At 67.6% G+C, this 109,132-nt stretch carries 120 protein-coding genes, 1 tRNA gene and 1 other RNA gene (2 of these 122 only partly in view); 55 read left to right on the forward strand and 67 right to left on the reverse strand.

Annotation, left to right across the window (positions count from 1 at the left end):
- The 3 genes in view from ABS767_RS04015 to ABS767_RS04025 are tightly spaced (at most 57 nt apart) and all read right to left on the reverse strand, a layout consistent with a single transcriptional unit that may run on beyond the window.
- Positions 1-978 carry the 5' portion of a M28 family metallopeptidase gene (locus ABS767_RS04015; protein ID WP_408077070.1) on the reverse strand. 417 nt of this gene lie to the left of the window's left edge, so only the first 978 of its 1,395 coding nucleotides appear in the window; the start codon lies at positions 976-978; its stop codon lies beyond the left edge, outside the window.
- Between the two features lie 57 nt (positions 979-1,035).
- Positions 1,036-1,389: a YbaN family protein gene (locus ABS767_RS04020; protein ID WP_408077071.1), complete on the reverse strand. Its 354-nt coding sequence runs from the start codon at positions 1,387-1,389 to the stop codon at positions 1,036-1,038.
- Between the two features lies 1 nt (position 1,390).
- Complete coding sequence (locus tag ABS767_RS04025) at positions 1,391-2,059, reverse strand: ArsR/SmtB family transcription factor (protein WP_408077072.1); 669 nt, start codon at positions 2,057-2,059, stop codon at positions 1,391-1,393.
- 64 nt (positions 2,060-2,123) lie between these two features.
- On the opposite strand from ABS767_RS04025, the gene ABS767_RS04030 reads away from it, so the two are divergent.
- Together ABS767_RS04030 and ABS767_RS04035 are read left to right on the forward strand one after the other, a co-directional pair.
- Positions 2,124-2,429 (forward strand): NIPSNAP family protein, encoded by a 306-nt coding sequence (locus ABS767_RS04030; protein ID WP_408077073.1) that lies wholly within the window; start codon positions 2,124-2,126, stop codon positions 2,427-2,429.
- The gene (locus ABS767_RS04035) at positions 2,426-2,779 is read left to right on the forward strand and encodes an antibiotic biosynthesis monooxygenase family protein (RefSeq protein WP_408077074.1); all 354 of its coding nucleotides are present in this window, start codon (positions 2,426-2,428) and stop codon (positions 2,777-2,779) included. Before ABS767_RS04030 ends, ABS767_RS04035 begins: the two co-directional genes overlap by 4 nt.
- On the opposite strand, the gene ABS767_RS04040 is transcribed toward ABS767_RS04035, so the two are convergent.
- The 8 genes from ABS767_RS04040 to ABS767_RS04075 all read right to left on the reverse strand — a co-directional run bounded on the left by ABS767_RS04040 (position 2,776) and on the right by ABS767_RS04075 (position 8,989).
- On the reverse strand, positions 2,776-3,516 hold the full coding sequence (locus tag ABS767_RS04040) for a sigma-70 family RNA polymerase sigma factor (protein WP_408077075.1): 741 nt from the start codon (positions 3,514-3,516) through the stop codon (positions 2,776-2,778). The genes ABS767_RS04035 and ABS767_RS04040 overlap by 4 nt on opposite strands.
- On the reverse strand, positions 3,513-5,603 hold the full coding sequence (gene flhA / locus ABS767_RS04045) for a flagellar biosynthesis protein FlhA (RefSeq protein ID WP_408077076.1): 2,091 nt from the start codon (positions 5,601-5,603) through the stop codon (positions 3,513-3,515). The genes ABS767_RS04040 and flhA overlap by 4 nt, the downstream gene beginning before the upstream one ends.
- A 6-nt stretch (positions 5,604-5,609) precedes the next feature.
- A complete protein-coding gene (locus tag ABS767_RS04050; protein ID WP_408077077.1) occupies positions 5,610-6,485 on the reverse strand; it encodes a lytic transglycosylase domain-containing protein in 876 nt (291 codons plus the stop codon).
- A 100-nt stretch (positions 6,486-6,585) separates the two neighbouring features.
- The gene (locus ABS767_RS04055) at positions 6,586-6,909 is read right to left on the reverse strand and encodes a flagellar protein FlgN (RefSeq protein WP_408077078.1); all 324 of its coding nucleotides are present in this window, start codon (positions 6,907-6,909) and stop codon (positions 6,586-6,588) included.
- The gene (gene flgM / locus ABS767_RS04060) at positions 6,896-7,180 is read right to left on the reverse strand and encodes a flagellar biosynthesis anti-sigma factor FlgM (protein WP_408077079.1); all 285 of its coding nucleotides are present in this window, start codon (positions 7,178-7,180) and stop codon (positions 6,896-6,898) included. The genes ABS767_RS04055 and flgM overlap by 14 nt, the downstream gene beginning before the upstream one ends.
- 68 nt (positions 7,181-7,248) lie before the next feature.
- Complete coding sequence (locus ABS767_RS04065) at positions 7,249-7,767, reverse strand: flagella basal body P-ring formation protein FlgA (protein WP_408077080.1); 519 nt, start codon at positions 7,765-7,767, stop codon at positions 7,249-7,251.
- Positions 7,764-8,306 carry a flagellar motor protein MotB gene (locus ABS767_RS04070; RefSeq protein ID WP_408077081.1) on the reverse strand — a complete coding sequence of 181 codons (543 nt, stop codon included), beginning with the start codon at positions 8,304-8,306 and terminating at the stop codon, positions 7,764-7,766. Before ABS767_RS04070 ends, ABS767_RS04065 begins: the two co-directional genes overlap by 4 nt.
- Positions 8,303-8,989: a motility protein A gene (locus tag ABS767_RS04075; RefSeq protein WP_408077082.1), complete on the reverse strand. Its 687-nt coding sequence runs from the start codon at positions 8,987-8,989 to the stop codon at positions 8,303-8,305. Before ABS767_RS04075 ends, ABS767_RS04070 begins: the two co-directional genes overlap by 4 nt.
- 223 nt (positions 8,990-9,212) lie before the next feature.
- On the opposite strand from ABS767_RS04075, the gene ABS767_RS04080 reads away from it, so the two are divergent.
- The 13 genes from ABS767_RS04080 to ABS767_RS04140 all read left to right on the forward strand — a co-directional run bounded on the left by ABS767_RS04080 (position 9,213) and on the right by ABS767_RS04140 (position 20,060).
- Positions 9,213-9,566, forward strand: a complete 354-nt coding sequence (locus tag ABS767_RS04080) for a flagellar basal body rod protein FlgB (RefSeq protein ID WP_408078646.1) — start codon at positions 9,213-9,215, stop codon at positions 9,564-9,566.
- A 3-nt stretch (positions 9,567-9,569) separates the two neighbouring features.
- Positions 9,570-9,983 carry a flagellar basal body rod protein FlgC gene (gene flgC, locus ABS767_RS04085; protein WP_408077083.1) on the forward strand — a complete coding sequence of 138 codons (414 nt, stop codon included), beginning with the start codon at positions 9,570-9,572 and terminating at the stop codon, positions 9,981-9,983.
- Entirely contained in the window at positions 9,983-10,666 is a 684-nt protein-coding gene (locus ABS767_RS04090) for a flagellar hook assembly protein FlgD (protein ID WP_408077084.1), read from the forward strand. Before flgC ends, ABS767_RS04090 begins: the two co-directional genes overlap by 1 nt.
- 20 nt (positions 10,667-10,686) lie before the next feature.
- A complete protein-coding gene (locus ABS767_RS04095; RefSeq protein WP_408077085.1) occupies positions 10,687-11,976 on the forward strand; it encodes a flagellar hook protein FlgE in 1,290 nt (429 codons plus the stop codon).
- Between the two features lie 56 nt (positions 11,977-12,032).
- Positions 12,033-12,776 (forward strand): flagellar basal-body rod protein FlgF, encoded by a 744-nt coding sequence (gene flgF, locus ABS767_RS04100; RefSeq protein WP_408077086.1) that lies wholly within the window; start codon positions 12,033-12,035, stop codon positions 12,774-12,776.
- 24 nt (positions 12,777-12,800) lie between these two features.
- A complete protein-coding gene (gene flgG / locus ABS767_RS04105) occupies positions 12,801-13,589 on the forward strand; it encodes a flagellar basal-body rod protein FlgG (RefSeq protein ID WP_408077087.1) in 789 nt (262 codons plus the stop codon).
- Positions 13,582-14,277, forward strand: a complete 696-nt coding sequence (locus tag ABS767_RS04110) for a flagellar basal body L-ring protein FlgH (RefSeq protein ID WP_408077088.1) — start codon at positions 13,582-13,584, stop codon at positions 14,275-14,277. The genes flgG and ABS767_RS04110 overlap by 8 nt, the downstream gene beginning before the upstream one ends.
- A gap of 11 nt (positions 14,278-14,288) precedes the next feature.
- Positions 14,289-15,383: a flagellar basal body P-ring protein FlgI gene (locus tag ABS767_RS04115; protein ID WP_408077089.1), complete on the forward strand. Its 1,095-nt coding sequence runs from the start codon at positions 14,289-14,291 to the stop codon at positions 15,381-15,383.
- Between the two features lie 134 nt (positions 15,384-15,517).
- Entirely contained in the window at positions 15,518-15,841 is a 324-nt protein-coding gene (locus tag ABS767_RS04120) for a rod-binding protein (RefSeq protein ID WP_408077090.1), read from the forward strand.
- Positions 15,838-17,169: a flagellar hook-associated protein FlgK gene (gene flgK, locus ABS767_RS04125; protein ID WP_408077091.1), complete on the forward strand. Its 1,332-nt coding sequence runs from the start codon at positions 15,838-15,840 to the stop codon at positions 17,167-17,169. Before ABS767_RS04120 ends, flgK begins: the two co-directional genes overlap by 4 nt.
- Positions 17,170-17,174: 5 nt before the next feature.
- Positions 17,175-18,083 carry a flagellar hook-associated protein FlgL gene (gene flgL, locus ABS767_RS04130; protein ID WP_408078647.1) on the forward strand — a complete coding sequence of 303 codons (909 nt, stop codon included), beginning with the start codon at positions 17,175-17,177 and terminating at the stop codon, positions 18,081-18,083.
- An 87-nt stretch (positions 18,084-18,170) separates the two neighbouring features.
- On the forward strand, positions 18,171-19,034 hold the full coding sequence (motA, locus tag ABS767_RS04135) for a flagellar motor stator protein MotA (protein WP_408077092.1): 864 nt from the start codon (positions 18,171-18,173) through the stop codon (positions 19,032-19,034).
- Between the two features lie 123 nt (positions 19,035-19,157).
- Entirely contained in the window at positions 19,158-20,060 is a 903-nt protein-coding gene (locus tag ABS767_RS04140) for a flagellar motor protein MotB (protein ID WP_408077093.1), read from the forward strand.
- A 30-nt stretch (positions 20,061-20,090) separates the two neighbouring features.
- On the opposite strand, the gene ABS767_RS04145 is transcribed toward ABS767_RS04140, so the two are convergent.
- From ABS767_RS04145 to ABS767_RS04155, 3 genes are all read right to left on the reverse strand, one after another.
- Entirely contained in the window at positions 20,091-22,499 is a 2,409-nt protein-coding gene (locus ABS767_RS04145) for a TonB-dependent receptor (RefSeq protein ID WP_408077094.1), read from the reverse strand.
- Between the two features lie 133 nt (positions 22,500-22,632).
- Positions 22,633-23,748, reverse strand: coding sequence for a glycoside hydrolase family 130 protein (locus ABS767_RS04150; protein WP_408077095.1), 1,116 nt, complete (start codon positions 23,746-23,748; stop codon positions 22,633-22,635).
- 43 nt (positions 23,749-23,791) lie between these two features.
- Positions 23,792-24,085: a chorismate mutase gene (locus ABS767_RS04155; protein ID WP_408077096.1), complete on the reverse strand. Its 294-nt coding sequence runs from the start codon at positions 24,083-24,085 to the stop codon at positions 23,792-23,794.
- Between the two features lie 115 nt (positions 24,086-24,200).
- On the opposite strand from ABS767_RS04155, the gene ABS767_RS04160 reads away from it, so the two are divergent.
- Positions 24,201-25,226, forward strand: coding sequence for a polyprenyl synthetase family protein (locus tag ABS767_RS04160; RefSeq protein ID WP_408077097.1), 1,026 nt, complete (start codon positions 24,201-24,203; stop codon positions 25,224-25,226).
- 15 nt (positions 25,227-25,241) lie between these two features.
- On the opposite strand, the gene ABS767_RS04165 is transcribed toward ABS767_RS04160, so the two are convergent.
- Positions 25,242-25,454: a hypothetical protein gene (locus tag ABS767_RS04165; protein WP_408077098.1), complete on the reverse strand. Its 213-nt coding sequence runs from the start codon at positions 25,452-25,454 to the stop codon at positions 25,242-25,244.
- Positions 25,455-25,548: 94 nt separating this feature from the next.
- On the opposite strand from ABS767_RS04165, the gene hrpB reads away from it, so the two are divergent.
- Both hrpB and ABS767_RS04175 read left to right on the forward strand, forming a co-directional pair.
- Positions 25,549-28,005 carry an ATP-dependent helicase HrpB gene (gene hrpB, locus ABS767_RS04170; RefSeq protein ID WP_408077099.1) on the forward strand — a complete coding sequence of 819 codons (2,457 nt, stop codon included), beginning with the start codon at positions 25,549-25,551 and terminating at the stop codon, positions 28,003-28,005.
- Between the two features lie 10 nt (positions 28,006-28,015).
- On the forward strand, positions 28,016-28,297 hold the full coding sequence (locus ABS767_RS04175; RefSeq protein ID WP_408077100.1) for an ETC complex I subunit: 282 nt from the start codon (positions 28,016-28,018) through the stop codon (positions 28,295-28,297).
- Positions 28,298-28,300: 3 nt separating this feature from the next.
- Here the strand turns inward: ABS767_RS04175 and ABS767_RS04180 are convergent, their stop codons facing one another.
- From ABS767_RS04180 to ABS767_RS04200, 5 genes are read right to left on the reverse strand one after another with little or no spacing between them, the layout of a single operon-like run.
- Positions 28,301-28,834 (reverse strand): NUDIX hydrolase, encoded by a 534-nt coding sequence (locus tag ABS767_RS04180; RefSeq protein WP_408077101.1) that lies wholly within the window; start codon positions 28,832-28,834, stop codon positions 28,301-28,303.
- Entirely contained in the window at positions 28,831-29,505 is a 675-nt protein-coding gene (locus tag ABS767_RS04185; RefSeq protein WP_408077102.1) for a TPM domain-containing protein, read from the reverse strand. The genes ABS767_RS04180 and ABS767_RS04185 overlap by 4 nt, the downstream gene beginning before the upstream one ends.
- Complete coding sequence (locus ABS767_RS04190; protein ID WP_408077103.1) at positions 29,505-30,323, reverse strand: TPM domain-containing protein; 819 nt, start codon at positions 30,321-30,323, stop codon at positions 29,505-29,507. Before ABS767_RS04190 ends, ABS767_RS04185 begins: the two co-directional genes overlap by 1 nt.
- Positions 30,320-30,847: a TPM domain-containing protein gene (locus ABS767_RS04195; protein ID WP_408077104.1), complete on the reverse strand. Its 528-nt coding sequence runs from the start codon at positions 30,845-30,847 to the stop codon at positions 30,320-30,322. The genes ABS767_RS04190 and ABS767_RS04195 overlap by 4 nt, the downstream gene beginning before the upstream one ends.
- A 22-nt stretch (positions 30,848-30,869) precedes the next feature.
- Positions 30,870-31,454 carry a LemA family protein gene (locus tag ABS767_RS04200; RefSeq protein ID WP_408077105.1) on the reverse strand — a complete coding sequence of 195 codons (585 nt, stop codon included), beginning with the start codon at positions 31,452-31,454 and terminating at the stop codon, positions 30,870-30,872.
- A 143-nt stretch (positions 31,455-31,597) separates the two neighbouring features.
- On the opposite strand from ABS767_RS04200, the gene mscL reads away from it, so the two are divergent.
- A complete protein-coding gene (gene mscL / locus ABS767_RS04205; protein ID WP_408077106.1) occupies positions 31,598-32,056 on the forward strand; it encodes a large conductance mechanosensitive channel protein MscL in 459 nt (152 codons plus the stop codon).
- Positions 32,057-32,085: 29 nt separating this feature from the next.
- On the opposite strand, the gene ABS767_RS04210 is transcribed toward mscL, so the two are convergent.
- Positions 32,086-32,517, reverse strand: a complete 432-nt coding sequence (locus ABS767_RS04210; protein ID WP_408077107.1) for an RrF2 family transcriptional regulator — start codon at positions 32,515-32,517, stop codon at positions 32,086-32,088.
- A gap of 47 nt (positions 32,518-32,564) precedes the next feature.
- Between ABS767_RS04210 and ssrA the strand changes: the two genes are divergently transcribed.
- Positions 32,565-32,911: a transfer-messenger RNA gene (ssrA, locus tag ABS767_RS04215) on the forward strand.
- An 81-nt stretch (positions 32,912-32,992) separates the two neighbouring features.
- Here the strand turns inward: ssrA and ABS767_RS04220 are convergent.
- The 3 genes from ABS767_RS04220 to ABS767_RS04230 form a co-directional block, all read right to left on the reverse strand.
- Positions 32,993-34,141, reverse strand: coding sequence for a serine hydrolase domain-containing protein (locus ABS767_RS04220; RefSeq protein ID WP_408077108.1), 1,149 nt, complete (start codon positions 34,139-34,141; stop codon positions 32,993-32,995).
- Positions 34,141-35,967 (reverse strand): DUF885 domain-containing protein, encoded by a 1,827-nt coding sequence (locus ABS767_RS04225; RefSeq protein ID WP_408077109.1) that lies wholly within the window; start codon positions 35,965-35,967, stop codon positions 34,141-34,143. The genes ABS767_RS04220 and ABS767_RS04225 overlap by 1 nt, the downstream gene beginning before the upstream one ends.
- A gap of 89 nt (positions 35,968-36,056) precedes the next feature.
- Positions 36,057-37,961: a potassium transporter Kup gene (locus tag ABS767_RS04230; protein ID WP_408077110.1), complete on the reverse strand. Its 1,905-nt coding sequence runs from the start codon at positions 37,959-37,961 to the stop codon at positions 36,057-36,059.
- A 125-nt stretch (positions 37,962-38,086) separates the two neighbouring features.
- Between ABS767_RS04230 and ABS767_RS04235 the strand changes: the two genes are divergently transcribed.
- Positions 38,087-39,418 (forward strand): DUF4118 domain-containing protein, encoded by a 1,332-nt coding sequence (locus ABS767_RS04235; RefSeq protein ID WP_408077111.1) that lies wholly within the window; start codon positions 38,087-38,089, stop codon positions 39,416-39,418.
- A 64-nt stretch (positions 39,419-39,482) separates the two neighbouring features.
- On the opposite strand, the gene pnp is transcribed toward ABS767_RS04235, so the two are convergent.
- The 5 genes from pnp to ABS767_RS04260 form a co-directional block, all read right to left on the reverse strand.
- Entirely contained in the window at positions 39,483-41,807 is a 2,325-nt protein-coding gene (pnp, locus tag ABS767_RS04240; protein WP_408077112.1) for a polyribonucleotide nucleotidyltransferase, read from the reverse strand.
- A gap of 177 nt (positions 41,808-41,984) precedes the next feature.
- A complete protein-coding gene (rpsO, locus tag ABS767_RS04245; RefSeq protein ID WP_408077113.1) occupies positions 41,985-42,254 on the reverse strand; it encodes a 30S ribosomal protein S15 in 270 nt (89 codons plus the stop codon).
- Between the two features lie 21 nt (positions 42,255-42,275).
- A complete protein-coding gene (truB, locus tag ABS767_RS04250) occupies positions 42,276-43,172 on the reverse strand; it encodes a tRNA pseudouridine(55) synthase TruB (protein ID WP_408077114.1) in 897 nt (298 codons plus the stop codon).
- Positions 43,172-43,864 carry a site-2 protease family protein gene (locus ABS767_RS04255; RefSeq protein ID WP_408077115.1) on the reverse strand — a complete coding sequence of 231 codons (693 nt, stop codon included), beginning with the start codon at positions 43,862-43,864 and terminating at the stop codon, positions 43,172-43,174. Before ABS767_RS04255 ends, truB begins: the two co-directional genes overlap by 1 nt.
- 58 nt (positions 43,865-43,922) lie before the next feature.
- The gene (locus tag ABS767_RS04260) at positions 43,923-44,507 is read right to left on the reverse strand and encodes a thymidine kinase (RefSeq protein ID WP_408077116.1); all 585 of its coding nucleotides are present in this window, start codon (positions 44,505-44,507) and stop codon (positions 43,923-43,925) included.
- An 87-nt stretch (positions 44,508-44,594) separates the two neighbouring features.
- Between ABS767_RS04260 and ABS767_RS04265 the strand changes: the two genes are divergently transcribed.
- Positions 44,595-45,164, forward strand: a complete 570-nt coding sequence (locus ABS767_RS04265) for a YceI family protein (protein WP_408077117.1) — start codon at positions 44,595-44,597, stop codon at positions 45,162-45,164.
- A gap of 6 nt (positions 45,165-45,170) precedes the next feature.
- On the opposite strand, the gene rbfA is transcribed toward ABS767_RS04265, so the two are convergent.
- The 5 genes from rbfA to rimP form a co-directional block, all read right to left on the reverse strand.
- Complete coding sequence (gene rbfA / locus ABS767_RS04270; protein ID WP_408077118.1) at positions 45,171-45,572, reverse strand: 30S ribosome-binding factor RbfA; 402 nt, start codon at positions 45,570-45,572, stop codon at positions 45,171-45,173.
- A gap of 125 nt (positions 45,573-45,697) precedes the next feature.
- Complete coding sequence (gene infB / locus ABS767_RS04275; protein ID WP_408077119.1) at positions 45,698-48,349, reverse strand: translation initiation factor IF-2; 2,652 nt, start codon at positions 48,347-48,349, stop codon at positions 45,698-45,700.
- A 76-nt stretch (positions 48,350-48,425) separates the two neighbouring features.
- Positions 48,426-49,061: a DUF448 domain-containing protein gene (locus ABS767_RS04280; RefSeq protein ID WP_408078648.1), complete on the reverse strand. Its 636-nt coding sequence runs from the start codon at positions 49,059-49,061 to the stop codon at positions 48,426-48,428.
- 13 nt (positions 49,062-49,074) lie between these two features.
- Positions 49,075-50,718, reverse strand: coding sequence for a transcription termination factor NusA (gene nusA / locus ABS767_RS04285; protein ID WP_408077120.1), 1,644 nt, complete (start codon positions 50,716-50,718; stop codon positions 49,075-49,077).
- Positions 50,718-51,263 carry a ribosome maturation protein RimP gene (gene rimP / locus ABS767_RS04290; protein WP_408077121.1) on the reverse strand — a complete coding sequence of 182 codons (546 nt, stop codon included), beginning with the start codon at positions 51,261-51,263 and terminating at the stop codon, positions 50,718-50,720. Before rimP ends, nusA begins: the two co-directional genes overlap by 1 nt.
- Positions 51,264-51,478: 215 nt before the next feature.
- On the opposite strand from rimP, the gene ABS767_RS04295 reads away from it, so the two are divergent.
- Positions 51,479-52,612, forward strand: coding sequence for a PQQ-dependent sugar dehydrogenase (locus ABS767_RS04295; protein WP_408077122.1), 1,134 nt, complete (start codon positions 51,479-51,481; stop codon positions 52,610-52,612).
- Between the two features lie 29 nt (positions 52,613-52,641).
- Here the strand turns inward: ABS767_RS04295 and ABS767_RS04300 are convergent, their stop codons facing one another.
- On the reverse strand, positions 52,642-53,028 hold the full coding sequence (locus ABS767_RS04300; protein WP_408077123.1) for a PaaI family thioesterase: 387 nt from the start codon (positions 53,026-53,028) through the stop codon (positions 52,642-52,644).
- Complete coding sequence (locus ABS767_RS04305; RefSeq protein WP_408077124.1) at positions 53,025-53,462, reverse strand: PaaI family thioesterase; 438 nt, start codon at positions 53,460-53,462, stop codon at positions 53,025-53,027. The genes ABS767_RS04300 and ABS767_RS04305 overlap by 4 nt, the downstream gene beginning before the upstream one ends.
- 126 nt (positions 53,463-53,588) lie before the next feature.
- Here ABS767_RS04305 and ABS767_RS04310 point away from each other — a divergent pair, with 126 nt between their 5' ends.
- The 12 genes from ABS767_RS04310 to ABS767_RS04365 all read left to right on the forward strand — a co-directional run bounded on the left by ABS767_RS04310 (position 53,589) and on the right by ABS767_RS04365 (position 63,784).
- On the forward strand, positions 53,589-53,732 hold the full coding sequence (locus ABS767_RS04310) for a hypothetical protein (RefSeq protein WP_408077125.1): 144 nt from the start codon (positions 53,589-53,591) through the stop codon (positions 53,730-53,732).
- Positions 53,729-54,676 carry a hypothetical protein gene (locus ABS767_RS04315; protein WP_408077126.1) on the forward strand — a complete coding sequence of 316 codons (948 nt, stop codon included), beginning with the start codon at positions 53,729-53,731 and terminating at the stop codon, positions 54,674-54,676. The genes ABS767_RS04310 and ABS767_RS04315 overlap by 4 nt, the downstream gene beginning before the upstream one ends.
- A complete protein-coding gene (locus ABS767_RS04320; RefSeq protein WP_408077127.1) occupies positions 54,664-55,593 on the forward strand; it encodes a transposase in 930 nt (309 codons plus the stop codon). The genes ABS767_RS04315 and ABS767_RS04320 overlap by 13 nt, the downstream gene beginning before the upstream one ends.
- The gene (locus ABS767_RS04325) at positions 55,559-56,149 is read left to right on the forward strand and encodes a winged helix-turn-helix domain-containing protein (RefSeq protein WP_408077128.1); all 591 of its coding nucleotides are present in this window, start codon (positions 55,559-55,561) and stop codon (positions 56,147-56,149) included. Before ABS767_RS04320 ends, ABS767_RS04325 begins: the two co-directional genes overlap by 35 nt.
- Positions 56,150-56,178: 29 nt before the next feature.
- Positions 56,179-56,964 carry a crotonase/enoyl-CoA hydratase family protein gene (locus ABS767_RS04330; protein ID WP_408077129.1) on the forward strand — a complete coding sequence of 262 codons (786 nt, stop codon included), beginning with the start codon at positions 56,179-56,181 and terminating at the stop codon, positions 56,962-56,964.
- Between the two features lie 67 nt (positions 56,965-57,031).
- A complete protein-coding gene (locus ABS767_RS04335; RefSeq protein WP_408077130.1) occupies positions 57,032-58,228 on the forward strand; it encodes an acetyl-CoA C-acyltransferase in 1,197 nt (398 codons plus the stop codon).
- 127 nt (positions 58,229-58,355) lie between these two features.
- Positions 58,356-59,267 (forward strand): hydroxymethylbilane synthase, encoded by a 912-nt coding sequence (gene hemC / locus ABS767_RS04340; RefSeq protein ID WP_408077131.1) that lies wholly within the window; start codon positions 58,356-58,358, stop codon positions 59,265-59,267.
- Entirely contained in the window at positions 59,264-59,938 is a 675-nt protein-coding gene (locus ABS767_RS04345) for a uroporphyrinogen-III synthase (protein WP_408077132.1), read from the forward strand. Before hemC ends, ABS767_RS04345 begins: the two co-directional genes overlap by 4 nt.
- Positions 59,939-59,962: 24 nt before the next feature.
- Positions 59,963-60,814, forward strand: a complete 852-nt coding sequence (locus ABS767_RS04350; RefSeq protein WP_408077133.1) for a hypothetical protein — start codon at positions 59,963-59,965, stop codon at positions 60,812-60,814.
- Between the two features lie 21 nt (positions 60,815-60,835).
- A complete protein-coding gene (locus ABS767_RS04355) occupies positions 60,836-62,020 on the forward strand; it encodes an acyl-CoA dehydrogenase (protein ID WP_408077134.1) in 1,185 nt (394 codons plus the stop codon).
- A 133-nt stretch (positions 62,021-62,153) separates the two neighbouring features.
- A complete protein-coding gene (locus ABS767_RS04360; protein WP_408077135.1) occupies positions 62,154-62,672 on the forward strand; it encodes a GNAT family N-acetyltransferase in 519 nt (172 codons plus the stop codon).
- Positions 62,669-63,784 carry a CaiB/BaiF CoA transferase family protein gene (locus ABS767_RS04365; protein WP_408077136.1) on the forward strand — a complete coding sequence of 372 codons (1,116 nt, stop codon included), beginning with the start codon at positions 62,669-62,671 and terminating at the stop codon, positions 63,782-63,784. The genes ABS767_RS04360 and ABS767_RS04365 overlap by 4 nt, the downstream gene beginning before the upstream one ends.
- Here the strand turns inward: ABS767_RS04365 and ABS767_RS04370 are convergent.
- The 5 genes from ABS767_RS04370 to ABS767_RS04390 form a co-directional block, all read right to left on the reverse strand.
- Positions 63,781-64,386: a methyl-accepting chemotaxis protein gene (locus ABS767_RS04370; protein WP_408077137.1), complete on the reverse strand. Its 606-nt coding sequence runs from the start codon at positions 64,384-64,386 to the stop codon at positions 63,781-63,783. The two genes, ABS767_RS04365 and ABS767_RS04370, sit on opposite strands and share 4 nt — an antisense overlap.
- Positions 64,387-64,454: 68 nt before the next feature.
- Positions 64,455-65,579, reverse strand: a complete 1,125-nt coding sequence (locus ABS767_RS04375) for an acyltransferase family protein (RefSeq protein ID WP_408077138.1) — start codon at positions 65,577-65,579, stop codon at positions 64,455-64,457.
- 2 nt (positions 65,580-65,581) lie between these two features.
- Positions 65,582-66,394 (reverse strand): DUF72 domain-containing protein, encoded by an 813-nt coding sequence (locus ABS767_RS04380; protein WP_408077139.1) that lies wholly within the window; start codon positions 66,392-66,394, stop codon positions 65,582-65,584.
- 35 nt (positions 66,395-66,429) lie between these two features.
- On the reverse strand, positions 66,430-66,888 hold the full coding sequence (locus tag ABS767_RS04385) for a DUF2147 domain-containing protein (protein ID WP_408077140.1): 459 nt from the start codon (positions 66,886-66,888) through the stop codon (positions 66,430-66,432).
- Positions 66,889-67,130: 242 nt separating this feature from the next.
- Positions 67,131-67,205: transfer RNA gene (locus ABS767_RS04390), tRNA-Gly, on the reverse strand.
- 190 nt (positions 67,206-67,395) lie between these two features.
- On the opposite strand from ABS767_RS04390, the gene ABS767_RS04395 reads away from it, so the two are divergent.
- Both ABS767_RS04395 and ABS767_RS04400 read left to right on the forward strand, forming a co-directional pair.
- A complete protein-coding gene (locus ABS767_RS04395; protein WP_408077141.1) occupies positions 67,396-68,307 on the forward strand; it encodes a tetratricopeptide repeat protein in 912 nt (303 codons plus the stop codon).
- Positions 68,304-68,912, forward strand: coding sequence for an LON peptidase substrate-binding domain-containing protein (locus ABS767_RS04400; RefSeq protein ID WP_408077142.1), 609 nt, complete (start codon positions 68,304-68,306; stop codon positions 68,910-68,912). The genes ABS767_RS04395 and ABS767_RS04400 overlap by 4 nt, the downstream gene beginning before the upstream one ends.
- Positions 68,913-69,049: 137 nt before the next feature.
- On the opposite strand, the gene ABS767_RS04405 is transcribed toward ABS767_RS04400, so the two are convergent.
- Positions 69,050-70,267 (reverse strand): FAD-dependent monooxygenase, encoded by a 1,218-nt coding sequence (locus tag ABS767_RS04405; protein WP_408077143.1) that lies wholly within the window; start codon positions 70,265-70,267, stop codon positions 69,050-69,052.
- Between the two features lie 87 nt (positions 70,268-70,354).
- On the opposite strand from ABS767_RS04405, the gene ABS767_RS04410 reads away from it, so the two are divergent.
- The gene (locus ABS767_RS04410) at positions 70,355-72,664 is read left to right on the forward strand and encodes an FtsK/SpoIIIE family DNA translocase (protein ID WP_408078649.1); all 2,310 of its coding nucleotides are present in this window, start codon (positions 70,355-70,357) and stop codon (positions 72,662-72,664) included.
- A gap of 47 nt (positions 72,665-72,711) precedes the next feature.
- Here the strand turns inward: ABS767_RS04410 and ABS767_RS04415 are convergent, their stop codons facing one another.
- On the reverse strand, positions 72,712-73,602 hold the full coding sequence (locus ABS767_RS04415) for a LysR substrate-binding domain-containing protein (RefSeq protein WP_408077144.1): 891 nt from the start codon (positions 73,600-73,602) through the stop codon (positions 72,712-72,714).
- Between the two features lie 324 nt (positions 73,603-73,926).
- Between ABS767_RS04415 and ABS767_RS04420 the strand changes: the two genes are divergently transcribed.
- The gene (locus ABS767_RS04420; protein WP_408077145.1) at positions 73,927-76,224 is read left to right on the forward strand and encodes a CDC48 family AAA ATPase; all 2,298 of its coding nucleotides are present in this window, start codon (positions 73,927-73,929) and stop codon (positions 76,222-76,224) included.
- Here ABS767_RS04420 and ABS767_RS04425 read toward each other — a convergent pair.
- Together ABS767_RS04425 and ABS767_RS04430 are read right to left on the reverse strand one after the other, a co-directional pair.
- The gene (locus ABS767_RS04425; RefSeq protein ID WP_408078650.1) at positions 76,175-77,443 is read right to left on the reverse strand and encodes an MFS transporter; all 1,269 of its coding nucleotides are present in this window, start codon (positions 77,441-77,443) and stop codon (positions 76,175-76,177) included. The two genes, ABS767_RS04420 and ABS767_RS04425, sit on opposite strands and share 50 nt — an antisense overlap.
- Before the next feature lie 44 nt (positions 77,444-77,487).
- Positions 77,488-77,808 carry an antibiotic biosynthesis monooxygenase gene (locus ABS767_RS04430; RefSeq protein ID WP_408077146.1) on the reverse strand — a complete coding sequence of 107 codons (321 nt, stop codon included), beginning with the start codon at positions 77,806-77,808 and terminating at the stop codon, positions 77,488-77,490.
- A gap of 132 nt (positions 77,809-77,940) precedes the next feature.
- Between ABS767_RS04430 and ABS767_RS04435 the strand changes: the two genes are divergently transcribed.
- The 3 genes from ABS767_RS04435 to ABS767_RS04445 all read left to right on the forward strand — a co-directional run bounded on the left by ABS767_RS04435 (position 77,941) and on the right by ABS767_RS04445 (position 81,232).
- Positions 77,941-78,564 carry a class I SAM-dependent methyltransferase gene (locus ABS767_RS04435; protein WP_408077147.1) on the forward strand — a complete coding sequence of 208 codons (624 nt, stop codon included), beginning with the start codon at positions 77,941-77,943 and terminating at the stop codon, positions 78,562-78,564.
- A gap of 32 nt (positions 78,565-78,596) precedes the next feature.
- Positions 78,597-79,007, forward strand: coding sequence for a peptide-methionine (R)-S-oxide reductase MsrB (msrB, locus tag ABS767_RS04440; RefSeq protein ID WP_408077148.1), 411 nt, complete (start codon positions 78,597-78,599; stop codon positions 79,005-79,007).
- Between the two features lie 62 nt (positions 79,008-79,069).
- Positions 79,070-81,232 carry a transglycosylase domain-containing protein gene (locus ABS767_RS04445; RefSeq protein ID WP_408077149.1) on the forward strand — a complete coding sequence of 721 codons (2,163 nt, stop codon included), beginning with the start codon at positions 79,070-79,072 and terminating at the stop codon, positions 81,230-81,232.
- Here the strand turns inward: ABS767_RS04445 and ABS767_RS04450 are convergent.
- The 3 genes from ABS767_RS04450 to ABS767_RS04460 are packed head-to-tail and all read right to left on the reverse strand — an operon-like array spanning position 81,208 to position 82,897.
- A complete protein-coding gene (locus tag ABS767_RS04450; RefSeq protein WP_408077150.1) occupies positions 81,208-81,882 on the reverse strand; it encodes a M48 family metallopeptidase in 675 nt (224 codons plus the stop codon). The two genes, ABS767_RS04445 and ABS767_RS04450, sit on opposite strands and share 25 nt — an antisense overlap.
- The gene (locus ABS767_RS04455) at positions 81,879-82,307 is read right to left on the reverse strand and encodes a YcgN family cysteine cluster protein (protein ID WP_408077151.1); all 429 of its coding nucleotides are present in this window, start codon (positions 82,305-82,307) and stop codon (positions 81,879-81,881) included. The genes ABS767_RS04450 and ABS767_RS04455 overlap by 4 nt, the downstream gene beginning before the upstream one ends.
- Positions 82,304-82,897, reverse strand: a complete 594-nt coding sequence (locus tag ABS767_RS04460; protein ID WP_408077152.1) for an SCO family protein — start codon at positions 82,895-82,897, stop codon at positions 82,304-82,306. Before ABS767_RS04460 ends, ABS767_RS04455 begins: the two co-directional genes overlap by 4 nt.
- Before the next feature lie 71 nt (positions 82,898-82,968).
- Between ABS767_RS04460 and ABS767_RS04465 the strand changes: the two genes are divergently transcribed.
- A complete protein-coding gene (locus ABS767_RS04465; RefSeq protein WP_408077153.1) occupies positions 82,969-83,568 on the forward strand; it encodes an ankyrin repeat domain-containing protein in 600 nt (199 codons plus the stop codon).
- Positions 83,569-83,571: 3 nt separating this feature from the next.
- Here ABS767_RS04465 and ABS767_RS04470 read toward each other — a convergent pair whose 3' ends face one another.
- The 11 genes from ABS767_RS04470 to ABS767_RS04520 all read right to left on the reverse strand — a co-directional run bounded on the left by ABS767_RS04470 (position 83,572) and on the right by ABS767_RS04520 (position 90,380).
- Positions 83,572-84,087: an MmcB family DNA repair protein gene (locus tag ABS767_RS04470; RefSeq protein ID WP_408077154.1), complete on the reverse strand. Its 516-nt coding sequence runs from the start codon at positions 84,085-84,087 to the stop codon at positions 83,572-83,574.
- 51 nt (positions 84,088-84,138) lie between these two features.
- Positions 84,139-84,780 (reverse strand): cell wall hydrolase, encoded by a 642-nt coding sequence (locus tag ABS767_RS04475; protein ID WP_408077155.1) that lies wholly within the window; start codon positions 84,778-84,780, stop codon positions 84,139-84,141.
- A 161-nt stretch (positions 84,781-84,941) separates the two neighbouring features.
- Positions 84,942-85,283 (reverse strand): DUF1491 family protein, encoded by a 342-nt coding sequence (locus tag ABS767_RS04480; RefSeq protein ID WP_408077156.1) that lies wholly within the window; start codon positions 85,281-85,283, stop codon positions 84,942-84,944.
- Positions 85,280-85,765 carry a PaaI family thioesterase gene (locus tag ABS767_RS04485; protein ID WP_408077157.1) on the reverse strand — a complete coding sequence of 162 codons (486 nt, stop codon included), beginning with the start codon at positions 85,763-85,765 and terminating at the stop codon, positions 85,280-85,282. Before ABS767_RS04485 ends, ABS767_RS04480 begins: the two co-directional genes overlap by 4 nt.
- Complete coding sequence (locus ABS767_RS04490; protein ID WP_408077158.1) at positions 85,749-86,219, reverse strand: PTS sugar transporter subunit IIA; 471 nt, start codon at positions 86,217-86,219, stop codon at positions 85,749-85,751. Before ABS767_RS04490 ends, ABS767_RS04485 begins: the two co-directional genes overlap by 17 nt.
- A gap of 9 nt (positions 86,220-86,228) precedes the next feature.
- On the reverse strand, positions 86,229-86,807 hold the full coding sequence (gene hpf, locus ABS767_RS04495; RefSeq protein ID WP_408077159.1) for a ribosome hibernation-promoting factor, HPF/YfiA family: 579 nt from the start codon (positions 86,805-86,807) through the stop codon (positions 86,229-86,231).
- Between the two features lie 48 nt (positions 86,808-86,855).
- A complete protein-coding gene (dnaQ, locus tag ABS767_RS04500) occupies positions 86,856-87,548 on the reverse strand; it encodes a DNA polymerase III subunit epsilon (RefSeq protein ID WP_408077160.1) in 693 nt (230 codons plus the stop codon).
- 6 nt (positions 87,549-87,554) lie between these two features.
- Positions 87,555-88,151, reverse strand: coding sequence for a dephospho-CoA kinase (gene coaE, locus ABS767_RS04505; RefSeq protein WP_408077161.1), 597 nt, complete (start codon positions 88,149-88,151; stop codon positions 87,555-87,557).
- The gene (locus tag ABS767_RS04510) at positions 88,148-88,978 is read right to left on the reverse strand and encodes a shikimate dehydrogenase family protein (protein ID WP_408077162.1); all 831 of its coding nucleotides are present in this window, start codon (positions 88,976-88,978) and stop codon (positions 88,148-88,150) included. The genes coaE and ABS767_RS04510 overlap by 4 nt, the downstream gene beginning before the upstream one ends.
- Positions 88,975-89,562, reverse strand: coding sequence for a Maf family protein (locus ABS767_RS04515; RefSeq protein ID WP_408077163.1), 588 nt, complete (start codon positions 89,560-89,562; stop codon positions 88,975-88,977). Before ABS767_RS04515 ends, ABS767_RS04510 begins: the two co-directional genes overlap by 4 nt.
- Positions 89,559-90,380: a pyruvate, water dikinase regulatory protein gene (locus tag ABS767_RS04520; RefSeq protein ID WP_408077164.1), complete on the reverse strand. Its 822-nt coding sequence runs from the start codon at positions 90,378-90,380 to the stop codon at positions 89,559-89,561. The genes ABS767_RS04515 and ABS767_RS04520 overlap by 4 nt, the downstream gene beginning before the upstream one ends.
- A gap of 545 nt (positions 90,381-90,925) precedes the next feature.
- Here ABS767_RS04520 and hemE point away from each other — a divergent pair.
- From hemE to ABS767_RS04540, 4 genes are all read left to right on the forward strand, one after another.
- Complete coding sequence (gene hemE / locus ABS767_RS04525) at positions 90,926-91,957, forward strand: uroporphyrinogen decarboxylase (RefSeq protein WP_408077165.1); 1,032 nt, start codon at positions 90,926-90,928, stop codon at positions 91,955-91,957.
- A complete protein-coding gene (locus ABS767_RS04530) occupies positions 91,954-92,409 on the forward strand; it encodes a CopD family protein (protein WP_408077166.1) in 456 nt (151 codons plus the stop codon). Before hemE ends, ABS767_RS04530 begins: the two co-directional genes overlap by 4 nt.
- Positions 92,410-92,883: 474 nt before the next feature.
- The gene (gene rho / locus ABS767_RS04535) at positions 92,884-94,140 is read left to right on the forward strand and encodes a transcription termination factor Rho (protein ID WP_408077167.1); all 1,257 of its coding nucleotides are present in this window, start codon (positions 92,884-92,886) and stop codon (positions 94,138-94,140) included.
- Positions 94,141-94,164: 24 nt separating this feature from the next.
- Positions 94,165-94,842 carry a YjbE family putative metal transport protein gene (locus ABS767_RS04540; protein ID WP_408077168.1) on the forward strand — a complete coding sequence of 226 codons (678 nt, stop codon included), beginning with the start codon at positions 94,165-94,167 and terminating at the stop codon, positions 94,840-94,842.
- A 54-nt stretch (positions 94,843-94,896) separates the two neighbouring features.
- Here ABS767_RS04540 and ABS767_RS04545 read toward each other — a convergent pair whose 3' ends face one another.
- Together ABS767_RS04545 and ABS767_RS04550 are read right to left on the reverse strand one after the other, a co-directional pair.
- Positions 94,897-95,589: a dienelactone hydrolase family protein gene (locus ABS767_RS04545; RefSeq protein WP_408077169.1), complete on the reverse strand. Its 693-nt coding sequence runs from the start codon at positions 95,587-95,589 to the stop codon at positions 94,897-94,899.
- 14 nt (positions 95,590-95,603) lie between these two features.
- The gene (locus ABS767_RS04550; RefSeq protein ID WP_408077170.1) at positions 95,604-96,068 is read right to left on the reverse strand and encodes a methylated-DNA--[protein]-cysteine S-methyltransferase; all 465 of its coding nucleotides are present in this window, start codon (positions 96,066-96,068) and stop codon (positions 95,604-95,606) included.
- A gap of 49 nt (positions 96,069-96,117) precedes the next feature.
- Here ABS767_RS04550 and ABS767_RS04555 point away from each other — a divergent pair, with 49 nt between their 5' ends.
- The 6 genes from ABS767_RS04555 to ABS767_RS04580 are packed head-to-tail and all read left to right on the forward strand — an operon-like array spanning position 96,118 to position 101,834.
- The gene (locus ABS767_RS04555; RefSeq protein ID WP_408077171.1) at positions 96,118-96,363 is read left to right on the forward strand and encodes a DUF6489 family protein; all 246 of its coding nucleotides are present in this window, start codon (positions 96,118-96,120) and stop codon (positions 96,361-96,363) included.
- A complete protein-coding gene (mnmE, locus tag ABS767_RS04560; RefSeq protein ID WP_408077172.1) occupies positions 96,360-97,640 on the forward strand; it encodes a tRNA uridine-5-carboxymethylaminomethyl(34) synthesis GTPase MnmE in 1,281 nt (426 codons plus the stop codon). The genes ABS767_RS04555 and mnmE overlap by 4 nt, the downstream gene beginning before the upstream one ends.
- Before the next feature lie 54 nt (positions 97,641-97,694).
- Positions 97,695-99,530: a tRNA uridine-5-carboxymethylaminomethyl(34) synthesis enzyme MnmG gene (gene mnmG / locus ABS767_RS04565; protein ID WP_408077173.1), complete on the forward strand. Its 1,836-nt coding sequence runs from the start codon at positions 97,695-97,697 to the stop codon at positions 99,528-99,530.
- Positions 99,527-100,138 carry a 16S rRNA (guanine(527)-N(7))-methyltransferase RsmG gene (gene rsmG, locus ABS767_RS04570; protein ID WP_408077174.1) on the forward strand — a complete coding sequence of 204 codons (612 nt, stop codon included), beginning with the start codon at positions 99,527-99,529 and terminating at the stop codon, positions 100,136-100,138. The genes mnmG and rsmG overlap by 4 nt, the downstream gene beginning before the upstream one ends.
- Positions 100,135-100,914, forward strand: a complete 780-nt coding sequence (locus ABS767_RS04575) for a ParA family protein (protein WP_408077175.1) — start codon at positions 100,135-100,137, stop codon at positions 100,912-100,914. The genes rsmG and ABS767_RS04575 overlap by 4 nt, the downstream gene beginning before the upstream one ends.
- The gene (locus tag ABS767_RS04580; RefSeq protein ID WP_408077176.1) at positions 100,911-101,834 is read left to right on the forward strand and encodes a ParB/RepB/Spo0J family partition protein; all 924 of its coding nucleotides are present in this window, start codon (positions 100,911-100,913) and stop codon (positions 101,832-101,834) included. Before ABS767_RS04575 ends, ABS767_RS04580 begins: the two co-directional genes overlap by 4 nt.
- A 338-nt stretch (positions 101,835-102,172) precedes the next feature.
- On the opposite strand, the gene ABS767_RS04585 is transcribed toward ABS767_RS04580, so the two are convergent.
- From ABS767_RS04585 to ABS767_RS04605, 5 genes are all read right to left on the reverse strand, one after another.
- A complete protein-coding gene (locus ABS767_RS04585; protein ID WP_408077177.1) occupies positions 102,173-102,487 on the reverse strand; it encodes a hypothetical protein in 315 nt (104 codons plus the stop codon).
- A 62-nt stretch (positions 102,488-102,549) separates the two neighbouring features.
- Positions 102,550-103,569, reverse strand: coding sequence for a DNA polymerase III subunit delta (holA, locus tag ABS767_RS04590; RefSeq protein ID WP_408077178.1), 1,020 nt, complete (start codon positions 103,567-103,569; stop codon positions 102,550-102,552).
- Complete coding sequence (lptE, locus tag ABS767_RS04595; RefSeq protein ID WP_408077179.1) at positions 103,566-104,072, reverse strand: LPS assembly lipoprotein LptE; 507 nt, start codon at positions 104,070-104,072, stop codon at positions 103,566-103,568. The genes holA and lptE overlap by 4 nt, the downstream gene beginning before the upstream one ends.
- Complete coding sequence (gene leuS / locus ABS767_RS04600) at positions 104,069-106,573, reverse strand: leucine--tRNA ligase (protein WP_408077180.1); 2,505 nt, start codon at positions 106,571-106,573, stop codon at positions 104,069-104,071. The genes lptE and leuS overlap by 4 nt, the downstream gene beginning before the upstream one ends.
- Before the next feature lie 48 nt (positions 106,574-106,621).
- Positions 106,622-107,059, reverse strand: coding sequence for a DUF3576 domain-containing protein (locus tag ABS767_RS04605; RefSeq protein WP_408077181.1), 438 nt, complete (start codon positions 107,057-107,059; stop codon positions 106,622-106,624).
- A gap of 184 nt (positions 107,060-107,243) precedes the next feature.
- On the opposite strand from ABS767_RS04605, the gene ABS767_RS04610 reads away from it, so the two are divergent.
- Positions 107,244-107,966 carry a hypothetical protein gene (locus ABS767_RS04610; protein ID WP_408077182.1) on the forward strand — a complete coding sequence of 241 codons (723 nt, stop codon included), beginning with the start codon at positions 107,244-107,246 and terminating at the stop codon, positions 107,964-107,966.
- Here ABS767_RS04610 and ABS767_RS04615 read toward each other — a convergent pair.
- Positions 107,939-108,445 carry a thiamine phosphate synthase gene (locus ABS767_RS04615; RefSeq protein WP_408078651.1) on the reverse strand — a complete coding sequence of 169 codons (507 nt, stop codon included), beginning with the start codon at positions 108,443-108,445 and terminating at the stop codon, positions 107,939-107,941. The two genes, ABS767_RS04610 and ABS767_RS04615, sit on opposite strands and share 28 nt — an antisense overlap.
- A 70-nt stretch (positions 108,446-108,515) precedes the next feature.
- Here ABS767_RS04615 and ABS767_RS04620 point away from each other — a divergent pair, with 70 nt between their 5' ends.
- Positions 108,516-109,132: the 5' portion of a YggS family pyridoxal phosphate-dependent enzyme gene (locus ABS767_RS04620; RefSeq protein WP_408077183.1), read on the forward strand. Its footprint extends 52 nt past the window's final position; only the first 617 of its 669 coding nucleotides appear in the window; it begins with the start codon at positions 108,516-108,518; its stop codon lies beyond the right edge, outside the window.

Genomic DNA, 109,132 nt, shown 5'->3' on the forward strand with positions numbered 1-109,132 from the left:
GGCGCGCGATCCGAAGCCGCCCATCTCCTCCGCCCCGAACGCCGCGAACAGGATGCCGCGCCGGTGCCGCTTGCCCGACGACAGCGCATGGGCGAGCTCGAGCACCGCCGCGGTACCCGACGCGTTGTCGTTGGCGCCGTGCATTACCGTCCCGTCGGGCTGAACCCCAAGATGATCGAGATGCGCGGCGAGCAGGATCACCCCCGCCTTGGGATCGGTGCCGGGGAGATAGCCGATCGCATTGGTCGTCTCGACCGCTTCGCGCACCAGTCCGGGCAGGGTCATCGTGACCGGCTTGCCTGCCGACTTGGCCGCGCGATCGAACGCGGCGGCGGGGAGAACGACCACGGAAACGCCTTCCTCTGGCGCCTGGCTCGCAAGATAGGCGTCCAGCCGCGGGCGTTCGCCAAGCCGGCTCCACAGCTTTTGCGTCTCTTCGCTTTCGCGCAGCACCAGCAGCTTCGTCTTCCGGCCGCGGGTGGCGCGCAGCGCCGCCATCGCCGACAGCTTCGGGCCACCGGCAAGGATGACGTCCCCCGCCGGCAGCGCCGCGCCATCGTCCCCCATATACAGCGTCGCAACGCCCTCGACGCGCTCCGCGCCGCCGAACAGCAGTGTGGCTCCATTGGTTGGCTTGCCGCCCACGACCAGCTTCGGCCCGCCGTCGAGCCGCGGGCGGATCACCTTCACCTTTTGCAGATAGCCGTCCGCACCCGGCGCCGGCTGCAGCCCATAGCCTTGGAAGCGTGCAGCGACATAGGCTGCCGCAATCGCCTCGTCGCGGGTCATGCTGCCGCGCCCCTGCAATTCGGGTCCGGCGAGGAAGCGGACATGCGCCGAGATCCATTCGGGCTTCACCGTCCAGTCCTCCGCCGGGGCGGCGGTCGCGATCGGCGCGGGTTCGGGCGGGCGCGACTGAGCCAGCGCCGGAACGGCAGTGGCGATGGTCAGCAGGGCGATGGCAAGCGAACGCTTCATGATATTCCCTCGGTTGGACCGCGCGACCCTACCGCGCACCGCGACAGGGGCAAGCCGTCAATCCTCGGGCCGGCTCCACAGCCAGCCGCCGATGATCACCGCCGCGCCGATCGTGACGAGCGGCCAGGGCATGGCGACCAATGCAAGCGTGAGCGCGATGCTGATCGCGAACGCGATCGTCGCGGCGACTTTCCCCACCCGGCTCACCGCCCCGCGCTCGCGCCAGCGCACGATGTGCGGCCCGAAGCGCGGGTGATTGAGCAACCGCGCCTCCAGTCGCGGCGAACTGCGCGCGAAGCAATAGGCAGCCATTATGACGAACACCGTCGTCGGCATCACCGGCAACAGCGCGCCGATCACCGCGAGCCCGAGGCAGAGGAACCCGGCGATCAGGAAAAGATGGCGGCGCATGCTAGAGGCCGAACGCGGCATCGAAGGCGCGCGCACCCGCAGGGGAAAACGCGATCGTCCGCCCCGGCCCGCGTCGCGCCCAGCGCCGGTCCAGAACGTGCAACAGGATTGCTGCGCCAAGTGCCCCGGCGAGATGATTTTTCCGCTCGCTCCAGTCGAGGCAGATGCGGCACGCAGGGCGACGCCCGCCGGTCGGAAGCGCAATGCCGACGCTCTCGAGCAGGGCCCGACCGTCCTGCGTGATCCCCGGCACAGCCTCGCGCGTGATTAGGCCGTCGGCAGCGAAGCGCTCGGCAAGGCGCACTGCGCGTTCTCCGGCAAGATGATCGTAGCACACCCGCGCCGCGCGCATCGCCGCGTCGCGAGGTCCCGGGCGCACGGGCTTTGCGCCGGTCCGTTCGGCGATTCCCATCAGCAGTTCGATCGCCGTCGCAACGTCGCCGTCGTCGAGCCGGAAATACCGGTGGCGGCCCTGCCGCGCGGTGGCGACGAGCCCTGCTTCGCTCAGGCGGGTCAGATGGCCCGAGGCGGTGGGCAGCGCGACCCCTGCGCAGTGGGCGAGTTCGCTGACCGTCAGCGCGCGCCCGTCCATCAACGCGACCAGCATGTTGGCGCGGGCCGGATCACCGATCAGCGCGGCGACACGCGAAATGGAAGGGCCGTCCTGCACAGTTCGGTCGTAACCGAAGCATTAGCGCGCGGCAATCGACTATCTGGACGGCGAGGAGGACATCATGATCACTTGCTTCATTCGATACGAGATCGATCCGACGCGCGCGGAAGCGTTCGAACACTATGCCCGCGGCTGGAACGAGGCGATCCCGCGCTGCGGCGCCGGCCTGATCGGCTATTTCGCGCCGCATGAAGGGTCCGCCACGACCGCTTATGGCGTGTACGAGATCGAGAGCCTCGCCGCCTACGAGGCCTATCGCGCGCGGTTGCGGGACGACCCCGTCGGCCGCGCCAACTTCGCCTTTGCCCAGCGCGAGCGCCTCATCCAGCGCGAGGACCGGATCTTTCTGCGGAAGATCAACGGATGATCGCGATTCTCTTCGAAGTCTGGCCGGCCGACGGCGCCGGTGACCGCTATCTCGACATCGCAGCCGGCCTGCGTTCCGAGCTCGAGACGATCGACGGCTTCATCGCGGTCGAGCGCTTTGCGAGCCTGTCCGAGCCCGGCAAGCTGTTGTCGCTCTCATTCTTCCGGGACGAGGCGGCGGTGGCGGCCTGGCGCAGTCGACCCAGCCATCGCGCCGCGCAGGCAGCAGGTCGCGCTGGCATCTTCCGCGACTATCGGCTCCGGATCGCGACGGTCGTGCGGGACTATGGTCTGGCCGATCGCGACCAGGCTCCTGCCGACAGTCGCGCCGCACATGCGTCCGGACCCTAGCCCAGTCGTCGCATCAGCCCCTTTTTCAGCCGGTCATGCGCGCTCTTCTTGATCTGGCAGATGCGCGCGGCGCCCACGCCGATGACCTGACCGATCTCCTCGAGGTTCAATTCCTCGACATAATAGAGCTGGATCACCAGCTGCTCCTTTTCGGGCAGTTCGGCGATCGCGGCGATCAGCGCCTCGCGCTGGTCGGCGTCGGCGAGCTGGTCGAACGCGCTGGGTTCGTCGGACATGAACCAAGGTCCTTCGTCCGAATAGACCTCGTCGATCGAATCGAACCGCACCGCCTCGGCGCTGGCATAGTCGCTCCGCAGCTTGTCGATGCTGACGCCCAGTCGCTCCGCCACCGCCGCCTCGTCGGGGCGGGCGCCGTCCGCGCTCAGCGCCGCCACTGTCTCCTGATAGACGCGACGACGCTTCATCGCACCGCGCGTGATCGTCGCCTGTCGCCGCAATTCGTCGATCATCGCACCGCGCACACGCGTGTGGAGATACTGGTCGAAGGTGACAAGGCCACGATCCTCGAAGCTCGCCGACGCCTCGACCAGCGCGACGAGGCCGATCTGGACCAGATCCTCGACATCGATCAGCGCGCTCATCGATCCATGGACATGCCAGGCGAGGCGCCGCACCAGCGGCATGTGCTTGCGCACCAGCGCATCCATGTCGCGCTTGGTTTCACCGCTGCGCGCATAGGTCAGCGCGAATTCGTTTGGGGCTGGCTGATAGGTCATGCGGCCAGCGCCTCGGGTGCGCCGATCACGGCGACGACTTCGACCGACTTGTCTTCGGGAACCTCGAAAAAGCTCATCACGGGGGTATCCGGCAACACGGTACGGACCAGCTTGCGGATCGCGATGCGGATCGAGGGCTGGACGACCAGGGCAAAGGGCTTGGCTTCGGACACGAGCGGCTGTGCGGCGCGCTGGAGCGCGTCGACGATCCGGCGGCCGAGATCGGGTTCGATGGTGTGGCGCTTGGCGGGATCCGAGCGGACCGCCTGGCCGAGCAGCGCCTCGAGCTGCCCCTCCAGCGTCATCACGCGCAGCGGTTCGCGCACGCTGCACAGCCGCTGGATGATCAGCGGGCCGAGTTCGGGGCGGATCAGCTCGATGATCTCGTCGGCATCCGCGCTCTTCTGCGCGGCGAGCGCGATCGCGGCGGCGATACGGCGGAATTCCTTGAGCGGGATATTCTCCGCGAGCAGCCCGCGCAGCACCTGCGTCAGGGTCGTGATCGGCAGCGGGTTGGGCGAGAGCGACGCGACCAGCTGGGCCGCGCGCTCGCGCAGTCCGTCGAGCAGCGCCTGAACCTCGTCCGGGCCCAGCAGGTCGGCGGCGTTCTGGATCAGCGCCTGGTTGAGGTGCGTCGCCATCACCGTGCCGGGGTCGACCACCAGCCAGCCCTGCCCGGTCGCAGCATCGGCATCGGCCGCCGCGATCCACATGGCGTCGAGGCCAAAGGTCGGGTCCTTGACCTTCTTGCCCGGAAGGCTGCCGACCGCCTGGCCGGTGTCGAGCGCCAGCATCTCGTCGGGCGAGACGCTGTCCTCGCCGATCACCACGCCGCCGACGACGATGCGATAGGCATAGGGCTGCATGTTGATGTCGTCGCGCACGCGCACCTGCGGCACGACGAAGCCGAGTTCCTTCGACAGCTGGCGTCGCACACCGGTGATCCGGCCCATCAGCGCGCCGCCGCGGCGCTCGTCGACCAGCGGCACCAGCCCATAGCCGATGTCGATCATCACCTGCATATTGTCGGTCACCTCGTCCCAGCCGATGCGCGAGGGATCGGTCGGCTCGGCCGCCTCGACGATCGCGGGCGGGGGCGGCAGCTTGCTCGCCTTCCACATCTTCCACGCCATGAAGGCCGAACCGGCGGCGGCGGGCAGGATGATGAGCGCGGGCATGCCGGGCAGCAGCCCGAGCAGGCCGGTGATCACCGCGACCGGGGTCCAGGTGCGGTGGCTTCCGAACTGGGTGCCGATCTGGCCGGTGAGGTCGAGGTCCTTGGTCGAGGCGACGCGCGTGACGATCGCGGCGGCGGCGATCGACAGCAATAGCGCCGGAATCTGCGCAACCAGCGCGTCGCCGATCGCGAGCAGCACATAGGTCTGCGCCGCTTCGCCCAGCGACAGTCCGTGGCTGACCGGGCCCAGGATCAGGCCGCCGATCACGTTGATGAACAGGATCAGCAGGCCGGCGATCGCATCGCCCTTCACGAACTTCGACGAACCGTCCATCGCGCCGTAGAAATCGGCCTCGGTCGACACCTCGACGCGGCGCGCCTTGGCCTCGTCCGGCGTGATCAGCCCGGCGTTGAGATCGGCGTCGATCGCCATCTGCTTGCCCGGCAACGCGTCGAGGGTGAAGCGCGCCGACACTTCGGACACGCGGCCCGCACCCTTGGTCACCACGATCATGTTGATGATGATCAGGATCGCGAACACGAACAGCCCGACGACATAGTCGCCGCCGATCATGAACGTCCCGAACGCCTCGATCACATGGCCCGCCGCCGCCTCGCCCTCATGGCCATGGCCGAGCACGACGCGGGTCGAGGCGACGTTGAGGCCGAGCCGGAACAGCGTCGCGAACAGCAGCACCGTAGGAAAGGCCGAGAAGTCGAGCGGCTTCTGCGCGTTCAATGCGACCATCAGCACGGCAAGGCTGATGATGATGTTCATGATGAAGAAGGCGTCGAGCAGGAAGGTCGGCACCGGCACGACCATCATCGCGACGAGCACGAGGATGGCGACGGGCAACGCGAAACCCCGGATCGCGGGGACGAGATTCTTCTGGAAGGTCAGTGCGGTCATTGCGGATCAGGCTCCCAGCCGCGCGAGCATCAGATAGGCGAGCTTGGCGGTCTCTGGCGTCGGGCGCAGCGGATTGACCGCCGGCATCGCCGAAGCCTTCAGTCGCCCGGCGCTTTCCAGCCGGTCGAGCGTCGTCAGCCAGCCGCGATCCTGCGCGACCGCCTGGTTACCCAGCACCACCTCGACATCCTCGCCCAGCGACTGGACGAGCTGTTCGAACTTCGCATCGAGCGTTCCCGAGGCGAGGCCGGTGGCGCCGACCGCCGCCGCGCCTTTGTCGAGCTTGCCCGCGAACTTCTCGTAGATCTGGCCAAGCGAGCGCTGCGACCCGTCGGGGGCGTAGAAGATATTGCGATTGGCGCGTGCCGCAGCCGGAAACAGGCGCGCGGCGCCCGCATCGGGATTGGCGTCCATCGCGCGCAGGAACTTGCGCGCACCGCCCAGGCCCAGAAAATGCGCCATATAGAGATCGGTGCCGGTGGCGTCGCGACCCAGTGAGGCTTCCAGCGACTCCTTGTTGTCGTTGGCATGTTCGGCCGCCATCAACGAGGCGGCCTGCGGATCGCTGCGCAGCTGCAGGATCGCCTGGCGGGTTGCCGCGTCCGACACGACGAACCGCCCGGACGACGTGCGCCGGATGCTGTCCGCGGCCCAGCCCATGCCGTGCTTGTCGCCATGTTCCTTGACGACGCCGAGCCAGCTCTGTTCGATGAACTGATAGAGGCCGGTCGCGCTCGACGTGCGCGCGCGCGCATCGACGCGCATGCCGCTCTCGACCTGGGCCTGACCCAACAGATAGTTGAAATCGATGCCGGTCTTCTGACTCGCCGTGGCGATCGCCGTCGTGACGTTCGTCCTGGCTCCGATCGAAGGTACGCTCATCAGCCCTGCTTCTCATTCCCCTGGGTAGAGGACGATCAGCAAGAGACGTGCCAGTTTTGTGAGAAAGCGTAGGGATGCCGCATGGCGGCTGAGAGATGGCTTATCCGGCGTATGCCGCGGCAACGCCCGGCCGGTAGGACGGCAAATCATTGCCGGTCAGCGCGTGCAGTCGCCGCCGCACATTCGCCGCCATCAGGTTCACATAGATGCGGCAGCTTTCGTTGAGCCGATGCGCCTCTTCCGCCAGCACCCGCAACTCCCCCGCCAGTGCCGGATCGTCGTCATTGGCGGCCCCCACCGCCTCGATCCCCGCCAGCTTTTCGCGCGTCGCATGCTCGAGCGCAGCCATGTCGTTGGACTTCAGCGCGTCGATCTCGGCGTGCAGCGCGTCGATCACGCGGACCAGGGCGTCACGCCGGCTCATTGGGATTCCACTGCAGCTTGAGCGCGAGCAGCCGGTCCGCGACGGTCGATGGGACCAGCGGGAACTTGCCGTCCGCGATCGCCTTCTTGATCCGCGCGACGCGCTCGGCGTCGACCGGGGCGCTTGCCGCAGCGCTCTGGGTGAGCGACGCGGCGGTGCTGGTCTGCGCGGCCTGTGTCGCGCCCTCTGCCGCCCGCACGGGTGCGGCCGGCGCCACCGGCGTCAGCCGGGGGGCGTTCGATACAGGCTTGAAGCCAACTGGATCCACCATGTCTGCAACCCTTTCGTTCTGCTGACATACGCCTGAACGACCGCCTTGCGGGAGACTTTAGAAAAAAATCAGTCCCCGAAACCGGGAAGACGCGCGCGACCGGGCTCGATCGCGATCGCCGCGACCGGAGGACGCTTGTCGTCGGTCTTGACCAGCACGCGCGCGCCCGCGGCCGCATCGGCCATGGCCACACCCTCGCGCGTGATCGAGAAGCCCGCGGCCCCCGCTTCCAGCATCACCGGATCGCCGCGCTTGATGACGGCCTCCGCCTTGACCGGCACGACGGCGCTCGCGGGGGCGACTGCCGCGGCGGGGCGCGGCAGCGCGTTGATCGCAACGAAAACGCGCCATTGCTGCGGCCCCTGACAGCGGATCACCACCGCATCCTCCGCAGCCGAACGCCAGCTGAGTTCGGGCGTGGAGCACGGCGTGAGCTTGAGCCGCTTGTCGACTGCGGCGCGCGCGCCACCCTCGGCACCGATCGGTGCGCCGGCAAAGCGCTCGACCAGCTGGTCGAGCGCCTCGGTCGACTGGAATTCGCCAGGGCCGGCTGCGGCCGCAGCGAGCAGAATCGAAAGCGCGATCATGGAGTGTCTCCTGACTGGATTTGAGACTCGCCGGCAAAGCCGACCGAAAGCGTCACCGCGCGGCGCGAGCCGGGGGCGACTTCAAGGGTGAGCCGATCGGGCGACACCGCGCCGTCGGCGACCAGCGCCACAGCCACGAAACGGGCGCGGTCGGCGGCGAGGATTGCGGCGCTGCCGGTTTCGGCATCGACGTCGCCATGCGGGTCGGTCGATCCGCTGACGGTGATGCGGATGCGCGGATCGCGGGCGACACCGCGCGCCCAGTCGATCGCCGCGCGCATGTCGGCACGGGTGCTGCCGGGCGCAAATCCGTCGATCCTTGCGCGGCCGACCGCCATCGGATCGGGGATGGCGGGCGCTTCGATCCCGAAGCCGGCGCGCATGCCCTCGAGCAACGTCGCGCGATCGATCGCGCGATTGGCCTGAAGCAGGGCGAAGAAGCCGATCAGCAGCAACGCCAGATCGGCAAGCGTGATCAGCCACACGGTCCGCGCGGGCGCAATCTCATCCCAGCCGTCGGGGGTAAGCGCGGGAATCATGCCGCGACATCCCGCTTGCGCGCGCGTTCGAGTGTGGCGAGCGCGGCGAGCGGGGCGGCAAGGCGCATGCGCTCGGCCGCCTCGACCCGTGCCAGCCGCTTGAGGCGGGCGGCAACCGGCATCGCGACGAGATTAGCGATCAGCGCCCCGTAAAGCGTCGCCAGCAACGCCACCGCCATCGCGGCACCGATCGTGTCCGGGTCCTCCATCGCCGCGAACATCCGCACCAGGCCGAAGATCGTACCGATCAGCCCCATGGCAGGTGCCGCCTCGGCGACCCCGCTCCACAATTCGATCACCGCGCGATGCCGCTCGGCACGCGCTGCCACGCGTTCGGCGATCACGGTCTCGACGCGCCGGGGATCGGCGCCATCGACCGCCTCGGCGACCGCGGCGGCCATGTCGGGATCGTCGATCACCGAGCGGTCGAGCGCGATCAGCCCGTGACGGCGCGCGATGCGGTCGAGCGCCGCGGCCTGCGCCAGAAGCGGCTGCACATCGAACGGTCGCCGCGCGAGCGTCGCCAGTGCGGCGAGGCCCCGCCCGACATCGGCGATCCGGTTGCGCAGCAGCACGCTGAGCACGGTCCCGCCGAGCACGATGGCGAGCGCCAGCGGGTCGAGCAGCACGCCGAGTTCGGGGATCGCCCAGGCGGCGGGGTCGGATGGTGCGGGAAGAGTCATGCGCGAGCCCGTGCAAGCGCCGGGCCAACTTCCGCCTCGGTCGCTGTCGCGATCGACGGGGGCGGCAAAGCGGCAAAACCGGCAATGCGCTTGCCGTTCGCCCGGCAACGTCTTGCCGCTCTCACCGTCGCGACCGGCAATCGCAGCGATTTGGGAAGCCCCCGGCGAAACTGGCACGCCCATTGCTAGGGATGGCCCGAACGATTGCATGAGGACCGTCGATATGGGCAGCAACAGTCTCTTCGGGGTGCACGGCGCCGCGCTCGAGGTGCGTTCGCAGCGCATGGGGCTGCTCGCCTCGAACATCGCGAACGCATCGACCCCGGGGTACAAGGCGAAGGACATCGACTTCCGCGCCGCGCTCGATGCGATCGAAACGCCGGGCATGGCGGGCGCGGACCCGATCGGCGGCGCCACCAAATACCGCGTGCCGCTACAGCCCAGCCTCGACGGCAACACCGTCGAGCTGGCCACCGAACAGACCGCCTTTGCCGAGAATGCCGTCGCCTATCAGACGACGCTCGCATTCCTCAACGGGCGCATCGACACGCTCAAGCGCGCGCTGAAGGGAGAATAAGTCATGGCCGACCAGCCGCTTTCCATCTTCCAGGTCGCGGGCCGCGCCATGTCGGCGCAGCTCGTGCGGATGAACACCACCGCCTCCAACCTCGCCAATGTCGGCCAGGTCGCGTCCAATCCGGGCGAAGCCTATCGCACGATGAAGCCGGTGTTCCGCACCCATTTCGATGCGGCGAGCGGCATGTCCACGGTCGACGTCGAACGCGTCGTCGCGGCGGGCGAGGCGCCGACCAAGCGCTACGACCCGGGCAATCCGATGGCCGATGCGGATGGCAATATCTGGGAGAGCGCGGTCGACGAGACGCGCGAGCTGGTCGACATGATGGAGACCGCCCGCACCTATCAGAACAATGTCGAGGTGATGCAGACGGCGAAGACGCTGATCACCCAGACGCTCAACCTGGGACGCAGCTGATGAGCTTCGACACGACCCTCGCCGATCTGGGCATCGGGCGCACCGGCGCGGCCAGCCAGAATGCGAACAACAATCTCGGCTCGCCCACGATGGACCAGTCCGACTTCCTGACGCTGATGACGGCGCAGATGAAGAACCAGGATCCGTTCGAGCCGGTCGACAACACCCAGATGGTCGCCCAGATGGCGCAATTCTCGTCGCTGGCCGGAATCAGCGAGATGAATACGACGCTGCAGGCGATCGCCGCCAAGCTCGGCGCGACCAGCACCACCGATCTCGTATCCTGGGTCGGCCGCACCGTGCTGACCGAAGGCGCGGTGGCCTATCCGCGCACCGATGGTTCGGTCGGCGGCGTGATCGAGCTCGGCGCGGAAGCGGCCGAGGTCAATGTCGTGATCGAAGGGCCGAACGGCGAAATCCTGAAGAGCGTCTCGCTGGGCGCCGCGCCGGAAGGCCAGACCGAATTCGAATGGGACGGAACCACCGATACCGGCGAGCCGGCGGGCGACGGTCCCTTCACGATCCGCGTCGCCGCACGCAACGCCAATGGCGAATCCGTCGCCGCCCGATCGCTGGTCTGGGCGCCCGTGACGTCGGTCGCGATGGGCCGCGACGGCAATCCCGTTCTTACCCTGCCTGGCATCGGCCAGGTCTCCACCACCGCGATCCGCAAGGTCGCCTGAGTTCACACAGGAGCAATTCGATGTCCTTCTACACCTCGCTCTCCGGTCTTCAGGCGGCACAGACCGACATGTCGACCATCTCGCACAACCTGTCGAACGTCTCGACCAACGGCTTCAAGAAGAGCCGCACCGAATTCGCCGACGTCATCGCGTCGAGCGTATCGCTCAACCCGAACCAGATGATCGGCTCGGGCACCGTGGTGAAGGCGATCCGCCAGCAGTTCGGACAGGGCGGCATGCAGCAGTCGACGTCGAGCCTCGACATCGCGATCGCGGGCGACGGCTTCTTCGCGGTCAAGCCGAGCCTCGAATCCGCCGGGGTCAACTTCACCCGCAACGGCAGCTTTCTGGTCGACAGCGATCGCTACGTGACCGACTCGCAGGGCGGCTATCTTCAGGTCTATCCGGTCGACGGATCGGGCGCGGTCGTCGCGACCGGGCTTGGCTCGACCCAGAATCTGCGCCTGCCGCAGACCAGCGGCGTGCCCGAAGCGACCGAGAATGTGAACCTCTCGCTCAACCTCTCGGCCTATTCGTCGGTCCCGTCGGAGGCATCGCGCTTCACCCCCGAAACGCCCTACGCCTTCGACCGTTTCGATCCGGGCACGTACAACAATTCGACCCAGACCACGATCTACGACGCCAGCGGCAATCCGCTGACCATGACCAGCTATTTCGTGCGCGAGACGACCGAAGCGCCGGCAACCTGGTCGGTCTACACCTTCGTCGGCGACAAGCAGCTCGGCACCGACGCCGCGAACCCGCAGCCGGTGACGCTCACGTTCGACGCCAACGGCGCGCTGACCGACCCGACCGAGGCGACGCAGTTCGCGCCCTTCACCGTCGGCAGCAGCACCAGCGAGCAGAGCATCACGCTCGATTTCGGCCGTGCGACGACGCAGCTCGGCGCGCCGTTCAGCGTCAACGGCCGCAGCCAGGACGGCAAGGCGGTGGGCCAGCTCGACGGCGTGACGGTGGGCGAGGACGGCATCGTCCGCGCCAGCTTCTCGAACGGCGACAGCCTCGCGCTGGGCAAGGTGGCGCTTGCCAACTTCTCCAACCCGTCGGGCCTGCGCCAGCTGGGCAACTCGACCTGGGCGGCCACCGGCCTGTCGGGCGAGCCGCGCCTGGGCGAGCCCGGCGTCAACGGCTTTGGCGGGCTGATGTCGGGCGCGATCGAGCGGTCGAACGTCGACATTACCGAGGAACTGGTCGGCCTGATCGCGGCGCAGCGCAATTTCCAGGCGAACGCCAAGGCGCTCGATACCGCAAGCCAGATCTCGCAGACCATCTTCAACATCCGCAGCTGACGCAGCGGCGGCTTCAACATCCGCAGCGGATTTCAATAGGTTAGGAGGAACTAGCGATGGACAGACTCGTCTATACCGCACTGTCGGGCCTGAAAGGCCAGATGGACGCGCAGGCGACGATCGCCAACAATATCGCGAACGCCTCCACGATCGGCTTTCGCGCCGACCGCGTCAATTTCGAACGCCTGATGGTCAAGGGCGACGGCCACGACAGCCGCCAGCCCAACGTCGAGACGGTGGTCGACATGGACCGGCGCGCAGGTGCCATCACCCAGACCGGCCGCGGGCTCGACGTCGCCATCACCGGCGACAACTGGCTTGCGGTCCAGGCTGCCGACGGCAGCGAAGCCTATACCCGGCGCGGTGACCTGCGCATCGCACCGAGTGGCGTCTTGGAAACCGGCGACGGTTTCCCGGTGATGGGGTCGGGGGGCCCCATCACCGTGCCGCCCCACGACAAGATCATGATCGCCGAGGACGGCACGCTCTCGATCGTCCCGCCCGGCGCCGATCCCAGCCAGCCGCCCCAGGCGATCGACCAGATCAAGCTGGTCAGCGACCAGGGCAGCACGACGGTGAAAGGACTGGACAATCTGCTCCATGTCCGCGGCGGCGGCGCGCTGCCGACCGATATGGAGGCGCGGGTCCAGACCGGCGCGCTCGAACAGTCGAACGTCAATCTCACCCAGGCGCTGGTCGACATGATCGAGAACCAGCGCAGCTACGAGGTGCAGGCCAACCTGCTCCGCGAAGCCAAGTCGATGGACGAGAGCTCCGCCTCGCTCATGCGCCTCAGCTAAGAATACGAAGGAAGGAACAGACCAATGGGTTCCGCAGCAATGCACATCGCGCGCACCGGGCTTGATGCCCAGGACATGCGCATGCGGGTGATTTCGAACAACCTCGCCAACGTCAACACCACGGGGTTCAAGCGCGATCGCGCCAGCTTCGAGGCGCTGGCCTATCAAGTCGTGACCGCGCCGGGATCGGCCAGCACGGCCGAGACCAAATATGCCACCGGGCTCAACCTCGGCACCGGCGTGCGCGTTCAGGGCACCGCGCGGATCGACACCCAGGGGGCGATGCAGACCACCGGCAACGCGCTCGACATGGCGCTCGACGGCAATGGCTATTTCCAGGTGCAGATGCCCGGCGGCCAGCTCGGCTATACCCGCGCCGGCAATTTCTCGCGCTCGCCCGAGGGACAGCTGGTGACCAGCGAGGGCTATCAGGTGATGCCCGGCATCACCATTCCCGAGGGCGCGACCTCGATCACCGTCGGCAGCGACGGCACGGTCAGCGCGACCATCCCCGGCCAGACCGAGGCGAGCCAGATCGGCCAGATCCAGATCGCGGCCTTCCCCAATTCGGCGGGGCTGCAGGCGGTGGGCGACAATTATCTGGTCGAAACCGCCGCCAGCGGCGCGGTCAATCTCGGCACCGCCGGGCTCGATGGCCGCGGCAACATCCGCCAGGGCATGCTCGAGGGATCGAACGTCAATGTCGTCGAGGAGCTGGTCGACATGATCGAGACCCAGCGCGCCTATGAGGTGAATTCCAAGATGATCTCGGCGACGGACGAGATGCTCCAATATGTGAACCAGAATGTCTGAGGGTCGCACGATGCGCTTCGTCACCGGCCTCGCCTTCGGCACCGCCCTCGTCGCCATCGTCGCGATCGCGGCCCCCGCGCACGCGGGCAAGAAGCGGCCGAAGGAAGACTTCACCGCCACTTTGCCGGTGCCGGTCGCCGTACCGCCGCCCGCCAACGGGTCGATCTTCCAGGCGAGCGAAGGCTATGCCGCGCTCTACGAAGGCACGCGCGCGCGCCGCGTCGGCGATCCGGTGACGATCGTACTCGTCGAACGCACCAGCGCGTCGAAGTCGGCGGGCACCAATCTCGACAGCGGCGGCGGCTTTTCGATTACCCCGCCGACCACCGGCGCGCTCAATCTGTTCAACCAGAGCGACGCCAGCATCAGCGGCAAGCGCGGGTTCAAGGGCACCGGCGCCGCCGATCAGTCGAACGCATTGTCCGGCGAAGTCAGCGTGACCGTGGCGGCGGTGCTGCCCAACGGGACGATGCTGGTTCAGGGACAGAAGCGCGTGACGCTCAATCGCGGTGACGAGTTCATCCAGATCAAGGGGCTGATCCGCCCGACCGATATCGACGCGAACAACCGCATCGCCTCCACCCGCGTGGCCGATGCGCAGATCGCCTATACCGGCAAGGGCGACGTCGCCCGCGCCGCCCGGCAGGGGTGGCTCAGCCGCTTCTTCCAAGTCATCAGCCCGTTCTGAGGATGAAAGACATGCTGCGCTTTCTGCTCGCTCTGCTCGCAACGCTCCTTCTCGCCCAGCCCGTCGCGGCCGAGCGGATCAAGGATCTCGGCAATTTCCAGGGCATCCGTACCAACCAGCTGACCGGCTATGGCATCGTCGTCGGTCTGCCGGGCACAGGCGACGACAATCTCGAATATACCGTCCAATCGATGAAGGGAGTCACCGCCCGCTTCGGCCTGGCGCTGCCGCCCGGGGTCAATCCCGCGCTCAAGAACGCCGCCGTCGTGCTGGTGACCGCCGAGCTGCCCGCCTTCGCCAAGCCGGGGCAAAAGCTCGACATCACCGTCTCGTCGATGGGCAAGGCCAAGTCGCTGCGCGGCGGCACGCTGGTGCTCACCCCGCTTCAGGGCGCGGACGGCCAGATCTATGCGATGGCGCAGGGCAACCTCGCCGTCGGCGGACTGGGCGCCGAAGGTGCCGACGGGTCGAAGATCGTCGTCAACATCCCCTCGTCCGGCCGCATTCCCGAGGGTGCGACGGTCGAGCGCGCGGTCGAGACCGGCTTCGCCACCGCCCCGACCCTCACCTACAATCTCGCGCGTGCCGACTTCACCACGGCCCAGCGCGTCGCCGACGCGATCAACGGCCGCTTCGGCTTCGGCACCGCGCGCGCGGTCGATGCGGTCTCGGTCGCGGTGACCGCACCGCAGGGCGCCGATGTCCGCGCGCAGATCATGAGCGAGATCGAGAATCTCACCGTCGACGCTGCCGAGGCTGCGGCCAGGGTAATCGTTAACGCGCGCACCGGCACCGTGGTGATCAACTCGGCCGTCCGGGTCAGCCCTGCCGCGGTAACACATGGTAAACTGACTGTTCGTATTGATGAATCCCAACGCGTCAGCCAGCCGGCGCCGTTCAGCCAGGGTGAGACCACGGTCGAACAGCGCAGCGGCGTGGGCGTCGAGGAGGAGAAGCGTCCGATGTTCCTGCTGGATCCGGGTCCCAAGCTTGCCGATGTGGTCAAGGCGGTGAACGCGATCGGCGCGTCCCCCGCGGACCTCGTCGCGATCTTGGAAGCGCTCAAGCAGGCCGGCGCGCTCAAGGCCGAGCTGATCGTCCTGTGACCCAGCCAATCGCTCCCTCGGTATTGCGTTCAGCTCCGCTGAACCGCGGCACCAGCCCGCTCCCCCACCCGGCCACCCAACGGCAGGATCATGTGGGTGGCCGGGTGGGGGAGCGGGCCGGTGCCGCGCCGGGTTTGGCGCAGCCAAACCTCACGGGAAGCGTATCCACGGATACCGCGCGGCTCGGCACGCGCGACAACCTGAACGCGGCGGGCGAGAAGTTCGAGGCGATCTTCACCAAGATGATGCTGGGCGCGATGCGCAAGGCGAAGCTGGCCGACAGTCTGTTCGAAAGCCAGGCGCTCGACCAGTTCCGCGACATGCAGGATCAGAAGCTGGCCGAAAACATGGCCGCGCACACGCCGATCGGCATCGGCAAGGCGATGACCGAGTTTCTGGCCAAGGCCGGATCGGTGACCGATCCCGCCCCTGCCGCGACCAGGGGTGACACGCCATGAGCGACATGCTCTCGATCGGCGCCAGTGGCGTGCGCGCCTACCAGACCGCGCTGACCACCACGTCGGAGAATATCGCCAATGCCGGCACCGCGGGCTATTCGCGCCGCGTCGCCAGCCCCAGCGAAGTGGCCGCGCCCAGCGACGGGTCCAACCGCACGCTCAACGGCCTTGGCGTCACCGTCACCGGCGTGACCCGCAGCGGCAGCGACCTGCGCAGCGCCGAGGTCCGCGCCGCCGGATCCGACCTCGCCCGCAGCGAGGCGGGCGTGGTCTGGCTCGAACGCGTCGAGGGTTCGCTCACCGGCAACAAGCTCGATGCGCGGATGACCGCCTTTTTCAACGCCGCCACTGCGCTTGCCGCCGATCCCTCGGCCAGTGCGCCGCGCGCGACGATGCTGCAGGCTGCCGCAAGCCTCGCCAACGCCTTTGCCGCGACCGGCGCTGCGCTCGATAGTGCGCTTGCCGATCTCGACGGAACCGCCGACGCCGCGGTCGCCGACCTCAACGCACTCAACGCCGGTCTGGCCAAGGTCAACGCGTCGCTCGGCCGCGTCGGTCAGGGAACCAGCGCGCAGGCGGCGTTGCTCGACGAGCGCGACCGCCTGCTCGAATCGATGAGCGCGCTCACCGATGTCGCGGCGAGCTTCGATGCCGCCGGCCGGGCGACCGTCCGCGCGGGCGCGAGCGGGCCGCTGCTTGTCCAGGTCGATCAGGCCGCCGTCGTCACCTATGCACGCAATGACGGGGCGGTGTCCTTTGCCGCCTATGGGATCGACGGCGCGCACAGCATGGCGCCATCGGGCGGCGCGCTTGCCGGGATCGCCGAAGGGGCCGGTCGCGTCGCGGATGCGCGCGATGCCCTCGACGCGCTCGCCACCGACTTTGCCGAGGGTGTCAACGCCGTGCAGGCCGCGGGCGAGGATCTGGGCGGCTCCGCCGGCGCGCCGATGTTCGAAGCGACCGCCGCGCGCGACTTTCGCCTCGTGCTCAATGATCCGCGCGGAATTGCTGCCGCCGCGCCCGGCGCGGGCGAACGCGACAATGGCAATCTGAGCGCGCTCGCGACGTTGCGCACCGGCGAAGGCTTCGAAAGCCAGCTGACCTCGATGACCACCGGCAACGCCGGCGCGCTCGCCGGACGCCGCGCCATTGCCGATGTCCAGGCGACGATCCGCACCAATGCGGTCGCCGCGCGCGACTCGCTGACCGGCGTCAATGTCGATGAGGAAGCGGTCGATCTGATCCGCTTCCAGCAAGCCTATCAGGCATCGAGCCGGGTGATCCAGGTCGCCCGCGAAACGCTCGAAACCCTCTTCAACATCCGGTGACCGCGATGCGCGTGACGAGCAGCCAGACCTTCGATCGACCTTCGCTGTTGATGGCGACCCTGACCAGGCAGGCGGACCAGTTTCAGACTCAGGTCGCGACCGGCAAGAAGATCCTGAACCCGTCCGACAGCGCGTCGGGCTGGCAGCAGCTCGCGTCCCTCAAGCGGGCCGACGCGAACGACTCGACCTATGGCGCCAATATCGATCTGGCCCAGGGCCTGCTCGCCGCGACCGACACCGCACTGTCGAGCATCGAGACGCAGCTTCAGCGTGCCAAATCGCTCGCCGTCCAGGCGGGCAGCGACACGCTCAGCGACGTCGATCGCCAGGCCGTGCTCGAAGACGTCAATGCGATCATCGACGATCTGCTCGCCCTCGCCAATGGCAAGGATGCGCGTGGGCATCCGCTGTTCGGCGGGGCATCGGGCGATACCGCCTATGCGCGCCAGACCGACGGGTCGATCGCCTATCTCGGCGCTGGCGAGGCCGCCGCGATCCCGATCGGTGACGGCGTTTCGATCAGCGCGACCACCGGCGGCGACCGTGCGTTCGGCGGGATCGCCGGCAGCAACGGCGCGACCGACATGTTCGCGATCCTCACCGCCTTCGCCGCCGCGCTTCAGCCCGATGCGGAAGCTGGCGGTATCGGCACCGCAATGGACGATCTCGACGCCGCGCTCGACCAGATCGGAACCACCCGCGCCTCGGTCGGTGCCCGCGCGTTCCGCCTCGATCTCGAGACCGAGCGGCTGGGCGACGCCGAGATCGCGCGCGAGACATTGCGGACGGGGATCGAGGATGCCGACACGGCTACCGCGATCACGCAGCTGCAAAAGACGCTGACCATCCTTCAGGCGACCCAGGCGAGCTTCTCGAAGCTGACCAGCCTGTCGCTGTTCGATTATCTGCGCTGATCCGCTCAAGAAATCGGTGAACCGGTCGTTAGACATAATTGAATAGCCGCGTCGCGGCTCGGGTGACTTCGGGGGAAGAGCGCGCTCATGTTTCCAGCAATCGGCTTCGTTGTCCTGATCGCCATGGTGTTCGGCGGCTTCGCCATCACCGGCGGCGCGCTGGGACCGGTGCTCCATGCGCTGCCGCACGAGATGCTGATTATCGGCGGCGCTGCGGTCGGCGCGCTGATCATCGGCAATTCGGGCCGTGAGCTCAAGGCGCTCGGCTCGGGCTTCGTAAAGGTGTTCAAGGGCCCCAAGTACAAGAAGCAGGACTATCTCGACGTCATCTTCCTCGTCTCGAAGCTGATGAAGATGCTGCGCGTCGACGGACCGATCGCGCTCGAGCCACATGTCGAGGATCCGAAGTCGTCGGCGATCTTCGCCGAATATCCGCGCCTCCTCGCCGACCACACCCTGACCAATCTCATCGCGGACACGCTGCGCCTCGTCGTCGTCTCGTCGGGCACGCTCGACGTGCATGCGGTCGAAGAGGTGATGGACAACGCGATCAAGACCCACCACCACGAGGTCGCCGAGCCGCAGCACGCGCTGCAGAATCTTGCCGATGCGCTCCCCGCGCTCGGCATCGTCGCCGCCGTGCTGGGCGTGGTGAAGACGATGGGGTCGATCGACAAGCCGCCCAGCATCCTGGGCGCGATGATCGGCTCGGCGCTGGTCGGCACCTTCCTCGGCGTGCTGCTCGCCTACGGCCTGGTCGGCCCGCTCGCCGGACGCCTCAAGCAGATCATCGATGCCGATGCCGCGATCTATCACACCGTGAAGCAGATCATCGTCGCCTCGCTCCACGGCCATCCGCAGCCGCTGGTGATCGAGGCGGCGCGCAGCGGCATCGCCCATCACAACCAGCCCGGCTTCGCCGAAGTGTTCGACGGGCTGCGCGGAAAATAAGATGATCCTGTCGCTATCCCGCACCGGCCCGCTCCCCCACCCGGCCACCCAATCAGGTTACTCTTGTGGGTGGCCGGGTGGGGGAGCGGGCCGGTGCCGCTCGCGCCATAATGCGCGCAAGCCATGAGCGCACGGGCTCCCCACGCGGCCAAGCAGCCGCCCAAGATCATCGTCAAGAAGATCTTCGTCGAAGGCGGCGGGGGTCATCATGGCGGCGCATGGAAGGTCGCCTATGCCGACTTCGTGACCGCGATGATGGCGTTCTTCCTGCTGATGTGGCTGCTCGGCGCGACCAACGAGAAGCAGCGCAAGGCGCTCGCCGACTATTTCGCGCCCACGCTGATCGAGTTCAAGCAGAACAGCGCCGGTTCGAACGGCCTGTTCGGGGGCGACGCGATCCAGGGGCGCGACAATTATCCCACCAACGGCAAGCAGACCGGCACGCGATCGATGACGATCCCCGCAGGTGCCGCGGGCGGCGACCGCGTCGGCACGGGTGAGAAGGGCAGCCTCAAGAACAAGGAGGCGATGGACGCCGCCGATCGCAAGGCCTTCGCCCGGATGAAGACCGAGATCGAGGCGAAGATGAAATCCAGCGGCCTGACGCGCCTCGGCAAGCAGGTGCGCTTCGTGCCCACGCGTGAGGGGATGCGGATCGATCTGATGGACGACGCCGATTACTCGATGTTCGCGCTCGGCACGACCAGCTTCGTGCCCGACGCCGCCGAACTGGTGAAGCTGGTCGCCCAGTCGATCGCGGATTCGGAAAACCCGATCATGATCCGCGGCCACACCGACAGCCTGCGCTACGGCGATCCGACCAACATGAACAACTGGATGCTCTCCAGCGCGCGGTCCGAAGAAACGCGGCGAAGGCTGGTGGCGAGCGGCGTTCCCGAATCGCGCTTCGAGCGGATCGAGGGCGTTGCCGACCGCGAGCCGCTGATCGCCGACAACCCCGCCGACCCGCGCAACCGCCGCGTCGCGATCACCCTGCTGTACCGCAAGAGCAAGTTCGGCAAGTAGCGCCTTGCCGGCCCGCGACGCGCGCGCCCTCTAGAAAAACAGCTTGCGGATGCTGATCCGCACCGTCCGCCCGACCGGGTCCAGCAGCGCCGGCTGATAGCTCAGCGGCGTCTCCCCGCTGGCATCGGTGACCTTCAGCCGGTTGTCGAACAGGTTATCGACCGACAGGACAACACGCGTCCCCTCCAACCAGCGATTGTCGCGCACGAACTTGAACTGCGGCCCCAGCGTCGCGAACAGCCGCAGATTGACCGTCGCGAAGTCGTCGAAGCGCAGTTCCTCCCCACCGGTCGTGCCGCCGTTGATCCGCGTCGCGCTCTGCCAGTCGGCGTTGAGGCGCACGCCGATCCCATCGCGCACCACGCCGGTGCGCAGCTCGACCTGATGGCGCGGCGATCCGCCCCGGCTTCCGGTCGCCGATCCGTTGAGCAGGTCGAGCGCCGGCAGTCCGTCGCGAATCTCGATCCGGTCGGTCAGCGCGATCGTGTGGTAGATGCCGAACTGGAACCGGCCGCCCGCGCCCCCGCCGCCACGCCCGCCAAAACCGCCGCCGCGCCCGCGCCCGCCAAAGCCGCGCGCCCCGCCAGGGCCGCGCCGGCCTTCGCCCTGCGGCTGTGCGCCGGACTGTCCTTCCCCCGCTTCGCGCGCGGCCACGCGTTCGGCGCGGCGTGCCTGCGCCGCCTCCATCGCCTGGCGCGCCAGCGGCGAGCTGATCGGGGCGGAGAAATTGAGGCCCCAGCGGATCTGCTCGCGCTCGCTGCGTTCGAAATTGATCGGGCGATTGTCGATCTGGATCAGCTGGCCATCGCCGTCGCGCATGAACCGGTCGGGAAACGCGGCCTCGATCTCCGCCGTCGCGGTGGGGAACCCGGCGATCGGGTTGCGGATCGTGCTCTTGGTATAGTCGACGTTGAGCGTAAGGTCGGCCGAGAACGGTCGCAGGTTCGCCCCCAGTTTCATCACGCTGCGATTGTCGGCGCTCAGGCCGGGATTGCCGCCATCGATCCGGGTGATGTCGACCGTCTCGCCGCGCACGAAATCGAATACCCGGACATTGGGCGTTTCAAGCCGGGGATTGCCGAGCTGCTGCGCGCTGGGCGCCCCTTCCTCTTCGGTGAAGGATGCGATCAGCCGCACGCCATCGAACGGGGTCCAGTTGGCGCCATAGCCATAGGTGACCAGCGTGCCGAAATCGGAAAACTGCTCGACTTCGCCATTGGCGTTGAGCGAGAGGTTGCCGAGCGCCGACAACACCCCCTTGTTGCGGCTCGCGATGGGCAGGTCGAGATTGCCGCGCACCCCGCCCGAGCTGCGGCCGATATCGGTATCGGAAAACACCCCCGCGCGCCGCGATTCGCTGCTGAGGCCGCTGGTGCGCCCCGCCACGCGCACGCTGGTGCTGATCGGCCCCGCGGGCAGGTCGGCGACCGTGCCGTTGACCAGCGCATCGACCGATCCGACGTTGGAGACCGATCGCGCCCAGTCGGTCAGGCCCGTATCCCGATCGGTCAGCGTGCGACTTTCCACCCGGTCCCAGTTGCCGGTGACCGACCAGCGCCACTGTGTCGACAGGTCGCCATTGAGCGAGAAACCACCCTGCAACGTCGTGCTGTCGGTGCTGCGCTGGAGCGGATCGGTGCCGCCCGCCACCGGCAGGCCGAGCAGCGAATCCGACCAGTTCTGCTCCAGCCGCACATTCGCGGTCGCCGCGACCTTGCCGATATTCCGGCTGAGCACGGCATTCGCCGTCAGGCTCTGCCGGTCGGGCTGCAGCGTGCGATATTCGCCATCGGTGCGCGGGTTGGCGGGGTCCTGGATGATGTCGCGCTCGCTTTCGAGCAGGCTCGAATCGCGCTCATATTCGACGTTCAGATTGATCCGGCCATCGCGGTTGAGCCGCAACAGGCTGAGCTCGACATCCTGGCCATCACGCCCGCCCGCCGTCGCGATGCTGCCATCGACCTCGGCGGTGATTGACCGGAAGCGTCGACGCAACACGATGTTCACCACGCGCTGGTCGGCGCTGTATCCGAGCTTGAGCGCGGCTTCTTCGGGAAGCACTTCCAGCCGCTCGATCGCCTCGGGCGGAATGTTTCGGATTTCCCCGAAGCCCGAGATACGCCGCCCGCTGAGCAGCAGCACAGGCGCGCCGCCGCCGCGCCCGCGCCCACTGCGCGTCTGCGGCTCGAGCTCGGTGAGCAGTTCGGCCAGCGATCCGACGCCATAGGCGCGAATGTCGGCAGGGTTGAGCGTCAGTTCGGGTTTGACGTCACCAGGAACCGCCCCGCGCAGCGGCCCGCCGGTAATCACGACCTCCTCGATTTCGTCCTCACCCGGACCGGCACCCGGGGCGCCGGCGTCTTCCTCCTGCGGCGATTCGGCTGGGGCCGACGCATCGTTCTGCCCCGCCGCCATCGCTGCGGGCGCCGCAGTCGTCATCAGCAATATAAGGGCCGCCGAACCAAAACGCCGCATCGCTCGCATACTCCAGATACAAAACGGGCCGGCCACCGCGCCGACCAATGCCCTTTAGAGGGGCTTTGTCGCATAATTGTGCCGGTGCGAAGGCGGCTCAGGCGAAACGCGATTTGGGCAGATGGCTGATCCGGCAGGCCAGGTCGCTCTCGCCGCTGGCAACGATATAGGTGTCGCCCGTCTCCGCGATCCCGGTGGTGAAGACCACCGGCGAGGGTAGATAGCGGCGATCGGCAATGCCTTCGGTGAGCGCCGGCATCTCCTCAAGCAGCGGCGCGCCGTCCTCCTGTCGCACCACTCGCGACGGATCGTCGCGGTCGAGCACCGCCCAGAAGGTGCGATAGGTGCCGATCCCGTCACGCCGCTCGACGCCGTGATACAGCATCAGCCAGCCCTGCGGCGTCAGGAAGGGCGGGGTGCCGCCGCCCATGCGCAGATTGGTGCTGGTTCCCGCCCGCGCGCGCAGGCCCGGCGTGTCGAGCGGCTTCCAGTGCAGCGCGTCGAGCGACTGGGCGAGGTGGATCGCCGGCCCCCCGGCAAAGGGGCTGTCGGGCGGCGGCGCGAAATAGACTTCGCCGAGCGGCCGCGTCAGCGCCATGAACCTGCCGCCCACCTTGCCTTCGAACAGGCACATGTCCTTGTTCTGGTGATCGAGCACGATCCCCTCGCAGCGATAGTCGAGCCCGTTCACCGAACGGTAGAGCACGGTGCACTGCCGCTCGTCCGATACGCCGCAGGCGGTCATGTACCAGGCCCCACCGATCAGGCTGATCCGTGCATCCTCCACCCCGAGCGCCATGAACGACGCGGACGGCTCGACCGCCTTGTCGTAATGCACCTTCACCACCGACCGCGCATCACCGCTCAGCTCGACCGGCAACAGCCAGGACAGCGACGTCAACCCCGCCTGAACGGGCGACCGTCCGCGCAGGCGGAAGGTGCGCGGATCGTCCATTTCGATTGCGTCGAGCGGATAGCGATCGAGCACATAGCCGTCCGGGGTCCAGCGGATCGTGCGCGCATGCCCGTCCACCACCGGCTCGCACAGCGCCTCCGCCACCCGCACCATCGCCAGCAGGTTGCCGCCGGGCAGCCGTGTCAGCCCGGGGTTGAACGCGCCGAGCACATAGGTGTCGGCATCGAGCGAGCGGCGCAGCGGCGAGCGGGACAGGTCCACATCTTCAGGCGTGAAGAACAGCGTGTCGTCGCTCATGCACTCTCGCCCCATCATCGCCGGCAGGCCAACCCCGGTCGCGTCAATCGGTTCCCGCCGCGTCCTGCATCCGGGCGTGGTGGCGAATGACTTCATCGATGATGAAGCGCAGGAATTTTTCCGAGAATTCGGGGTCGAGATCAGCCTGCGCGGCCAAGTCGCGCAGCCGGGCGATCTGCTGCTCCTCGCGCCCGGGATCGGCCGGGGGCAGGTTGGTCTCGGCCTTGAACCGCCCCACCGCCTGGGTGATCTGAAAGCGTTCGGCGAGCAGAAAGACGAGCGCGGCATCGATCCGGTCGATGCTCTGGCGATAGCGTTTCAGCGTCTCTTCGCTCATCCCTGGCCCTTCCGGTGGACCGCACCGGCCCGTTCCCGCGCCTTGTCGCCGCGCTTTCGGCGTCGCGCAACCCTCAACGCTTGCGTTTGCGCGCGCTAGCCTTCATCGCGGCGCCATGAGCGCGACCATTCATCGCATCGGCCACAAGAACGGCAGTGGCGCCGAACCCTCGCTGGAACCGATGATCGCGCTGGTCACCGGCGACATGAACCATGTCAACACGGTCATCCTCGACCGGATGCAGTCGCAGATTCCGCTGATCCCCGAGCTGGCGGGGCACCTGATCGCGGGCGGCGGCAAGCGGATGCGTCCGATGCTGACGCTGGCGAGCGCGCGGCTGCTCGATTATCCGGGCAATCGCCACCACCGCCTCGCCGCCGCGGTCGAGTTCATCCACACCGCGACGCTGCTGCACGACGATGTCGTCGATGGCAGCGACATGCGCCGCGGCAAGCGCACCGCCAACCTCATCTGGGGCAACCCCGCCAGCGTGCTGGTCGGCGATTTCCTGTTCAGCCGCAGCTTCGAGCTGATGGTCGAGGACGGCAGCCTCAAGGTGCTCAAGATCCTCTCCAACGCCAGCGCCGTGATCGCCGAGGGCGAGGTCAATCAGCTGACTGCCGCGCGCCGCATCGATCTCGACGAGGAACGCTATCTCGACATCATTGGCGCCAAGACCGCCGCGCTGTTCGCCGCCGCGTGCCGCATCGCCGCCGTCGTCGCCGAACGCAGCGAGGCGGTGGAAGCCGCGCTCGACGCCTATGGCCGCAACCTCGGCATCGCCTTCCAGCTGGTCGACGACGCGATCGACTATGTTTCCGACACCGGCACGATGGGCAAGGATGCCGGCGACGACTTCCGTGAGGGCAAGATGACGCTCCCCGTCATCCTCGCCTACGCGCGCGGAAACGACACCGAACGCGCCTTCTGGAAGGAAGCGGTGCTGGGTCGCAGCAACAGCGACGCCGATCTCGCGCGCGCGATCGACCTGGTCCGGTCCAGCCGGGCGGTGGACGATACGCTCGCCCGTGCGCGCCACTATGGCCAGCGCGCGATCGATGCGCTCGGCATCTTCCCCGCGAGCGCGGCCAAGGACGCGATGATCGAAGCGGTCGAATTCGCGGTCGCCCGCGCCTATTGAGACGCGGGCTGCGCGTTATTCCTCGATGACTTCGTCTTCGTCATCGTCGACGCCCAGTGCGTCCTCCTCGTCCGCGTCCAGCGCTTCGCTGATCGCTTCGGAGATCAGGTCGAGCTGCTCGTAGCTCGCGGTGAGTTCGAGCGTCTCGCCGTCCTCATCCTCGAAGTTGAGCAGATAATCGCCCTTGCCGTCAGCCGTGACGCTGAAGCTCGAAACCGTCCGTGCCATGCGCTTGTCTCCTTCCAATCCGGCGCAACGCACGTCGCGGCTTCCGGTGCCATCGCCGCTTCAAGCGCGGTGCGGAATTGCGTAGGGCGGGCATGTGAGCGACCTGCCGATCCACGCCGTCCTGCCCGACCTGCTCGCCGCGCTGCGCGAGTCGAGCAACGCGGTGCTGGTCGCCCCGCCCGGCGCCGGCAAGACGACCGCGGTGGCGCCGGCACTGCTCGGTGAACCATGGTGCACCGGCGAGATCCTGCTCCTCTCCCCCCGCCGCCTCGCCGCGCGCGCCGCGGGGGAGCGCATGGCCAGCCTCGCCGGGGAGAGTGTCGGCCGCACCTTCGGCTATGCGACGCGGATGGACAGCAAGCGCTCCGCCGCGACCCGCGTAACGGTCGTGACCGAGGGGATTTTCGTCAACCGCATCCAGGCCGATCCCGAGCTCGCGGGGGTCAGCGCGGTGCTGTTCGACGAGGTGCATGAGCGCAGCCTGGACAGCGATTTCGGTCTCGCGCTCGCGCTCGACGCACAGGGCGCGCTGCGGCCCGATCTGCGGATCGTGGCGATGTCTGCGACGCTCGACGGCGGGCGCTTTTCCGCGCTGATGGCCGATGAGACTCACCGACCTGCCCCGGTGATCGAGAGCGAAGGACGCAGCTATCCGCTCGAACTGCGCCATCTCAGGCGCGCGGCGGAAGCGCGGATCGACGAGCCGGTCGCCGCGGCGATCCGCCAGGCGCTGCGTGAGGCGGAGGGCGGCATCCTCGCCTTCCTGCCCGGGGTCGCCGAGATCGAGCGGACCGCCGAGCGACTGGGTGACATCCCCGGCGCGGCGATCCACACGCTGCACGGCAGCCTCGACCCCGCCGCACAGCGCGCCGCGATCGCGCCCGACCGCGAGGGGCGCCGCAAGATCGTGCTGGCAACGTCGATCGCCGAAACCTCGCTGACGCTCGACGGGATCCGGATCGTCGTCGATTCGGGGCTGGCGCGGCGCCCGCGCTACGATCGCGCGGCGGGAATGACCCGGCTGGTGACCGAGCGCGCGAGCCAGGCATCGGCGACGCAGCGCGCCGGCCGCGCCGCGCGACAGGGCCCGGGGGTCGCCTACCGCCTGTGGGAGGCCGCCGCGACGGCTGGCATGCCCCCCTATGACCCGCCCGAGATTCTCGAGGCCGATCTCTCGGCGCTGACGCTCGATTGCGCGCTGTGGGGCGTCGCCGATCCGCGCGACCTCAATTGGCTCGATCCACCGCCCGCTGCCGCGGTGAGCGAGGCACGGGCGCGACTGGAGGTGCTGGAGGCGCTCGATGCGGACGGACGCCCGACCGCACACGGCAAGGCGATTGCCGCTCTGCCGCTCCCGCCCCGGCTCGGCCATATGCTGGTCCGCGCCGGCGAAATGGGCATGGCGAACACCGCCGCGCAGGTCGCGGTGCTGCTCGGCGAGCGCGGGCTGGGCGGCAACGACGCCGATCTCGAGACGCGCCTCCGCCGCTGGCGCAGCGAACGCGGACCGCGTGCCGAGGGTGCCCGCAAGCTGGCCGAGCGCTGGGCGAGGCTTGCCCCCGGCGCCCAGACCGCAGGCGACGACGCGGTCGCACAGTGCATCGCGCTCGCCTTTCCCGACCGGATCGCGCGGCGGCGTGATGCCAGCGGCGAGACCTGGGCCTCGGCCGGCGGGCGCGGGTTCAGGCTCGATCCCACCTCTTCGCTCGCGCGCCACGAATGGCTCGCGGTCGCCGAGACGCAGGGAATGGCATCGGGCGCGCGCATCCTCTCGGCCGCGCCGCTCGACCCGGCACTGATCGAAAACCTGTTCGCCGACCGCATCGAAACGCGCCGCAATGTCCGCTTCGACCCCGCAACCGGCCGCGTCGAAGCGATGCGCGAGCGGCGGCTGGGCGCGATCCGCCTCTCCGCCGGACCCGACAGCGCAGCCGACCCGGACGAGATCGCCGCCGCGCTGCTGGAGGGGGTCCGCGCTCACAGTCTTGCGTTGCTCCCCTGGCCCGACACCGCCCGGGCGCTGCGCACCCGCGCCGCCTATGCCGGGATCGACGCGCTGTCGGACGCGGCGCTGATCGCCGATCTCGACGACTGGCTCGCGCCCCTGCTCGCCGGCAAGCGTAGGCTCGACGCCATTCCGGGCGAGGCGCTGACCCAGGCGCTGCAGAACCAGCTCGGCTGGGACGGGCAGAAGACGCTCGACCGGCGTGCCCCCGCGCGGCTCGAAACCCCCGCCGGATCGAGCCACGCGATCGATTACGGCGCCGAGGGTGGACCCACGGTCGAGGTGCGCGTGCAGGCGCTGTTTGGCCTCGCGACTCACCCGCTACTCGGCGACGGCACGCCCCTCGTCCTGTCACTCACCTCCCCCGCCGGACGCCCGATCCAGACGACGCGCGACCTGCCCGGCTTCTGGAAGGGCAGCTGGGCCGATGTCGCCAAGGAAATGCGCGGCCGCTATCCCCGCCACCCCTGGCCCGACGACCCCGCGGCGGCGAGCGCGACGCTGCGCACCAAAAATGCGGATGCAAGGCGCCGCACTTCGGGTTAAGGGGCGGATCATGGCAAGCGCACGCATCTATCAACGCCCCAAGAACGCGATGCAGTCGGGCCGCGCCCGCACCGATCGCTGGGTGCTCGAATTCGAATCGAATGAGAAGCAGCGCCCCGACCCGCTCACCGGCTGGGCCGGATCGGGGGACACCCGGGCGCAGCTGCGGCTCAACTTCCCGACGCTGGAAGCGGCGAAGGACTATGCCGCGCGCGAAGGCATCGACGCCCATGTCGTCCCCGCGCCAGAACGCAGGCTCAAGCTCCAGGCTTACGCCGACAATTTCCGCTAAGCGTCAGGGGAGCAGGCTGCTTCCCAGCGCCAGCAGCAACTTGACGTCGATCGCCATGCCGCGCGCGCGGCAGTCGGCGACGAACTCCGGCACCGCGCTCCGTGGCACGCGGTGGACCGTGATCCCCTCGCCCTCCACCCCGCCGCCGTCCCCGACACGGGTCAGGTCGTGCGCGCGCACCAGCGTGAAACTCTCGCTGACCATGCCTGGTGAAGAGAAGAATTCGCCCAGCACCTCGATCCGCGCCGCGCGATAGCCGGTTTCCTCCTCCAGCTCGCGCGCGGCGGCGGTCTCGACCGCTTCGCCCTCTTCTTCGTCCCCGATCAAGCCGGCGGGCAGTTCGAGGCAGGCGCGCCCCAGCGGCACGCGATATTGCTCGACCAGGATCAGCTGCCCGTCCTCATTCACCGCCACGATCACCGCAGCGCGGATGCCGCGCGCACGCGCGACATATTCCCACCGCCCTTGTTTCTTCGCGGTGATGAACTTGCCCTGCCAGACGGTCTCGACCGGGGCATCGGCGTCCGGAGCGATCACAATTCGATCAGCCGGTCGGGCAGCTCGTTGGGATTGTCCTGCGACTTGGGGAAATGCGTCGTCAGCACCGCGCCGATCTGCGTCACCGCATCGGCCATGCCACCCGCCGGGTCGCCCGCGCGGATCTTGTCGACCAGTGCGACCATCGCATTGCCCCAGACCGAGTCATCCACCTTGCCCAGAATCGCCTCGTCCGCGATGATCTCGGCGCGGTGTTCGGCCAGGCTGAGATAAAGCAGCACGCCGGTGCGGCCGACCGTGCGCTTCTCCGCGCTCGCCTTGAAGAACTGCACCGCGCGCCGCCGCACGCGCCGTCCGCGTACCGCAGCCGGGATCAGCACGCCGCGCCCCGGCAACGCCTCGAAGCCGAACCGCACCGCCAGGAACAGCACCGCCTGGATGACGACGAGCAATGCCAGCTGGAGATGCCGCTCCACCTCGCCCCATCCGCCGGTAAACCAGGCCAGCTTGGCATCGAGCAGTCCGGGGAATACCGCGAACAGCCCGAGCGCTGCCAGCATCGCTGCGCCGGCATAATAGAGCGAGACGTCGTGATAATGATCCGACCAGTCGGTGACGATCGTCACGATCTCGCCGTCGGTGGTCCGTTCCGCCTCCGCCACCGCCGCTGTGACCCGCGCATGCTCCTGCGCCGTGAACCGTCGAGCCATCACCATCCCCCCGATGCGCCGCCGCCGCCGAACGATCCGCCGCCGCCGGAGAAGCCTCCGCCGCCGCCGAATCCACCACCGCCGCCACCGCCCCAGGAGCTTCCGCCACCCCAGGACGATCCGCCGCCGCCGCTGCCCCAGCCGGGGCCCCAGATCACCACGGGCGCGCGACCACGGCGATATTTCTTGCCGCGCGCCGATCCGAAGATGACCGGCAGGATGACGAAGAACAGGATGAACAGCCAGAAGACGAGCATGAACCAGCTCGCGCCGCCCTTCTTCCCACGCTTCTGGCCCGCGTCGACCAGCTGCTTCGCGCGCGCTTCGGCGGCTTCCAGCGGCAGCTTGAGCTGTTCGTCGATCGCACCCGCGCCGGCCATGATCCCGCCCGGCATGTCGCCGTCCTTGAAGCGCGGAATGATGGTATCGCGAACGATCATCCCCGACAGCGCATCGGTCATGATCGGCTCGAGCCCGTAGCCGACCTCGATCCTCACCTTGCGCTCGTTCGGGGCGACCAGCAGGATGATGCCGTTATCGGCGTCCTTCTGGCCGATCTGCCACGCCCGCCCGAGTCTGTAGCCATAATCCTCGATCGGATAATCCTGCAGGTCGGGAATCGTGGCGACGACGAGCTGCCGGCCCGTCGCCTTTTCGGTGGCCTCCGACATCGCGGTCAGCTCCGCCTCCTGCGCGGGGCTGAGCAGGTCGGCCGCATCGACCACGCGCCCGGTCAGCTTGGGAAAATTCTGCGCCTGCGCCGCCTGTCCCGCGAACGCGGCGAGCAGCAGGGCGAGCAAAAGATGGACCAGCCTCACGGTGTTACTCCAGGTTCGTCGATCTCGCGGATGATCGCGGCGCTTCCGCGGAAAATGCCCGCCGCCATCCTGCCCTTGCGGAAACCCGGCAGGATGCGCTGGTCGATGATCGCCTGCGCCTCGCTGTCGGTCAGCGCGCCCTCGAGCCCGCATCCGACCTCGATCCGCACCTTGCGTTCGTTCGGCGCCACGATCAGCAGCACGCCGTCATTATAGCCCTTGCGCCCGATGCCCCAGCCTTTGCCGAGCGTCAGCCCCACCTCTTCGATCGAGCGCCCGCCGAGCGACGGCAGCGTGACGACGACGAACTGGTGCCGGGTCAGACGCTCGGTCGTCGCCAGCGCTACGCTCAACTGCGCCTCCTGCTCGGCGACCAGAAGATCGGCATTGTCGACAACACGCCCAGTCAGGGCGGGAAGCGGAAACGGCTTCGCGGACGCGCGCGCAGGCGCGTCCGCAATCCGTTCCGCCGGCACGCCGCACCCGGCGAGCGCCGCGCCGGCGATCAGCAGGGCGAGCGTCATCGCCGGGGCCCCGCCCGCGCGATCAGTTGCCGTTCCCGAAATCCACCGTCGGCGCAGTATCCGCGCCCGGCGTGGTCGCCTGGAACGGTGCCATCGGCTTGGCGCCGTAGAAGACCTTGGCGCCGATCGCGTCGGGGAAGGTGCGGATGGTGGTGTTATAGCTCTGCACCGCCTCGTTATAGTCGCGCCGGGCGATGCCGATGCGGTTCTCGGTCCCCTCGAGCTGCGACATCAGCGTGGCATAATTGGCCTGGCTCTTGAGCTCCGGATACGCCTCCTGCAGCCGCTGGAGCGTCAGCGTCACGCCCGCCTGAACGCGGTCATAGGCGGCAATCTTGGCCGGATCGGTCAGGTCGGCATCGCTCACGCGCACCTGCGTCGCGGCGGCGCGCGCCTGCGTCACCTCGACCAGGATCGCCTTTTCCTGCGCCCCGGCGGCCTTCACCGTCGATACGAGGTTGGGGATCAGGTCGGCGCGGCGCTGATACTGATTCTGCACCTCCGCCCATTTCGCCTTGGCATTTTCTTCGGCGGTCGGGACGCTGTTGAGCCCGCAGGCGGACAGCATGGCCGCAGCAACCAGCGCGGCAACCAGACGAAGCTTCATCGCAGAAAATCCCTCATAGTGTGTCGCATCCATACGACACCCCGAATCTAGGGTGCCTGCCCCCCCTGCGCAATGAAAACCGGAAATTTGCGTGCCGCCGGTGCGTTGGCTAGCCTCGTAGACCAACCATAGGGGGAGCGCCCATGCTCAAGGAATTCCGGACGTTCATCGCGCGCGGCAACGTGCTCGACCTCGCCGTCGGCGTCATCATCGGCGCGGCATTCGGCACGATCACCAAGTCGCTGACCGACGATATCATCATGCCGGTGGTCGGATGGATCTTCGGCGGGTTCGATTTCTCGAGCTACTTCATCCGGCTGGGCCCGATTCCCGAAACCTATACCGCCTCGCCCAACAATTATGCCGCGCTCAAGGAAGCCGGCGTGCCGCTGTTCGGCTATGGCGAATTCATCACCGTCGCGATCAATTTCCTGATCCTGGCCTTCATCGTGTTCCTGATCGTGCGATCGGTGAACCGGCTGCTGGCGTCGATGGAAAAGGAAAAGGCCGAGGGTACCGCACCCCCCGCCGCCGATCCGGCCGATGTGGTGCTGCTGCGCGAGATCCGTGACGAGTTGAAGAAACGCAACGGCGCAGGCTGATCACGTCGCGCCGTCAGGCGCCGATCGCGCTAGGCTGCAGCCAAATCCTCGGCGGTGGCATCCGCAAGGCTGGTGCCGTCGAGGATGCGCGCGGTTTCGTCGCGCACCCGCGCCATCGCATGGCGGATCGCGCAGCTCGCCTCGTCCTTGCAGTCGAGGCACGGGCGATAGGCGGTGCGACTGACGCACGGCACCAGCGCCAACGGCCCTTCGATCACCCGGACGATCTCGCCCAGCGAGATCAGGTGGTTGGGACGCGCCAGCCGGTATCCCCCCATCTTGCCGCGCGTCGACAGGATGAACCCCGCCTCGCGCAGGTCGGCCAGGATCAGCTCGAGGAACTTGCGCGGCACGTTCGCCTCGGCCGCGATGCGCGTCATCGGGGTCGGCGCACCATCGCGCGGCTGCTTCGCCAGAAACAACATGGCGCGCAGGGCGTATCGGGAACGCTGAGTGAGCATGGCACGCTCTTTGCTCTCACTTTATGGCAATGGGAAGGCCAAATCCCACCCTTTTCATTCGGATTCACCGCCCTATATTGGCGGGTGCCGGGTTCGCCCGGCTATGACGATAAATGGTGGCGTATAATAGACGCAGCGGACCCGGGGGCAGTACCCGGCGGCTCCACCAGAAATGGTGGTGGATCTGGACACCGTTTCTGACGGGGCCGAACCAGGATCGACGTGTGTTGAAAGGCGCTGTTTTCGTTCGGAATGGGACCACCGCGACGGCCCATACACACAAGTGCCAACGATAACGAAGCACTCGCTATTGCGGCGTAATCCCAAGGCCTAACGGTCTAGGATTATTCTAAAATGCGCGGTTGGACCGCACCGGGCAACAGAAGCGGATTCCGGCGGCCGCCGGGGGGGCCGAGCAACAGAATCCCCCCGGACCTTAAAAAGCACGGAGCACCGGGCAACAGAAGCTCCCCACTCATTTCGCCTTCGCCAGACGTTCCTCCTCGACGCTGAAGGCCGAACGGCCCTTGCTCACCGGGGGCGTCGCGGTGGCAAAGAAGGCCACGCCCGTTCCGGCGGCGCGATCGATCCACAGTCCCGAGCGCAGGCCATAGGCCTCACCCGCATGCCCGATCCGCGTGCGCCCGTCGCCGAACAGATCGTCGTCGCAGCCCGCCCGTGCGGTGGGCATGGTCGTGAGCGCCAGTCCATATTGGCAATAGAAGCCCCCGGTCGTGTCGCCATTGCTTCCGTCGAAGCCCCACGCGACCCGCTCCAGCGCCGCGATCGATTCCGGCTTCAGGAAACTCCCGTCGTTCCGCAGCAGCATCGCGCCGATCTCCGCCAGGTCGCGCATCGAAGCGCGCAGCCCGCCCTGTGGCGAGAACAGCGCGCCATTCTCGCCCAGCCGGTATCCCGCCAGGTCGCAGCCCTGCACCGCGATCACCGGGCACTCGGGCCGCCTGCCGCCCAGATCGTCGAGCGCGACCTCTCCGCTCGCGCGATACAGCACGACATGGCGTGCGATCTTGGCATCCGAACAGGTCGACCAGTTGAAACACGCGTCGAGCTTGAGCGGCGCAAGCACCAGCCGCTGCATCAGCGTGTCGAACCGCTCGCCCCCAGCCTTCTCCATCACGCTCGCGATCACCGGAAAGGCGACATTGGCGTAGCGGAAATAGCTGCCCGACCGGTGCTGCGCATCCCACAGCGCGGGTCGCGCAATCACATCGGCAAGCCGCTCGCCCAGCGGCACGCGATACTCCTCCGGATCGATCAGCCCCGATCGGTGCGACAGCAGCTGCCGCAGCGTCACCGGCGCATCGGGAAAGGCGGGGTTGCGCACGCGCCATCCCAGAATTTCCGACACATCGGCGTCGAGATCGAGCTGCCCTGCCTCCACCATCCGCATCACGCCCAGCGCGACGACCAGCTTGGAAATGCTTGCGATCCGCACCGGATCGTCGGCGGTCACGCGGCGGCCGGTGGCGCGGTCCGCGATCCCGCTGGCGCGCGCCGACGTGACCCCGCCGGCATCGAATGCCACCCGCACGTCCGCCGGGCGCGTCGTCGCGCATCCGGCGAGCAGCGCGGCGCCGATCAGCACCGCGAGACGCATCGCCATCACCCCTTCTTCGCCGCGATGTAGCGGTCGACCTCTTCCTCGAGCACGTCGAGTGGGACCGCACCGTTGCGCAGCACCACTTCATGGAAGTCGCGGATGTCGAACCGGTCGCCCAGCGCGGTCTGCGCGCGCTTGCGCAGCTCGGTGATCTTGAGCTGGCCGATCATGTAGCTCGTCGCCTGCCCCGGATTGTTGATGTAGCGGTTCACCTCGCGCTCGATATCGGCGGGCGAGATCGACGAGTTCGCCTTGAAATAGTCGATCGCCTGCTCGCGGCTCCACTTCTTGGCGTGCAGCCCGGTATCGGTCACCAGCCGGATCGCGCGCCACATCTGCAGCGAGAGCATCCCGAACTCGGCATAGGGATCGGCATAGGCGCCCATCTCCTTCGCCAGCCGCTCGGTATAGAGGCCCCAGCCCTCGCTATAGACGCTGTACCCGCCGAAGCGGCGGAACTTGGGCAGCCCGTCCAGCTCCTGCGCGCGCGCGATCTGGAAATGATGCCCCGGCGCGCCTTCGTGCACCGCGATCCCCTCCAGCTGGATCTTCTGCACCTGGTCCATATTGGCGAGGTTGACGTAATAGATACCCGGCCGCGACCCGTCGGGCGCGGGGCGGTTGTAGAAGGCGACCGCCGCCGTCCCCTCGCGCCACTTCTCGACCGCGCGCACCTCCAGCTTCGCCTTGGGCAGGCGGTGGAACCAGCGCGGGGCCGCCGCCATCATCTTGTCCACCACCGCGCGCGCCTCGGTCAGATAGGCTTCGCGACCGGCCTCGGTGTCGGGATATTTGAACTTGGGATCGGTCCGGATCGCATCGAAGAAGGATTCGAGCGTGCCGGTATAGCCGACGCGCGCCTTGACCGCCTCCATCTCGGTGCGGATCGCGGCGACCTGGTCCAGGCCAATCTGGTGGATCTGGTCGGCGGTCAGGTCGGTCGTCGTGTTCTGCGCCAGCCGCGCGGCATAAAAGGCGTCGCCATTGGGCAGGCTCCACGCGCCGTCATTCCCCTTCGCCTTCGGCTCGATCGCGTCGAGCACGGCGAACAGCGTGTCGAACCCGCGGCGGAACGGCCCGGTCAGCGCGGCGGAGGCATCGGCGATCAGTTTCGCCTTCTCCGCATCGGGAATGTCGAGCGCGCTCACCTTCTTGCGGAAATCGGCGAGCAGCGTGCTGTCCTCACCGGGGCCGAACGGCGCGCCAGTGATCACCGCGCGGGCGTCCTCGCGCGCGGGCTTGAACACCATCTTGGGCGGCACGATCCCCTTCGCCGCCTGGTCGCGCATCGTCGCGGCAACCTCGCGCATCACGCGTTCGACCTCGCCGATCCGGGCGATATAGGCGCGCGCGTCCGCAACGTTCGCGACGCGGTGGTTGTTGATCAGGAACACCGGGATCTGCCCCGCGGGACTGCCGTTGGTCGACACCGGGAAGCCATAGTCGCGGAACGCGAACTGGCGGCGCGAACGCTCGACCTGCGTCTCGAACAGCCGATAGCTCAGCCGCGCCTGCGGCCCCAGCTTCGCCGGATCGAACTGCGCGCGCATCGCCTTCAGCGTCGCCTCAGCCATCGCCATCCGCTTCGCGCCACTCGCCCGGCTATAGTCGTCGAGCTTATCGTAGTTGGTCTTGAGCCCCAGCGCCGTCTGGCTCTCGGGGCTCAGCGCGACATTGGCGTCGAACGCGGCATCGAGAAAGGCGTTGAGCCGCGCATCCTCCGCCTTGGTATCGGCCACCACCGGCGCGGTCTGGGGCGGCGCGGCAGAGAGCAGCGCCGGAGCGGCGACGCCGGCAAGCAGCAGCGGAAGGGCAAGACGCAGGGTCACGGGCAAATTCCTGTGCGGGAGGATGGGGTCACCGTCACGCTATCGCCTGTTGCCGGGCCGGGCAAACCCCGCGTCGCCCGCCCGCTGCCTCAGATACGCACCTGGCTCCCCAGCTCGACGACGCGGTTGGTCGGCAGCTTGAAGAACTCCATCGCGCTTTCCGAACTCTGCATCAGCTTGGCGAACAGCTTCTCGCGCCACAGCGCCATGCCCGGCCGCTCGCGCGCGGGAAGCAGTTTCTGGCGGCCCAGGAAGAAGCTCGTCCGCATCATGTCGAACGGCGCCCCGCATCCGCCCAGCAGCGCCAGATCGCGCGGCACGTCGACCTCCTCCATAAACCCGTAATGCAGCGTCACGCGGTGGAAGTTGGCGCCGATCGCGTGCGCCTCGACCCGCTCGGCGACCGGGACATGCGGCACGTCCCGGACGTGGACCGTCAGGATCAGCACGCGCTCATGGATGACCTGATTGTGCTTGAGGTTGTGGAGCAGGGCGGGCGGAACCCCCTCGGCGCTGCTCGACAGGAAGATCGCGGTTCCGCCGACGCGATGGATCGACTCGACCGACTTGACGAACACGCCGAGCGGCATTGCGTCCTGTTCGACCTGCTGCCGCATCAGCGTGCGCCCGCGCGCCCAGGTCGTCAGCACGGTGAAGATGACCGCCGCGACGACCAGCGGAAACCACCCCCCGTCCAGGATCTTGGTGACGTTCGAGGCGAAGAAGATGCCGTCCACGACCAGGAACAGCGCGATGGTGAGCGTCGCGAGCAGCCGGTTCCACTTCCACACCTGGAAGATGAGCACGGCCAGCATCAGCGTCGTGATGATCATCGTGCCGCTGACCGCTATGCCATAGGCCGAGGCGAGCTTGGTCGATTCGCGAAATCCGAGGACGAGCAGGATCACCATCGCGAGCAAGCCCCAGTTTACCGCCGGGATATAGATCTGCCCGGCCGCCCGCGCGCTCGTGTGCGTGATGCGCAACCGCGGCAGGAAGCCGAGCTGAACCGCCTGCTGCGTCACCGAAAAGGCTCCGGAAATCACCGCCTGGCTGGCGATCACCGTGGCGGCGGTGGCGATCAGCACCAGCGGCAGCCGCGCCCATTCGGGGGCCATCAGGTAGAAGGGGTTCTCGACCGCCGACGGCGTGCCGAGCAGCAACGCGCCCTGCCCGAAATAGTTGAGCATCAGGCAGGGATAGGCGAGCAGCAGCCACGAATAGCTCACCGCGCGGCGGCCGAAATGGCCCATATCGGCGTACAGCGTCTCCGCGCCGGTGACCGCGAGGAACACCGATCCCATGGCGAGAAAGGCGATGGTCGGGTCCTGAAGGAAGAACAGTACGGCCCAGTGCGGGCTGAGCGCGCCGAGGATGTCCGGATGCCGGGCGATGTTCCAGATGCCGAGCGTGGCCAGTGTCGCCATATAGACCAGAACCACCGGCCCGAAGATCGCGCCGACCTTCGCCGTGCCGCGCGCCTGGATCAGGAACAGGCCGATCAGGATGACGATCGCGATCGGCAGCACCAGCGGCGCGAGCCGCGCCTCGACCACCGTCAGCCCCTCGACCGCGGACAGCACCGAGATCGCCGGGGTGATCATCGCGTCGCCATAGAACAGCGCGGTCGCGAGCACGCCCATCATCACCAGGCCACCCGCCCAGCGCCGGTCGCCCAGGTGGCGCGAGATCAGCGCCAGCAGCGCGAACGAGCCCCCCTCGCCGCCATTGTCCGCGCGCATCGCGACGAAGACATATTTGAGCGTGACGACCAGCATCAACGACCAGAAGATCAGGCTGAGCACGCCGAAGATATGCGCCTGCGACACCGCGAGCGGGTGCGGCCCGATGAACGTCTCCTTCATCGCATAGAGCGGCGACGTGCCGATGTCGCCATAGACGACACCGATCGCGCCGAGCATCAGTGCTGGCAGCGAATGGCGGGCGGGGGCACCCGGCGCGGGCGCCGGGACGGGGGAAGGACCATGTGTCATGGCGCGCGATGTGCGGCGCGGCGCCATGAAGATTCCATGTGGATCGCATCACTGGCCCATGAAGAAACACCGAAGAACGCCCTCCGCCTCTCGACGTCGGCCAGAGTCGGGCGCACCTAGCCGATATGACCGACTCCCTCCCCGACACCCCCTCGCCCGCCCGCGTCCTGCGCGGCTATCTGGAGGCCGCGCTGTTCGTCGCCGCCGCCACGCTGATCGGCCTCGCGATCGCGCCGCGCTGGGGCAATTCGGCGGTGGACCTGCTCTACCTCCCCGCAGTGCTCGCCGCCGCCGTGCTTGCCGGGCGCGGACCGGCATTGCTCGCCGCAGCGGCGGCAGCGCTGGCGTACAACTATTATTTCACCGCCCCGCGCCTCAGCTTCCACATCGATCACCCCAATGACGTGCTGACCGTGCTGGCGCTGTTCGCCATCGCCATTGTGACCAGCCAGCTGGCCGCATCGGTGCGTCATCAGGCGCGGCTGGCGCGCGCTGAAGCGGCACGCAACGCGACGATCGCCAGCCTTGCCGGTCAGCTGCTGGGATATGCCAGCGAACGCGACGTGATCGATGGCAGCACCCGCGCGCTGAGCGAAATCTTCGGCTGCAACGTCGTGCTCGCGCGCGGAACCCCCGAGCCGCAGCTGCTGGGAAGCGCGCCGACGCCGATGCACCTCACGCCCGCCGATATCGCCGTCGCCGCGCTGGTCCTCGACACCGGCGAAAGCGCGGGGCGCGGGGTGATGCGCAGCGTGCCCACCGAATGGCAGTTCCATCCGGTGCGATCGGGCGCCTCGACCATCGCCACCTTCGGTTTCGCGCGCGACGACGGCGTCCCGGCGATCGCGCGCGGCCAGCAACAGGTGCTCGAAAGCCTGCTCGATCAGGTCGCGCTCGCGCTGGAACGCAGCCGGCTGGAGCATGCGGCGCGCGAATTCGCCCGGCTGCGCGAGCGCGATCAGGTGCGCTCCACGCTGCTCGCCTCGATCGGTCAGGATCTGGGCGAGCCCGTCCGCCAGATCGCCGATACGGTCGATGCGTTGCGCCGACAGGGGTCGGGCGACCGCGCGCTCGTCGGGGCGATCGGTGCCGAGGCAGCACGCATCGACCGCTATCTTGCCAATCTGATCGAACTCGAACCCAATGAAGCGCAACCGCCGATTGAGATCGACGGCGTCACGATCGACCTGTTCCGCCGCGCGGTGTTCCGCGATGGCGCGCCGGTGCACCTCGCGCCCAAGGAATATGCCGTGCTCGCCGAGCTGGCACGCCATCCGGGCCGCGTGCTGACGCACGCCCATCTGCTGAAGACCGCCTGGGGTCCGGCGCATGAGCGGCAGATCGATTATCTGCGCGTCGCGATCCGTGCGTTGCGCCGCAAGATCGAGCGCGATCCGGCGCACCCCGCGCTGATCGTCAACGAACCGGCGGTGGGCTACCGGCTCAAGATCGACTGAGCTTGCCCCAAGAAAAAGGGCCCCGGTTTCCCGGAGCCCTGTTCCTTTCCGATCCGAAGATCGATCAGTCGTCGCTGCCGCCGGTCAGGAAGGCGGGGAGGCCGATATTTTCGCCGCCCTCGTCCTTCGCTTCCGAACGCTCGCCGCGCGGGCGATCGTTGCGGTCGCCGCGGTCGCGGCGCGGACCGCGATCGCGGTCGCCGCCCCGGCCACCGTCGCGACGACGATCGCCGCCACGACCACCCTCGCGGTCGCCACGCTCGCGCGGTTCGCGTGCCGGACGGGTATCTTCCAGCTCTTCGCCCGTCTCCTGATCGACAACACGCATCGACAGCCGAACCTTCCCGCGCTGGTCGATCTCGAGCACCTTGACCTTGACCTCCTGACCTTCGCTCAGGACGTCGCTGACCTTCTCGACGCGCTCGTTCTTGATCTCCGAAACGTGAACCAGGCCGTCCTTGCCGCCCATGAAGTTCACGAACGCGCCGAAATCGACCAGGTTGACGACCTTGCCGTTGTAGATCTTGCCGACCTCGGCCTCTTCGACGATGCCCTTGATCCAGTTCATCGCGGCTTCGATCTGGCTCACGTCGGACGACGACACCTTGATGATACCCTCGTCGTCGATGTCGACCTTGGCGCCGGTGGTCGCGACGATCTCGCGGATCACCTTGCCGCCGGTGCCGATGACGTCGCGGATCTTCGACTTGTCGATCTGCATCGTCTCGATGCGCGGCGCGTGCGCCGACAGCTCGGTGCGGGTCTCGCCCAGCGCCTTGTTCATCTCGCCCAGGATGTGCGCACGGCCTTCCTTGGCCTGCTCGAGCGCGACGCGCATGATCTCGTCGGTGATGCCGGCGACCTTAATGTCCATCTGCATCGTGGTGATGCCCTCGGACGTGCCGGCAACCTTGAAGTCCATGTCGCCGAGATGGTCCTCGTCACCCAGAATGTCGGACAGGATCGCGAAATCCTTGCCCTCCAGGATCAGGCCCATGGCGATGCCCGACACCGGACGCTTGAGCGGAACGCCCGCGTCCATCATCGACAGCGAACCGCCGCACACCGTCGCCATCGACGACGAGCCGTTCGACTCGGTGATGTCCGACAGAACGCGGATCGTGTAGGGGAACTCGTCCTTGCTCGGCAGCACCGGGTGCAGCGCACGCCAGGCCAGCTTGCCATGGCCGACTTCGCGACGGCCCGGCGCGCCGAAGCGGCCGACTTCACCGACCGAATAGGGCGGGAAGTTATAGTGGAGCATGAAGTTCGAGTAGGACAGGCCGTCCAGCCCGTCGATCATCTGCTCGGCGTCCTTGGTGCCCAGCGTGGTGGTGCAGATCGCCTGCGTCTCGCCACGGGTGAACAGCGCCGAACCATGTGCGCGCGGCAGGAAGTGGACCATCGCCTCGATCGGACGGATCTGGGTGGTCGAGCGACCGTCGATGCGGGTGCCGTCCTTGAGGATGGCGCCACGAACGATCTCCGCTTCCAGCTTTTTGACCAACTTCATCGCGGCCATCTGGTCCTGCGGCGTGGCGTCGGCGAATGCTTCCTTCGCCTTGGCGCGCGCATCGTTGAGCAGGCCCGAACGCTTGGACTTGTCGGTCACCTTGTAGGCGGCGGCGATATCCTTGCCGATCAGCTTCTTGAGCTTGTCCTTGGCGGCCGACAGGTCGGCCTGCTCGGCCATTTCCCACGGATCCTTCGCGGCCTTCTCGGCCAGGTCGATGATCGCGTTGACGGCCTGCTTGCATGCCTTGTGCGCGAACTGGACGGCGCCGAGCATGACGTCTTCCGACAGCTCCTTGGCTTCGGATTCGACCATCATCACCGCATTGCCGGTGGCGGCGACGACGAGGTCGAGGTCGCCCTCGGCAACCTGCTCGGTGGTCGGGTTGAGGACGTATTCGCCGTCGACATAGCCGACGCGTGCCGCGCCGATCGGGCCCATGAAGGGCACGCCCGAGATCGTCAGCGCAGCCGAGGCCGCGACCATCGCGAGGATGTCCGGCTCGTTCTCGCCATCATAGGACAGCACCTGGCAGATCACGTTGATTTCGTTGTAGAACCCTTCCGGGAACAACGGGCGGATCGGACGGTCGATCAGGCGGCTGGTCAGCGTTTCCTTTTCGGTCGCGCCGCGCTCACGCTTGAAGAAGCCGCCCGGGATGCGCCCGGCGGCCGAGAATTTTTCCTGATAGTGCACGGTGAGCGGGAAGAAATCCTGCCCTTCCTTCACCGACTTGGCGGCGGTGACGGCGCACAGCACCACGGTTTCGCCGAGCGTCGCCATCACGGCGCCATCGGCCTGACGGGCAACCTGCCCGGTTTCGAGTGTCAGGGTTTGTCCGCCCCACTCGATCGATACGGTCTTCTTGTCGAACATCTGATTTCCTTTGGACCGGACGCCCAATGCGCCCGGGGCCTGTGTGCAAGCTGTCCGGCTTGCGCGGTGCGGAGTGACGTCACCCCTGGTGCGGGTCGGTGGCCGAATTGCCGGTGACCCAGGGTCCGGGCCCATGCCCGGAATGGCAAAAAGGCGACCCGAAGGCCGCCTTTCCGGTTACTTGCGAAGCCCGAGCTTCGCGATGAGTGCGGTGTAGCGATCCCCGTCCGTCTTGCGGAGGTAGTCGAGGAGGCTGCGGCGCTTGTTGACCATCATCAGCAGGCCACGGCGCGAATGGTTGTCCTTCGCATGGCCCTTGAAGTGCTCGGTCAGGTTGACGATGCGCTCGGTCAGGATCGCGATCTGTACCTCGGGGCTTCCGGTATCGCCTTCGGCGCGTCCGTGTTCCTTGGTCAGTTCAGCCTTGCGCTCGGTCGTGATCGTCATGTGTCTTCCTTCGACATCGTTCTACAGGTTGAAGCCGCGCACGACCCGGACGTTTCCGTCCGAAACCGCGACCAGCGCGACCGGCGTATCGCCGTCCAGCGCGAAGTGTTGGCCATCGTCAGCGGCAATCCCGGTCAGCACTTTCCCCTGGCGGAGAGCCCCTGCCTGACCGGGTTCGAGGAGTAGAGCCGGGATGTCGTCCAGCCCCGCCCTCAGCGGCAGGAGGCATTGTTCAAGGGTGCGGCCCATAGCGGCCTCAGCCAATTTGTCCAGCGATATCGCGGAATCGAGCGTGAACGCGCCCGCTTTCACGCGGCGGAGCATGGTGACATGGCCGACGCTGCCCAGCGCCAGCGCGATATCGCGCGCAAGGCTGCGGATATAGGTGCCCTTCGAGACATGCGCGGTCAGCGTCGCCGATTCGCCATCGCTGTCGCGCAGCGTCAGCGCATGGATCGTGACCGCGCGCGTCGCGAGCGTCACCGCTTCTCCCTTGCGCGCCAGATCATAGGCGCGCGCGCCATCGACCTTGAGCGCGGAATAGGCGGGCGGGACCTGGTCGATCGGCCCGGTAAAGCGCGGCAGCACGGCTTCGACCTGCTCGCGCGTCGGGCGCACGTCCGATTCGGCAACGGGCCTGCCCTCGAGATCGAGCGTGTCGGTCTCGATTCCGAAGCTGATCGTGAAGTCATAGACCTTGTCGCTGTCGAGCATCCGCCCGGCGAGCTTGGTCGCCTCGCCCACCGCGATGGGCAGCACGCCGGTCGCGAGCGGGTCGAGCGTGCCGCCATGCCCGACCTTGGGCAGGTCGCGCAGCTTTGGCCCATAGCCGCTGTCGCGCAGCGCGCGCTTGACCGCGCTCACCCCCTGGGTCGAGCCGAGGCCGAGCGGTTTGTCGAGGATGATCCAGCCGTGCATCAGCCGGCGATCATCGCGGCGATCGCGAAGTACCAGGCGCTGACCGCTTGCGCAGGTGGCAGCACGACACGCTCGACGATATTCGCGTCAGGCCAGATCGTCGGCACCACCAGCAGCAGGATGAACAGCAGCGGAAATCCGAATTTGGCGAGCGACGCCCAGCGCGCCGCGAGCGCGAGCGGCAACAGCCCCTCGACCACATGGCCGCCATCGAATGGCGGAACGGGAAGCAGATTGAACAGCGCGAGGAAGACGTTCACCGCAACGAAGTTGAACAGATTCTCCGCCGCGAACGCGCCTATCGGCCCTAACTCCGCCTCGCCCGTCATCGCGAACAACAGGCCGATCAGCACCGCCCCGACCAGCGCGAGCAGCAGGTTCATGCCCGGCCCGGCCAGCGCCACCAGCACCATCCCGCCGCGCGGATTGCGCAGCCGCGCATGGTTGACCGGCACCGGCTTCGCCCAGCCGAACACCGGCATCTTGGTCACCGCCAGGATCAGCGGCAGAATCACGGTCCCGATCGGATCGACATGGCGCAGCGGATTGAGCGACAGCCGCTTGCGCTCCGCCGCAGTCGGATCGCCCAGCGCGCGCGCCGCCAGACCGTGCGCAACTTCATGAAAGACGATCGCGATCACCAGCGGGATGATCCACACGGCGGCGCGATAGATGATGGAATCGGGGTTCATCCCGGCGATCTAGGCGCTGCCGGCGCGCTTCGCTAGCGATCCCTCGGCCCGGGACGGATCAGTCGGCGGCGGACAGCGCTTCGGTGAAATGACGGCGGCACAGCGCGACATAGCGGTCGTTGCCGCCGACCTCGGTCTGCGCGCCTTCGGCCACCGCCCGCCCCTCGGCATCGACGCGCAGGTTCATCGTCGCCTTGCGCCCACAACGGCACACCGACTTGATCTCGACCAGCGAGTCGGCGAGCGCCAGCAACTGCGCCGATCCGGGGAACAGGCTGCCCCGAAAATCGGTGCGCAGTCCGTAGGCGAGCACCGGAACGCCCAGCACATCGGCGACCGAGGCGAGCTGATCGACCTGCGCCGCGGTCAGGAACTGCGCCTCGTCAACGAGCACGCAATGAACCGGGCCCTGGTCCATCTCCCGCTCGACATGCAGCCGCAGGTCGGTGTCGGCGGCGAAGCCGGTCGCTTCGGCATCCAGCCCGATCCGCGACGCGATCCGCCCCGCGCCCGAACGGTCGTCGAGCGCCGCCGTGAACAGCAGCGTTCGCATCCCCCGCTCGCGATAGTTGAAATCGGCCTGCAACAACGTGGTCGATTTCCCCGCATTCATGCTGGCATAATAGAAATAGAGCTTGGCCATGTCCCGCTTTTGCCGGGAAACCCGCCGCAGCGCCACGGCCTTGACAACGATCGCAGGCAGGCGGAGCGTCATATCAGGAGTGTGACGATGATGCGTTGGATTGCAGCCGCGATGGTGGCCCTTGTCCCTGCGGCCGACGCGGCGCCGGTAGCGCAGCACTACGCAGTCGATCCGACCAGTTCCGCCACCGCCCGCGTCGCTTTCTTCGGCGTGACCACCCGGCGCGCACGCTTTCCACACGTCGCAGGATCGGTCGCGATCGACCCTGCGGATCCTTCCAGGATCGCGATCGACGTCAGTCTCGACGCATCGGCGCTGACTGCGGACGACGACCTTACCCGCAATCGGCTGAGGGGTCCCGCATTCTTCGATGTCGCGCATACCCGGGAAGTCCGCTTCGTTGGCGGTCACCTGCGGCTGCTCGATCCGACCCACGCGACGATCGAGGGGACGCTCACCGCGCGCGGCGTACCGCGCCCGGTCACGCTCGACGTGGTGTTTTCTCGACCGATCTCTCAAACGGCGGCGACGCAGTCGCTGCACCTCAGCGGCCGCACGACGCTCGACCGCACCGATTTCGGAATGACGGGCTATCGCCTCATCGTCGGCCGCAGGGTGACCGTCGATCTCGACATCACGCTGCGCCAGCAATCCTGATCGCGTTTAGTCCGCGTCCGTATCATCGAGGTCGCGCGCCACCTTGGGGTCGCGCAGTAGCTGATCGATATGGCTGCCCTCGTCGAAGCTCTCGTCGGCCAGGAATTTGAGCCGAGCGGCATATTTCATCTTCATCCGCCCGGCGACCTCGCGCTGCAGATAGGCGGTGTTGGTGCGCAGCGCCTTGATCACCGCCTCCTCGTCCTTGCCCAGCAGCGGCTTCACGAAGACGGTGGCGTGGCGCAGATCGGGCGACATGCGCACTTCGGTCACGCTCACCACATGGCTGGCGAGCACATCGTCGTGCACCTCCCCGCGCGCAAGGATGTCGGACAGGATATGGCGCACCTGCTCGCCCACGCGCAGCAAGCGGACGGAGCGGGTTTCAGGGGTGTCGTTGTGCTTCATATTTCTCCCTCTCCCCGCTTGCGGGGAGAGGGCCGGGGAGAGGGGCAGTACGAGACTGCCACCGTCCGGCTGAGGGACAGGCCCCTCTCCCAACCCTCTCCCCTGAAGGGGAGAGGGCTATTCGATCACAGCGTCCGTTCGCGCAGCTCGACCTCATAGGTTTCGAGATAGTCGCCCGGCTTGATGTCGGTGAAGTTCTGGCTGAACGTCACACCGCATTCCAGGCCGGCGCGGACTTCGGCGACATCGTCCTTGAAGCGGCGCAGCGACGCGATCTCGCCCTGGTAGATGATGACGTCGTCGCGCGTGATGCGGGCCTTGAGCGCCTTGCGGATCGCCCCGTCGGTGACCAACAGGCCGGCCGCCTTGCCATGCTTGCCGGCGCTGAAGACTTCCTTGATCTCGGCGCGGCCGACCACCGTCTCGAACGCCTCCGGACCAAGCTGCCCCGCCATGCCGGCGCGGATCTCGTCGGTGAGTTCGTAGATCACGTCATAATATTTGAACGCGACCTTGTGGCGATCGGCGATCTCACGTGCCTTGGCGTTCGGGCGAACGTTGAAGCCGATGATCGGCGCGCCCGAGGCCGCAGCCGCGTTCACGTCGCTCTCGGTGATGCCGCCGACGCCCGCGTGCAGCACGCGCGCCTTGATGTCGTCGGTGCTGATCTTGTTGATCGCCGCGACGATCGCCTCGACCGTGCCCTGGGTATCCGCCTTGACGACCAGCGGATATTCCATCGCCTGCTTTTCCTTGAGCGCACTGAACATGCTCTCGAGGCTCGCCGGGCTGGACGTGGTCCGCTTCTGCTGGATCACGCTGGCGCGATATTCCGCGACTTCGCGGGCGCGCGCCTCGTTCTCGACGACCTGCAGCAGGTCGCCCGCCATCGGCACGCCCGACAGGCCGAGCACCTCGACCGGGGTCGAAGGGCCGGCTTCCTTGATCTGGCGTCCCTTGTCGTCGACCAGTGCACGCACCTTGCCGCTCTCCGCACCGACGACGAACACGTCGCCGACGCGCAGCGTGCCGCGCGTCACCAGCACGGTCGCCACCGGGCCGCGACCCTTGTCGAGCTTGGCCTCGACCACATTGCCTTCGGCGGCGCGATCGGGATTGGCCTTGAGCTCGCTCAGCTCGGCCTGCAGCTGGATCTTCTCGATGAGGTCGTCGAGTCCGGTCTTCTTGAGCGCGGACACCTCGACGTCCTGCGTCTCGCCGCCCATCGCCTCGACCTGCACGTCATGCTCCAGCAGGCGCTCGCGCACCTTCTGGGCATTGGCCTCGGGCTTGTCGATCTTGTTGATCGCGACGATCATCGGCACGCCCGCCGCCTTGGTGTGGTTGATCGCCTCGATCGTCTGCGGCATCAGCCCGTCGTCTGCGGCGACCACCAGCACGACGATGTCGGTGACGTTCGCACCACGCGCGCGCATCTCCGAAAACGCCTCGTGGCCCGGGGTGTCGAGGAAGGTGATCTTCGACTTGTCCTTCAGCGTCACCTGATAGGCGCCGATATGCTGGGTGATGCCACCGGCCTCGCCGCGCACCACGTCGGTTCCGCGCAGCGCGTCGAGCAGGCTGGTCTTGCCGTGATCGACATGGCCCATGATCGTCACCACCGGCGGACGCGGCTTCAGCGCATCCTCGGCATCGGTATCGGTGTCGAGCACCAGATCGATGTCGCTGTCGCTGACGCGCACGATGTTGTGGCCGAATTCGGTAACCAGCAGCTCGGCGGTGTCCTGATCGATCGACTGGGTCAGCGTGACGGGCATGCCCATCTTGAACAGCGCCTTGACCAGGTCCGCGCCCTTTTCCGCCATGCGGTTGGCGAGTTCGGACACGGTGATCGTTTCCGGCACCTTGACGTCGCGGACCTGCTTGACCTGCGGCTCGCGCGGGCCGGAATGGCGGCGATGTTCCTTTTCACGCGCACGCTTGAGCGCCGCGAGGCTGCGCGCACGGGCACCATCCTCGCCACCCAGCGCGCGGTTGACGGTCAGCTTGCCGCCGCGGCGCTCGTCGCCCTTGCGATCACGCTGCTGCGGACGCTGCGGCTCGGGCGCACGCGCGGGGGCACGGTTCGGACCGAGATTGGCCGAACGCGGGCTGGCTGCCCCGCCACCGGTGGATGCGGACGGCGCAGGTGCCGCCGGCTCCGCCTTGGCGGGTGCCGGGCGCGGAATTTCGGGACGCTGAACCGGGGTGAAGCGGCGCGGCGCAGGGCGCGTCGGGTCGAGCTGCAGCGCGACCGGTTCGGGCGCGGCAGGCTCGGGTGCCGCCTTGGGGGCCGCGGGTTCGGGCTTGGCTTCCTCGACCGGCTCTGGCTTGGCCTCGACCTTGGGGGCCTTCGCCGCCTCGGCTTCGGCGCGCGCCTTTTCCTCGGCGCGACGCTGCTCGGCTTCGGCCGCCTCGGCGCGCTCGCGCTCCTCGCGCCGGCGCGCTTCCTCCAGCGCCTGCATGCGCTGTTCCTCGGCCTCGCGCAGCAGGCGTGCCTGGCGCTCCTGCGCGGTCTCGCCCGACGGAGCCGCCGGGCGCGGTGCGGGGGCGGGCGGCGGCGGTGCGGCAGCCGGTGCGGGCGGCGGCGGCGCGGCCTCTTCCTGCGGGGCTCCCGATTGCGGGCCCAGCACGCGACGGCGCTTCACTTCGACCACGACGGTGTTCGAGCGTCCGTGGCTGAAGCTCTGCTTCACCTTGCCGGTCTCGACCGTGCGCTTCAGCCCCAATGGCTGGCGCATTCCGAGTTTCGGCTTTTCGTTTTCGGTATCGCTCAAGTCTCTATCCTGCTTCTTCGTCGTTCGTCTGGTCGCCGCAATGGTCCGATGCGCCTTGTGCGTGGGTTACGCAAGGCTACGCGGCCGGTTCGGGTCCGATAAAATGGAGCAGACGGTCGAGTGCGTCGCGCACCCGACCCGCCGCTCTGGCGTCGGTGAGGCCAACATGTACCACATTTTCGCGGCCAAGGGCCAAGGACAATATGGTGCGGGGCAGCGGCAATGTGAACCCCGTGTCCCCCGAACCCTCCCGGTCGGTGCCTACACGCAGCGCCTGGTCGAGCTTGCGCGAGCCGTCGGCACCCGCATCCGACGCGTGCATCAACAGATGCAGCTTGCCCATCCGCCCCGCCTTTTCGATCCGCTCGCCGCCGATCACGACATGGCCGGCCTTCGCCTCCAGCCCCAACCGATCGAGGAACGCGCGCTCGAGCTGCGCGACGATCCGCGCGCCGAGATCGTCGGGAATCGCGATCTCGCCGGTCTTGAACGCGCGCGACAACGCCCCGCGCAGCTGCTTGCCGCTCGCATCCAGTTCGGCGCGGGTCACGCCGATCCATGCCCCGCGCCCGGGCGCCTTGGCGCGGACATCGGGCAGCACGTCGCCGTCGGGGGACAGCGCAAGCCGGATGAGCCCGTCGCGAGGCTGACCCTCGCGCGAGAGGATGCAGGTGCGGATGGGTGTCCCATCCGCACGCTGACGCTCCGTCAGTTCAGCGGTGCGCTCATTGTTCGGAGTCCGCAACAGCGTCCTCCTCACCGGCGGCGCCGGCTTCCTCGGCGGCGGCCGGCTCGTCTTCGAACCAGTGCGCACGCGCAGCCATGATGATCTCGTTGCCCTGCTCGTCGGTCAGGCCGTACTCGCCGAGCACGCCGCCCTTGTCGGCCTCGCGCACCGGCGCTGCCGGGCCATCGCCGCGACGGCGCGGCTCCGCACGCTTCTTGGCGACCAGCTCGTCGGTGGCGAGATCGGCGAGATCGTCGAGCGTCTTGATCCCGGCCTTGCCCAGCGTGACCAGCATCGCTTCGGTCAGATAGGGCATGGTCGCCAGATCGTCCTCGACGCCCAGCGCGCGCCGCGCTTCGCGGTTCGCTTCCTCGCGCCGCTCGAGCGCCTCGGCGGCGCGGCTCTGCAGCTCCTGCGCCAGATCGTCGTCGAACCCTTCGATGCTCGCCAGCTCGTCGATCTCGACATAGGCGACTTCCTCGAGCGCGCTGAAGCCTTCGGCCACCAGCAGCTGCGCGAGCGTCTCGTCGACGTCGAGCTCGTTCTGGAACATCTCGCTGTTGGCGACGAATTCCTGCTGGCGCTTCTCGCTCGAATCGGTCTCGGTCAGGATGTCGATCGCCTTGCCGGTCAGCTGGCTGGCGAGGCGGACATTCTGGCCGCGGCGGCCGATGGCGAGGCTCAGCATGTCGTCGGGAACGACCACTTCGATCCGGTCATCCTCTTCGTCGATCACGACGCGCGCGACATTGGCCGGCTGCAGCGCGTTGACGACGAAGGTCGCGGTGTCCTCGCTCCACGGGATGATGTCGATCTTCTCGCCCTGCATCTCCTGAACGACTGCCTGGACGCGGCTGCCCTTCATGCCGACGCACGCGCCCACCGGATCGATGCTCGAATCGTGGCTGATCACGCCGATCTTGGCGCGCGAACCCGGGTCGCGGGCGGCGGCCTTGATCTCGATGATCCCGTCGTAGATTTCGGGGACTTCCTGCGCGAACAGCTTCTTCATGAAGTCGGGATGCGCACGGGACAGGAAGATCTGCGGCCCGCGCGTCTCGCGCACGACCTTCAGGATCAGGCTGCGCACGCGGTCGCCGACGCGGACCACTTCGCGCGGGATCTGCGCGTCGCGGCGGATCACGCCCTCGGCGCGGCCCAGATCGACCACGACATGGCCGAACTCGACACGCTTGACGACGCCGGTGATGATCTCACCCTGGCGATCCTTGAATTCCTCATACTGGCGCTCGCGCTCCGCGTCGCGGACCTTCTGGAAGATGATCTGCTTCGATGCCTGCGCCTGGATGCGGCCGAATTCGATCGGGGGCAGCGGATCGACGATGAAGTCGCCGACCTTCGCGTCCTTCTGCAGCTTCTGCGCGCCCTTGAGGTCGACCTGCTTGAAATAGTCGTCGACCGCCTCGACCACCTCGACCACGCGCCACAGGCGCAGGTCGCCGGTGTTGGGATCGAGCTTCGCGCGGATGTCGTTCTCCACGCCATAGCGGTTCTTGGCGGCGCGCTCGATCGCGTCCTCCATCGCCTCGATGACGATCGCCTTGTCGATCATCTTCTCGCTCGCCACCGAATTGGCGATGGCGATCAGCTCGGCCTTGTTGGCGGAAATGGCGGTGGCCATCAGTCCTGTTCCTCTGCTTCGAATTCGTCTGCGCCCTCGGTGGAGAGCGGTTTGGTTGCGGCGATCAGCCGGTCGGTAATCACGAGCTTCGCGTCCTCGATCGTCGCGAAGGCGATATGGTGAGTCACGCCATGCCCGTCGATGATCGCGATTGTTTCGCCCTCAACCCCGGCAAGGTCGCCCTTGAACTGCTTGCGCCCGTCGATCTTCTCGGTGAGCGTGATGCGGGCCTCATGCCCCTTCCAGTCTTCGAAATCCTTGATCCGGGTCAGCGGCCGGTCGATTCCCGGCGAACTGACCTCGAGCCGGTAGGCTTCGGGGATCGGATCCTTGCCCGCCTCTTCCAATTCGTCCAGCCGGTCCGAGATGCGGCGCGACAGGTCGGCGCAATCGTCGATGTTGAGCTGGCGGGTGTCGGGCCGCTCGGCCATGATCTGGAGCGTACGGTCGCCTTCGCCGCCGAACAGCTTCACGCGCACCAGATCGAAGCCGAGCGCATGCGCCTCCGGCTCGATGATCGTGGTGAGGGCAGCGATATCCGCCAACGAACAAACTCCAAATGCACCGGAAACACCCCGTCGCCGCCGGACCCGGTGGGGCCGACCTCGCCAAGGTTTCCAATGTCGAGAACAACGTCCCTATACGCCCAAGCCGTGCGGACGGCAAGGATTTCGAGTCACCCCCGCTTTTCATGCGGCACCGGGTGATGCAACATCGTCTCGGCCGGCGCGTTGCGCCATCGTCATTTCCGGAGAATCCCATGCGCCCGCTGTCGATTGCCGCCCTGTCGCTCACGCTGTTCGCCTGTACCGGCGCGAGCCCGGGCAACGCTCCGGAGCCGGCCGCCGAGGCGTCGGGCCTGCCGTTCAAGGTCACCCCCGTCGCCGACTTCGACGCGCCCTGGGCGATGACCTTCCTGCCCGACGGGCGCATGCTGGTGACCGAAAAGGCGGGGCAGCTGGTGCTGCTGAGCGCCGACGGCAAGACCAAGACGATGGTGTCGGGCGTGCCCACGGTCGACAGCGCCGGGCAGGGCGGATTCATGGACGTGGTTCTCGCCCCCGATTTCGCCACCAGCAAGCGGGTCTATTTCAGCTTCTCCGAATCGGGTGCGGGCGGCAAGGGCGTGGTCCTCGCCCGCGCGATGCTGTCCGATGGCGACGCCCCGGCGCTGACCGGGGTCGAGCGGCTGTTCCAGGCGACGCCCTATGTCGAGGGGAATGGCCATTATTCGGGCCGCATCGCTTTTGCGCCGGATGGCAAGCACCTGTTCTTCACCAATGGCGAGCGCCAGAAATTCGACCCGGCGCAGGATCCCAAGGCGACGCTGGGCAAGGTGCTGCGCCTCACCCTCGACGGCAAGCCGGCCGGCGATCCGGGCTTGACCGCCAAGGGTTTCCACCCGGCCGTCTGGTCCTATGGCCACCGCAACCTGCTCGGCATCGCCTTCGACAAGGCCGGCAATCTCTGGGAGCAGGAAATGGGACCCAAGGGCGGCGACGAGGTGAATCTCGTCCTGCCCGGCCGCAACTATGGCTATCCGATCGTGTCCGACGGCGACCATTATGACGGCCGCGACATCCCCGATCACAGCACCCGCCCCGAGTTCGAGGCACCCAAGGTATCGTGGAACCCGGTGATCTCACCGGGCGGGCTGATCGTCTATTCGGGCAAGATGTTCCCGCAATGGGCAGGCGACCTGTTCATCGGCGGCCTCTCCAGCCAGGCGCTGGTCCGCGTCGACGTCGACGGAACCACCGCGGCCAAGGGCGATCAATGGCCGATGGGCGCCCGCATCCGCGAGGTCGAGGAAGGCCCCGACGGCGCGATCTGGGTGCTTGAGGATGGCGGACGCGGATCCGAAGGGCGCCTGCTCAAGCTGACGCGCGAGTAAGCGGCAACGGCGCGCCGCACTAAGGGACGCTACCCGATCAGAAAGTTCATCCGGGCGGCCGCCACCGGGCGGTCCGCGTCGTCCTGCCACGCGAACGCCTCGACATTCGCCACGCGGTTGCCCAGCCGGCTCACCTTGCCCTGCGCGCGCGTCGTCTTCTCGCGCCCGCCGCGCATGAAATCGACCGTGACGTTGACCGGCTTGATCCGCGCGTCGCCCCGCGATTCCTGTTCCAGCGCGTGCTTGAGCGCGACGATCGCCGCCATCTCCAGCAGCCCCGCCAGCGCGCCGCCATGCACGAAGCCCGGGCGTCCGAGCACATCCCCGCCGAACGGCATGGCAAGGACCGGCGCACCGTCCTGCGCTTCGACGACAAGGCCGAGCGTTGCGGCATAGGGCGGCAGCGACACACTCATGCCGCACCGTCCATGAACATGAAGGTGCCGGCCACGTGCGCGACGGGATCCTCCGCGTCGCCATCATGCGCGGTCCCGCGCACGAAGCCGACCGAGCGGGTCACGCGATAGCATTCGCCGCGTCCGATCACCGTGCGCCTTGCCGCCGCCGGGCGCAGATAGTCGACTCGCAGGTCGAGCGTCGCATGCGGCAGGAACCCGCCCCGCTTCATCCACACCGCGACGCTGGTCGCCATGTCGAGCAGCGTGATGATCGGCCCGGACGCCAGCACGCCGCGCTCGACATCGCCGATCAGCTTGGGATCGAACGGGAGGCTCAGTTCGCACCAGTCGGGCCCGTGCGCGCGATAGCCGATGCCCAGCGCGCTGCCGTGCCCGCCGACGCGCCGGGTGAAGAACGTCTCAGGATCGAACGGCATGGGCGGGGCGGACATCGCCATCGCGGTAGCCGCACGCCGCACGCGCCGCAACCCGGGCGCGCCGCGATCATAAGGCGGAATTAACTCTGCGCGTGCCGCCCCCTGTCCTAGCGTTGGGCGATCTCAACGGGGGGACCTGCCATGCTGACGCTCGCGCACGCCGACATTGCCGCTCTGGGGACGCAAGTCGCCACCCATGGCGCACTCCGCTCCGGCGAGGTAGCCGGGGACGAGATTTTCGAGATGATGGTGGCGGTCGTCGTGCTGGTCTATTCGACGCGGTGACGCCGGCACCGTTCGATCCGCGGGCCTATCCGGCGATTGCGGATGCCCATATCCGCTCGGCGGGGACCAATGCCGACTGGGCGCGTGTCACCCGCACCGCGGTCGACGCCAGCTTCGCCGGTGCCGAGACGCCCGGCGCGATCATCGCTGCCGGTCGCACCCTGCTCGCCGATCCCGGCTGGATCGAACCGCTGCTCGCCCCGATGATCGACGCGCTGCGCGGCGACCCGTGGTTCGCACCCGGCTTCAGGGTGAACCGCGACGTACTGCGCACCGGCATCATCCTTTCCGACTGCGCGCAGGCGACGGTGTCCGTGACGGTGACCGACGCCGTCGCGCTGGCGCAGCTTCAGCGACCCGGCACGGTCGTGATCGCCGGGCGCTGGTCGATCACCCGCTATGTCCGCGGCGGACAGGCGCTTATGCAGCGCTGGCGCGCGCGCGCGCTCGAACCCGGCTTCAGCGCCGGCACCGCCCAGCCGGCCCGCCCGCTGGCGACCCGAGCGCTGCACGATGGCGACATCCTGGTCCAGTCTCCCCGCGAAGGGCATCTGATCGTCGCAGCGCGCAGCGACATCGTGGCGCTGACCGTCACCGCGAAGCGGGGCGCGGCGCCGTTGATGTGCGAATATGCGACTGGCGATGGCGCATTCGTCCGAACCGCATGCGGCGACGAGCGCACGGCGCGCGCTGAACTGCTGCTCGCTTTCCTGCGTGCCAGCGGCAGGTGCGACGCGGCGCCACGGTTCGAACAGGAGAGTCGGCACCCGGCCTTTCACCAGCGCTGGTCGGCGATGCGCGAATGGCTGATGCTCGACGCCCGCGCTGCACGCCCACGACTGGCGGAGATGGCCGACAGCGATCCCAACGCGGAGGTCCGTGCCGCCGCCGCGGCGACGCTTGCCAGGCTCGACCCGATGCTGGCACCGCCATGCCCCGCCTGATCGATCCCGGCGCCGGTGCCGCGATCACGCTCGACGAACTGGTCGACGCGCTCGCATCCAGCCCGGTCGATCCGCAGGACGAGGACGCGTTTGCCGCGCTTGGGCCGCTGCTCGCACGGCTCGGCCGCAACCCGACCTTCCTCGCCGATCTCGCGATCGACGAGCTCAAGGCGCGCTGCGCCAATCAGAGCGCGGTAAACGGCTATGGCCCGCAGGTATTCCTGCTGCGCCCGCCGGTCGGCCGCTTCGTCCTGCGCGCCAATTTCTGGCCTGCCGGGCACGATGCGGTCGTCCGCGCGAGCGGCGCGGCACCGTTCTTCTACGGCTTTCCGCACGACCATAATTTCCCGTTCCTCACCTATGGCTATCTCGGTCCGGGCTATTGGAGCGATTATTACGAGCGTGCGCCCGACGATCCCGCGCAGCCGCCCCGGTTCGTCGGACGCGCGCGACTGGAGCCGGGCCAGCTGATGCTCTATCGCATGTGCCGCGACGTCCATTCGCAATTGCCGCCAGACGCCTTCTCGGTCTCGCTCAATATTCTGGGCCAGCATCCGGCGAGCCCGTGGATCGACCAGTATCGCTTCGATATCGCGCGCGGGACGATCGCCGCAGGGCTGACCACCGCCCCGGCCGAGGGGCTCGTCGCGCTTGCCGCGCATCTCGGCGGCGGCAACGGGCTCGACCTGCTCGATCATCTGATACGCACCCACCCGCACCCGCGCATGCGCGCCACCGCAATCGCCGCGCTGGCCTCCGCCCGGCAGGGCCGCGCCGATGCGCGCGCGTTGCGCGACGGCACCGGCCTCGATCCCGCCACTTCGGACACATCTGCGGCAGACAGGGGCAGCCCGCATCTCCGACAACCGGCCGGTGGCGCCGGTGATTCTCTCCGAAATCGATATTCCGCGGCTTGACCGCGCAGTTCGGGCGCGCGGCTATCGGCTGGAGATCGGTCCGCCGACCTTCCCGCCCCAGGTCGCCGCGGTGCTGCGCCGCTGGCACGACGGGCTGGCGATCGATACCGCTCCCGTGCCCCAGATCGCCATCGCCCGCTCGCGCCACGAACTGCCAGCGGCGCTGGATGCGGGGGCGGCCGATGCGGTCGCGGATCCGGTCGATCCCGAGGAACTGGCCGCGCGGCTCGATGCGCGCGTGCGCACGCACGCTCCCCAGCCGCTGCGCATCGGCGACCTGACGATCGATCCGATCGACCGCAGCGCGAAGCGCGGCGAAACCCGGATACCGCTCGTCCCGCGCGAATATGCGCTGCTCCGCTACCTCGCCGAGCGACGCGGGCGCTTCGTCACGCGCGACGAACTGCTGAAATGCGTGTGGCGGTTGCGCTTCGACCCCGGCACCAATGTCGTCGCGGTGCATGTCTCGACTCTGCGCGCCAAGCTCGACCGTCCCTTCGGCACGACGATGCTGCGCAGTCACAAGGGACTCGGCTACTGCCTCGATGCGGGTTAGCGTGGCCCGATCATCAGGAGAGGACCACCATGACCGAACAGCGCGTGACCATCGATTTCGCCGACGGCATCGCCGATGTTCGTCTGAACAGGCCCGACAAGATGAACGCGCTCGACCCCCCGATGTTCTCCGGCATCGCCGATGCGATCGACCGGCTGGCCGGAATGGCCGGGCTGCGCGCCGTCATGCTGTCGGGCGAAGGCCGGGCGTTTTGCGCCGGGCTCGACATGGCCAGCATGGCCGGGGGCGGCACCGGGCTCGACATTCACGCGCGCAGCCATGGCGATGCGAACCTGTTCCAGCATGTCGCCTGGGGCTGGCGCACTTTGCCCGTGCCGGTGATCGCGGCGGTGCATGGCATCGCCTTTGGCGGGGGCTTGCAGATCCTGTCGGGCGCCGACATCCGCATCATGGCGCCCGATACCCGCTGTTCGATCATGGAGATGAAATGGGGGATCGTCCCCGACATGGCGGGCTATGCGCTGTGGCGGACGACGGTGCGCGACGATGTGCTGCGCGAGCTCAGCTATACCGCGCGCGAGTTTGCGGCGGAGGAGGCGCAGCAGCTCGGCTTCGTCACCCGCCTCGCCGACGATCCGCGCGCCGCCGCCATGACCCTTGCGCGCGAAATCGCCGGACGTAATCCACAGGCGATACGCGCCGCCAAGCGGCTCGCCAATCTCGCCGCCGACGCCGCTGCGGGTCCGATCCTGGCGGCCGAGAGCGCCGAGCAAGCCAAGCTGCTGCGCTCCCCCAATCAGATGGAGGCGGTAATGGCGAACATGCAGAAGCGTCCGCCGAACTTCACCGACTGAGGCTTCCAATCCTCGCTCTCACGCGATATGGGATCACCATACCCGATATACGAAAGAGAGGATGTCCATGCGCGAAGCCGCGATCGTTTCCACCGCCCGGACGGGCATCGGCAAGGCCTATCGCGGCGCGTTCAACGCGACCGAGGCGCCGGTGCTTGCCGGCCATGTGATGAACGCCGCGGTCGAGCGTGCAGGGATCGATCCGGCGCGGATCGACGACATCTTCTGGGGCGTCGGCAACCAATGGGGCACGCAGGGGGGCAATGCCGGGCGCATGGCCGTGTTCGCCGCCGGGCTGCCGCAGAGCGTTCCGGCCTTCACGCTCGACCGCAAGTGCGGCTCCGGCCTCACCGCGCTCGCGCTCGCCGCGCGCTCGATCATCGCGGGCGATATCGACGTCGCGCTCTCGGGCGGGATGGAATCGATCAGCCTGACGGTGAACAAGGACGCGCCGCGCTTTCGCAACGAGTCGGTGCTGGCGCGCGAGCCGCACGCCAACATGGCGATGATCGAGACCGCTGAGATCGTCGCCGAACGCTACGGCATCAGCCGCGAGCGCCAAGACGCCTATGGCGCGCAGAGCCAGCAGCGGGCCGAGGCGGGCCTCGCCAACGGCGCCTTCGCCGAGGAGATCGTGCCGATCACGGTCGAGAAGGCAATCTTCGACAAGGAGGGCAACCGCACCGGCAGCGAGACCGTCACGGTGACGCAGGACGAGGGCATCCGCCCCGGCACCACCGTCGAGGCGCTGGCAGGCCTCAAGACGGTGTGGAAGGGCGGACAGGTCATCGAGGAAGGCCGTAACATCACCGCCGGCAACGCCAGCCAGCTGTCCGACGGCGCCGCCGCGCAGATCGTGATGGACCGCGCCACCGCGCAGGCCGAAGGCAAGGACATTCTCGGCATCTATCGCGGCTTCCAGGCGGCGGGCTGCGCGCCCGAGGAAATGGGCATCGGCCCGGTGTTCGCGATCCCCAGGCTGCTCGACCGCGCCGGGCTCAGCGTCGCCGATATCGGGCTGTGGGAGCTCAACGAGGCGTTCGCCAGCCAATGTCTCTATTGCCGCGACCATCTCGGCATCGATCCCGAGCGGTACAACGTCAATGGCGGCGCGATCGCGGTCGGCCACCCGTTCGGCATGACCGGCGCGCGGCTGATCGGCCATGCCCTCATCGAAGGGCGCAAGCGCGGCGTGCGCTGGGTCGTCGTGTCGATGTGCACCGCCGGCGGCATGGGCGCCGCCGGGCTGTTCGAGATCGTCTGAGTTTCTGCTTACGGCACCGGCCCACTCCCCACCCGGCCACCCAACGACAGTGTATTCTATGGGTGGCCGGGTGGGGAGTGGGCCGGTGCCGCTTCAGCTTTGCTGAAAATACTTCTAGACGCGGCGCATGAAGCTTCGTCTCGGTACCCGCGGTTCGCCGCTCGCGCTCGTTCAGGCCCAGTCCGTCCGCCATGCGCTGCTTGCCGCGCATGGCTGGGGCCCCGATGCGGTCGAGATCGTCGAGATCCGCACGACCGGCGACCGGGTGCAGGATCGCGCGCTCGCCGAGATCGGCGGCAAGGCCTTGTGGACCAAGGAACTCGACCGCGCGCTGCTCGGTGGCGAGATCGACATGGCGGTCCATTCGATGAAGGATGTCGAGACGATCCGGCCCGATACCATCGCGGTCGCCGCAATGCTGCCCCGCGCCGACGTGCGCGACCGGCTGATCGGTGCGGACTCGATCGACGCGCTGCCGCACGGCGCCCGCATCGGCACCAGCTCGCCGCGCCGCGCCGCGCAGATGCGCCGCATCCGCCCCGACCTGTCGATCGTCCTGCTGCGCGGCAATGTCGCGACGCGCAAGGCCAAGGTCGCCGCCGGAGAGGCCGACGCCACCCTGCTCGCCGCCGCCGGGCTCGACCGGCTGGGCGAACCCAATTTCGGGGTCGCGATTCCGGTCGATATGATGCTGCCCGCGCCGTCGCAGGGCGCGGTCGGGGTCGAGGTGCGCGCCGACGACCTCGACACGCGGATGCATCTCGCCGCAATCGCCCACCCCGCGACCGAGGCGTGCGTCTGGGCCGAACGCGGCGTGCTCGCCGCGCTTGCCGCGGACTGTCATTCGCCGGTCGGGGCGCTCGCGACGCTCGAACCCGACGGGATGCGGCTGCGCGCGGAGATCCTGACCGAGGATGGCAGCGAGCATGTCCGCGTCGACCGCTCCGGCCTCGCCGGCACCGCGCACGAAGCGGCGCAGGTCGCGCAGGACCTGCTGGCCGGTGCGTCGCCCGGCCTGCGCAGCCTGTTCGGCCATTGACCCGCCCGATCGTCATCCTGCGCCCGCAGCCGGGCACCACGACAACGGCACAACGCGTACGCGCGGCGCAGCTCGATCCGATCGCCATCCCGCTGTTCGTCGTCGTGCCGCTCGACTGGACCCCGCCCGATCCGAGTGCGTTCGATGCCCTGCTGTTCAGCAGCGCCAACGCGCCGCGTCACGCCGGACCGGGTCTTGCCGCGCTGGCGCACCTCCCCGTCGTCGCGGTCGGCCCCGGGACCGCGCACACCGCACAGTCCGCCGGGTTGACGGTGATCGAGACCGGAAACCAGGATCTCGCAGCGCTGGTCGCGCGCCAGCCCGCGCATCAAAGGCTGCTCTGGCTCGCCGGCCGCGACCGTATCGCGCTCACCCACCCCGCAATCCGCAAGATCATCCCGGTTTACGCCAGCGAGCCAGTTCGACTCACCCTCGCCGATGCGGATCGCATGGCGGGTGGCGTCGTGCTCATCCACTCGTCGCGCGCGGCCCGTCAACTGCGCGCCGAACTCGACCGGCTGGGCCTGCCCCGCACATCGATCCGGGTTGCAGCGATCAGCGCGCGGGCGGCCAACGCGGCCGGCACCGGCTGGGAGCGCATCGCCGTCGCCGCCGCGCCTAATGACGCCGCATTGATCGCCGTCGCGCGCAGCCTTGCGATTGACCCCTGACCGCATCGGGAGAATAAGCAGGCCATGACCCCCGACGCCCCGGTTTCCGCGCCGCCCGCTCGCGGCAACAGCTTCCTCTTCCTGCTGGCCGCCATCCTGATCGCCTTCCTTGCCGGTCTGGCGCTGATGGCCGCGCTGTTCCGGTTCGGCGGCTGGGGCGAGCCGTCGGGCAATCCCGCCGACGTCGTACCCGTCGCGGTACAGCCCGCAATCTCCACTCCGCCGGTGGCCCCGGCCGGAACCGACCTTGCCACGCTGTCGGCCCGCGAACAGGCACTCGCGGCCCGGCTCGACGCACTCGACAACCGCTTGCGCGCGACCGACTCGGATTCGCGCCAGGCGGCGAACCAGGCTGCGCGTGCCGAGGCGATGATGCTGGTGTTCGGCGCGCGCCGGGCGCTCGAGCGCGGGCAGGAACTGGGCTTCATCGACCGCGAACTGCGCCGCCGGCTCGGTCCGGTCGAGCCGCAGGCAGTCGCCACCGTGGTCCGCGCGGCCGCCGAGCCGGTGACGCTGGAGGATCTGCGCCTCGCTTTCGATCAGATCGCGCCGCGCCTGTCGACGTCGGAGCCCGATGACGGCTGGCTACACGCGGTCCAGCGCGAGCTCGCCAATCTGGTGATCGTACGCAAACAGGATTCGCCCAGCCCGCATCCGCGCGAGCGGCTCGCCCGCGCGCGCCGCCTGCTCGCCCAGGCGCATGTCGCGGCGGCACTCGCCGAAGTGTCGCGCCTCCCCGGCGCACAGGGGGCGGAAAGCTGGATGGCGGCCGCCGGGCGCTATATCGAAACCCGCCGCGCGCTCGATCGCTTGGAGGAGGCGGCGATGAACCTGGCCACCCGGCCCGTGCCCGCCCAGGCCCCGGCACCCCGGTAACCGATTTTTTAGGAGAGACACATGGCCACGATGGGCCGGTTCGACTGGCAGGACCCGTTCGCGCTCGACGCGCAGCTGACCGACGAGGAGCGGATGGTTCGCGACGCCGCGCGCGGCTATGCGCAGGAACGCCTGCTGCCACGCGTCACCCGCGCATTTCTCGACGAGAATTTCGAACGTGAGATCATGTCGGAAATGGGCCAGCTGGGCCTGCTCGGGCCGACGATTCCCGAAACCTATGGCGGCGCCGGGCTCGGCTATGTCGCCTATGGCCTGGTCGCGCGCGAGGTCGAGGCGGTCGACTCGGGCTATCGCAGCGCGATGAGCGTGCAGTCGAGCCTCGTGATGCACCCGATCCATGCCTATGGGACCGAGGCGCAGAAGCGGAAGTATCTGCCCAAGCTCGCCAGCGGCGAATGGGTCGGCTGCTTCGGCCTGACCGAACCCGATGCGGGCAGCGACCCCGGCGGCATGCGCACCCGCGCGGTCAAGATCGACGGCGGCTACAAGCTGACCGGGTCCAAGATGTGGATCACCAACTCGCCGATCGCCGACGTCTTCGTCGTCTGGGCGAAGAGCGACGAACATGGCGGCGGGATCAAGGGCTTCGTCCTCGAAAAGGGGATGAAGGGCCTCTCGGCCCCCAAGATCGAGGGCAAGCTGAGCTTGCGCGCCAGCATCACCGGCGAAATTGTGATGGACGGGGTCGAGGTGAGCGAGGATGCGCTGCTTCCCGAGGTGCAGGGGCTCAAGGGTCCGTTCGGCTGCCTCAACCGCGCGCGCTACGGCATTGCCTGGGGCACGATGGGCGCGGCGGAAGCGTGTATGCAGGCCGCGCGGCAATACACGCTCGACCGCGCGCAGTTCGGCCGTCCGCTCGCCGCGACGCAGCTCGTCCAGCTCAAGCTGGCGAACATGGAGACCGAGATCGCGCTCGGCCTGCAGGCGGCGCTGCGCTGTGGCCGGATGTTCGACGAGGGCACGCTGGCGCCCGAGGCGATCAGCATCATCAAGCGCAATAATTGCGGCAAGGCGCTCGATATCGCCCGCGTCGCGCGCGACATGCACGGCGGCAACGGCATTTCCGCCGAATTCCACGTCATGCGCCACGCGATCAACCTCGAAACGGTCAATACCTATGAGGGCACGCACGACGTCCACGGCCTGATCCTGGGTCGCGCGATCACCGGGATTGCCGCGTTTTGATCTGCGGTTCAGCAGAGCTGAGTCGGGCGGCACCGGCCCGCTCCCCCACCCGGCCACCCAATCAGGTTACGCTGTGGGTGGCCGGGTGGGGGAGCGGGCTGGTGCCGGTCCGGCATAGCCGGACACCGAATCCATGACACCGGATCGGCAGCCGACGCTGCACGGCGAATTGGTCACGATTCGCCCGCTGCGGCCCGACGACTGGGACGCGGTGTACGCCGTCGCCTCGGACCCGCTCGTCTGGGAACTGCACCCGGTCAAGGAGCGCTGGCAGGAGCCGGTGTTTCGCAAGTTCTTCGACGAAGCGCTGGCATGCGGTGGTGGGCTGGCGATCCTCGACAAGGCGACCGGCGCGGTGATCGGGTCGAGTCGCTACGATTTCTGGGTTCCGGAAGAGGACGAGATCGAGATCGGCTGGACCTTCCTCGCCCGCGCCTATTGGGGTGGGACCTATAATCGCGAGGTCAAGCGGCTGATGCTCGACCATATCCATCGCTTCGTGAACCGCGTCGTCTTCCTCGTCGGGCAGGATAACCATCGCTCGCGCGGCGCCATGGCAAAGATCGGCGGGACGCTGATTCCAGGGCGCAATCACCGCGGCGGCGGACAGGTCTTCCCCGACCATGTCGTCTACGAGATCTGCCGACCATGAAACCGCTCGCCGGGATCAAGGTGATCGAGCTCGCGCGCATCCTCGCCGGGCCATGGTGCGGCCAGTTGCTCGCGGATCTCGGCGCCGAGGTAATCAAGATCGAGCGCCCGGGCGCCGGCGACGATACCCGCCACTGGGGCCCGCCCTTCCTCCACGACGCCGATGGCACGAACTGCGACGCGGCCTATTATCACTCGGCCAATCGCGGCAAGACCGCGCGCTTCATCGACATCGCCACTCCCGAAGGACAGGCCGAGGTCCACGCGCTGGTCGCCGATGCCGATGTCGTGATCGAGAATTACAAGGTCGGCGGTCTCGTCAAATACGGGCTCGATCATGCCAGCCTCAGCGCACTCAACCCGCGCCTGATCACCTGCTCGATCACCGGCTTCGGCCAGACCGGGCCTTACGCTCACCGCGCCGGCTATGATTTCATCATTCAGGGCATGGGCGGGATCATGTCGCTGACCGGCGAGCCCGACGGCGCCCCGCAAAAGGCGGGGATCGCCTATGCCGACATCTTTACCGGCGTCTATTCCGCCGTCGCGATCCTCGCCGCACTGCGCCAGCGCGACGCGACCGGAACCGGCGCGCATATCGACATGGCGCTGCTCGACACCCAGGTCGCGGTGCTCGCCAATCAGGCGCTCAACTGGATGGCCAACCCGGCCAAGGTGCCGCACCGCATGGGCAACGGCCACGCCAACCTCGCCCCCTATCAGGCGTTCACCGCCAGCGACGGCGACCTGATCATCGCGGTCGGCAATGATTCGCAGTTCCGCAAATTATGTGCCGTGCTCGGCCTGTCGCTCGCCGACGACCCCGATTTCGCGACCAACCCCGCGCGGGTGCGCAACCGCGCGCGGCTGATCGCGCCGATCCAGGCGGCGGTGGCGGAATGGTCCAAACAGGCGCTGTCCAACGCGCTCGAGGCGCAGGGCGTTCCCGCCGGGCCGATCAATACGGTGGACGAGGTGTTCGCCGATCCTCAGGTGGTCGCGCGCGGGATGGCGATCGCGGCGGGAGGATTGCCCGGCGTCGCCAGCCCGATCGTGATCGACGGTCAGCGCATGGTCTCCGACCGCGCCAGCCCGGCACGGCCGCAGACCTAGTCGCGAACCAGTTCCGCCGCGCGCAGCGTCGCCGCGCGGGTATCCGCGGCCAGCCGCTTGACCTCGGTCGCGACCACGGCGAAGCCCTGACCGGCATCGCCCGCCCGCGCCGCCTCGATCTGGGCATTGAGCGCGAGCAGGTTGATCCGGCTCGCAATCTCCTCGATCGACGTCATGATCGTCGCCAGCCGTTCGCGGATCTCGCCCTCGCGCGCACGGACCGCACTGATATCGGTGGCGATCTTGACGATCTTGGTCACCACGTCCCCCGCCCCGAGCACCGGCGTATAGGTCGCCTGCATCCACACCGTGCGCCCGTCGCGTGCGACGCGGCGGCACTCGACCGCCTCGAACTCGCCCGCGCGCAGCCGGGCCCACAGCGCGGCATAATCGGTGCTCGCGACGAATGCAGCTTCGCAGAACAGGCGATGATGCCGCCCCTCCAGCTCCGCGGCGGCATAGCCCATCGTGCGCAGGAAATTGGCGTTGGCGGAGAGGATGCCGCCCTGCGGATCGAATTCGGCGACCAGAAGCGAGCGATCGATCGCATCGAGCTTCGAACCGTCCTCGCCGGTCTCTTCAATCGATCGTGCCAGCACCATGAATGATCCGTCCAAAACTGGCGGAAACCCTTGTGACAGATCGGCGCGTTTACAAACCCCCGCGCTACTCAAACCGGTCGTCGGTCAGCAAGGCGTGCGCGCAGCGCGGCGCGCGCCGCGGTCGTGCGCGCCTCGGTCGACATCGCAAACAGCCAGGCGATGCCGGCCACCACGATCAGGATCGCCGCGACCGCCAGTCCGGTCGTCGCGGTAGGCGCGAGACGCTGGGCGCCCACGATCGATCCGGCGATGATCGCCATCACCGGAAAGTGAATCGCATAGAGCGAGAAGCTCGCCCGCGCGCCATAGGACGCCGCCGGGCGAAGGATCGAGAGAACCGGCGGCGCGGTGCGCAACAGGGTGAAGAGGAACATCGCGAACGCCGCCGCCTCCAGTGGATCCTCGATGCTGAAGTCGCCCGTCCTGCCCCACAGCAGCACGCCCGCGCACACCAGTCCCGCGACGATCGGCGACCAGCCCGACAGCCGCCACGCCCGCGCCCGCGCGCGCTCCTCGGCAAAATGCAGCGCGGCACCGCACATCCAGCTAAGGAAGCCAAAGGTCAGGCCCGGGCTGACCAGTCCCATCGCAAGCACCGGCAGCGCCAGCGACGGGCGCTTGGTCCGGAACGAGAGGTACAGCGCGGGAAACCACAGATAATACCAGAATTCGTAGGCAAGGCTCCACAGCGGCCCGTTGCTACCGAACGGCGGGACGATCAGATGCTGCAGGAACAGCACATTGCCCAGCAGCGCGCCCGGCGTCAGCGAGACGTTCAGGTCCTGCGTAAACACCCAGGCCCCGGTCAGCCCGCGATGGGTCGGAAGCGCGAGCCAGTGGAATGCGACCCAGTCGAGCACTCCGCCGATCGCCAGCGCGGGCAGCAACACGACACCCAGACGCGCGATCCGATCGATCAGATAATCGTCCCAGCGCCAGCCCCGCGCCACGCGCCCGGTCACGCTGCGTGCGATCCAATAGCCGCTGAGCACGAAAAACAGGATCACCGCCGAATGCGCGAAGCCGGCCAGAAAATAGCCCGCGCGGATCAGCAGCGATCCGGTCGGCCGGTAATCCTCGATCAGCAGGCCCCACAGGTGCCCGAATGCGACCGTCAGCGCGAGCGCCGCGCGCGTCGCGTCCATGTAGACCCAGGCCGGTCGGGTCGACTCCGGCGTCTCCGCCTCGGGCACGGTCAGCCGCGCACCCGTGTCGCCAGCGCCTGCGCCCCCGCGGGCGCGCGGACCTTCCCCCCATGGATGAAGAAGACGAAGGTGTCGCGCGGCGTTTCGGGCGGCGCGCGATCCTCGACATAGGGCAGCCCGGCAGGCCGCCCGCCCGCCGCCCAGCATCGCGCCGCCTCGGCCCAGTGGTCCAGTTCGGGCTCGGGATAGCAGAGCGGATTGTCGTCCGCGCCCGATTCGAGCCGCACATAGACGAAATCGCCGGTCACATCGGCGATCGCGGGATAGTCGGGCGAATGGGCATAGACGATCGCGACCCCCGCATCGCGACACATCGCAACGAACTCGGGTACCGCGAAGCTCTCATGCCGCACCTGCACCGCATGGCGCAGCGCCACGCCGTCCTGCGACGCGGGCAGCAGCTTCAGGAACGCGCCGAAATCGTCCGCGTCGAATTTCTTGGTCGCCATGAACTGCCACAGGATCGGGCCGAGCCGGTCGCCCAGCTCGACGATCCCCTGCCCCACGAATTTCGCGACCGAGTCGCCCGCGTCCGCAAGGACCTTGCGATTGGTGCAGTAGCGCGAGGCCTTTACCGCGAACACGAACCCGTCCGGAACGCTCGCCGCCCACCCGGCAAAGGTCGCGGGCTTGAACCCCGAATAATAGGTGCCGTTGATCTCGATCGCGGAGAGCTGCCGACTGGCGAATTCCAGCTCCTTCTTCTGCACCAGTCCGTCGGGATAAAAGGTCCCGCGCCACGGCTCGAAGGTCCAGCCGCCGATGCCGGTGCGAATGGGTGCCGGGGGTGCAGTGCGTGTCATGGCGCGTATCTAGCGCGCCGCCGCATCCCCGCACATCACGAAATACGCGTCCAGGTCTGCGATTTGCAGATGAAGCCGAGCACGCATCCCTTGCCGATCATCGCATCGCCCTCGATCCGCATATGGCCTGAGAAGGTGCGGTTCATGTCGGGGACGAACACGCGCCCCTTGAACTGACCCGGCCCTACGCGTCGAAACTCGCGGAACAGGTCTGCGCCGATGAGCTTGTCGGTGCCGCCCTTGCGCGCGTCGGCCTTGGCCTTCTCGCTCGCCCAGATGACCGTGCCGCACATGCGGTCGCCGCCGCACGGGGTCAGGCGGATATGGACGCTGTTCGACGGATTGCGCCACTCGCTCTGGGCAAGCCCGGCGATGCCTTTGCCATTGCCCGAAGCGGTCGCAGTGAGCGGCGTGACCGCCATTGCCGCGCCGGCCAGCGCGGCCAGCCAGCGAATCGGACGCGCAGTGCGTCGCACCTGTGCCTTGTCCTGCATGGTTGAACCTCCTGTGCCTGTCCGGCCACAGCTGCGCGACCGGAAACTCCGTTTGAACAGATAATTAGGTACGTGGCCGGGCGGGAAAAGGGCGGGAAAGGGGCAGTGTTCGAAACGACGCGTTCACGAATAGACGGTGTTCGGGCGTGAGCGACCGAAGACGGGACGGCGCCGCACGCTGCCCTCCAGGGCCTGTACTCGATCATCTAACGGAAGAGTCCTGCGCGATCGGCGCGGAAAACTGGAGCGGGCGAAGGGATTCGAACCCTCGACCCCAACCTTGGCAAGGTTGTGCTCTACCCCTGAGCTACGCCCGCTCGCTGGCGCCGATGTGCCCGCTCGGAAGGCCGAGGGGGCGGGGCAAGGTGGCGGCCTCTAGCAGCGGGTTTCGGGGTCTGCAAGTGTGAAGTTGCGAGACAGCGCGATTGACGCGCGGGGGGTTGGCCCGGGCGGCCGCAGCGCCCAAATAGGGCGCGACCCGTTTCTTCGAACGACAAGGGATTCGCCGTGGCCACGCTTGGACTTTCGCCTGCAGACAAGGACGCCGTCGAGGCATTTCGCCGGGACGTCGCCGAACCGTCGATGACGAAGCTCGTCATCCTCGATTTCTGGGCCGAATGGTGCGGGCCGTGCAAGGCGCTCGCCCCGGTGCTGGAAAAGGTCGCGGCGGACTATGCCGACAAGGGCGTGATGCTCGCCAAGATCGACGTTGACGCCAACCAGTTCATCGCCGCGCAGTTTCAGGTCCGCTCGATCCCGACCGTCTATGCGATGTTCCAGGGCCAGCTGGTCGCCGACCTGACCAATGCGCGCACCGAATCGCAGCTCAAGGCGATGCTCGACCAGATCCTCAAGCAGATTCCGGTGCAGAGCGACGCCGCCGATCAGGCCGCCGAACTCGAACCGCTGCTGGCGATGGGCGATGAGGTGCTGGCGGGCGGCGAGACCGAACGCGCACTCTCGATCTTCGAACAGATCGCCGAAATCGCGCCGGACAATGCCCAGGCGGCTGCTGGCCGCGCCCGCGCGCTGACCGCGCTGGGGCGCCTCGACGAAGCCGGTGCCGTGCTCGACGCGCTGCCCGACGATGCCGCCAAGGCGCCCGAGGTCGAGCGCGCCCGCGCCGCGCTCAGCATCGCGCAGGAGGCTCCGGCGGCTGCGGACGACGGCGAACTGGGCGATCTGCGCGCCAGGGCCGCGGGGGGCGACATGCAGGCCCGCTACGAACTCGCCGGCGCGCTGATGGGCAGCGACCGCGAGGGTGCGGCCGAAACATTGCTGGCGATGATCGCCGAGGACAAGGAGTGGAACGAGGGCGCCGCCCGCGCGCGCCTGCTCAAGCTGTTCGAAGCGGTCGGGCTCGAAGACCCATGGGTCTCGGCGCAGCGCCGCAAGCTCTCCGCCATCTTGTTCGGATGAGCGCGACGCGGCTCTCGATCTTTCCGCTGCCCGGGGCGCTGTTGTTTCCCGGCATGCACCTGCCGCTGCACATTTTCGAGCCGCGCTATCGCGCGATGATGACCGATTCGCTCGCGCGCGACCGACGGATCGCGATGATCCAGCCGAAAGCCGGGGGCGAAAAGCCGCCGCTGTTCGAGATCGGCTGTGTCGGCCGCATCGCCGATGTCGAGGCGCTGGAGGATGGCCGCTTCAACGTCGTGCTGGAGGGGCTGTCGCGCTTCCGCATCCTGCGCGAGCTGGAGGTGACCACGCTGTTCCGCCAGGTCGAGGCCGAACTGATCGCCGACCCGGAGCACGAAACGCTGTCGATGGGCGAACGCGCCGCGCTCGAACTCGAATCGCGCCGCTTCGCCGAACTCCAGGGCTATGCAGTCGACTGGAACGCGGTGACCCGGCTCGACGACACCAGCCTGGTCAACGGCATCGCTCAGATCGCCCCCTTCGACCCCGCCGCCAAACAGGCGCTGCTGGAAACCGACCGGCTGGGCGACCGCGCCGAGCTGATCATCCAGCTGATGCAGTTCTTCGGCCGGCACGAGGGGGAAGAGGGGACGTTGCAGTAGGGCAAATCCTCCCCGGAACGGGGAGGGTGACCATCCGAAGGATGGTGGAGGGGGCTTACGGCAAGCGACTTACCTAAAGGAGGCCCCCCTCCATCAGCGAGTCGCGCTGCCACCTCCCCGTTCCGGAGAGGATTTAGCTACGCCATCTCCCCATGCAGCAATCGCGGCACCTTGCCCGATTCGCCGCGCGCCTCGCTCATGAACCAGTTCTTGAGCGCCGGCACCTTGTCCACCGCCGACAACCCGAACCGCCGCGCCGCGTTCGCTGTCGCGCCCGGAATCCCGAACAGATGCGTCAGCGCGTCGGTGGCGATGCTGACCATCATTGTGTCGAGGCTGCGCCAGCGTTCGTAGCGAGTCAGCAGCGCGGGATCGCCCATGTCTAGCCCCAGCCTTTTGCCCTCGACCAGTACCTCGACCAAAGCCGCGACGTCGCGGAACCCGACATTGACCCCCTGCCCGGCAATCGGGTGGATGCCGTGCGCGGCGTCGCCGACCAGCGCCAGCCGCTCCGCCGTGATCTTTGCCGCATGGTGGAAGCCGAGCGGATAGCTGAAGCGCGGCCCCAGCGGCCCGAGCCTGCCCAGGAACCCGCCCATCTTCTTGTCCGCCTCGGCCAGGAATCCGCGTTCGGAGAGCTTCATCATCCCCGCTTCCTCCCTGCGCTTGACCGACCACACGATCGCCGAGCGATGCCCGGCTTCGTCGTCGTTCAACGGCAGGATCGCGAACGGCCCTTGCGGGTAGAAAATCTCGAACGCGGTATTCTCGTGTGAATGCTCGTGGTGGAGCGAGGTCACGATCGCCGCGTGGTCGTACGTCCAGCGCGCTACGCGCAGCAGCGCCGCATCGCGTGTCGGCGATGCCCGCCCCTCCGCGCCGATCAGCAACTGCGCGCGTACCGTTTCGCCGCTGCTTAGCGTCGCGGTGACGCCAGTCGCGTCGCGCGCGACCGAGATCGCGCGCGTCTTCATCCGCACATCGGCCAGCGGCGCGCGCTCCGCCGCCGCCATCAATGCGCGGCGCAGGTCGCGATTCTCGAACATCGTGCCGAGCGCGCCCTCACCCTCCTGCGGGTCGAAATCGAGCTTGCCGGGCTTCAGCCCGTCCGACACGCGGATGCTCTCGATCGGGCACCCCCTGCCCGCCAGATCGTCCGCCAGCCCGATCGCCTCGAGCATGCGCAACGGCGCTGCGGCGATCGCGGAGGCGCGCCCGTCATGGCTGGCCGCCAGGATCGCGTCGGGGTCGGCGGTATCGACCACGATGCTCGAAATGCCATGCGCGTCGAGCGCCACGGCCAGCGCGCTCCCGACCAGTCCGCCGCCAAGGATCAATAGGTCCGCATTACTCATGCCATCCCGTTATCCCACCCCCCGCCTTGACGCCAGACTCCGCAGGGGGGATGATTGGAACGATTATCGAACAACCGGGTGGGGACGATGGCGAGCCGGGTGCAGCCGATGCTGTGGCGTGACACGATGCGGGCGGGGGCAAGGCGGAGCGGGGCGCTGATCGGCGCGATCGCGCTGTTCCTGTTCACGCTCGCCGCGGTGCTCGCGATCGGCACCTATAGCGGTGAGGATCCCTCGCTCAACACCGCGGCGGGCGGACCCGCGCGCAACCTGCTCGGCACGCCAGGCGCTTGGCTCGCCGACCTGCTGCTCGCGATCGGCGGGCTCCCGATCGTGCTGCTCGCACCCGTCGGGCTGATCGTCGCGACGCGGCTGTGGCGTGGCGAGCCTGCGGGAAGGTGGCGGCGGATGCTGCTCGGCGCGCTCGGCGGCATCGCGCTGATGGGTGCGGCGCTCGCCTTCGTCTCGAGTCGTGCGGTGATGGAGCTTCCCGGCGGTTGGGGCGGCGTGGTCGGCCTCGGCATCGCCGGCGCGGTACAGGCGGGGCTCGGCCTCGCCGGGGACGCGACAGTGGCGCTATGGGGTGGCCGTGTCGTCGGCCTGCTGTGCGGCGTCGCGGGGGTGATCGGTTGGGCGCGCAGCGTGCAGATCGATTTCCGCCAGCATCTGCGCATGCCCCGCCTGCCCCAGCGCGAGGATGCCGCCGCCGCGCCCTTCGACACCGACGAGGTCGACGATGCGGCCGACGTCTTCACCCCCGCCGCACCGCGCCCGCGCAAGGTGGCGATGCCCGACGCACGCCCCGGACCGGTGATCGCCGAGCGCACCCCCGCGCCCGCCCCGCCCAAGGCAAAGCCGGTCCAGGCGAGCCTCGACTTCAAGGGCACGTACCAGCTCCCGCCGCTCGACCTGCTCAAGGAAGCGCCCAAGAGCGGCAATGCCGCGATCGACAAGGCCGCGCTCGAGCGCAACGCGCGCCTGCTCGAAAGCGTGCTCGACGATTTCCATGTGAAGGGCCAGATCGTCGAGGTGCGCCCCGGCCCGGTCGTGACGATGTACGAGCTCGAGCCCGCGAGCGGCATCAAGGCCAGCCGCGTGATCCAGCTCGCCGACGATATCGCGCGCAACATGTCCGCCATCTCCGCGCGCGTCGCGACCATCCCGGGACGCAGCGTGATCGGCATCGAACTGCCCAACGCCAAGCGCGAGACGGTGAGCCTGCACGAGCTGATCGGCAGCGAATCCTTCGTCGACATGGGCGCGCAGCTTCCCCTGGTGCTGGGCAAGAATATCGCAGGCGATCCGGTCATCGCCGATCTAGCCCCGATGCCGCATCTGCTCGTCGCCGGCACCACCGGTTCGGGCAAGTCGGTCGGGCTCAACTGCATGATCCTGTCGCTGCTCTACCGGCTGACCCCGGACCAGTGCCGCATGATCATGATCGATCCCAAGATGCTGGAACTCAGCATGTACAAGGACATCCCCCATCTCCTCGCCGACGTGGTAACCGATCCGCCCAAGGCGGTGCGCGCGCTCAAATGGGCGGTCGAGCAGATGGAGGAACGCTATCGCATGATGGCGTCGGTCAACGTCCGCTCGCTCGGGTCGTTCAACGACAAGGTGCGCCAGGCGCTGGCCAAGGGTCAGAAGCTCGGCCGCAAAGTTCAGGTCGGCTACGACCCCGAAACGCGCAAGCCGCTCTACGAGGAGGAAACGCTCGACCTCACCCCGCTGCCCCAGATCGTGATCGTCGTCGACGAGCTCGCCGACCTGATGATGACTGCGGGCAAGGAAGTCGAATTCCTGATCCAGCGACTGGCGCAAAAGGCGCGCGCGGCGGGCATCCATCTGATCATGGCGACCCAGCGCCCCTCGGTCGACGTGATCACCGGCGTGATCAAGGCCAATTTGCCGACGCGAATCAGCTTCCACGTCACCAGCAAGATCGATTCGCGCACGATCCTGGGCGAACAGGGCGCCGAACAGCTGCTGGGCAAGGGCGACATGCTCTACATGCCCGGCGGCAAGCAGATCGCCCGCGTCCACGGCCCGTTCGTGTCGGACGAGGAGGTGATGGCCATCGCCGATCACTGGCGCTCGCAGGGCGCGCCCGACTATATCGAAGCGGTGACCGAGGAGCCCGAGGGTGGCGAGTTCGCGCTCGACGGTGCCCCCACCGGCGAGGACAGCCCCGAGGAACAGCTCTATCGCCGCGCCGCCCAGCTCGTCGCCGAAAGCCAGAAGGCGTCGACCTCATGGCTGCAGCGACAGCTGCGCGTCGGCTACAACAGCGCCGCGCGCCTGATCGAGCGGATGGAAAAGGACGGCCTCGTCTCGCGTCCGGATCATGTGGGACGACGCGAGGTGCTGATGGATCAGGACGGGCGGCCGCTCTAGCTTCGGTACCGACGGGCGGGGCATCGCGCTACGCGAGCCTGACCGCCCTACCCCTCGATATCGATCAGCCCGATCAGCCAGTCATGGAACAGCTTCACCGGCCGCTGTTCCAGCGCGCGCGGGCGGCACACGAACCAGTAGCTGTACGGACTCCTGACGCTCGGCTCGCCGAACAGGGTCGCGATGCGCGGATCGTCGGGGTCGATGCGGTGCGAATCGAGCATGAAGGCGACCCCCACCCCCTGTGCGGCGGCCTCCAGCATCAGCGACCCCGAATCGAACAGGTCGATCGACACCGGCTCCAGATCGGGCAGGCCCAGCGCGGTGCGCCAGATTTCGAAACTGTCCGCCATGTCGCGATGTGCCAGAATCGAATAGCCCGCCAGTTGCTCGGGTCGTCCGATCGCTTCGGCGCCCTGTGCCAGCCGCCGCGCCGCCACCGGACGAATGCGGTTGCGGTCGAGCCGGCGCCCGTACAGCGTCGGTTCGATATCGCGCGCCAGCACGATCGCGGCATCCAGCCCGTCGCCCAGCCGCGACATGCCATGCCCGCCGGTATCGATGTCGAGGTGGAGTTGCGGATGCACGGCGCGCAAATCGGTCAGATGCGGCAACAGCCGCTGCGTCGCGAACAGCGACGGCGTTCCCAGCCGCAGCCGCAGCAGTTCGGCGCCGCTGGTCATGCTCTCGATCGCATCGCTCATCGTGTCGAGCGCGGGCGCGATCAGGTGCAGCAGGCGCTCGCCCTCGGCATTCAGCTTCATCGACTGGTGGCGCCGCTCGAACAGCTGCTTGCCGACGAAGCGTTCGAGCGCCTGGACGCGGCGGCTCAATGCCGGGGACGACAGCGCAAGCTCCTCCGACGCGGCCTTGACCGAACCCAGCCGCGCGACCTGGACGAATGCCTCGATGGCGGTGAGGGGCGGCAGCCTGCGCATCGGCTATATTTCTGTGGTGCAGCGTATCACTTTGCAACCCACTCCCGGACAAAGGGCCCCATGCCCCCTGCGAAAGCCTATACCCGCCGAATGTTACAGATTGCAGAATTTGCAACCGTATCCCACTCTCTTCGCACTTGCACAAAAACTCGCCGCACTGCACATAGGGCGTGCCTTTCAGGCATCCTCTCCTAAACCTTTCATGGGCTGGTCCACGGACCGGCCCTTTTTTTTGCCCGAATCGCGCGTGAAACGATCTGGCACCTAGGCGATGCGGAACCCGCTGCCTATCTGGCGCGTCACGGATGCCTGGAAGGAGAGCCGATGGCTGATACCGAAGACGCCCCGACACGCAAATTGCAGGTCGCCAACTCCCGACCGGAGGATAGCGGCCGCGGCCTGGCGCATCTCCCGCGCGCGATGATGGACGCGCTTGGCGTCCAGCAGGGCGACGTGGTCGAGATCATCGGCAAGCGCACCACGCCGGCGCGCGCGGTGTTTCCGTACAGCGAGGATGAAGGGCTCGACCTGCTCCGGATCGACGGGCTCCAGCGCGCCAATGCCGGCGTCGGTTCGGGCGATTTCGTCGAGGTGCGCAAGGCCGAATCGCGCCCCGCCACCCGCGTCGTCTTCGCGCCCGCGCGCCGCGACCTGCGGCTCGAGGGATCGGGCGACGCGCTGAAGCGCACCTTTCTCGGCCGCCCGCTGTGTCAGGGCGACACCATCTCCACCGTCGGGCAGCAGCGCGTCGCCGACATGCCGCCCAACGTGCTCCAGCATCTGCGCGCGCCGGCCTATGCCCTGCAGGAAATCCGCCTGCTCGTCGTCTCGGCCACCCCGCGCGGGATCGTCCATATCGATGCCGATACCGAGATCGAGCTGCGCAACGAGTTCGAGGAGGCGCGCGAACTGCGCCGCGCCGACGTCACCTATGACGATATCGGCGGCATGGCCGCGACGATCGACCAGCTGCGCGAGATGGTCGAGCTGCCGCTGCGCTATCCCGAACTGTTCCAGCGGCTCGGCGTCGATCCGCCCAAGGGGGTCCTGCTGCATGGGCCGCCCGGCACCGGCAAGACGCGGCTCGCACGCGCCGTCGCCAATGAATCTGACGCGCAATTCTTCCTGATCAACGGGCCCGAGATCATGGGCTCGGCCTATGGCGAATCGGAAAAGCGGTTGCGCGACGTGTTCGAGGAAGCGGCGAAGAATGCACCCTCGATCGTCTTCATCGACGAGATCGATTCGATCGCGCCCAAGCGTGGGCAGGTGTCGGGCGAGGCGGAAAAACGCCTTGTCGCGCAGCTGCTGACGCTGATGGACGGGCTCGAGGCACGCGCCAACATCGTCGTCATCGCCGCGACCAACCGGCCCGAGGCGATCGACGAGGCGCTGCGGCGACCCGGCCGCTTCGACCGTGAGATCATCGTCGGCGTCCCCGACGAGCGCGGGCGCCGCGAAATCCTCGGCATCCACACCCGCGGCATGCCGATCGAGGATCGCGTCGATCTGGGCGAGCTCGCCCGCACCACTTTCGGTTTCGTCGGTGCCGACATCGCTGCGCTCGCGCGCGAGGCGGCGATCGAAGCGGTGCGGCGGATCATGCCCAAGCTCAATCTCGGCGAGAAGACGATCCCCGCCGAGGTGCTCGAAACGCTCGCCGTCACGCGTGAGGATTTTGTCGAGGCATTGAAGCGCGTCCAGCCGAGCGCGATGCGCGAGGTGATGGTGCAGAAGCCCAACGTCAAATGGGAGGATGTCGGCGGCCTCGACGAGGCCCAGATGCGCCTCAAGGAAGGCGTCGAGCTGCCGATGCGCGATCCCGACGCGTTCCGGCGCCTCGGCATCCGCCCGGCCAAGGGCTTCCTGCTCTACGGTCCGCCCGGCACCGGCAAGACCTTGCTCGCCAAGGCGGTCGCGCGCGAGGCGGAGGCGAATTTCATCGCCACCAAGTCGAGTGACCTCCTATCCAAATGGTATGGCGAGAGCGAGCAGCAGATCGCCCGCCTGTTCGCGCGCGCGCGTCAGGTCGCACCGTGCGTCATCTTCATCGACGAGCTCGACAGCCTCGTTCCCGCACGCGGATCGGGGATGGGCGAGCCGCAGGTGACCGAGCGCGTGGTCAACACGATTCTCGCCGAGATGGACGGGCTGGAAGAGCTGCAGTCGGTTGTGGTGATCGGCGCGACCAACCGCCCGAACCTGATCGATCCGGCGCTGATGCGGCCGGGCCGCCTCGACGAGCTGATCTATGTCGGCGTGCCCGACGCGCCGGGGCGTGAGCGCATCCTCAAGATCCAGACGCAGAAGATGCCGCTGGCCGAGGATGTCGATCTCGCCGCGGTGGCCGCGCGGACCGAACGCTTCACCGGCGCGGATCTGGAGGACGTCACGCGCCGCGCGGGTCTTGCCGCGCTGCGCGAACGCCCGCCCGCGAGCCGGGTGACGATGGCGCATTTCGAAGCGGCGCTCGCCGATTCGCGCGCCACCGTGACCCCGGAAATGGAGCGCGAGTACGAACAGATCGTCTCCAAGATGAAGCAGGACGCGGTGGCGCTGAACCCGATCGGCTTTATCGGCCCGGGGATGCTCCAGCCGCGGGGTCAGAAACACGAAGACTGATCCACCCGTACACGACCAGCAACGCCAGGGCGGCGGCCGCGACCAGATAGGGGAGCGGCCGCCATCCGCCATAGAGCGCCACGCCGATCGACGGGCCCAGGATGAACGCCGCGCCGTTGATCGACGTCACCTTGCCCGCCACCGATCCCTGCGCGTGCTGGCCTACCGCCAGCGACGATCCGGCGGTGAAGCCCGGCCTTGAGAAGCCGAAGCCTAGCGTCGTCAGCGCATAGGCGGTGGCGATCCCGTACAGGCTGGTCGCGGTGCCGGTGGCAAGGCAGCCCAGCGCGCTGAGGCTGAGGCCGATCAGCATCAGCTGGCGCGGGTTGAGCCCCAGCAGCGGGATGATCCCCCATTGCGCGAGCAGCGCCGACCCCGCGCCCATCATCAGCACGAGTCCGGTCGCCTCGATCGCCTCCAGCGGCGCGACGCCCAGCCGGTCGATGATCAGGAATCCGATCACCTGACCCGCCATCGCCTGCGCATGGCCCAGCACCAGTCCGCAGATCATCCACGCGCGCACGCGACGGTCGAGAAAGCCGATCGGCTGGACCTTGTCGGCGGTCGCCGCGGTGACGCTCGCCCCGCTCGCCTGCCCGCCGATCGACGGATAGCTCGACGCCGCGCCATGGCTCAGCGGGTCGTCGACCGTGCGCGGCAGCAGCCGGGCGACCCCGAACAGCATCGCGAGCGCCACCCCGCTGAAGATCAGCGCCGGCCCCGCCAGCCCCACGGTCGGCCCGCCGCGCCACAGGTCGCCCATCACCAGATGCGGTGCGATCGCGGGACCCAGGATGGTGCCAAGCCCGAACGCGGATCCCAGCAGCGTCAGCGCCTTGGTCCGTTCGTCGCGGCCGGTGCGCGACGCCACGATCGCCTGGATCGCGGGCGGCGCGGCCGATCCGAACCCGCCATAGATCATCCGCGCCACGACGAAGAAGGCAAAGGCGGTGACCGGCGCGATCCAGCCATTGATCCCGGCGGCGAGGAACAGCCCGCACAGGAACAGCGACGCGGTCAGCCCGATCTGGCCGAGCAGCACCATGTTGCGGCGGCCATGCCGGTCCGACCGGTTCGCCCAGAGTGGCGCGGCGAGCGTCCACAGCAGCGCCGACACCGAAAAGGCCGCCGCGACCGCGCTGTCGGGCACGCCGAGCGACCGTCCGAGCGCGGGCAGCACCGATTGCAGCGCGGTATTGCCCGCGGCGATGACGAACATCACCGCGAACAGGATCGCAAAGGTGCGATCGAAGCGTGGCGCGTTCACCGTTCCCAGATATGGCCGCGACGGATGTCGACGACCATCAGGTCATAGCGTTGGAGCCATTTGCCGCGCCCTTCATGCTGGATTCGCGCATGATCGGGGTGGTCGCGCCACGCCGCGGCGCTGGCATCGTCGGCCCAATAGCTGATCGTAATCTCGCCCCCGTCCGGGTTGCCGACCCAGTCGACTCCGCGAAAGCCCGGCTGGCGCGCGACCAGCTCGCCCATCGCCGCGGCGGCGGCGGCATAGCCGGGCTCGTCCGAACCGGTCGATTCGGATACGAAGATCACAGCGACCTGGCCTGCGCGCGGGTGCGTCATGGGTTGCTGAATGAAACGATTCGGCTCCCTGCGCAACCGTCGCGACGCGAAGATCGTTAACGATCGCACGTCACTGATGACACGGGCATGGCACCTGTCCTACAGCAGCGTGACACCGACAGAGGGAAGTTGATGACCGGTTCGACCACCATTGCCCGCGCGAAACGCAAGCCTTCGCGCCCCCTCTCGCCGCAGGCCGTCTTTCTTCAGGGATTCTTCAAGCACCCGGTGATGGTCGGATCGATCATCCCATCCTCGGGCAAGCTCATCCGCAAGATGCTCGCCCCGGTCGACTGGGAAACGACGCAGGTGTTCGTGGAATATGGTCCGGGCGTCGGCACCTTCTGCCGCCCCGTCCTCGATCGGCTGGGTCCGGACGCGCGCTATATCGCGATCGACACCAACCCTGATTTCGTCGCCTATCTGCGCCAGGCGATCGTCGATCCACGCTTCTCCGCGATCCACGGATCGGCCGCCGATGTCGGCGCGATCGTCGCCGATCATGGCGCGACCCATGCCGACTATGTCCTGTCGGGCCTGCCGTTTTCGACGCTCCCCCCGGGCGTGGGCGAGGCGATCGCCACCGCGACGCACACCGTGCTGCGCCCCGGCGGCCAGTTCCTCGTCTATCAGTTCAACCCGAATGTCCGCAATTTCCTGACCCCGCATTTCCCGCGCATCGACCATGCGATGGAATGGTGGAACGTGCCGCCGGCGCAATTGTGGTGGGCGCACAAGGACCAGCCGGCCGATTGACGCCGCGCCCCCGCGACCACACATCAGCGGACATGGATCAGCTCAACCTTTCCGAGTCGGAGTGGCGTCAGCGCCTCACCCCCGCGCAATATCATGTCCTCCGCGAAGCGGGGACCGAACGCGCCTTTTCCGGCGCGCTGTCGGATAACAAGGCCGACGGCGTCTATCGCTGCGCGGGATGTCATCTCGACCTGTTCGACAGCGACGACAAATATGATTCCGGCTCCGGCTGGCCGAGCTTCACCCGCCCGGTCGATGCCGAGCATGTCAGCGAACATCGCGATTCGAGCCACGGCATGGAGCGGGTCGAGGTGCGCTGCGCCCGCTGCGACGGGCATCAGGGCCATGTCTTCCCCGATGGCCCGCCGCCGACCGGGTTGCGCTACTGCATCAATTCGGTCGCGCTCGAATTCCGCCCGCGCGCCGCGTCCGACGGCGATTGAGCCGCCGCGTTGATTCGCTTGTGACAGCCCCGGTTCACGCATAGATCGGCACAGACCGTATCATGGCCACTCGCAAGCCAAAGCTCTCGCCCAAGGCGCGCCGCATCCTCCTCTGGGTCGGGGGCGGCATCGCCTTGTCCGCGCTCGCCGCGTTCGTCGCGCTGCTGATCGCGGTCTACACCGCCAAGGCATCGCTGCCGAGCTATGAGGAGCTCAAATCCTCGCCCAACGGCCAGATGATCCGCGTCCACGCCGCCGACGGCACGGTGATCGTCTCGCTCGGCCCGAGCTATGGCGAGTGGATCGAGTATGACAAGATTCCCGCCGCGATGCGCGACGCGATGGTGGCGATCGAGGATCGGCGCTTCCGCGAGCATTGGGGCGTCGATCCGGTCGCGCTGGCACGCATCACCAAGTTCGCGATCGACAATCGCGGCACCGGCCGCCGGCTTCAGGGCGCGTCCACGATCACGCAGCAGGTCGCCCGGACGATCTTCCTGTCGAACAAATATGACGTCGGGCGCAAGATCCGCGAGATGATCCTCGCGCTTGCGCTCGAGCGCAAGTTCACCAAGAACCAGATCCTCGAACTCTATCTGAACAAGGTCTATTTCGGCGGTGGCGCCTATGGCATCGATGCCGCCTCGCGCACCTTCTTCAGCCATCCCGCCACCAACCTGACCCTGTCCGAATCCGCCGTGATTGCAGGACTGGTCAAGGCGCCGTCGCGCTACTCCCCCACCGCCGACGCCCAGGCGGCGGTCGGCCGTGCCAGCGTCGTGCTCGACGTGATGGTCGAGACCGGCGCGCTCACCGCCGCGGAAGCCGCGACCGCGCGCCCGGCCGAGGTCAAGCTCGCCGCCGCGCCCAAGCAGAACAGCGTGCGCTATTTCACCGACTGGGCGCTGCCCCAGCTCGAGGTGCTGATCGACGAGACCGTCGCCCCGCTCGACGTCTGGACCACGATCGACCTCAAGATGCAGAACGCCGCGACCCAGTCGATTCAGGCGAATACCCCGGCCGGGGTACAGGGCGCGCTGGTCAGCCTCGATCGCGACGGCGCGGTGCGCGCAATGGTCGGTGGGCGCGACTATGTGTCGTCGAACTACAATCGCGCGACCCAGGCGACGCGCCAGCCGGGATCGGCGTTCAAGCTGTTCGTCTATCTCGCCGCGCTCGAGGCGGGGCACAAGGTCGACGACCGCGTGGTCGACGAACCCGTGACGATCAAGGGGTGGAGCCCGCGCAACAGTTCGGGCCGCTTCTCGGGCGAGATGACGCTGCGTTCGGCCTTCGCCTATTCGATCAACACCGTCGCGGCAAAGCTGGGCGACGAGGTCGGCTACGGCACCGTCGCCGACATGGCCCGGCGCTTCGGCATCACCACTCCGGTGAACACCCAGCCGGCGATGGTGCTCGGCACCTCCAACGTCCGCCTGATCGACATGACCCGCGCCTTCGCCTCGGTCGGGCAGAAGGGGGTGGCCGTTACCCCCTATGCGATCACTCGCGTCACCGCGAACGGCGCGGTGATCTACAGCCATGAGGTCGATACCTCGCGCGTGCTCGTCGCCCCCTATGTCGCGGCGCAGATGACCGATCTGCTGCAGACCGCGGTCAACACCGGGACCGGCAGGGCCGCACAGATCGGGCGCCCGGTCGCGGGCAAGACCGGCACGACGACCTCGAACAAGGATGGCTGGTTCCTCGGCTTCTCCTCGGGGCTGACGACCGGGGTGTGGATGGGCCGCGACGATGCCAAGCGCGTCGGCGGGCTACAGGGCGGCACCGCTCCAGCGCGCGCGTTTTCGAGCTTCATGAAGACCGCGGTCGCCGATCGGCCGGTCGAGGAATTCGATACCGAGGTCACCCTGCCCGAATGGCAGATGGAGCCGGATCAGGAAGTGTGGGGCGAACCCGATAACGGCGTGTTCGTCGATGCGGACGGCAATCCGATCGCGCGCGATGAGTCTCCGGCCGATCCGGCGGCCGACCCGACGGCGCCCGGGACCGAGGATGACGGCGAGATCGATCAGGACTGGATCGACCGGATGACCGGCCGCGATCGCCCGCGCGACGCGCCCCCGCCGCGCCGCGATTCGCCGCCGGTCGACCGCATTCCGCCCCGCGACCTGCCCAGAGAACAGCAACGCGAACAGCAGCGCGACTCGCGCGACCAGCGCGAACCGTTACGCCAGCCTCAGGATATCCGTCCGAACGAGTGAAGCCGCATCGCGTTGGCGCGCAGCCAGGCCCGCTGCGGCGCCGGATCGCGCCCGTACAGCGTGCGGACCAGCGCATGGAATGCCGGACCGTGATTCATGTGCGTGCGGTGTGCCACCTCGTGCGCGACCGTCGCGCGCCGCACCTCGGGCGGGGCAAGGATCAGGCGCCAGCTATAGCGGATCACCCCGGATGACGCGCAGCTGCCCCAGCGCCCCTTGGGATCGCCGACCGCGACCTTGCTGACCGACACGCCCGAGCGCGCGGCATAGTCTGCGGTCTCGGCGCTCAAAATGTCGAGCGCGACGCGGCGCAGCCAGCGCTCGATGCGGCGTTCATAGCCCTCGCGCGGTCCGCCGGCGATGATCTTGCCGTCATCCAGCAGGGGCGTGCGCGGAAAGCCGCTGTCCCAGTCCAGCCCGACCTCTTCTCCCTGATACAGGATCGTCGCGCCGGGCTCGAACGGCTGCGGCGGGGCGCGGTTGGCCAGCGCGCGCGCGATCCACTCCCCCTGCCCCTCGGCCCAGCGCAGCGCCGGACCGACCGGTGCGCGCGGCGGCAGCGTCAGCCGGATCGCCCCCGTGGCATTGTCGACCGACAGCCGCATCTGGCGCGCGCGCGGATGCCGGACGACCTCGATCGGCGGAATCACAGGATGCGGTCGACCATATGATTCTCGAGATCCCCGGCGCTGACTTCCGATACCGTCCAGCCGCGCACCGATTCGCCCGCCTCATGCACGCTCTCGCGGCTTCCGCTGACCAGATAATGCCAGTCGGGCAGCGGCGCGTCGGCGGCGCGCAGGCGATAGGCACAGGTCTGCGGCAGCCAGGCGATCTCCCCCACCTTGCCCGCAGTCAGCCGCACGCACTCCGAAACATAGGCGTGGCGGTGGCGATAGTCGCTGCACTGCCCGGCATGGCGATCGAGCAGGCGACAGGCGACATTGGTCGCGTAGAGTTCGCCGGTATCGGCATCCTCGATCTTGTGCAGGCAGCATTTGCCGCACCCGTCGCACAGCGCCTCCCATTGCGCGCGGTCGAGCGTGGCGAGCGGCTGCTCCCAGAAAGGCTTCACCCGATCCAGCGCTCGATCTCCGCCACGATCGCGTCGGGGCTCTGCTCCTGCGGCAGCAGTGCGATCGGTTCGCCATTGGGACCCATCAGATAGGCCTGGCGCCCATGGTCCATCAGATAGCCGCTCGGCGTCTCGCGCTTGGCATAGGGGACGCGATAGACTTTGGCGGCCGCATCGACCTGCTCCGCCGTGCCGGTGAGGCCGACCATGCGCGGATAGAAGGCGCTGGTGAATTCCTTGACCACCGCCGGGGTATCGCGCGCCGGATCGATCGTCACGAAGACGGGCACGATCTTCGCCGCCAGCTGGGGATTCTGCTTGTCGAGCAGCTTCATCGCGCCGCCGATATTCTGGACGTCGACCGGACAGACATCGGGGCAGAAGGTGTAGCCGAAATACATGATGCGGTACTTGCCCGCGAAATCCTTGTCGGTGACGGTCTTGCCGTCGCCGTTCACCAGCGTGAACGGCCCCCCGATTGATGCGCCGGCGAGCGGGGCGTTGGCGAGCGACTTCTCCGCCGGGCCGCCGCCGCCGCACGCGGCAAGGGCAAGGGACAGCGGGAGTGCGACGAGAAGCATCCTGTTCATGACAAGGTGACCCATGATCTGATAGGGCGTGGCTGGCAAGACTTGCATCTGACCAGGGGTATGTTCCGACCATGTTGATCCGTTCGTCCGGCCTTGTATTCGCCGCGGCGCTGCTGTGCGTGGCGCTTCCTGTCGGCGCCCAGCGTTTTTCCGACAGCTATCTCTTCCTCAAGGCGGTCCGTGAGCAGGACGGCAACAAGGTGACCGAATATCTGAACGAACCCGGTCAGACGATCGTCAACGCCAAGGACGAAAAGGGCGAGGCGGCGATCCATATCGTGAGCAAGCGTCGCGACCTGACCTATTTGCGCTTCCTCATGGCGCGCGGCGCCAATGTGAATCTGCAGGACGGCGCCGGGAACAGCGCGATGATGCTGGCGGTGGAATCGGCCTGGCCCGAAGGCGTGCGCACGCTGATCGGGCTCAAGGGCGATGTGAACCTCGTCAACAATGGCGGCGAGACCCCGCTGATCCGTGCGGTCCAGCGCCGCGACTCGGAACTGGTCGAACTGCTGCTCCAGAACGGCGCCGACCCCGATATCGTCGATCGCCTGGCCGGCATGAGCGCGCGCGACTATGCGGCGCGCGATACCCGCGCTCCGGCGATCGCCAAGGCGCTCAAGGACGCGCCGAAGGTCACGAAGCGCGCGGTGTCCGGCCCGAAACTCTGACCCTCAGCCACCCCAGCCGAGCCCGTCGGCGTCGGGATCGGTCAGCGTGATCACCCGGCGCGCGGCGCGGCGGGCAAAGGCGAGGGTGCATTTGCGCCGCGTCGCGCTCGCAAGCGGCACCGTCCGCGCCTCGCGCACGATCGCCGCGTCATACCGGTCGGCGACGATCACCCCCGCGCGTTCGGGCAGGAAATCGGGGCGGTCGAGCGGCGACAGGTCGAACCCGGCCGGCACCGCCCAGAAATAGCGGTCGCAATGCTGCAGATAGTCGACCCATTTCCCATCGCCCAGCAGGTCGGCGCGCGACACCTTGACCTCGACGATCACGATCTCGCCGCGCACGTTGAGCGCCATCAGGTCCGCCCGGCGGCCGTCGCCCAGCGGCACTTCGGCCATCGCCACGCAATCGTGGCGCAGCAGCATGCGGCACACGCCGCGCGTGACGTCGGCGGCGATAAGCGGCGCATCGCCGGCACGATCGTCGGCAGCGCAAAGGGCCGGGGATGGCGATGAACCCATTCCCGGCCCTGTAGAACATTTGACGAACGAGCGGAAGCCCGTACGCGCGGCTCAGCGGTAGAAGATGTGGTTCCCCACGCTGCCGATCCGCGCGCGGCGCCAGCCGGGCGAAACATAGCGGGCATGGAAGAACAGTGCGTTCGACACGCGGCTGTCCCACGCATCGTCGCGGGCGACCTGCGCCACGGCGAGCGCGGTCTTCCACGCGCGGGCGCTAACCGGCGGCTGCGGCAGGCGCCCGCCGCGGACGAACGAGAACTGTCCGCGCTGGGTCAGCACGCCGCAGACCGACGCCGGAAAGCGCCGCGACTTGGCGCGGTTGAGGATGACCTCGGCGACCGCGAGCTGGCCCTCGAGCGGTTCGCCCTTCGATTCGTAATAGACGCCGATCGCGAGGCAGTTGAGCTCGGCATCGTCGGACAGTGCGGGCTGCGCGGCGACGGCAGCGGCAAGCGACTGATAGGTCGCCTCGGTCTCGTCGATCGCGTCGATGATCCGGGAATCGGCCGTCTCTTCCTCGAGCGCGGCGAGCGATTCGGCCATGGTGGGAACCTGATCGGGTTCCGCTTCGTTCATGGCTGCAACCGGGGTCTTTTCGGCCTCACCGGCAACGCCGGGAGCGGTCGCGCCAATGCCTGCGGCAATGGCAAGGGTCGTTGCCGCGATGATCGCGGCACGGATCGAGAAGGTCATTCAACTTCGATATTATGCGGTTGGTGCGCGATCCGGCCGGGTATGGCGATGTGCCTGGGCCGATCGGGCTGTCCCCCCGACTGCGTAACCGGCGGTCTCACACCCCGACGGCACAACGCGAACTAATGTGCGCGCGCCTTTGACGCGGGCGAAACGAGTCGTCAACCGCTAAAGATCGTTTCAGCGGCGAACCGTTCCGCATCAGCGATATCCAGTTCCAGCACCCACAGATCGGGATCGCGCGCCCGCCGACGCTGCCAATAGTCTGAAACCTCGCCAGGATCGCCGGGATCGAGCGGGCCGCTGCGCACCAGCGCGGGCACGCCCTCGGGCCCGATTCCGCGCTCGAAAAAGCGCGGATTTCCGCCGCGTTCGAGCGCAAGGATCAGGATCGCCCCGGCCTCCGCGTCGCCGCGCGCCAGCACCATCGCGCTCCCGCCTTCGGCATTCACGCGACGGACCAGCGCATTGACGATCAGGCCGCTGGCCAGCCGCGCGATCATCGCGGGTCGGCGCGATAGCCGGGCAGCCCGGCGAGCGGGATTCGCGATTTCATGAAGGTGCCGGTGCCGCGCGAGACTTCCTCGCCCGACTCGTCGATCAACCGCGCTTCTGCCACGAACACGCGCCGCTGCCCGCTGACCCAGCGCCCCTCCGCCACCACCGGTCCGGGGCCGAGCGGCTTGGTGAACAGCAGGTTGAACGCGGTGGTGAGCAGGAAGCGATCGGTGACCAGGCTGTTCGCCGCATAAAAGGCCGCGTCGTCGAGCATCTTGAAATAGCTCGTGCCATGCGCCGCGCCGCCCGCGTGGAAATGGCGCGCATCGATCGTGAATCGGATCCGCGCGCGCCCCGGCTCGGGAATCTCCAGCTGCGATTCGAACAGCTGGTTGATCGGCGCCGCCGCATAGAGCGATTCGAGCGCGCGGTAATGTGCCTCCGCCCCGACCGCCGACCCCCGCGCCGGCTCAGGCGGCGGCGTCATGCGTTCCGGCTTCGGTCAGCAGCGCATAGATCGCATCGGCCGACCCCGCCCCCCGCAGCTTCGCGGTGAACGATCGATCGCGCAGGCAGCGCGACACCCGCGCGAGCGCCTTGAGGTGCGCCGCCCCCGCGCTGCGCGGGGACAGCAGCATGAACACCAGATCGACCGGCGAATCGTCCACCGCGCCGTAATCCATCTGCCGATCGAGGCGGCACACCACGCAGCGCACCGCCTCCAGCCCGTCGATCTTGCAATGCGGAATCGCGATCCCGCCGCCAAAGCCGGTCGAACCCAGCCGCTCGCGCGCGGCGATGCTCGCTGCGACCGTCTCCGGATCGACGCCATAGGCGGCGTGCGCCAGGTCGGCGAGCAGCGCGAAGAGCTTCTTCTTGCTGCCCGCGCTCACCCCGGCGACGACCGCGTCGGGCGATACCAGATCACTCAGGTCGTACATCGTCCCGCGTCAGGCCGCCCGGTTGGGCTCGACCCATCCGATCGTGCCGTCCATCCGGCGATACACCATGTTGTACGTGCCCGTGCCGCTGTTCTTGAACAGCAGCGCATTGGTGTTGCGCAGGTCCAGCATCATCACCGCGTCGGATACGCTGGCATCGGGCACGTCGACGCGCGTCTCGGCGATGATCGGCGGCGCGTCGTTCGCCTCTTCCTCATCGGCCTCGGTCTGGAACACGGTGTAGCCCGCGTCGAACATCGCCTCCATCGCGGCCTGCGCCTGGCTGTTGTTGCGGTCCTTCAGGCGGCGCATATAGCGGCGCAGCTGCTTCTCGATCTTGTCCGCGGCACCGTCGAACGCAAGATGCGCTTCCTGCGCCGAATGCGATCCCTTGAGCACCAGGCCCTGCATCACATGCGCAACGATGTCGCACGTGAAGCCGTAATCGTGCGGGCCCTTGCCGAACGTCACCTGGGCGGAAATGGCGCGGGAGAAATATTTGTCGGCGATACCCTGGAGCCGGTCGTTCACGTGCTGCCTCAGGGCATCGCCCGTGTCCACCTGATGGCCTGAAACCCGGATATCCATAACGTCCTCCTTAACAAGAGGAGCACCTAGGAACACGTCCCGACACCGTCAACCGGCGGCCGGACTGCCCCATAATGCATCCTCGAACCCGGCCATAAACGCCGAATGGCGGGCCAGTTCCTCAGCGCTCGGCACAAAAACCCGCGCCGGGCGCCGATTGGTCTTCGCGGCGCCGAATTCGATACGCTCCGGCCCCGCCGATTCCTCGACCGCCAGCCCCAGCGCGATCTGGCGCCCGCCGGTCAGTTCGATGAACACCTGCGCCAGCAATTGCGCGTCGAGCAGCGCGCCGTGCAGTTCGCGCGCCGACAGGTCGATGCCATAGCGCACGCACAATGCGTCGAGCGTATGCTTGGCGCCGGGGTGCCTCGCCCGCGCGATCTGCAGCGTGTCGACCATCCGGTCGAGCGAAAGGATCGCGCGCCCGCACGTCCCCAGCTCGCCGTTGAGAAATCCGAAATCGAACATCGCATTGTGCGCGATCAGCGGAGAGTCGCCCAGAAAGTCGATCAGCTCGTCGCACACCTCGTGGAAGCGCGGCTTGTCCGCCAGGAACGCTTCCGACAGGCCGTGCACGGCGAACGCCTCGACCGGCATGTCGCGGTCCGGGCACAGATAACGGTGAAAATGCCGACCGGTCGGCACGCGGTTGATCAGCTCGACGCAGCCGATCTCCACCAGCCGGTGCCCGGCGCTGTAGCTCAGGCCGGTCGTTTCGGTGTCGAACACGATTTCGCGCATGCCTGCTTATCCGCCTGTTTGGCCCGTGAGGCAAGCGATCACCGCCGCAACTTCGGCGCGCGTCGCATCCATCGACCCACCCGTCGGGATCACGAAGTCGGCACGCGCGCGCTTCTCCGCATCGGGCGTCTGCCGCGCGAGAATCGCTTCGAACCGCGCCGCCGTCATCCCCGGGCGCGCCAGCACGCGCGCGCGCTGCACCTCCGCCGGCGCGGAGACGACCGCGATCTTGTCCACCTGCCGCCAGCCCCCCGCCTCGAATAGCAACGGCACGTCGAGCAGCACCAGCGGCTGGTCGGCATTGGCCTTCAGGAATTCGTTTCGCGCGTGTGCAACCGCGGGGTGGACGATCCCCTCCAGCCGCTTGAACGCCTCGGGATTGCCGAACACCGCCTCGCCCAGCGCGGTGCGGTTCACACCCTCCGGCCCGGTGGTATCGGGAAACGCCGCCTCGATTTCCGCCACCAGCGCGCCGCCCGGCCCCTGCAGCCGGTGGACCTCGGCATCGGCGTCGAACACCGGCACGCCCGCGTCGGCGAACATCGCCGCGACGGTCGACTTGCCCATGCCGATCGAACCCGTGAGGCCGAGGACAATTGTCATGCCGTCAGCAGCGCGCGCAACTCGGCATCATGCTCGCGCGGCGCCGGCGTGCCGAAGAACAGCTCGAACGCGAGCGCCGCCTGCCCGATCAGCATCTCCAGCCCGTCCACCGTCTCCAGCTCCCTTGCGCGCGCCGCCGCCAGCAACCCGGTCTCGAGCGGCGCATAGACCGCGTCATAGACCAGCGCGTCGTCGGGCAGGTTCGACAGATCGAGCTCGAGCGGCGGCTGCCCCACCATCCCCAGCGAACTGGCATTGACCAGCAGCGCCACTGGCGGGATCGGCGCATCGAGCGGCACCGCATCGCCCTTGAGGCCAAAGGTCGCGAGCAACCCCATCGCCTTCAATGGCGATCGGTTGAGAATCGTCACCCGCTCGACCCCGGCGCGCGCCAGCGCGAACAGCACCGCGCGCGCCGCACCACCCGCGCCCACCACCGCGACCGGCGCGCCCTCCAGGTCGAACTCGGCGATCGGCGCATAGAATCCGGCGGCATCGGTATTGGTGCCGATCAGCGCGCCGTCTTCACCGCGGAACACGGTGTTGATCGCGCCGATCGTCTCGCGCACGCCGCCCGGATCGGGCACATGGTCGAGCGCGGCCACCTTGTGCGGCACGGTGATGTTGCACCCGCGCCAGTCGGGATCGTCGCGCCGCGATGCGAAGAAGTCGCCCAGGCCCTCCGCCGTCACCAGCGTCTTGTCGTAGCGCGCGTCGATGCCGAGCCGTTCGATCCAGAAGCCGTGGATCAGCGGCGACTTGGAATGCGCGATCGGATCGCCGATCACTTCGGCATGGGCTTGCCCTGAGCTTTGTCGAAGGGTCATGACGTCAATTCGCCTCTGGTACGCAGATAATCGAGGATGTTGAGCAGCGGCATGCCCAGGATCGTGTACTGGCTGCCTTCCATCCGGCTGAACAGCTGCACCCCCGGCCCCTCGACTCGGTAACAGCCGACACAGCCCGAAATGGCGGGCCATTCCTGACTGAGATACTCGGCGATGAACGCGTCGGACAGCGGCCGCACCCATAGCCGCGCGCGATCGACGTGGCGCCACACCGCGCGGCCATTCTCCGCGATCACCGCCGCGCTGTAGAGGTCGTGCCGCTTGCCCGACAGCATGCGCAGATGCTTTTCCGCGTCATCGCGATCCACCGGCTTGTCGAGCAACGTGCCGTCCTCGATCGCGACCACCGAGTCTCCGCCCAGCACCAATGTGCCCGGCACCCGCTGGCTGACCTTCACGGCCTTCATCTCGGCGAGCGCATCGGCCAAGTCGCGCGGCGCGACTTCGCCCAGCCCGGCCTTCACCGCCTCTTCGTCGACATGCGCCGCCAGCGCCTCATGCGCCACGCCCGCCGCAGTCAGCATCGCGCGCCGCGATGCGCTGGTGGACGCGAGCACGATCATTGCCCGCGCTCCGCCATCGCGCGCTCGTTGCACAATGTGATGATCGCCGCCGCGGTTTCCTCGATCGACCGCCGCGTGACGTCGATCACCGGCCAGCCATTGTCGGCGAACATGCGGCGCGCATAGGCGACTTCCTTCTGCACCGCTTCCTGCTCGACATAGCTGGTCTCGTCCTGCTGGTTGAGCGCGAGCAGCCGGTTGCGCCGCACCTGGATCAGCCGCTCGGGACTGGTCGTCAGCCCGACCACCATCGGGTTCTTGAGGCGATACAGCAGGTCGGGCGGCGGCGATTGCGGCACGATCGGGATATTGGCGACCTTGTACCCGCGATTGGCGAGGTAGATCGACGTCGGCGTCTTCGAGGTACGCGATACACCCGCCAGCACGATCTCCGCCTCCTCCCAATTCTCCCAATTGACGCCATCGTCATGCGCGATCGTGAACTGGATCGCATCGACGCGCGCGAAATAGGCGGCGTCGAGCATATGCTGCCGCCCCGGCCGCGCCTTCATCTCCTGCCCCAGCAGGTTCGACAGCGCATGGTTCACCGGATCGAGCGGCGCCACCGCGGGCAGGCCGATCGCTCGGCACCGCGTTTCCAGCTGCCGGCGGATCTCGGGGTTCACCAGCGTGAAGATCACCAGCCCCGGATTCTGCGAAATCTCCGCCAGGATGCGCTCGAGATGCGTCTCGCTGCGCACCATCGGCCAGAAATGCCGCAGCACCTCGACATCGTCGAACTGCGCCAGCGCCGCCTTGGCGATATTCTCCAGCGTCTCACCGGTGGAATCGGAGAGGAGATGCAGGTGCAGTTTCACAGCTTCCCCTCCCGCATAGGGGAGTGACCGCTGGCACCAATCCTCCCCCGCCAGGGGGAGGTGGCACGCGGAGCGTGACGGAGGGGGAGGAAAGGGTAACGGTGATGGCATCCCAACACCTCAAATCCACAGCCGTCCTCCCCCTCCGTCGCTTTCAGCGACACCTCCCCCTGGCGGGGGAGGATTGATCGGCAAAGTCGCCACCTTCGCGGGGACGGAAAGAAGGGCAAATTCCCCCGTCTGGACGGATCTGTGGAAAACATGGGGGAAATCGCTAGCGCAACCGACCGGACCCGCCAAGCGCAGGACTCGATCCACGCTCCGGATCAGTCATCCACAACCGCGCCCACAGCCATTCGATCCGGCACACAGGCTGTGGATAACGGGGATGGCTGAATCGAATCGCGGCGCAATCGCGGGAGTCCGCGCGGTCAATCTGTTGGCAGAATGGGGACGAACGCCTAAGCCCCGGCATCCACGCACCAACACACATCTACATCCTCTTAGATTCTTCTTCTTATATTTGTTGAGAGACGGACGCGCCTGTGACTCCGAAAAAACTGCTCCGAGTGCTGTCAGGCGAACGCGTCGATGCGCCCCCCATGTGGCTCATGCGTCAGGCGGGTCGCTATCTCCCGGAGTATCGCGCACTCCGCGCCGAAAAGGGCGGCTTCCTCGAACTGGTCAACGACAGCGACGCCGCGGCGGAGGTCACGCTCCAGCCGATCCGCCGCTTCGGCTTCGACGGCGCGATCCTGTTCTCCGACATTCTAGTCGTGCCCCACGCGCTCGGCCAGGATCTGTGGTTCGAAGCGGGCGAGGGGCCACGCCTTGCCCCCAGGCTGGTCGATCATGCGCTGGAAAGCCTCACAGCCGCGCCACAGCGCCTCGACCCGGTCTATGGCACCGTCTCCCGCGTCGCCGCCGCCTTGCCGCCTGAGGTGACGTTTCTGGGCTTTGCAGGAAGTCCCTGGACCAACGCGACCTACATGGTCGCAGGGCAGGGCAGCCGCGACCAGAGCGAGACGCGCCGCATGGCCTATCGCGACCCGGCGGCGTTTCAGGCGATCATCGACGCGATCGTCGCGATGACCATCGACTATCTCGCCAAGCAGATCGAAGCCGGGGTCGAGGCGGTACAGCTGTTCGACAGCTGGGCCGGCTCGTTGAGCCCCGCCCAGTTCGAACGCTGGGTGATCGCCCCCAACGCGGCGATCGTCGCCGGGCTGCGCGCACGCTGTCCACAGGCGAAAATCATCGGCTTTCCCAAGGGCGCCGGCGGCAAGCTCGCCGCCTATGCCCGCGAAACCGGGGTCGATGCGATCGGGCTGGACGAGACCGTCGATCCCGTCTGGGCGCATCGCGAACTGCCCGCGGGCATGCCGGTGCAGGGCAATCTCGACCCGCTCGCGCTGATCGCCGGCGGCGAGGAATTGCGGACCGCCGCCACCCGCGTGGTTGATGCGCTGCGCGATCGGCCCCATATCTTCAATCTCGGGCACGGCATCCAGCAGGATACGCCGATCGCCCATGTCGAGCAGCTGATCGCGATCGTTCGGGGGACACCAGCAGCATGACCGGATTTCTGAGCTTCGCCTGGCTGTGGGTGAAGGCCGCGCACGTGATTTTCGTGATCTTCTGGATGGCGGGCCTGTTCATCTTCCCGCGCTACCTCGTCCATCACCAGGAAGCGCTGGCCGACCCCGTCCAGGCCAAAGCGTGGCAAGAGCGCGAGGCCAAGCTGCGCCGCGTGATCCTTACCCCCTCGATCGTCATCGTCTGGGTGCTCGGCCTCGCGCTGGCGATCAACCTCGGCCTGTTCGAGGGCGGTTCGGGCCTCGGCTGGCTCCACGCCAAGCTGCTGCTCGTGCTGCTGCTCTCGGGCTATCACGGCTGGGCGGTCGCCTATTCGAAGCGGCTGGCGGCGGGGCAGGGGACGCTGACCTCGCAACAGCTGCGCCTCGCCAACGAAATCCCCGCGATCTTCGTCGCACTGATCGTCATCCTCGCGGTGGTCCGCCCGTTCTGACGGCTCCAGCACGCTTGTAATGTTGGATTTTCTTTGTTGTCGTCGAACGGCATCGCTGGATGCCGCTCTTTGAACGGTTCAACCCTGTCATTCGATGGCGCGGCGACGGCGTCATGTTGATGCAAAGCCGTCGCCTCCCGGTCGCGAAGCGATCGGTTGGTGTCGCGTCAGTGTCGCGCCGGTGATGACTCGATGTCGCCCATGTGTCGCGTTGGTGGTGTCATCCCGTCGCTTTCCGGGCCTGAACCGGTCGCGAACCCGTCCGGTTCGCCGCAAAGCCCGGGTGTTTCTGTCAGTCTGTCAGTCTCGCCTTGCCCTGACGGCTTGACTTGCCACAGGGCGAATCCTAATCCGTAGGGGTCGCGTCGCCGTCCTGGCGGCGGCCCGGCGTCCCTCCCTTTTTTCCTCAAGCCATCGCCTACCGCGCGTCCAGACGCCCGAAAACCTGCAGCGATCGCCAGACGGACTTCTCCCATGCATCTCAAAGATCTCAAGAAAACCGCGCCCGCCGAGCTGGTGACGATGGCCGAGGAACTCGGCGTCGAGAGCGCTTCCACGCTGCGCAAGCAGGACCTCATGTTCGCGATCCTCAAGGCCCAGGCCGAAAATGGCGAGCTGATCATGGGCGAGGGCACGATCGAAGTGCTCCAGGACGGCTTCGGCTTCCTGCGCAGCCCGCAGGCCAACTACCTCGCCGGCCCCGACGACATCTATGTCTCGCCCAACCAGGTCCGTAAATTCGGCCTGCGCACCGGCGACACGGTCGAAGGCGAGATCCGCGCGCCCAAGGATGGCGAGCGCTATTTCGCCCTGACCAAGCTCGTCAGCGTCAATTTCGACGACCCGGACGCGGTCCGCCATCGCGTCAATTTCGACAACCTCACCCCGCTCTATCCCGACAGCAAGCTGACGCTCGACCCGGCCGATCCGACGCAAAAGGACAAGTCGGCGCGCGTCATCGACATCGTCTCGCCGCAGGGCAAGGGCCAGCGCACGCTGATCGTCGCGCCGCCGCGCGTCGGCAAGACGGTGATGCTGCAGAACATCGCCAAGGCGATCACCGACAATCATCCCGAGGTGTTCCTGCTCGTCCTGCTGATCGACGAGCGGCCCGAGGAAGTCACCGACATGCAGCGCAGCGTGAAGGGCGAGGTCGTCTCCTCGACCTTCGACGAACCCGCCACGCGCCACGTCCAGGTCGCCGAAATGGTGATCGAAAAGGCCAAGCGCCTGGTCGAGCACAAGAAGGATGTCGTTATCCTGCTCGATTCGATCACCCGCCTCGGCCGCGCCTACAACACCGTCGTGCCGAGCTCGGGCAAGGTGCTGACCGGCGGTGTCGACGCCAACGCGCTGCAGCGTCCCAAGCGCTTCTTCGGCGCCGCGCGTAACATCGAGGAGGGCGGTTCGCTCTCGATCATCGCCACCGCGCTGATCGATACCGGCAGCCGCATGGACGAGGTTATCTTCGAAGAGTTCAAGGGCACCGGCAACTCCGAAATCGTCCTCGACCGCAAGGTTGCCGACAAGCGCATCTTCCCGGCGCTCGACGTCGGCAAGTCGGGCACGCGCAAGGAAGAGCTGCTGCTCGACAAGGGCACGCTGTCCAAGATGTGGGTGCTGCGCCGCATCCTCATGCAGATGGGCACCACCGACGCGATGGAGTTCCTGCTCGACAAGATGAAGGATTCCAAGACCAACGAGAATTTCTTCGATTCGATGAATTCGTAAGCGAATACAGGGGTTTAGGCGAACATGACCGAAATCTGGGGCCATATCGTCAGCGACTTCGCATCGCTCTTCTCCGGAAGCGCGTCGGCGTGGCTCGCGTTCGGGCAGGTGATCCTGCTCGATATCGTACTCGCCGGCGACAATGCGATCGTCATCGGTGCGCTGGCGGCGGGCCTGCCTGCCGATCAGCGCAAGAAGGTGATCCTGATCGGCATCGTCGCGGCGCTGGTGATGCGGATCGGCTTCGCGCTGGTGGTGACACAGCTGATGGCGGTCATCGGCCTGATCTTCGCCGGCGGCCTGTTGCTGCTGTGGGTCGCGTGGAAGATGTATCGCGAGATCGTCCATAGCGGCGAGAGCGCCGGATCGCCCGAGATCGCCGGCGACGAACATTCGGGCGTGAAGCCTGCCAAGAGCTTCGCCGCCGCCGCCTGGGCGGTTGCGGTTGCCGACGTGTCGATGAGCCTCGACAATGTGCTCGCGGTGGCCGGTGCGGCGCGCGAGCATCCGGGCATCCTGATGGTCGGGCTGATCATCGCGGTCGCGCTGATGGGCGTCGCGGCGAACATCATCGCGAAATATATCGAACGCTATCGGTGGATCGCGTGGATCGGCCTGCTGGTGATCCTCTATGTCGCCGGATCGATGATCTATACCGGAATCGTCGATCAGGATGTCGGGATCCTGAAGCTGTTCGGCTAAACAGCTGAATCGGAACGAAAAAGGGCGGAGTCGAAAGGCGCCGCCCTTCTCGTATCAGCCGATATGCTCGGCGAAAAAGGCTTCGGTCCGGCTGTCGGCCAGCTGCGCCGCTGCTTCCGACCGGCGCTTGCCCATCTCGGTGGCAAAGCCATGATCCTCGCCGGGATAGTCGTGCAGCGTGACCTTGGGGTGATCGTCCAGCCCCTCGTGCATCGCCCGCTGCGTCTCGGCGGGGACGAACCCGTCATCCCCGGCAATATGCAGCATCAGCGGATGGGCAATGGCATGCTTTTCCCCCAGCAGCCCGTCCACGCCGACGGCATAATAACCCACCGTCGCGTCGGAATCGGTGCGTGCGGCGGTCATATAGGCCAGCCGTCCGCCCAGGCAGTATCCGGTCACGCCGACCTTGCCGCCGCTCGCTTCGCGCGCCACGCGGATCGTCGCTTCGATATCGGCAACGCCCTTGTCCTGGTCGAACTTGTTCATCCAGTCGAGCGCTTCCTTGAACTCGGCCTCGACATCGGGGTTCAGATCGATGCCGGGCTTCATGCGCCAGAAGAGGTCGGGGGCAATCGCCAGGTAACCGAGCGAAGCGAAGTGGTCGCACTTGCGGCGGATGCCTTCGTTCACCCCGAAGATTTCCTGGATCACCACGATCGCGCCGCGTGGTGTTCCCTCGGGGTCCGCGCGGTACGCGGCGAAGCTGCCGCTTCCGTCGATCGCCTGAATCGTCGTGCTCGTCATGAAAGTCTCCTTGGTCAGCGGTGACGCTGCTCATGATCGAGCAGCCATTGTTTGGTGGCGGGGCCGTCGCCGGCCGAATAGCTTCCCAGCGTGCCCCCGGCGGCGGTGATGCGATGGCAGGGGACGATGATCGGCAGCGGGTTGCGCGCGCACAGTTGGCCGATCGCGCGCGCTCCGGAATTGAGGGTCCGCGCCAGTTCGCCATAGCTGGCGGTCCGGGCATAGCCGATCGCGATCAGGCCATCGCGCAATTCCCGTCCGCGTGGCGAGGCCGGCGCGGGCAGGGGCAGGTCGAATGCCTGGAGACAGCCCTCGAAATAGGCCGCCAGCTGTTCGCCCGCGGCGCGGACCGGCGCGGTGACGCCTGCGACGGGCGCTGCCCCTGCGCAGAACCGCACGCTTGCGACAACACGCTCGTCCCCCTCGATCCGAATGGGGCCGATGGGCGTTGCGATCACTGCATGGTCGCGCGCATACATGGGCTGAGCGTAGGGCAGGGGATGCCATCGGCTCAAGCGGAGAACACATATGAAAATCAACGTCGAGGTCGACTGCACCCCGGAAGAGGCGCGTCGCGCGATGGGCTTGCCCGATTTCACCCCCGTCCATGACCGGTATATCCAGCTGATGATCGACTCGATCGACAAGGGCGGCGTCAATCCCGAGATGATCGAGACGATGATGCGGAACTGGATGCCGATGGGTGAGGCCGGGATGAACTTCTGGCGCGGGATGCTCGACATGGGCGGCAAGGGGTCGCGCGGGTCCGAGTGAGCGATACGATCTTCGCGCTGTCCAGCGGGCAGCCGCCGGCTGCGATTGCGGTCGTCCGCATTTCAGGGCCCTCGGCGTTTGATGTCGTCGCGAAGCTGGCCGGCGCATTACCGGCGCCGCGTCGCGCGTCGCTGCGGGCGCTTCAGCATGACGGAAATCGGCTCGACAATGCGCTGGTGCTGACCTTTCCGGGACCCGCCACCGCGACCGGGGAGGATCTGGCGGAACTGCATCTTCATGGCGGTCGCGCGGTCGTCCGGGCGGTCGAAGCGGCGCTCGGGGCACTGCCGGGACTGCGGCCGGCAGAGCCGGGCGAATTCACACGGCGTGCGCTCGCCAACGGCCGGATCGATCTGACCGAGGCGGAGGGGCTGGGCGATCTGCTGGCGGCGGAGACCGAGGCGCAGCGTCGCGCGGCGCTGCGCAGCGCCGAGGGTGGGATCCGCGTTCAGGTGGAACAGTGGACGCGCCGCACGCTTGCCCTGTCCGCAGCGATCGAGGCGATGCTCGATCATGGCGACGAGGACGATGTCGCTGCCGAAGGTGAGGCGCTCGATCCGCTGCAGCGCGCCGCCAGCGATCTCGCGATGCAGATCGCTACGGTCGTCGCGCAGCCCGGAGTCGAGCGGCTGCGCGACGGCATCCGCGTCGTGCTCGCCGGCCCGCCCAATGCCGGCAAGTCGACCTTGCTCAACGCGCTCGCGCAGCGCGAGGCGGCGATCGTTTCCCCGATTGCGGGAACGACGCGCGATCGGATCGAGGCGCCGGTGATGCGCGACGGTGTCGCCTATCTCCTGACGGATACGGCCGGATTGAACGACGCTCCCTCGGACATGGTGGAAGAGATCGGCATTGCGCGGGCCCATGCGGCCATGGCCGATGCCGATATCGTTCTGTGGCTCGATGACGCGCCGCCGCCCGATGAGTCCTATCTCGCGCTCCATGCCCGCGCCGATGCGGAGGGGCGGGGGGTGGTGGCGGATCGTCTCGTAGTGTCCGCTGTGACGGGGCAGGGGATCGGCGAGTTGTGGAGCGAAATCGCGGCGCGTGCATCCACCTTGCTCCCCAGTGCCGATGCGGTCCCGCTGAACGATCGGCAGCGCGCGCTCGCCAGCGAGGCGGCGGGAGCGCTTGTCTCTGCTTCGCAGCTTTCCGATCCTTTGTTGATCGCCGAGGAACTGCGCCGAGCGTTGCGCTGCTTTGATCGCATCACCGGCACCGCCGGGGTGGAGGCGATGCTCGACACGCTGTTCGGGCGCTTCTGCATCGGCAAGTGATGTTCCACGTGGAACAGTTTTGACGTGATCGTCCCTCGCGGCTAATGCCGCGCGATGCGGACATTCGACGTGATCGTGGTGGGGGGCGGCCATGCCGGGACCGAGGCGGCGGCTGCCGCAGCCCGGTGCGGTGTGCGAACGGCGCTCGTCACCTTCGACCCGGATATGATCGGCGCGATGTCATGCAATCCGGCGATCGGCGGCTTGGGCAAGGGGCATCTCGTGCGCGAGGTCGACGCGCTCGACGGACTGATTGCGCGTGCGGCCGATGCCGCCGCGATCCATTATCGCCTCCTCAACAGCTCGAAGGGTCCGGCGGTCCAGGGGCCGCGGGTTCAGGCGGATCGGCGGCTCTACGCGCGCGCGATCCAGTCGATGCTGGCAGGGCAGGAGGGTCTGGAGATCATCGCCGGCGAAGCCGCCGCGCTGCTTGTCAGTGGTGGGCGCGTCTCCGGGATCACGCTCGCCGACGGCGAGTCGCTGCACGCGAATGCCGTGATCCTCGCCAGCGGCACATTCCTCGGCGGTCGAATCTATCGTGGCGAGGAGCGCGAGACCGGGGGACGCGTCGGAGAGCGCGCTGCGACCGCGCTCGGCGTCCAGCTTCGGGAATTCGGTCTCCCGATCACGCGGCTCAAGACCGGAACGCCACCGCGCCTCGATGGTCGCACGATCGACTGGGCGGCGTTGGAGGAGCAGCCCTCAGATCTCGACCCGTGGCGCATGTCGCCGATGACGCGTGCGCCGCGGCTCCCCCAGCTCGCCTGCGCGATCACCCGAACGACCTCCCGGACGCACGACATTATCCGTGGCGGGCTCGACCGGTCCCCCTTGTTCAGCGGAGCGATCGAGGCAGGGGGTCCGCGCTACTGCCCGTCGATCGAGGACAAGATCTTCCGCTTCGGCGACCGCGACGGGCACCAGATATTCCTGGAGCCCGAAGGACTCGATACCCATCTCGTCTATCCCAACGGCCTTTCGACCTCGCTCCCGGTCGACGTCCAAGCCGCACTGATCGCGTCGATCCCCGGGCTCGAACGCGCGCAGATCGTGACCCCGGGCTATGCCGTCGAATATGACCATATCGACCCACGATCGCTCTCGCACGGTCTCGAAAGCCGCGATCTTCCGGGCCTGTTCTGCGCCGGCCAGATCAACGGGACGACAGGCTATGAGGAAGCCGCCGCGCAGGGGCTGGCAGCCGGTCTCGCCGCCGCCGCCGCTACCCTCGATCGCGCGCCGACGATCTTCCCGCGCGACCTCAGCTATATCGGCGTGATGATCGATGACCTCACGCTCCAGGGCGTCACCGAACCCTATCGCATGCTCACCGCCCGCGCCGAGCATCGCCTCAAGCTCCGCGCCGACAACGCCCAGACCCGCCTCGCCCCGCTCGGTCTCCAGGCCGGCTGCATCGGCACGGCCCGGCGCAAGTGGATCGAGTCACGCGACGCCGAGCGCCAGCGCCTGCGCGACAGCTTCGCGGTCGAGCGCACGGCGCATCAGATCGGCCGCGCCGGCGCGCCGGTAGCGCAGGACGGCGCGCGCCGCGCCGCGTTCGACTGGCTCCGCTTCCCCGGCGTCACCCTCGATCATCTGGGCATCGCGCTCCCCGACGCAGACCTCGACCTCCTGTCGGAACTGATCGAAGACGCCCGCTACGCCCCCTATCTCGAACGCCTCGAGCGCGAGCAGGCCGATCTCGGCCGGTCGGACATGACCCCAATGCCCGCCGCGCTCGACTATAGCGCGCTCCCCGGACTCTCGAACGAAATGGTCGAGCGCCTCTCCGCCGCCCGCCCGCATACGATCGGCGACGCCTCCCGCATTCGCGGCATTACCCCCGCTGCGCTCACCGTGATCATGCTCCACGTGAAGCGCGCCGCATGAACGAAGACGAAGCCCGCGAGTGGATTCGGACGCGTTACGATGTTTCACGTGAAACACGCCTCGCCCAGTTCGCGGAAATCCTTGCCGACGCCGCAGCACGCCAGAACCTTGTTGCCCCCTCCACACTGGACCAGCTCTGGTCCCGACACATCGTCGACTCCGCCCAACTGCTCGACCATGTCGGCAAGCCCAGCGGTCTATGGCTCGACATCGGCAGCGGCGCCGGCCTGCCTGGCCTCGTCCTCGCCATCCTGCGCGACGATCCGGTCGAGCTGGTCGAGCCCCGCAAGCTCCGCACCGCGTTCCTCGAGGAGGCCTCCGCCACCCTGGGCCTGACCAACGTCACCATCCGCACCGCCAAGGTCGAGCGCACCACCGGCAAGGCCGCCATCGTCACCGCGCGCGCCGTCGCGTCGCTCGACACCCTGTTCCGCATCGCAGCCCACCGCACCGATGCCTCGACCATCTGGGTCCTGCCAAAGGGCCGCAGCGCGCAATCGGAGGTGGAAGACGCCCGCTTATTTTGGCAAGGTTCGTTCCACGTGGAACCGAGCGTCACGGCGCCGGACTCGCTCATCGTCGTCGCGAAAGAGGTACGTCCCCGATGATCTGCATCGCCATAGCGAATCAGAAGGGCGGCGTGGGAAAGACCACGACCGCGATCAATGTCGGGACCGCCCTCGCCGCGACCGGTCAGCGCGTCCTGCTCCTCGATCTCGACCCCCAGGGAAACTGCTCGACCGGCCTCGGCATCGGCCGCGCCGATCGCGAGCGCTCGACCTATGACCTGCTGATCGGCGAGACCAATCTCGAGAACGTGTCGGTCCCGACCCGCGTGCCCGGGCTCGACATCGTCCCCGCCACCGTCGACCTGTCGGGCGCCGAAATCGAGCTGATCGAGTTCGAGGCGCGAACCCATCGCCTCGCCACCGCGATCGATCGCAGCGAGGCGCGCTGGGACGTGGTGCTGATGGACTGCCCGCCGTCGCTCGGCCTCCTCACGATCAACGCCATGGTTGCCTCCGACGCGCTGCTCGTGCCGCTGCAATGCGAATTCTTCGCGCTCGAAGGGCTCAGCCAGCTGCTTACCACGGTCGAGCGCATCCGCGGCCGGTTCAACCCCGGGCTGTCGATCCTCGGCGTCGTCCTCACCATGTACGATCGCCGCAATCGCCTGACCGATCAGGTCGCCGACGATGTCCGCGCCGTGCTGGGCAAGGTGGTGTTCGACACGGTGATCCCGCGCAACGTCCGCCTGTCCGAAGCGCCGAGCCACGGGCTGCCTGCGCTGATCTACGATTATCGCTGCGCCGGGTCCGAAGCCTATATCGCCCTCGCACGCGAAGTGATCGATCGCCTGCCCAAGCTGAAGAAGGCCGCATGACCGAAGAAACGCCAGCGACGCCCACGCCCGCCACCGCCCCGCGCAAGCCGCGCCCCGGCCTTGGCCGTGGCCTGAGCGCATTGCTCGGCGACGCCGAGCGCGAGGAACCCGTGCGTCCGGGAACCGAGCCGTCGATCGGCGTGCGCATGCTCCCGGTCAGCTCGCTCGCGCCGCATCCGGAACAGCCGCGCCGTCATTTCGACGAGGACGCGCTCGAGGAGCTGGCCAAATCGATCGCGATGCGCGGGCTGATCCAGCCGATCGTGGTGCGCCCGCACGGCAAGGACTATCAGATCGTCGCCGGCGAACGCCGCTGGCGCGCCGCGCAACGCGCGCGGTTGCACGAGGTGCCGGTGATCGTCCGCGACCTCGACGAGGCCGAGACGCTCGAAATCGCGATCGTCGAGAATATCCAGCGCGAGGATCTCAACGCGATCGAAGAGGCGGAGGCGTACGCCAAGCTGATCGGCGATTTCGGCCACAGCCAGGAGGCACTGGCCAAGATCGTCCACAAATCGCGCAGCCATATCGCCAACCTGATCCGCCTGCTCGATCTGCCCGCAACCGTGCGTCAGCGCGTGGTCGAGGGATCGCTGACCATGGGCCATGCCCGCGCCCTGATCGGCGCGCCCGACCCCGAAAAGCTCGCAAGGATCGTCATCGAGCGCGACCTGTCGGTGCGCGACACCGAAAAGCTCGCCCGCGAGGCGAAGCCGCGCGCGGCGGGGAAGGGCGGCGCCGGCGCAGGCGCGGGCACCAGCAACGCCGACATCGCCGCGCTCGAGCGACAGCTCGGCGATGTGCTGGGTCTCAACGTGAAGATCAGCTTCGGCGACAAGGGTGGCGCCCTGACGCTCGCCTATTCGACGCTCGACCAGCTCGACATGATCTGCCAGCGCCTGACCGGTGAAAAAATCTAGTTAAATCAAGTATTTGACGGTCTTCGCCTCCCGCTTGCAGGAGAGGTTGGGATCGATCTCCTACTCAAATTCCTCCCCCGGAGGGGAGGGGGACCGCCGAAGGCGGTGGAGGGGTAGCTACCCGCTGGACAACGTCCCGAACGAAACGCCCCCTCCATCGCCGCTCAACAATGCCACCCCCTCCCGCGGGAGGATGCGACGACATTGCCCCAAATACCGTTGTCACCCCGGCCCTGTGCCGGGGTCCACCGGGCGGCAAGCGCGAACCCCCAGCCTCGATCCGCTGCGCGTGAGAATCCGTGGACCCCGGAACCAGTCCGGGGTGACGCAAAGACGCGTCAGCCCGGGCCTCGCCGACGGTCCAGCACAACGAAGCTGGCCACATGCGTAGCGGCCATGGCCTTTCCCAGTTCCCGGGCATCAAAGCCAGGCTGTTCGCTCATCCACGCTACGAACGCATCGCACCCCGCCGCTTCGAGAGGGAACAGGCACACCGGGTCGTCACCAGCCGAATAGAGCAGATAGATGACGTCGGCTCCCCACGGACCGCTATCGTCCGTTGCGATCACGACCCTGTGCAGGTCCGGCAGGGAAAGCGCCCGCTGGGTCCCCGTATCGTCGCATATGACGATCTCCTGGTCGGAGATGCTCACACTCCATTGATCCAATGGAGAAGAAGGGCGCCGCAACCGACTACGAAGCCAGCCCGGCACCCTCACCCCCGCGCCGCCCCGCGCGCCAGCACCGCCAGCTCATGATCCGCCAGCACCTGGCCCGCATTGCCGCCGCCGCGCGTCATCGCGCGTTCGGCCTCGCGCGCACGTTCCACGGCGCGCGCCAGCATCGCGCTGTTCCAGCGTTGCAGCGCGCGGATCGTCGCGGCCTCCTCCTTGAAGAAGACGCGGTGCTTCTTGACCACCTCGCCCGGGCTCAATCCATGGTCGATATCGGCGCGCATCTCGGCCAGCGCCATCAGGCGGCGGACCAGCCCGCGAAGCAGGGGAATGGTCGACACCCCGGCGGCCTCGAGTCGCGCCAGTTCGACCCCGATCTCGGCCGGTCGACCGCCCACCACGGCCTCGATCGCGCCCGACATTTCGGCTTCGCCCAGGTCCGCGCCGATCGCATCCAGCGCCTCGATCCCCGCCTCACGCGGGCGATCCGGCGCGGCGTCGAGGTAGAGCGACAATTTCTCGATCTCGCGCGCCAGCACCGCGCGATCCCCGCCGGACAACGCCGCCAGGCGATCGGCGGTGCCCCCGACCAGCCGCAAGCCATGTTCGCGCGCGATTCCGGTCGCCAGCTGCCCGGCGGTGCGCGCATCGGGGATATAACAGGCATGCGCCATCACGTTGGGCGCGGCGAGCGCGAGCTTGAGCAGCCGACCCGTGCCTTTCAGCGCGCCGCCCACCGCGACCACCGGGTTTCCTGCGGTTTCCGCCTCGATCAGCGTGCGCACCGCATCGGTGCCGCCATCGTCGATCCCGGACACGCGGATATAGCGCGCACCGCCGAACAGCGAGAGCGACGCGGCTTCGCCCGCCAGCAATCCGGCGTCATCCTTCAGCGCGCTGCCCTCGATATCGACGCGCTCGGCCTCGCTGCCCATCGCCCGGCCCAGCCGCGCGGCCAAGTCGTTGGCGCCGGCTTCGTCGGGGCCATAGAGCAGGAACAGGCGGATGTCGGGGCCCGGCTTGTCGAGCCGTGCGCGGATCTGCGCTTCGCTCGCCTTCACTTCGACTCGGACGCGCGTGCGTACCGGGCGAGCCGCGCGACGATCTGATCGGCGACGATGCCCGACAGGCGCTCGAGCGCGCTCTTCTCCGCCGCGATCGTCGCATATTCCGATCCCGCGACATCGATGCCCGCGTCCGATCCGGCGGTCGCGTCGAGCACCGTCTGCCCGGTCGCGAGATCGATCAGCTGATAGCGCGCGCGCAGAGTGCGGCGCTCACGCGTCACGACGTCGTCGCTGCGCACGCCCAGCCCCTCGATCCGGTCGTCCAGCTTGATCTCGAGCCGATAGGTGCGCGCGCCACTGCGCGTCGCCTCGATCCGGTCGCGTACCGCGTTGGAGACGAGCCAGCCGGCCTCGCCCTCGATCGGCGCGACCTCGACGCCCGACAGCATCGTCTGCACCGGTCCGCCGACCCCGCCGCCATAGAGCGGCCGCAGCCCGCAGCCCGACAGGATCGGAGCGGTGGCGAGAAGCGCGAGCAGGAATGCAGCGCGCTTCATGCGACGATATTGACCAGCCGGTCGGGCACCACGATCACCTTTCTGGGCGTTGCGCCTTCCAGAATGCGCTGCACGTTCGGGTTTGCCAAGGCCATCGCCTCCAGATCGCCCTTATCGGCGCCCTTGGCCGCCTTCACCGTGTCGCGCAGCTTGCCGTTGACCTGGATCGCGATCGTCACCTCGTCATCGACCAGCAATGCCGGGTCGACCGCCGGCCATTCGGCGTCGGCGATCAGCCCGTCATTCCCCATCGCTGCCCAGGCTTCCTCGGCCAGGTGCGGCACCATCGGCGCGGCGATCAGGATCGCGGTGCGGATCGCATCGGCGCGCGAACGCGACGGCGCAGCCTTTTCGAGCGCGTTGACCAGTCCATAGAGCTTGGCCACCGCTTTGTTGAACTGCAGCCCCTCGATATCCGCGGCGACGCCGGCGATGGTCTGGTGCAGCACGCGGTCGAGCGGCTTGTCCTCGCCCTCCCACGCGTCCAGCCCGTCGAACAGCCGCCACAGCCGCTGGACGAAGCGCCACGCGCCCTCGATCCCGTTCTCGGTCCACTCCAGGTCGCGTTCGGGCGGCGAATCCGACAGCACGAACCACCGCACCGCGTCCGCGCCATATTGGTCCACGATCGGTTCGGGATCGACCGTGTTCTTCTTGGACTTGGACATCTTCTCGATGCGGCCGACGGTCACCGGGCCGCCGCTCTCCGCTTCGACCAGAACATCGTTCTTGCGCACCACCTCGCCCGGCGACAGCCAGCGGCCGTCGGCAGCCTTGTAGGTCTCGTGCGTCACCATGCCTTGGGTGAACAGCCCCGCGAACGGCTCGGCGATGTCGATCATCCCGATCCGCTTGAGCGCGCGCGTCCAGAAGCGGGCATAGAGCAGGTGCAGGATCGCATGCTCGACCCCGCCGATATACTGGTTCACCGGCAGCCATTGCTCCGCGACCGCGCGGTCGAACGGCTTGTCCTTGGGCTGGCTGGCGAAGCGGATAAAATACCAGCTCGAATCGACAAAGGTATCGAGCGTATCGGTCTCGCGCCGCGCCGCATGGCCGCATTGCGGGCAATCGACATGCTTCCACGTCGGATGGCGGTCGAGCGGATTGCCGGGAATGTCGAACGACACGTCCTCGGGCAGCACCACCGGCAGCTGCTTCTCGGGCACCGGCACCGCGCCGCACACTTCGCAATGCACGATCGGGATCGGCGTGCCCCAGTAACGCTGGCGCGAAACGCCCCAGTCGCGCAGGCGCCACACCGTCGTGCCCTTGCCCCATCCTCCGGCTTCGGCGCGCGCGATCACCTCGCGCTTGGCGTCGGCGACGTCCATCCCGTTCAGGAAGTGCGAATTCACCAGCGTACCGGCGCCGGTATAGGCTTCCGATTCGGTGAACTCGGGTGCCTCCTTGTCGCCGTCGGAAACGACGCGGCGGATCGGCAGGCCATATTTGGTCGCGAACTCGAAGTCGCGCTGGTCGTGCGCCGGCACCCCGAACACCGCGCCGGTGCCATAGTCCATCAGCACGAAATTGGCGATATAGACCGGCAATTCCCATGTGGAATCAAAGGGATGCGCCGCGCGGATGCCGGTGTCGAAGCCCAGCTTCTCCTGCGTCTCGATCTCCGCCGCGGTGGTGCCGCCGAGCTTGCACTGTGCGATGAATTCGGCCGCGGCCGGGTCCCTGGCAGCCAGCGCCTGCGCGATCGGATGGTCCGCCGCGATCGCGACGAAGCTCGATCCGAAGATCGTGTCCGGGCGCGTCGTGAACACCTCGACGCTTCCGCCGTCGCTCAGCGCGAAGCGGAACTGCATGCCCTGCGACTTGCCGATCCAGTTTTCCTGCATCAGCCGGACCTTGTCGGGCCATTTGTCGAGGCTTTCGAGGCCGTCGAGCAGCTCGTCGGCGAAGTCGGTGATCTTGAGGAACCACTGGTTGAGCTTCTTCTTCTCGACCAGCGCGCCCGATCGCCAGCCGCGCCCGTCGATCACCTGCTCGTTGGCGAGGACGGTCATGTCGACCGGGTCCCAGTTGACCGTCGATTCCTTGCGATAGACCAGGCCGTTGGCGAACAGGTCGAGGAACAGTGCCTGCTCGTGCCCGTAATAATCGGGCTCGCACGTCGCCAGTTCGCGGCTCCAGTCGATCGCGAGGCCCAGTCGCTTCAGCTGCGCGCGCATCGTCGCGATATTGTCGCGCGTCCAGCCGCCGGGATGGACCTTTTTCTCCATCGCGGCATTCTCCGCCGGCATCCCGAACGCATCCCACCCCATAGGATGGAGCACTTCCATCCCCCGCATCCGCCGATACCGCGTCAGAACGTCGCCCATCGTGTAGTTGCGGACATGGCCCATATGGATGCGTCCCGACGGGTAGGGAAACATCTCGAGCACATAGGATTTGGGCTTGGGCGAGGCATCGTCCGCGGCGAAGGTGCGGCGCTCTTCCCACAGCTTCTGCCACGCCGAATCGGCTTTCAGCGCGTTGAACCGCGACACGGGCATTCCTTCATTCAGCTAGGCGGCGGGACGGCGCCCACCTCCGATTCAATCTCCGGCGATTGCGGCACGGCGCAGATCGCGAGCGCGCGTGAGGATGATGTCCTCAAGCTTCTGCACCGTCGCTGCCTCGACCGGGGAATCGACCCACTGACCACCGCGGTTGACCTGACGCAGCGCGGTGACGCGCAGCGCGTCGGCGCGCAGATCCTGGTCCAAGATGGTCACGGTCACCTTCATCCGCTCGGTCGAGAGGTTCGGGTTCACATACCAGTCGGTGACGATCACGCCGCCATTCGAATCCGTCTGGACGATTGGCATGAACGAAATCGTGTCGAGCGCCGCGCGCCACAGATAGGCGTTGACGCCGATCGTGGTCACTTTGGACGCTGCAAGATCCGCGCGCGGGCGATTGCCGCCGCCGCCGCACGCGGCGAGGGTGAGGGCGACACTGCCCAGGATCGCGGTGCGCAACTGGCGGTTCATCGGCATCTTCCTATGGGAAATCTCATGGAGCGGAGTGCATCTATAGATGCTGGCGCGCGCGCCGCAAGCGCAAGCCGTGCAGCGCCCCTGTGCGCCATCTGCAACACCTATCTGGAAATCGGATTCGAGCGGTGGAACATTGCGGCCGAATCATGGTACTCGCCAGATCGAGTTAGGGGTTCTGATGCGTAAGGTTCGGATCATCGCTGGAGCGGCACTGGGGGCGCTGGGCGTCGTCGGGTTCGTTTCTGCGCCCGCACTTCTCGCGCAGACTTCGGTCCCTCAACAGCGCATCGTGTCCAAGCGGACCAGCGCGTTGGGTATCGGTACCTTCACGCCTGCCGCGGCCGATCCGAAGCTCGCTGCCGCTCTGGCACGTGCTGGCCTGTCAGGAACCGGCTTTCGGTTCACTCCTGCAGAGCCGCGCGGCGCGGGCAACCGCAGTGTCACCGTAGCCGTCCGCGCGCGGGCCGCACGTCCGTCCGCCAATGCCGTCGCAGATCGTGGTACGGCGGCACCTGCGTCGGTTACGCTGCAGCCGATCGCGTATAATCTCGGCGTATCCGTCGGGTGGAAGCGGTTTGCGGTCACTGGAGATCTGTCGAAGCTCGATCTGGCGGGTCAGCCGGGCAGCGGCGAATCGCTCGATCTCGGTGTCAGCTATTCGGGCAAGCGTGCCTCCGCGCGGATCAAGGCCGCGACCGAACGGCCGCTGGAGCAGACGCCGCGCCTGATCGCTGCCGATCCGAATTACTCGATCGATCTGGGTGGGTCCTATTCGATCACGCGCAAGATCGATGTCACGGCCGGGGTTCGCTATACGAGCGAGAAGGATCGCCTGCCGCAGCTGACCGACGACCGTCGCGACAGCCAGGCCGTCTATGTCGGGACCGCGATCCGCTTCTGATCCGGCACCCAGGCGTCGATACCTGCCCAGCCATAGATGCCTAAAGGTTTGAGCGCCCGCCAGCGTTGCTCGTTCATCCCGCCAAGAGCAATCACCGGCACGGTCAGTCCGCGGATCATCAGTCCGAGCCGCACTCGGCCAAGCGCTTGAGCATCGGGGTGCGAGCGAGTGGGATAGACGGGTGACACGAACAGCAGTCGCGCCCCAGCGCGACTTGCCGTGACCGCTTCCTTCAGTGAATGCACCGGCGCGGTGAGTGCCCCCGATTGTCGTCCATGCCGCCCCTCCGCACCCTGACCCGGCGTGCGTCCGGCAACAACCAGCGTAAGACGCCTGCGCCGGGCGACTCGTCTCATGCGTGTGAGAAGCGCACGTCGTTCGACAGGCGGCGTCGCATAATGGCGAAAAACGATGCCCGATCCGGGCGGCAGCGCCTCCAGCGCCTCCCATAGCGCGTCGCTCAACCGCTCGTCGGTCATCAACCATCGGCGGGGCAGAGGCGCGTTGCGGGGGTGGCGGGGCGGCATTGCCCCTTCTATAGCGGCGCGCATGCCGTCCGACACCGCGCAATCCCGCCTCGCAGAAATCCAGGCCCGCATCGCCCGCGCTGCCACGACCGCCGGTCGCAAACCGACCGATGTGGCGTTGATCGCCATTTCGAAGACCCATGATGCAGAGGCAATTCGCCCGCTTATCGATGCCGGACAGCGGGTCTTCGGCGAGAACCGGGTTCAGGAAGCCGCCGCCAAATGGCCGGCATTGCGCGAAGCTCATCCCGACATTCGGGTGCATCTGGTCGGCCAGCTCCAGTCGAACAAGGCGCGCGAGGCGGTGGAATTGTTCGACGCGCTCCATTCGGTCGACCGGCCGTCGCTGGTCGCCGCGCTGGCAAAGGCGATGGACGAAAGCGGGCGGCGGCCGGACTGTTTTATCCAGGTCAATATCGGCGACGAGCCACAGAAAGGCGGGGTTGCCGTGGCGGACCTTCCCGCACTGCTCGCCGAGTCTCGCGCCGCTGGATTGCCGGTCGTCGGACTGATGGCGGTACCGCCGGTTGGTGTCGATGCCGCACCCTATTTCGCGTTGCTGGCAAAGCTCGCACGCGACTCCGCGCTCGACGGGCTGAGCATCGGCATGTCCGACGATTTCGAGACTGCCGTCACGAT

It is taken from the genome of Sphingomonas plantiphila, assembly GCF_046000505.1.
Taxonomy (GTDB): Bacteria; Pseudomonadota; Alphaproteobacteria; order Sphingomonadales; family Sphingomonadaceae; genus Sphingomonas; species Sphingomonas plantiphila.

Excerpts from the sequence above, each read along its gene's own strand:
- ABS767_RS04545 (WP_408077169.1), bottom strand. The coding sequence starts at position 95,589 with ATGACGAGCACGACGATTCAGGCGATCGACGGAAGCGGCAGCTTCGCC.
- ABS767_RS04300 (WP_408077123.1), bottom strand. The coding sequence starts at position 53,028 with ATGAGTGTGTCGCTGCCGCCCTATGCCGCAACGCTCGGCCTTGTCGTC.
- ABS767_RS04030 (WP_408077073.1), top strand. The coding sequence starts at position 2,124 with ATGATCACTTGCTTCATTCGATACGAGATCGATCCGACGCGCGCGGAA.
- rho (WP_408077167.1), top strand. The coding sequence starts at position 92,884 with ATGCATCTCAAAGATCTCAAGAAAACCGCGCCCGCCGAGCTGGTGACG.
- hpf (WP_408077159.1), bottom strand. The coding sequence starts at position 86,807 with ATGGATATCCGGGTTTCAGGCCATCAGGTGGACACGGGCGATGCCCTG.
- ABS767_RS04370 (WP_408077137.1), bottom strand. The coding sequence starts at position 64,386 with ATGGTGCTGGCACGATCGATTGAAGAGACCGGCGAGGACGGTTCGAAG.
- flgG (WP_408077087.1), top strand. The coding sequence starts at position 12,801 with ATGGGTTCCGCAGCAATGCACATCGCGCGCACCGGGCTTGATGCCCAG.
- ABS767_RS04380 (WP_408077139.1), bottom strand. The coding sequence starts at position 66,394 with ATGACACGCACTGCACCCCCGGCACCCATTCGCACCGGCATCGGCGGC.
- nusA (WP_408077120.1), bottom strand. The coding sequence starts at position 50,718 with ATGGCCACCGCCATTTCCGCCAACAAGGCCGAGCTGATCGCCATCGCC.
- ABS767_RS04460 (WP_408077152.1), bottom strand. The coding sequence starts at position 82,897 with ATGAACAGGATGCTTCTCGTCGCACTCCCGCTGTCCCTTGCCCTTGCC.
- ABS767_RS04435 (WP_408077147.1), top strand. The coding sequence starts at position 77,941 with ATGACCGGTTCGACCACCATTGCCCGCGCGAAACGCAAGCCTTCGCGC.
- ABS767_RS04210 (WP_408077107.1), bottom strand. The coding sequence starts at position 32,517 with ATGCTCACTCAGCGTTCCCGATACGCCCTGCGCGCCATGTTGTTTCTG.
- dnaQ (WP_408077160.1), bottom strand. The coding sequence starts at position 87,548 with ATGCGCGAAATCGTGTTCGACACCGAAACGACCGGCCTGAGCTACAGC.
- ABS767_RS04055 (WP_408077078.1), bottom strand. The coding sequence starts at position 6,909 with ATGAGCCGGCGTGACGCCCTGGTCCGCGTGATCGACGCGCTGCACGCC.
- ABS767_RS04490 (WP_408077158.1), bottom strand. The coding sequence starts at position 86,219 with ATGTACGACCTGAGTGATCTGGTATCGCCCGACGCGGTCGTCGCCGGG.
- ABS767_RS04355 (WP_408077134.1), top strand. The coding sequence starts at position 60,836 with ATGGCCACGATGGGCCGGTTCGACTGGCAGGACCCGTTCGCGCTCGAC.
- truB (WP_408077114.1), bottom strand. The coding sequence starts at position 43,172 with ATGCACGGCTGGATCATCCTCGACAAACCGCTCGGCCTCGGCTCGACC.
- rbfA (WP_408077118.1), bottom strand. The coding sequence starts at position 45,572 with ATGAAGCACAACGACACCCCTGAAACCCGCTCCGTCCGCTTGCTGCGC.
- rsmG (WP_408077174.1), top strand. The coding sequence starts at position 99,527 with ATGAACGAAGACGAAGCCCGCGAGTGGATTCGGACGCGTTACGATGTT.
- lptE (WP_408077179.1), bottom strand. The coding sequence starts at position 104,072 with ATGAAGCGCGCTGCATTCCTGCTCGCGCTTCTCGCCACCGCTCCGATC.
- ABS767_RS04555 (WP_408077171.1), top strand. The coding sequence starts at position 96,118 with ATGAAAATCAACGTCGAGGTCGACTGCACCCCGGAAGAGGCGCGTCGC.
- ABS767_RS04430 (WP_408077146.1), bottom strand. The coding sequence starts at position 77,808 with ATGACGCACCCGCGCGCAGGCCAGGTCGCTGTGATCTTCGTATCCGAA.
- ABS767_RS04020 (WP_408077071.1), bottom strand. The coding sequence starts at position 1,389 with ATGCGCCGCCATCTTTTCCTGATCGCCGGGTTCCTCTGCCTCGGGCTC.
- ABS767_RS04515 (WP_408077163.1), bottom strand. The coding sequence starts at position 89,562 with ATGATCGTGCTCGCGTCCACCAGCGCATCGCGGCGCGCGATGCTGACT.
- ABS767_RS04475 (WP_408077155.1), bottom strand. The coding sequence starts at position 84,780 with ATGACCTTCTCGATCCGTGCCGCGATCATCGCGGCAACGACCCTTGCC.
- ABS767_RS04260 (WP_408077116.1), bottom strand. The coding sequence starts at position 44,507 with ATGGCCAAGCTCTATTTCTATTATGCCAGCATGAATGCGGGGAAATCG.
- ABS767_RS04140 (WP_408077093.1), top strand. The coding sequence starts at position 19,158 with ATGAGCGCACGGGCTCCCCACGCGGCCAAGCAGCCGCCCAAGATCATC.
- ABS767_RS04195 (WP_408077104.1), bottom strand. The coding sequence starts at position 30,847 with ATGACGCTCGCCCTGCTGATCGCCGGCGCGGCGCTCGCCGGGTGCGGC.
- ABS767_RS04420 (WP_408077145.1), top strand. The coding sequence starts at position 73,927 with ATGGCTGATACCGAAGACGCCCCGACACGCAAATTGCAGGTCGCCAAC.
- mscL (WP_408077106.1), top strand. The coding sequence starts at position 31,598 with ATGCTCAAGGAATTCCGGACGTTCATCGCGCGCGGCAACGTGCTCGAC.
- ABS767_RS04305 (WP_408077124.1), bottom strand. The coding sequence starts at position 53,462 with ATGTCCGCCCCGCCCATGCCGTTCGATCCTGAGACGTTCTTCACCCGG.
- ABS767_RS04360 (WP_408077135.1), top strand. The coding sequence starts at position 62,154 with ATGACACCGGATCGGCAGCCGACGCTGCACGGCGAATTGGTCACGATT.
- flgL (WP_408078647.1), top strand. The coding sequence starts at position 17,175 with ATGCGCGTGACGAGCAGCCAGACCTTCGATCGACCTTCGCTGTTGATG.
- flhA (WP_408077076.1), bottom strand. The coding sequence starts at position 5,603 with ATGACCGCACTGACCTTCCAGAAGAATCTCGTCCCCGCGATCCGGGGT.
- ABS767_RS04350 (WP_408077133.1), top strand. The coding sequence starts at position 59,963 with ATGACCCCCGACGCCCCGGTTTCCGCGCCGCCCGCTCGCGGCAACAGC.
- ABS767_RS04075 (WP_408077082.1), bottom strand. The coding sequence starts at position 8,989 with ATGACTCTTCCCGCACCATCCGACCCCGCCGCCTGGGCGATCCCCGAA.
- pnp (WP_408077112.1), bottom strand. The coding sequence starts at position 41,807 with ATGTTCGACAAGAAGACCGTATCGATCGAGTGGGGCGGACAAACCCTG.
- ABS767_RS04295 (WP_408077122.1), top strand. The coding sequence starts at position 51,479 with ATGCGCCCGCTGTCGATTGCCGCCCTGTCGCTCACGCTGTTCGCCTGT.
- ABS767_RS04065 (WP_408077080.1), bottom strand. The coding sequence starts at position 7,767 with ATGATCGCGCTTTCGATTCTGCTCGCTGCGGCCGCAGCCGGCCCTGGC.
- ABS767_RS04465 (WP_408077153.1), top strand. The coding sequence starts at position 82,969 with ATGTTGATCCGTTCGTCCGGCCTTGTATTCGCCGCGGCGCTGCTGTGC.
- ABS767_RS04165 (WP_408077098.1), bottom strand. The coding sequence starts at position 25,454 with ATGGCACGGACGGTTTCGAGCTTCAGCGTCACGGCTGACGGCAAGGGC.
- flgF (WP_408077086.1), top strand. The coding sequence starts at position 12,033 with ATGGACAGACTCGTCTATACCGCACTGTCGGGCCTGAAAGGCCAGATG.
- mnmG (WP_408077173.1), top strand. The coding sequence starts at position 97,695 with ATGCGGACATTCGACGTGATCGTGGTGGGGGGCGGCCATGCCGGGACC.
- ABS767_RS04540 (WP_408077168.1), top strand. The coding sequence starts at position 94,165 with ATGACCGAAATCTGGGGCCATATCGTCAGCGACTTCGCATCGCTCTTC.
- ABS767_RS04070 (WP_408077081.1), bottom strand. The coding sequence starts at position 8,306 with ATGATTCCCGCGCTTACCCCCGACGGCTGGGATGAGATTGCGCCCGCG.
- ABS767_RS04150 (WP_408077095.1), bottom strand. The coding sequence starts at position 23,748 with ATGAGCGACGACACGCTGTTCTTCACGCCTGAAGATGTGGACCTGTCC.
- ABS767_RS04050 (WP_408077077.1), bottom strand. The coding sequence starts at position 6,485 with ATGAGCGTACCTTCGATCGGAGCCAGGACGAACGTCACGACGGCGATC.
- ABS767_RS04175 (WP_408077100.1), top strand. The coding sequence starts at position 28,016 with ATGGCAAGCGCACGCATCTATCAACGCCCCAAGAACGCGATGCAGTCG.
- ABS767_RS04550 (WP_408077170.1), bottom strand. The coding sequence starts at position 96,068 with ATGTATGCGCGCGACCATGCAGTGATCGCAACGCCCATCGGCCCCATT.
- rpsO (WP_408077113.1), bottom strand. The coding sequence starts at position 42,254 with ATGACGATCACGACCGAGCGCAAGGCTGAACTGACCAAGGAACACGGA.
- ABS767_RS04185 (WP_408077102.1), bottom strand. The coding sequence starts at position 29,505 with ATGGCTCGACGGTTCACGGCGCAGGAGCATGCGCGGGTCACAGCGGCG.
- ABS767_RS04035 (WP_408077074.1), top strand. The coding sequence starts at position 2,426 with ATGATCGCGATTCTCTTCGAAGTCTGGCCGGCCGACGGCGCCGGTGAC.
- ABS767_RS04410 (WP_408078649.1), top strand. The coding sequence starts at position 70,355 with ATGGCGAGCCGGGTGCAGCCGATGCTGTGGCGTGACACGATGCGGGCG.
- ABS767_RS04530 (WP_408077166.1), top strand. The coding sequence starts at position 91,954 with ATGACCGGATTTCTGAGCTTCGCCTGGCTGTGGGTGAAGGCCGCGCAC.
- ABS767_RS04445 (WP_408077149.1), top strand. The coding sequence starts at position 79,070 with ATGGCCACTCGCAAGCCAAAGCTCTCGCCCAAGGCGCGCCGCATCCTC.
- ABS767_RS04090 (WP_408077084.1), top strand. The coding sequence starts at position 9,983 with ATGAGCTTCGACACGACCCTCGCCGATCTGGGCATCGGGCGCACCGGC.
- ABS767_RS04040 (WP_408077075.1), bottom strand. The coding sequence starts at position 3,516 with ATGACCTATCAGCCAGCCCCAAACGAATTCGCGCTGACCTATGCGCGC.
- ABS767_RS04155 (WP_408077096.1), bottom strand. The coding sequence starts at position 24,085 with ATGAGCGAAGAGACGCTGAAACGCTATCGCCAGAGCATCGACCGGATC.
- flgM (WP_408077079.1), bottom strand. The coding sequence starts at position 7,180 with ATGGTGGATCCAGTTGGCTTCAAGCCTGTATCGAACGCCCCCCGGCTG.
- coaE (WP_408077161.1), bottom strand. The coding sequence starts at position 88,151 with ATGACAATTGTCCTCGGCCTCACGGGTTCGATCGGCATGGGCAAGTCG.
- ABS767_RS04095 (WP_408077085.1), top strand. The coding sequence starts at position 10,687 with ATGTCCTTCTACACCTCGCTCTCCGGTCTTCAGGCGGCACAGACCGAC.
- ABS767_RS04405 (WP_408077143.1), bottom strand. The coding sequence starts at position 70,267 with ATGAGTAATGCGGACCTATTGATCCTTGGCGGCGGACTGGTCGGGAGC.
- ABS767_RS04230 (WP_408077110.1), bottom strand. The coding sequence starts at position 37,961 with ATGACACATGGTCCTTCCCCCGTCCCGGCGCCCGCGCCGGGTGCCCCC.
- ABS767_RS04220 (WP_408077108.1), bottom strand. The coding sequence starts at position 34,141 with ATGGCGATGCGTCTCGCGGTGCTGATCGGCGCCGCGCTGCTCGCCGGA.
- ABS767_RS04235 (WP_408077111.1), top strand. The coding sequence starts at position 38,087 with ATGACCGACTCCCTCCCCGACACCCCCTCGCCCGCCCGCGTCCTGCGC.
- ABS767_RS04580 (WP_408077176.1), top strand. The coding sequence starts at position 100,911 with ATGACCGAAGAAACGCCAGCGACGCCCACGCCCGCCACCGCCCCGCGC.
- ABS767_RS04200 (WP_408077105.1), bottom strand. The coding sequence starts at position 31,454 with ATGAAGCTTCGTCTGGTTGCCGCGCTGGTTGCTGCGGCCATGCTGTCC.
- ABS767_RS04365 (WP_408077136.1), top strand. The coding sequence starts at position 62,669 with ATGAAACCGCTCGCCGGGATCAAGGTGATCGAGCTCGCGCGCATCCTC.
- ABS767_RS04425 (WP_408078650.1), bottom strand. The coding sequence starts at position 77,443 with ATGTTCGTCATCGCCGCGGGCAATACCGCGCTGCAATCGGTGCTGCCC.
- ABS767_RS04615 (WP_408078651.1), bottom strand. The coding sequence starts at position 108,445 with ATGACCGACGAGCGGTTGAGCGACGCGCTATGGGAGGCGCTGGAGGCG.
- ABS767_RS04480 (WP_408077156.1), bottom strand. The coding sequence starts at position 85,283 with ATGATCGCGCGGCTGGCCAGCGGCCTGATCGTCAATGCGCTGGTCCGT.
- ABS767_RS04335 (WP_408077130.1), top strand. The coding sequence starts at position 57,032 with ATGCGCGAAGCCGCGATCGTTTCCACCGCCCGGACGGGCATCGGCAAG.
- ABS767_RS04080 (WP_408078646.1), top strand. The coding sequence starts at position 9,213 with ATGGGCAGCAACAGTCTCTTCGGGGTGCACGGCGCCGCGCTCGAGGTG.
- ABS767_RS04310 (WP_408077125.1), top strand. The coding sequence starts at position 53,589 with ATGCTGACGCTCGCGCACGCCGACATTGCCGCTCTGGGGACGCAAGTC.
- ABS767_RS04605 (WP_408077181.1), bottom strand. The coding sequence starts at position 107,059 with ATGAACCGCCAGTTGCGCACCGCGATCCTGGGCAGTGTCGCCCTCACC.
- ABS767_RS04115 (WP_408077089.1), top strand. The coding sequence starts at position 14,289 with ATGCTGCGCTTTCTGCTCGCTCTGCTCGCAACGCTCCTTCTCGCCCAG.
- ABS767_RS04415 (WP_408077144.1), bottom strand. The coding sequence starts at position 73,602 with ATGCGCAGGCTGCCGCCCCTCACCGCCATCGAGGCATTCGTCCAGGTC.
- ABS767_RS04145 (WP_408077094.1), bottom strand. The coding sequence starts at position 22,499 with ATGACGACTGCGGCGCCCGCAGCGATGGCGGCGGGGCAGAACGATGCG.
- hemC (WP_408077131.1), top strand. The coding sequence starts at position 58,356 with ATGAAGCTTCGTCTCGGTACCCGCGGTTCGCCGCTCGCGCTCGTTCAG.
- ABS767_RS04510 (WP_408077162.1), bottom strand. The coding sequence starts at position 88,978 with ATGACCCTTCGACAAAGCTCAGGGCAAGCCCATGCCGAAGTGATCGGC.
- ABS767_RS04265 (WP_408077117.1), top strand. The coding sequence starts at position 44,595 with ATGATGCGTTGGATTGCAGCCGCGATGGTGGCCCTTGTCCCTGCGGCC.
- ABS767_RS04610 (WP_408077182.1), top strand. The coding sequence starts at position 107,244 with ATGCGTAAGGTTCGGATCATCGCTGGAGCGGCACTGGGGGCGCTGGGC.
- ABS767_RS04470 (WP_408077154.1), bottom strand. The coding sequence starts at position 84,087 with ATGGGTTCATCGCCATCCCCGGCCCTTTGCGCTGCCGACGATCGTGCC.
- ABS767_RS04160 (WP_408077097.1), top strand. The coding sequence starts at position 24,201 with ATGAGCGCGACCATTCATCGCATCGGCCACAAGAACGGCAGTGGCGCC.
- ABS767_RS04330 (WP_408077129.1), top strand. The coding sequence starts at position 56,179 with ATGACCGAACAGCGCGTGACCATCGATTTCGCCGACGGCATCGCCGAT.
- ABS767_RS04320 (WP_408077127.1), top strand. The coding sequence starts at position 54,664 with ATGCCCCGCCTGATCGATCCCGGCGCCGGTGCCGCGATCACGCTCGAC.
- motA (WP_408077092.1), top strand. The coding sequence starts at position 18,171 with ATGTTTCCAGCAATCGGCTTCGTTGTCCTGATCGCCATGGTGTTCGGC.
- ABS767_RS04400 (WP_408077142.1), top strand. The coding sequence starts at position 68,304 with ATGAGCGCGACGCGGCTCTCGATCTTTCCGCTGCCCGGGGCGCTGTTG.
- ABS767_RS04110 (WP_408077088.1), top strand. The coding sequence starts at position 13,582 with ATGTCTGAGGGTCGCACGATGCGCTTCGTCACCGGCCTCGCCTTCGGC.
- msrB (WP_408077148.1), top strand. The coding sequence starts at position 78,597 with ATGGATCAGCTCAACCTTTCCGAGTCGGAGTGGCGTCAGCGCCTCACC.
- ABS767_RS04385 (WP_408077140.1), bottom strand. The coding sequence starts at position 66,888 with ATGCAGGACAAGGCACAGGTGCGACGCACTGCGCGTCCGATTCGCTGG.
- flgK (WP_408077091.1), top strand. The coding sequence starts at position 15,838 with ATGAGCGACATGCTCTCGATCGGCGCCAGTGGCGTGCGCGCCTACCAG.
- ABS767_RS04575 (WP_408077175.1), top strand. The coding sequence starts at position 100,135 with ATGATCTGCATCGCCATAGCGAATCAGAAGGGCGGCGTGGGAAAGACC.
- ABS767_RS04485 (WP_408077157.1), bottom strand. The coding sequence starts at position 85,765 with ATGACGCCGCCGCCTGAGCCGGCGCGGGGGTCGGCGGTCGGGGCGGAG.
- flgC (WP_408077083.1), top strand. The coding sequence starts at position 9,570 with ATGGCCGACCAGCCGCTTTCCATCTTCCAGGTCGCGGGCCGCGCCATG.
- ABS767_RS04255 (WP_408077115.1), bottom strand. The coding sequence starts at position 43,864 with ATGAACCCCGATTCCATCATCTATCGCGCCGCCGTGTGGATCATCCCG.